Source organism: Nonomuraea sp. NPDC051298 (assembly GCF_055586305.1).
Genome location: NZ_JBVJIM010000014.1, coordinates 108731 through 219752, shown reverse-complemented (window position 1 = coordinate 219752; position 111022 = coordinate 108731). Strand labels below are relative to the sequence as shown.

The 111022-nt window shown below is 71.9% G+C and carries 106 protein-coding genes and 1 pseudogene (2 of these 107 cut by a window edge); 60 read left to right on the top strand and 47 right to left on the bottom strand.

From position 1 onward, the window contains the following. Positions 1–45, top strand: partial view of a LysR family transcriptional regulator gene (locus ACZ6S0_RS34140; protein ID WP_465923432.1) — the 3' end only. Its footprint begins 843 nt before the window's first position; only the last 45 of its 888 coding nucleotides appear in the window; its start codon lies off the left edge, out of view; its stop codon occupies positions 43–45. Positions 46–439: 394 nt separating this feature from the next. Here the strand turns inward: ACZ6S0_RS34140 and ACZ6S0_RS34135 are convergent. Continuing rightward, positions 440–637, bottom strand: a pseudogene (locus ACZ6S0_RS34135) (sulfatase-like hydrolase/transferase); the annotation flags it as partial. Between ACZ6S0_RS34135 and ACZ6S0_RS34130 the strand changes: the two are divergent. Both ACZ6S0_RS34130 and ACZ6S0_RS34125 read left to right on the top strand, forming a co-directional pair. Then, positions 548–817, top strand: a complete 270-nt coding sequence (locus ACZ6S0_RS34130) for a hypothetical protein (RefSeq protein WP_465923512.1) — start codon at positions 548–550, stop codon at positions 815–817. The pseudogene ACZ6S0_RS34135 and the gene ACZ6S0_RS34130 sit on opposite strands and share 90 nt — an antisense overlap. A 235-nt stretch (positions 818–1052) precedes the next feature. Further along, a complete protein-coding gene (locus ACZ6S0_RS34125) occupies positions 1053–1670 on the top strand; it encodes a hypothetical protein (protein ID WP_465923431.1) in 618 nt (205 codons plus the stop codon). A gap of 161 nt (positions 1671–1831) precedes the next feature. Here ACZ6S0_RS34125 and ACZ6S0_RS34120 read toward each other — a convergent pair whose 3' ends face one another. Further along, entirely contained in the window at positions 1832–3433 is a 1602-nt protein-coding gene (locus ACZ6S0_RS34120; protein ID WP_465923430.1) for a multicopper oxidase family protein, read from the bottom strand. After that, a complete protein-coding gene (locus ACZ6S0_RS34115) occupies positions 3426–3869 on the bottom strand; it encodes a hypothetical protein (RefSeq protein WP_465923429.1) in 444 nt (147 codons plus the stop codon). Before ACZ6S0_RS34115 ends, ACZ6S0_RS34120 begins: the two co-directional genes overlap by 8 nt. 110 nt (positions 3870–3979) lie before the next feature. Here ACZ6S0_RS34115 and ACZ6S0_RS34110 point away from each other — a divergent pair, with 110 nt between their 5' ends. Next, positions 3980–4882 carry a LysR family transcriptional regulator gene (locus tag ACZ6S0_RS34110; RefSeq protein ID WP_465923428.1) on the top strand — a complete coding sequence of 301 codons (903 nt, stop codon included), beginning with the start codon at positions 3980–3982 and terminating at the stop codon, positions 4880–4882. Positions 4883–4944: 62 nt separating this feature from the next. On the opposite strand, the gene ACZ6S0_RS34105 is transcribed toward ACZ6S0_RS34110, so the two are convergent. The 5 genes from ACZ6S0_RS34105 to ACZ6S0_RS34085 form a co-directional block, all read right to left on the bottom strand. Next, entirely contained in the window at positions 4945–6243 is a 1299-nt protein-coding gene (locus ACZ6S0_RS34105) for a hypothetical protein (RefSeq protein WP_465923427.1), read from the bottom strand. Positions 6244–6324: 81 nt separating this feature from the next. Beyond that, the gene (locus ACZ6S0_RS34100) at positions 6325–7275 is read right to left on the bottom strand and encodes a substrate-binding domain-containing protein (protein ID WP_465923426.1); all 951 of its coding nucleotides are present in this window, start codon (positions 7273–7275) and stop codon (positions 6325–6327) included. After that, positions 7275–8213, bottom strand: coding sequence for an ABC transporter permease (locus tag ACZ6S0_RS34095; RefSeq protein WP_465923425.1), 939 nt, complete (start codon positions 8211–8213; stop codon positions 7275–7277). The genes ACZ6S0_RS34100 and ACZ6S0_RS34095 overlap by 1 nt, the downstream gene beginning before the upstream one ends. Continuing rightward, complete coding sequence (locus ACZ6S0_RS34090; RefSeq protein ID WP_465923424.1) at positions 8210–9664, bottom strand: sugar ABC transporter ATP-binding protein; 1455 nt, start codon at positions 9662–9664, stop codon at positions 8210–8212. The genes ACZ6S0_RS34095 and ACZ6S0_RS34090 overlap by 4 nt, the downstream gene beginning before the upstream one ends. Continuing rightward, a complete protein-coding gene (locus tag ACZ6S0_RS34085; RefSeq protein WP_465923423.1) occupies positions 9661–11046 on the bottom strand; it encodes an aldehyde dehydrogenase family protein in 1386 nt (461 codons plus the stop codon). Before ACZ6S0_RS34085 ends, ACZ6S0_RS34090 begins: the two co-directional genes overlap by 4 nt. A 125-nt stretch (positions 11047–11171) precedes the next feature. On the opposite strand from ACZ6S0_RS34085, the gene ACZ6S0_RS34080 reads away from it, so the two are divergent. The 3 genes from ACZ6S0_RS34080 to ACZ6S0_RS34070 are packed head-to-tail and all read left to right on the top strand — an operon-like array spanning position 11172 to position 14372. Then, positions 11172–12644, top strand: coding sequence for a xylulokinase (locus ACZ6S0_RS34080; RefSeq protein WP_465923422.1), 1473 nt, complete (start codon positions 11172–11174; stop codon positions 12642–12644). Next, positions 12634–13584, top strand: coding sequence for a shikimate dehydrogenase family protein (locus ACZ6S0_RS34075; protein ID WP_465923421.1), 951 nt, complete (start codon positions 12634–12636; stop codon positions 13582–13584). Before ACZ6S0_RS34080 ends, ACZ6S0_RS34075 begins: the two co-directional genes overlap by 11 nt. Continuing rightward, positions 13581–14372 carry a GntR family transcriptional regulator gene (locus ACZ6S0_RS34070; RefSeq protein WP_465923420.1) on the top strand — a complete coding sequence of 264 codons (792 nt, stop codon included), beginning with the start codon at positions 13581–13583 and terminating at the stop codon, positions 14370–14372. The genes ACZ6S0_RS34075 and ACZ6S0_RS34070 overlap by 4 nt, the downstream gene beginning before the upstream one ends. Before the next feature lie 89 nt (positions 14373–14461). On the opposite strand, the gene ACZ6S0_RS34065 is transcribed toward ACZ6S0_RS34070, so the two are convergent. From ACZ6S0_RS34065 to lepB, 3 genes are all read right to left on the bottom strand, one after another. Then, positions 14462–15346, bottom strand: coding sequence for a helix-turn-helix domain-containing protein (locus tag ACZ6S0_RS34065; RefSeq protein WP_465923419.1), 885 nt, complete (start codon positions 15344–15346; stop codon positions 14462–14464). 72 nt (positions 15347–15418) lie between these two features. Next, positions 15419–16030 carry a short chain dehydrogenase gene (locus ACZ6S0_RS34060; protein ID WP_465923418.1) on the bottom strand — a complete coding sequence of 204 codons (612 nt, stop codon included), beginning with the start codon at positions 16028–16030 and terminating at the stop codon, positions 15419–15421. A gap of 133 nt (positions 16031–16163) precedes the next feature. Further along, positions 16164–16691: a signal peptidase I gene (gene lepB, locus ACZ6S0_RS34055; RefSeq protein ID WP_465923417.1), complete on the bottom strand. Its 528-nt coding sequence runs from the start codon at positions 16689–16691 to the stop codon at positions 16164–16166. Positions 16692–17070: 379 nt separating this feature from the next. Between lepB and ACZ6S0_RS34050 the strand changes: the two genes are divergently transcribed. Genes ACZ6S0_RS34050 through ACZ6S0_RS34035 form a run of 4 tightly spaced genes read left to right on the top strand, consistent with a single transcriptional unit; the run spans position 17071 to position 20876 of the window. Continuing rightward, positions 17071–19470: a sensor histidine kinase gene (locus tag ACZ6S0_RS34050; protein WP_465923416.1), complete on the top strand. Its 2400-nt coding sequence runs from the start codon at positions 17071–17073 to the stop codon at positions 19468–19470. Continuing rightward, positions 19467–19901, top strand: coding sequence for a roadblock/LC7 domain-containing protein (locus tag ACZ6S0_RS34045; RefSeq protein ID WP_465923415.1), 435 nt, complete (start codon positions 19467–19469; stop codon positions 19899–19901). The genes ACZ6S0_RS34050 and ACZ6S0_RS34045 overlap by 4 nt, the downstream gene beginning before the upstream one ends. Next, entirely contained in the window at positions 19898–20296 is a 399-nt protein-coding gene (locus tag ACZ6S0_RS34040) for a DUF742 domain-containing protein (RefSeq protein ID WP_344872643.1), read from the top strand. The genes ACZ6S0_RS34045 and ACZ6S0_RS34040 overlap by 4 nt, the downstream gene beginning before the upstream one ends. Next, positions 20277–20876, top strand: coding sequence for a GTP-binding protein (locus ACZ6S0_RS34035; protein WP_465923414.1), 600 nt, complete (start codon positions 20277–20279; stop codon positions 20874–20876). Before ACZ6S0_RS34040 ends, ACZ6S0_RS34035 begins: the two co-directional genes overlap by 20 nt. Positions 20877–20941: 65 nt before the next feature. Here ACZ6S0_RS34035 and ACZ6S0_RS34030 read toward each other — a convergent pair whose 3' ends face one another. Beyond that, positions 20942–21922, bottom strand: coding sequence for a DUF1838 family protein (locus ACZ6S0_RS34030; RefSeq protein WP_465923413.1), 981 nt, complete (start codon positions 21920–21922; stop codon positions 20942–20944). Between the two features lie 246 nt (positions 21923–22168). Here ACZ6S0_RS34030 and ACZ6S0_RS34025 point away from each other — a divergent pair, with 246 nt between their 5' ends. The 3 genes from ACZ6S0_RS34025 to ACZ6S0_RS34015 all read left to right on the top strand — a co-directional run bounded on the left by ACZ6S0_RS34025 (position 22169) and on the right by ACZ6S0_RS34015 (position 24259). Then, positions 22169–22498, top strand: a complete 330-nt coding sequence (locus ACZ6S0_RS34025; protein WP_465923412.1) for a hypothetical protein — start codon at positions 22169–22171, stop codon at positions 22496–22498. A 794-nt stretch (positions 22499–23292) separates the two neighbouring features. Next, on the top strand, positions 23293–23811 hold the full coding sequence (locus tag ACZ6S0_RS34020; protein WP_465923411.1) for an SRPBCC domain-containing protein: 519 nt from the start codon (positions 23293–23295) through the stop codon (positions 23809–23811). A 250-nt stretch (positions 23812–24061) separates the two neighbouring features. Further along, positions 24062–24259 carry a hypothetical protein gene (locus ACZ6S0_RS34015; protein ID WP_465923410.1) on the top strand — a complete coding sequence of 66 codons (198 nt, stop codon included), beginning with the start codon at positions 24062–24064 and terminating at the stop codon, positions 24257–24259. A gap of 196 nt (positions 24260–24455) precedes the next feature. On the opposite strand, the gene ACZ6S0_RS34010 is transcribed toward ACZ6S0_RS34015, so the two are convergent. Then, entirely contained in the window at positions 24456–24665 is a 210-nt protein-coding gene (locus tag ACZ6S0_RS34010) for a hypothetical protein (RefSeq protein ID WP_465923409.1), read from the bottom strand. A 102-nt stretch (positions 24666–24767) separates the two neighbouring features. Between ACZ6S0_RS34010 and ACZ6S0_RS34005 the strand changes: the two genes are divergently transcribed. From ACZ6S0_RS34005 to ACZ6S0_RS33990, 4 genes are all read left to right on the top strand, one after another. Then, positions 24768–25976: an MFS transporter gene (locus ACZ6S0_RS34005; protein WP_465923408.1), complete on the top strand. Its 1209-nt coding sequence runs from the start codon at positions 24768–24770 to the stop codon at positions 25974–25976. Between the two features lie 53 nt (positions 25977–26029). Next, on the top strand, positions 26030–27247 hold the full coding sequence (locus tag ACZ6S0_RS34000; protein WP_465923407.1) for an MFS transporter: 1218 nt from the start codon (positions 26030–26032) through the stop codon (positions 27245–27247). 32 nt (positions 27248–27279) lie between these two features. Then, positions 27280–27666, top strand: a complete 387-nt coding sequence (locus ACZ6S0_RS33995) for a VOC family protein (RefSeq protein ID WP_465923406.1) — start codon at positions 27280–27282, stop codon at positions 27664–27666. Between the two features lie 81 nt (positions 27667–27747). Continuing rightward, positions 27748–28764, top strand: coding sequence for a hypothetical protein (locus ACZ6S0_RS33990; RefSeq protein ID WP_465923405.1), 1017 nt, complete (start codon positions 27748–27750; stop codon positions 28762–28764). Here ACZ6S0_RS33990 and ACZ6S0_RS33985 read toward each other — a convergent pair. Further along, positions 28745–29809, bottom strand: coding sequence for a LacI family DNA-binding transcriptional regulator (locus ACZ6S0_RS33985; RefSeq protein ID WP_465923404.1), 1065 nt, complete (start codon positions 29807–29809; stop codon positions 28745–28747). The genes ACZ6S0_RS33990 and ACZ6S0_RS33985 overlap by 20 nt on opposite strands. A gap of 54 nt (positions 29810–29863) precedes the next feature. Between ACZ6S0_RS33985 and ACZ6S0_RS33980 the strand changes: the two genes are divergently transcribed. Further along, the gene (locus ACZ6S0_RS33980) at positions 29864–31147 is read left to right on the top strand and encodes an MFS transporter (RefSeq protein WP_465923403.1); all 1284 of its coding nucleotides are present in this window, start codon (positions 29864–29866) and stop codon (positions 31145–31147) included. Between the two features lie 110 nt (positions 31148–31257). After that, positions 31258–32409 carry an alpha-hydroxy-acid oxidizing protein gene (locus tag ACZ6S0_RS33975; RefSeq protein WP_465923402.1) on the top strand — a complete coding sequence of 384 codons (1152 nt, stop codon included), beginning with the start codon at positions 31258–31260 and terminating at the stop codon, positions 32407–32409. Between the two features lie 3 nt (positions 32410–32412). Here ACZ6S0_RS33975 and crcB read toward each other — a convergent pair whose 3' ends face one another. The 7 genes from crcB to ACZ6S0_RS33940 form a co-directional block, all read right to left on the bottom strand. Continuing rightward, positions 32413–32775, bottom strand: coding sequence for a fluoride efflux transporter CrcB (gene crcB, locus ACZ6S0_RS33970; protein ID WP_465923401.1), 363 nt, complete (start codon positions 32773–32775; stop codon positions 32413–32415). Continuing rightward, complete coding sequence (locus ACZ6S0_RS33965; RefSeq protein ID WP_465923400.1) at positions 32772–33128, bottom strand: DUF190 domain-containing protein; 357 nt, start codon at positions 33126–33128, stop codon at positions 32772–32774. The genes crcB and ACZ6S0_RS33965 overlap by 4 nt, the downstream gene beginning before the upstream one ends. Next, positions 33125–33619, bottom strand: coding sequence for a fluoride efflux transporter FluC (locus tag ACZ6S0_RS33960; RefSeq protein ID WP_344872671.1), 495 nt, complete (start codon positions 33617–33619; stop codon positions 33125–33127). Before ACZ6S0_RS33960 ends, ACZ6S0_RS33965 begins: the two co-directional genes overlap by 4 nt. 198 nt (positions 33620–33817) lie before the next feature. Then, a complete protein-coding gene (locus tag ACZ6S0_RS33955) occupies positions 33818–34696 on the bottom strand; it encodes an AfsR/SARP family transcriptional regulator (RefSeq protein ID WP_465923399.1) in 879 nt (292 codons plus the stop codon). Positions 34697–35059: 363 nt separating this feature from the next. After that, positions 35060–36274: an SGNH/GDSL hydrolase family protein gene (locus ACZ6S0_RS33950; RefSeq protein WP_465923398.1), complete on the bottom strand. Its 1215-nt coding sequence runs from the start codon at positions 36272–36274 to the stop codon at positions 35060–35062. A 188-nt stretch (positions 36275–36462) separates the two neighbouring features. Beyond that, complete coding sequence (locus ACZ6S0_RS33945) at positions 36463–37305, bottom strand: ABC transporter permease (protein ID WP_465923397.1); 843 nt, start codon at positions 37303–37305, stop codon at positions 36463–36465. Beyond that, positions 37302–38327, bottom strand: a complete 1026-nt coding sequence (locus ACZ6S0_RS33940; protein WP_465923396.1) for an ABC transporter substrate-binding protein — start codon at positions 38325–38327, stop codon at positions 37302–37304. The genes ACZ6S0_RS33945 and ACZ6S0_RS33940 overlap by 4 nt, the downstream gene beginning before the upstream one ends. Positions 38328–38484: 157 nt before the next feature. Here ACZ6S0_RS33940 and ACZ6S0_RS33935 point away from each other — a divergent pair, with 157 nt between their 5' ends. Next, positions 38485–39270 (top strand): ABC transporter ATP-binding protein, encoded by a 786-nt coding sequence (locus ACZ6S0_RS33935; RefSeq protein ID WP_465923395.1) that lies wholly within the window; start codon positions 38485–38487, stop codon positions 39268–39270. Between the two features lie 124 nt (positions 39271–39394). Next, on the top strand, positions 39395–40615 hold the full coding sequence (locus tag ACZ6S0_RS33930; RefSeq protein ID WP_465923394.1) for a cytochrome P450 family protein: 1221 nt from the start codon (positions 39395–39397) through the stop codon (positions 40613–40615). 34 nt (positions 40616–40649) lie between these two features. On the opposite strand, the gene ACZ6S0_RS33925 is transcribed toward ACZ6S0_RS33930, so the two are convergent. Together ACZ6S0_RS33925 and ACZ6S0_RS33920 are read right to left on the bottom strand one after the other, a co-directional pair. After that, positions 40650–41873, bottom strand: coding sequence for a ClpP family protease (locus tag ACZ6S0_RS33925; protein WP_465923393.1), 1224 nt, complete (start codon positions 41871–41873; stop codon positions 40650–40652). A gap of 111 nt (positions 41874–41984) precedes the next feature. Then, positions 41985–45674, bottom strand: coding sequence for a S8 family serine peptidase (locus ACZ6S0_RS33920; RefSeq protein ID WP_465923392.1), 3690 nt, complete (start codon positions 45672–45674; stop codon positions 41985–41987). 269 nt (positions 45675–45943) lie between these two features. Between ACZ6S0_RS33920 and ACZ6S0_RS33915 the strand changes: the two genes are divergently transcribed. Further along, complete coding sequence (locus tag ACZ6S0_RS33915; protein ID WP_465923391.1) at positions 45944–46744, top strand: isocitrate lyase/PEP mutase family protein; 801 nt, start codon at positions 45944–45946, stop codon at positions 46742–46744. 23 nt (positions 46745–46767) lie between these two features. Here the strand turns inward: ACZ6S0_RS33915 and ACZ6S0_RS33910 are convergent, their stop codons facing one another. Beyond that, positions 46768–48033 carry a cytochrome P450 gene (locus ACZ6S0_RS33910; RefSeq protein WP_465923390.1) on the bottom strand — a complete coding sequence of 422 codons (1266 nt, stop codon included), beginning with the start codon at positions 48031–48033 and terminating at the stop codon, positions 46768–46770. A gap of 174 nt (positions 48034–48207) precedes the next feature. Here ACZ6S0_RS33910 and ACZ6S0_RS33905 point away from each other — a divergent pair, with 174 nt between their 5' ends. Continuing rightward, complete coding sequence (locus ACZ6S0_RS33905; RefSeq protein ID WP_465923389.1) at positions 48208–49101, top strand: hypothetical protein; 894 nt, start codon at positions 48208–48210, stop codon at positions 49099–49101. Positions 49102–49269: 168 nt separating this feature from the next. On the opposite strand, the gene ACZ6S0_RS33900 is transcribed toward ACZ6S0_RS33905, so the two are convergent. After that, positions 49270–50808, bottom strand: coding sequence for a serine/threonine-protein kinase (locus ACZ6S0_RS33900; RefSeq protein WP_465923388.1), 1539 nt, complete (start codon positions 50806–50808; stop codon positions 49270–49272). A gap of 191 nt (positions 50809–50999) precedes the next feature. Next, on the bottom strand, positions 51000–51506 hold the full coding sequence (locus tag ACZ6S0_RS33895; RefSeq protein WP_465923387.1) for a carboxymuconolactone decarboxylase family protein: 507 nt from the start codon (positions 51504–51506) through the stop codon (positions 51000–51002). A gap of 216 nt (positions 51507–51722) precedes the next feature. Between ACZ6S0_RS33895 and sigJ the strand changes: the two genes are divergently transcribed. From sigJ to ACZ6S0_RS33875, 4 genes are all read left to right on the top strand, one after another. After that, entirely contained in the window at positions 51723–52679 is a 957-nt protein-coding gene (sigJ, locus tag ACZ6S0_RS33890; protein WP_465923386.1) for an RNA polymerase sigma factor SigJ, read from the top strand. A gap of 173 nt (positions 52680–52852) precedes the next feature. Then, positions 52853–54085 (top strand): serine hydrolase domain-containing protein, encoded by a 1233-nt coding sequence (locus tag ACZ6S0_RS33885; protein ID WP_465923385.1) that lies wholly within the window; start codon positions 52853–52855, stop codon positions 54083–54085. A gap of 132 nt (positions 54086–54217) precedes the next feature. Then, entirely contained in the window at positions 54218–55417 is a 1200-nt protein-coding gene (locus tag ACZ6S0_RS33880; RefSeq protein ID WP_465923384.1) for a helix-turn-helix domain-containing protein, read from the top strand. A gap of 71 nt (positions 55418–55488) precedes the next feature. Continuing rightward, the gene (locus ACZ6S0_RS33875) at positions 55489–56208 is read left to right on the top strand and encodes a VOC family protein (protein ID WP_465923383.1); all 720 of its coding nucleotides are present in this window, start codon (positions 55489–55491) and stop codon (positions 56206–56208) included. Positions 56209–56217: 9 nt separating this feature from the next. On the opposite strand, the gene ACZ6S0_RS33870 is transcribed toward ACZ6S0_RS33875, so the two are convergent. Together ACZ6S0_RS33870 and ACZ6S0_RS33865 are read right to left on the bottom strand one after the other, a co-directional pair. After that, on the bottom strand, positions 56218–58554 hold the full coding sequence (locus ACZ6S0_RS33870) for an FdhF/YdeP family oxidoreductase (protein ID WP_465923382.1): 2337 nt from the start codon (positions 58552–58554) through the stop codon (positions 56218–56220). 29 nt (positions 58555–58583) lie between these two features. Then, on the bottom strand, positions 58584–59084 hold the full coding sequence (locus tag ACZ6S0_RS33865; protein ID WP_465923381.1) for an SRPBCC family protein: 501 nt from the start codon (positions 59082–59084) through the stop codon (positions 58584–58586). Between the two features lie 361 nt (positions 59085–59445). Between ACZ6S0_RS33865 and ACZ6S0_RS33860 the strand changes: the two genes are divergently transcribed. Further along, on the top strand, positions 59446–60324 hold the full coding sequence (locus tag ACZ6S0_RS33860; protein ID WP_465923380.1) for a sigma-70 family RNA polymerase sigma factor: 879 nt from the start codon (positions 59446–59448) through the stop codon (positions 60322–60324). Between the two features lie 18 nt (positions 60325–60342). Here the strand turns inward: ACZ6S0_RS33860 and ACZ6S0_RS33855 are convergent, their stop codons facing one another. After that, on the bottom strand, positions 60343–60639 hold the full coding sequence (locus tag ACZ6S0_RS33855) for a hypothetical protein (RefSeq protein ID WP_344872707.1): 297 nt from the start codon (positions 60637–60639) through the stop codon (positions 60343–60345). A gap of 195 nt (positions 60640–60834) precedes the next feature. After that, positions 60835–62184, bottom strand: coding sequence for a sensor histidine kinase (locus ACZ6S0_RS33850; protein WP_465923379.1), 1350 nt, complete (start codon positions 62182–62184; stop codon positions 60835–60837). A gap of 372 nt (positions 62185–62556) precedes the next feature. Here ACZ6S0_RS33850 and ACZ6S0_RS33845 point away from each other — a divergent pair, with 372 nt between their 5' ends. From ACZ6S0_RS33845 to ACZ6S0_RS33830, 4 genes are all read left to right on the top strand, one after another. Beyond that, positions 62557–63636 (top strand): glycerophosphodiester phosphodiesterase family protein, encoded by a 1080-nt coding sequence (locus ACZ6S0_RS33845; protein WP_465923378.1) that lies wholly within the window; start codon positions 62557–62559, stop codon positions 63634–63636. A gap of 237 nt (positions 63637–63873) precedes the next feature. After that, entirely contained in the window at positions 63874–65088 is a 1215-nt protein-coding gene (locus ACZ6S0_RS33840) for an RICIN domain-containing protein (protein WP_465923377.1), read from the top strand. Positions 65089–65410: 322 nt separating this feature from the next. After that, complete coding sequence (locus tag ACZ6S0_RS33835; protein ID WP_465923376.1) at positions 65411–66805, top strand: MFS transporter; 1395 nt, start codon at positions 65411–65413, stop codon at positions 66803–66805. Beyond that, positions 66802–67632: a carbohydrate deacetylase gene (locus tag ACZ6S0_RS33830; RefSeq protein ID WP_465923375.1), complete on the top strand. Its 831-nt coding sequence runs from the start codon at positions 66802–66804 to the stop codon at positions 67630–67632. Before ACZ6S0_RS33835 ends, ACZ6S0_RS33830 begins: the two co-directional genes overlap by 4 nt. A 33-nt stretch (positions 67633–67665) precedes the next feature. On the opposite strand, the gene fmdA is transcribed toward ACZ6S0_RS33830, so the two are convergent. Then, positions 67666–68922 carry a formamidase gene (fmdA, locus tag ACZ6S0_RS33825; RefSeq protein WP_465923374.1) on the bottom strand — a complete coding sequence of 419 codons (1257 nt, stop codon included), beginning with the start codon at positions 68920–68922 and terminating at the stop codon, positions 67666–67668. Between the two features lie 76 nt (positions 68923–68998). Further along, positions 68999–69307 carry an FmdB family zinc ribbon protein gene (locus tag ACZ6S0_RS33820; RefSeq protein ID WP_465923373.1) on the bottom strand — a complete coding sequence of 103 codons (309 nt, stop codon included), beginning with the start codon at positions 69305–69307 and terminating at the stop codon, positions 68999–69001. A 393-nt stretch (positions 69308–69700) separates the two neighbouring features. Between ACZ6S0_RS33820 and ACZ6S0_RS33815 the strand changes: the two genes are divergently transcribed. The 4 genes from ACZ6S0_RS33815 (at position 69701) to ACZ6S0_RS33800 (ending at position 73345) form a co-directional block, all read left to right on the top strand. Next, positions 69701–70174: a carboxymuconolactone decarboxylase family protein gene (locus ACZ6S0_RS33815; protein WP_465923372.1), complete on the top strand. Its 474-nt coding sequence runs from the start codon at positions 69701–69703 to the stop codon at positions 70172–70174. 141 nt (positions 70175–70315) lie between these two features. Next, entirely contained in the window at positions 70316–71680 is a 1365-nt protein-coding gene (locus ACZ6S0_RS33810; protein WP_465923371.1) for an aspartate aminotransferase family protein, read from the top strand. An 88-nt stretch (positions 71681–71768) separates the two neighbouring features. Continuing rightward, complete coding sequence (locus ACZ6S0_RS33805; protein WP_465923370.1) at positions 71769–72299, top strand: PadR family transcriptional regulator; 531 nt, start codon at positions 71769–71771, stop codon at positions 72297–72299. Beyond that, entirely contained in the window at positions 72296–73345 is a 1050-nt protein-coding gene (locus tag ACZ6S0_RS33800) for a serine hydrolase domain-containing protein (RefSeq protein ID WP_465923369.1), read from the top strand. Before ACZ6S0_RS33805 ends, ACZ6S0_RS33800 begins: the two co-directional genes overlap by 4 nt. A gap of 28 nt (positions 73346–73373) precedes the next feature. Here ACZ6S0_RS33800 and ACZ6S0_RS33795 read toward each other — a convergent pair whose 3' ends face one another. Beyond that, on the bottom strand, positions 73374–74324 hold the full coding sequence (locus tag ACZ6S0_RS33795) for a GNAT family N-acetyltransferase (RefSeq protein WP_465923368.1): 951 nt from the start codon (positions 74322–74324) through the stop codon (positions 73374–73376). Positions 74325–74644: 320 nt separating this feature from the next. Between ACZ6S0_RS33795 and ACZ6S0_RS33790 the strand changes: the two genes are divergently transcribed. Beyond that, positions 74645–75403, top strand: a complete 759-nt coding sequence (locus tag ACZ6S0_RS33790; RefSeq protein WP_465923367.1) for a class I SAM-dependent DNA methyltransferase — start codon at positions 74645–74647, stop codon at positions 75401–75403. Positions 75404–75489: 86 nt separating this feature from the next. Here ACZ6S0_RS33790 and ACZ6S0_RS33785 read toward each other — a convergent pair whose 3' ends face one another. Beyond that, entirely contained in the window at positions 75490–76737 is a 1248-nt protein-coding gene (locus ACZ6S0_RS33785) for a hypothetical protein (RefSeq protein WP_465923366.1), read from the bottom strand. Beyond that, positions 76734–77228 (bottom strand): SigE family RNA polymerase sigma factor, encoded by a 495-nt coding sequence (locus tag ACZ6S0_RS33780; RefSeq protein ID WP_465923365.1) that lies wholly within the window; start codon positions 77226–77228, stop codon positions 76734–76736. Before ACZ6S0_RS33780 ends, ACZ6S0_RS33785 begins: the two co-directional genes overlap by 4 nt. Before the next feature lie 232 nt (positions 77229–77460). Between ACZ6S0_RS33780 and ACZ6S0_RS33775 the strand changes: the two genes are divergently transcribed. Further along, positions 77461–79320: a DUF305 domain-containing protein gene (locus ACZ6S0_RS33775; RefSeq protein WP_465923364.1), complete on the top strand. Its 1860-nt coding sequence runs from the start codon at positions 77461–77463 to the stop codon at positions 79318–79320. Between the two features lie 466 nt (positions 79321–79786). Here ACZ6S0_RS33775 and ACZ6S0_RS33770 read toward each other — a convergent pair whose 3' ends face one another. The 5 genes from ACZ6S0_RS33770 to ACZ6S0_RS33750 form a co-directional block, all read right to left on the bottom strand. Next, positions 79787–80290 carry a glycine-rich domain-containing protein gene (locus ACZ6S0_RS33770; protein WP_465923363.1) on the bottom strand — a complete coding sequence of 168 codons (504 nt, stop codon included), beginning with the start codon at positions 80288–80290 and terminating at the stop codon, positions 79787–79789. Between the two features lie 265 nt (positions 80291–80555). Continuing rightward, positions 80556–80951, bottom strand: coding sequence for a hypothetical protein (locus ACZ6S0_RS33765; protein ID WP_465923362.1), 396 nt, complete (start codon positions 80949–80951; stop codon positions 80556–80558). Between the two features lie 57 nt (positions 80952–81008). Next, positions 81009–81893: a helix-turn-helix domain-containing protein gene (locus ACZ6S0_RS33760; RefSeq protein WP_465923361.1), complete on the bottom strand. Its 885-nt coding sequence runs from the start codon at positions 81891–81893 to the stop codon at positions 81009–81011. 28 nt (positions 81894–81921) lie between these two features. Continuing rightward, positions 81922–82497: a DUF6879 family protein gene (locus tag ACZ6S0_RS33755; RefSeq protein ID WP_465923510.1), complete on the bottom strand. Its 576-nt coding sequence runs from the start codon at positions 82495–82497 to the stop codon at positions 81922–81924. A gap of 229 nt (positions 82498–82726) precedes the next feature. Further along, on the bottom strand, positions 82727–83206 hold the full coding sequence (locus tag ACZ6S0_RS33750) for a serine hydrolase domain-containing protein (RefSeq protein WP_465923360.1): 480 nt from the start codon (positions 83204–83206) through the stop codon (positions 82727–82729). A gap of 223 nt (positions 83207–83429) precedes the next feature. Between ACZ6S0_RS33750 and ACZ6S0_RS33745 the strand changes: the two genes are divergently transcribed. Beyond that, entirely contained in the window at positions 83430–84233 is an 804-nt protein-coding gene (locus tag ACZ6S0_RS33745) for a PIG-L family deacetylase (RefSeq protein ID WP_465923359.1), read from the top strand. A gap of 14 nt (positions 84234–84247) precedes the next feature. On the opposite strand, the gene ACZ6S0_RS33740 is transcribed toward ACZ6S0_RS33745, so the two are convergent. Then, positions 84248–84385, bottom strand: coding sequence for a hypothetical protein (locus tag ACZ6S0_RS33740; RefSeq protein ID WP_465923509.1), 138 nt, complete (start codon positions 84383–84385; stop codon positions 84248–84250). 351 nt (positions 84386–84736) lie between these two features. On the opposite strand from ACZ6S0_RS33740, the gene ACZ6S0_RS33735 reads away from it, so the two are divergent. Further along, on the top strand, positions 84737–84997 hold the full coding sequence (locus ACZ6S0_RS33735) for a hypothetical protein (RefSeq protein WP_465923358.1): 261 nt from the start codon (positions 84737–84739) through the stop codon (positions 84995–84997). A gap of 70 nt (positions 84998–85067) precedes the next feature. Here ACZ6S0_RS33735 and ACZ6S0_RS33730 read toward each other — a convergent pair whose 3' ends face one another. Both ACZ6S0_RS33730 and ACZ6S0_RS33725 read right to left on the bottom strand, forming a co-directional pair. Next, positions 85068–85565 carry a cupin domain-containing protein gene (locus ACZ6S0_RS33730; protein ID WP_465923357.1) on the bottom strand — a complete coding sequence of 166 codons (498 nt, stop codon included), beginning with the start codon at positions 85563–85565 and terminating at the stop codon, positions 85068–85070. A gap of 153 nt (positions 85566–85718) precedes the next feature. After that, positions 85719–86501: an SDR family NAD(P)-dependent oxidoreductase gene (locus ACZ6S0_RS33725; protein WP_465923356.1), complete on the bottom strand. Its 783-nt coding sequence runs from the start codon at positions 86499–86501 to the stop codon at positions 85719–85721. An 84-nt stretch (positions 86502–86585) separates the two neighbouring features. Between ACZ6S0_RS33725 and ACZ6S0_RS33720 the strand changes: the two genes are divergently transcribed. After that, entirely contained in the window at positions 86586–87083 is a 498-nt protein-coding gene (locus ACZ6S0_RS33720; RefSeq protein ID WP_465923355.1) for a DUF1801 domain-containing protein, read from the top strand. Positions 87084–87128: 45 nt separating this feature from the next. On the opposite strand, the gene ACZ6S0_RS33715 is transcribed toward ACZ6S0_RS33720, so the two are convergent. Next, positions 87129–88391: an SUKH-4 family immunity protein gene (locus ACZ6S0_RS33715; protein WP_465923354.1), complete on the bottom strand. Its 1263-nt coding sequence runs from the start codon at positions 88389–88391 to the stop codon at positions 87129–87131. Positions 88392–88542: 151 nt separating this feature from the next. On the opposite strand from ACZ6S0_RS33715, the gene ACZ6S0_RS33710 reads away from it, so the two are divergent. Beyond that, positions 88543–89346, top strand: a complete 804-nt coding sequence (locus ACZ6S0_RS33710) for an endonuclease/exonuclease/phosphatase family protein (protein WP_465923353.1) — start codon at positions 88543–88545, stop codon at positions 89344–89346. 9 nt (positions 89347–89355) lie between these two features. On the opposite strand, the gene ACZ6S0_RS33705 is transcribed toward ACZ6S0_RS33710, so the two are convergent. Continuing rightward, a complete protein-coding gene (locus ACZ6S0_RS33705; protein WP_465923352.1) occupies positions 89356–89982 on the bottom strand; it encodes a TetR/AcrR family transcriptional regulator in 627 nt (208 codons plus the stop codon). Between the two features lie 96 nt (positions 89983–90078). Between ACZ6S0_RS33705 and ACZ6S0_RS33700 the strand changes: the two genes are divergently transcribed. Continuing rightward, the gene (locus ACZ6S0_RS33700) at positions 90079–90792 is read left to right on the top strand and encodes a FadR/GntR family transcriptional regulator (protein ID WP_465923351.1); all 714 of its coding nucleotides are present in this window, start codon (positions 90079–90081) and stop codon (positions 90790–90792) included. A gap of 106 nt (positions 90793–90898) precedes the next feature. On the opposite strand, the gene ACZ6S0_RS33695 is transcribed toward ACZ6S0_RS33700, so the two are convergent. Continuing rightward, the gene (locus ACZ6S0_RS33695; RefSeq protein WP_465923350.1) at positions 90899–92020 is read right to left on the bottom strand and encodes a C45 family autoproteolytic acyltransferase/hydolase; all 1122 of its coding nucleotides are present in this window, start codon (positions 92018–92020) and stop codon (positions 90899–90901) included. A gap of 147 nt (positions 92021–92167) precedes the next feature. On the opposite strand from ACZ6S0_RS33695, the gene ACZ6S0_RS33690 reads away from it, so the two are divergent. From ACZ6S0_RS33690 to ACZ6S0_RS33615, 16 genes are all read left to right on the top strand, one after another. Next, positions 92168–92914, top strand: coding sequence for an SDR family NAD(P)-dependent oxidoreductase (locus tag ACZ6S0_RS33690; protein WP_465923349.1), 747 nt, complete (start codon positions 92168–92170; stop codon positions 92912–92914). 152 nt (positions 92915–93066) lie between these two features. Continuing rightward, positions 93067–93519 (top strand): GlcG/HbpS family heme-binding protein, encoded by a 453-nt coding sequence (locus ACZ6S0_RS33685; RefSeq protein WP_465923348.1) that lies wholly within the window; start codon positions 93067–93069, stop codon positions 93517–93519. Between the two features lie 67 nt (positions 93520–93586). Next, on the top strand, positions 93587–94021 hold the full coding sequence (locus ACZ6S0_RS33680; RefSeq protein WP_465923347.1) for a DJ-1/PfpI family protein: 435 nt from the start codon (positions 93587–93589) through the stop codon (positions 94019–94021). A 31-nt stretch (positions 94022–94052) separates the two neighbouring features. Beyond that, entirely contained in the window at positions 94053–95108 is a 1056-nt protein-coding gene (locus tag ACZ6S0_RS33675; protein WP_465923346.1) for a phosphotriesterase family protein, read from the top strand. Further along, the gene (locus tag ACZ6S0_RS33670) at positions 95105–95758 is read left to right on the top strand and encodes a type 1 glutamine amidotransferase domain-containing protein (RefSeq protein ID WP_465923345.1); all 654 of its coding nucleotides are present in this window, start codon (positions 95105–95107) and stop codon (positions 95756–95758) included. The genes ACZ6S0_RS33675 and ACZ6S0_RS33670 overlap by 4 nt, the downstream gene beginning before the upstream one ends. A gap of 1 nt (position 95759) precedes the next feature. After that, positions 95760–96719, top strand: a complete 960-nt coding sequence (locus tag ACZ6S0_RS33665) for an acetylxylan esterase (protein WP_465923344.1) — start codon at positions 95760–95762, stop codon at positions 96717–96719. Next, positions 96716–97675, top strand: a complete 960-nt coding sequence (locus ACZ6S0_RS33660) for an amidohydrolase family protein (protein ID WP_465923343.1) — start codon at positions 96716–96718, stop codon at positions 97673–97675. The genes ACZ6S0_RS33665 and ACZ6S0_RS33660 overlap by 4 nt, the downstream gene beginning before the upstream one ends. Then, positions 97672–98694, top strand: coding sequence for a zinc-binding dehydrogenase (locus ACZ6S0_RS33655; protein ID WP_465923342.1), 1023 nt, complete (start codon positions 97672–97674; stop codon positions 98692–98694). The genes ACZ6S0_RS33660 and ACZ6S0_RS33655 overlap by 4 nt, the downstream gene beginning before the upstream one ends. 62 nt (positions 98695–98756) lie before the next feature. Next, on the top strand, positions 98757–99497 hold the full coding sequence (locus ACZ6S0_RS33650) for a class I fructose-bisphosphate aldolase (RefSeq protein WP_465923341.1): 741 nt from the start codon (positions 98757–98759) through the stop codon (positions 99495–99497). 94 nt (positions 99498–99591) lie between these two features. Beyond that, positions 99592–100713 carry a zinc-dependent alcohol dehydrogenase gene (locus tag ACZ6S0_RS33645; protein ID WP_465923340.1) on the top strand — a complete coding sequence of 374 codons (1122 nt, stop codon included), beginning with the start codon at positions 99592–99594 and terminating at the stop codon, positions 100711–100713. Continuing rightward, a complete protein-coding gene (locus tag ACZ6S0_RS33640; protein ID WP_465923339.1) occupies positions 100710–102275 on the top strand; it encodes a xylulokinase in 1566 nt (521 codons plus the stop codon). Before ACZ6S0_RS33645 ends, ACZ6S0_RS33640 begins: the two co-directional genes overlap by 4 nt. Positions 102276–102434: 159 nt before the next feature. Next, positions 102435–103712, top strand: a complete 1278-nt coding sequence (locus ACZ6S0_RS33635) for an extracellular solute-binding protein (RefSeq protein WP_465923338.1) — start codon at positions 102435–102437, stop codon at positions 103710–103712. Between the two features lie 5 nt (positions 103713–103717). Continuing rightward, positions 103718–104668 carry a carbohydrate ABC transporter permease gene (locus ACZ6S0_RS33630; RefSeq protein ID WP_465923337.1) on the top strand — a complete coding sequence of 317 codons (951 nt, stop codon included), beginning with the start codon at positions 103718–103720 and terminating at the stop codon, positions 104666–104668. Then, entirely contained in the window at positions 104665–105531 is an 867-nt protein-coding gene (locus ACZ6S0_RS33625; protein WP_344872795.1) for a carbohydrate ABC transporter permease, read from the top strand. The genes ACZ6S0_RS33630 and ACZ6S0_RS33625 overlap by 4 nt, the downstream gene beginning before the upstream one ends. 61 nt (positions 105532–105592) lie before the next feature. Further along, a complete protein-coding gene (locus ACZ6S0_RS33620; RefSeq protein ID WP_465923336.1) occupies positions 105593–106756 on the top strand; it encodes a Gfo/Idh/MocA family protein in 1164 nt (387 codons plus the stop codon). Beyond that, positions 106749–107819: a Gfo/Idh/MocA family protein gene (locus ACZ6S0_RS33615; RefSeq protein ID WP_465923335.1), complete on the top strand. Its 1071-nt coding sequence runs from the start codon at positions 106749–106751 to the stop codon at positions 107817–107819. Before ACZ6S0_RS33620 ends, ACZ6S0_RS33615 begins: the two co-directional genes overlap by 8 nt. 90 nt (positions 107820–107909) lie before the next feature. Here the strand turns inward: ACZ6S0_RS33615 and ACZ6S0_RS33610 are convergent, their stop codons facing one another. After that, a protein-coding gene (locus tag ACZ6S0_RS33610; protein ID WP_465923334.1) for an AfsR/SARP family transcriptional regulator crosses the window boundary here: on the bottom strand, positions 107910–111022 show its 3' portion. It continues 112 nt past the right edge of the window; the window shows 3113 of its 3225 coding nt (coding positions 113–3225); its start codon lies beyond the right edge, outside the window — the gene reads right to left on this strand; it ends in the stop codon at positions 107910–107912.

The following is a 111022-nucleotide window of genomic DNA, read 5'->3' as shown; positions in this document are numbered from 1 at the left end:
GCCCTCGCCCGAGTCGCCGCCGACCTCGGCACCCTCGTCGCCTGAACGGCGCCTCCGGCCACGTCGCCTCGGCCGGGCAGCTTGAGTAACGGGGCCACAGGGCTCGCCGGTAGCCCTCGGCCAGGAACGTCACTCCAGCCGGGCGCCGCGGCCGCCAGAGGCTCGGACGAACGAAGGAAGCGCAGGTCCTCCATGACCAGGGCGACATCGGTGCCGCCGCCGCGGCGGAGGGCCGTGGCCGGCGCGTCCAGGTCGGACCAGCGGGACGGGCGGAGGCGGACGCGGTAGCCGTCTCCGGCGGGCTCCAGGGTGAGGGCCTCGCCGATGGCCAGCCTGCTCTCCGGGAGGTGGGCCGCGGTCGCTCCGGCGGCTGGCCGACCTTGCCGAGGATGCCGGTCAGGTAGCCGCGCGGGCGTAGCAGGTCGTTCAGGATGGGGACGTCGTCGCGGATCGGTTCGAAGCCCTCGGCGCCATTGCGGTGCGGGTAGCGGCCGGTCAGCATCGCCGAGCGGCTCGGCTGGCAGATGGCCACGGGTACGTGCGCGCGGTGGAAGCCGACGCCCTGGCCGTACAGCCGGTCGATCGCCGGGGTGAGGTCGGCCCGGCCGCCGAAGCAGCCAGGGATGTCGCCGCCCAAGTCGTCGACGGTGAACAGCAGGATGTTCGGCTCCGTCTGCGCGGAGTCGCCACGGGCCGGGGGCGCCGCCACGACGAGCGGGGTGGCAGCAGCGGCCGACAGCAAGGTGCGCCGGGTGATCGCTGGTGCTTGGTTCACTCCATGATCATTTTCTTCGCGGACAACCACTCCAAGGTCTAACCGGGCGGGCGTTTCCTGCCTGTTTCCGCGCCGAGCAGCCGGCGTCCATTCGGTCGCGCCACGCGCCCGGCCACCGGGGACCGGTCATCTGGCGGATGCCCCGGACCCGGCGGCTCTTCTAACGTCATGGGCATGGCGGTCCAGGGTCACGAGCCGGGACGCCTGCCACACCGAAGGGGCCGATCATGGATCACGTGACGAACCCGGGCTTCGCCCGGTGCGCCGGAGGGCCGGGATGAGCCGGAGACGCAGGCCCGGGGGGCACCATGCGCAGCGCTACGAAGGCTGGCAGGCGCGCTCGAAACGGCTGTACCCGCTTTCCGCGCACGCGGTGCTGCATCGGCCGGTCGGGGGTCTGTGGCCCGGGGGCAACCCGTTCATGTGGGAGTTCGTCTACTGGCCGGCGCTCGCGCGCGGCGGCCCGGCGGCCCGGCTCCTCGGGCTCGTCTTTCCGGTGACGTGCGCCACGGTCAGCCTGGCCTGCCGGTTCATGTTCGACGATCTCAACCCCGTCATGATCGCCGTCCTGCTGGTGGCCGGTTTCGGCATCCTGCTGGCGCCTTCGCTGGGGGCCTGCTGCCTGCTGCGGCGCCCGTACTGGCAGCCGGGCGTGGTGAGCATGGTGCTGCTCGGCTTCGGGGTCGGGCTCCCGCTGCTGTTCCTCTCCCAGGCGCTCACCGATGGGTTGCCACGCCAGTCGGTCGCGGCGGTGGTGCTGGACTGGGCCACGGTGCAGAGCCTGTTCATGGTACTCAGCCCGATTGTGGCGTTGGTGCTGTGGATGCCTGTGGCGGTGGCCCGCTTCCGGCGCTCACGCGGCTCCCGCTCCCGAAACCGCCTCACCCACCGCTAGCCACCAGGCGCTGGAAGATGACGTGCGCGCCTGACGCCGCCGTCTCCGGCCCGACGCCGCGACCGCCCCGCTGCGCCTGCCCCAGCCGCTGCGCGCCCTGCGGTCGCCGGCGGCGTTCGGCTCGGCGGTCTGGCTCACCGGCTCGCGCGGGTCGCCCGGGGTCAGGTGATCTCGAGGTTGGCCATCATGCCCATGTCCTCGTGTTCGGCGTTGTGGCAGTGGAAGAGGTAGCGGCCGCGGTAGCCGTCGAAGCGGGTGATGATCTCCACCGACTCGGCGGGCCGCAGGGAGACGGTGTCCTTGAGCCCCGCGTCGTGGGGGAGCGGTGGCCGGCCGTTGCGCGAGAGCACCCGGAAGCCTGCCAGGTGCAGGTGGACGGGGTGGTGGACGTCGGCGACCAGCCGCCACACCTCGACGTCGCCGAGCCTGGTGGTGAGGTCGGAGCGGGCCGGGTCGAACGGCAGCCCGCCGATCAGCCAGCCGTGCCCGCCGCCCATCCTCCCGACGCGGAAGGCGAGGTCGCGCACCCTGACGGCGTCCGACGGCCGCCAGGAGGGCAGGTCGGCGGACAGGGTCGCGGGGACGCGGCTGTCGTCGGCGGCCTCGCGCGCGACGCGGAAGGCCAGCACGTCGCGGGTACGGCCGGTGCCGAGCCGGTTGACCATCCTGACGAGGCCGCCGACGGGGACGACGGAGAAGTCGACGACCACGTCGTAGCGTTCGGCGGGCGCGACCGGCAGCAGCCGGTGGGTGACGGGGGCGGCGAGCAGCCCCTGGTCGGCGCCGATCTGGACGAGGTCGAGGCGGCGTCCGTCGTCGGTGACCGCTTCGAGCTCGTAGTGCCGGGCGTTGGAGGCGTTGAGCACGCGCAGCCGGTAGCGGGCGGCGTCGACCTCGTGCACGGGCCACGGGGCGCCGTTGACCAGGATCACGTCTCCGAGCACCCCGGCGACGTACGGCTCGTGCACGCCGGGCCGTACGCGCAGGGTGGGGTCGAGGGCGGGGTAGGCGAGGCTGCCGTCGGCGGCGAACGCGCGGTCGGCGATCATGAGCGGCAGCTCGCGCGGCCCGGCGGGCAGGCCGAGCGCCTCCTCGGCGTCGTCGCGGACGATCTGCAGTCCGGCCAGCCCCCGCCAGATCGCCGGGGCGGTGAAGTCCATCCGGTGGTCGTGGTACCACAACAGCGTCGGCCGCTGGTCCAGCGGGAAGGTGTAGTCACGCGTCAGCGTGGTCACCACGGCCCGCGGGTCGCGCATGCCGTGCCCGCCGTGCCCCGTCTCCTGGTGGGGCTCCTGCCAGCCCTCGGGCAGGACGAGGTCGGTCGGGTAACCGTCGGAGTCGGCCGGGGTACGTCCGCCGTGCAGGTGCACGACGGTCGGCACGGGCAGGGTGTTGCGGTGCGTCACGGTGACCGGCCGGCCGCGGCGCGACTCGATCGTGGGCCCGGGGAAGGTGCCCTCGTACGTCCACAGCGGTGTCCTGACGCCGGGCAGGATCTCCGCGGTCGCCTCGCGCTGGGTGATCTCGTAGCGGTCGGCGCCGCCCGAGGTGGCGACCGGCCTCAGCACGGGGGGCAGCGGCAGCGGCACCTGGAACGGCGGCGGCAGCGGTACGGCGCTGCGCAACTCCGCACCCGTGATCGACGGCCGGCGGGCCAGTGCGGCCGAGGCCGACAGCCCGGTGGCCGCCATCAGCCCGAGGGCCCCGCCGATGCCCAGCGCCCGCCGCCTGGTGACGCCGCGGCCCGCGTCGCGCTCACGCATCACGGGCCGCCTTCCGGGTGCCGGGCCGCCGCCCGAGGGGCCGGAACCAGACGGCGATGAACAGCACGACGAGCGCGGCGACGGTCATCACCCCCAGCGGGAGGTGCAGCCACAGCGCGCCGTCCAGCCCGGCGAAGTACTGCGCGGTCTCGGCCGCCACCACGCCCGACGTGGCCAGGAACGGCCAGACCTGACGCAGCCGGACCCACACCACGACCGCCACGATCACCTGCAGGTAGCCGATGGAGGTGACCACGTCGGCGCCGAGCGCGTGCCAGCGCAGGCCGTCGAAGTCACCGGTCAGGTAGAGCCCGGCGAACACCGGCTGGGCGGCGATCGCCGCCGCGTGCGCGCTGACGACGGCCCGCAGCGTCCATCCCGCGGGTCTCGTCCGGTGCGCGGCATCGGAGCCAGGACCGCCGGCCACGGTGAGCATGAGGGATCCTCCACGGTGCTGAGTCGTCCATGTGCGAACCCCTCGACAGTATGGCTGTGACGCTATCCTGTCTAAGATTAATATTGCTATGGTGTTATGTTCCGGGAGGCATGATGGAGCTGAACACGCTCAGGCAGTTCCTGGTGGTGGCGCGGCTCGAGCACCTCAGCCGCGCGGCGCAGGAGCTTCGCGTCGCCCAGCCCTCGCTGAGCCGGACGATCGCCCGGCTGGAGAGTGAGCTGGGCACCCCGCTCTTCGACAGGAGCGGCCGGCTCCGGCTCAACGACACGGGCAAGCTCTTCCGCGGTTACGTCGAGCGCTCCCTCGGCGAGCTGGACGCGGGCCGCCGGGCCGTCGCCGAGGCCGGCAGCGAGGGGCTGGGCACGGTGCGGCTGGCGTCGGAGACCTTCCTCACCCTCACCAGGCCGCTGGCGGCCTTCAAACGAGCGCATCCCACCGTCGAGATCGAACTCGACTGGACGCCGGCCGAGGACATGGCCCGCCGGCTGCGCGCCCAGGACGTCGATCTGTGCGTGGCCTCGCAGCCCATCGACGCCGAGGGACTGGAGGCGGTCCGGCTGCTCGACGAGGAGGTGTGGCTGGCGATGCCGTTCGACCATCCGCTGGCGGGCCGCGCCTCGGTGAGCGTCGAAGCGCTCGGCGACCAGCCGTTCGTCTCCGCCCGCAGGGGGCACTGGCAACGGCGGCTGCTCGATCGGCTGTTCGCCGCCAGAGACCTCACCCCGAAGATCGTCTGCGAGGTCGACGAGCTGAGCGCCATCGTCGACCTGATCAGCGCCGGGCTCGGCATCGGTCTCGTCCCCGGCATCGCCCGCCGCGCCTACACCCGGGCGCCCCTCGCCTGTGTCGCCGTCGACAGCCCCGACTGCCGCCGGGCGGTCACCCTGTACTGGGGCGCCGACGGCCACCTGTCGACGGCCGCGCGCCTGATGCGCACCGCGATCACCGACTGGGACTGGACCGGCGGCGAACCACTGGACGACCACGCCTGATCACGCCTGTGGCCCGGTGAGGCGGCGGGGCGCCACCTCACCGGGCCGTCGTCAGCGCCCTGCTACTTCTTCGGTACGTACAGCCGGATGTCCGTGAGGCTCGCGCTGCCCTCGTAGACGTTGGTGTAGAGGTCGCCGATCACGAAGTAGTCGGGGTAGGCCGACCCGGCCGGCCACTGGTCGGGCCAGGTCATGCTGCCGTTGTTGTCGTTCTGCACCAGGTTGCCGTTGAAGCGGCCGTCGTACTCCTCGGGCTTGACGTTGTAGTGCCAGATCGGGTTGTTGTCGACGACGAACGGCCGGTGGAAGCGGATCGTCTTCTTGCCCACCCGGGCGAAGTTGCCGCTGGCCTCCAGCGTGTAGCCGGTCTCGTCGCGTTCGATGGCGAAGGTGTAGTACTCGTTGGGCATCAGCTCGGGCTGCAGCTCGGCGGCCGAGGAGAGCTGCCGCTCGGCCACGCCGTTCGAGCAGGTGGACATGAACCACTGGGAGTTGCCCGCCAGGCCGCCCTTGCCCGGCGTCCAGTTGGGCATGCCGCTGATCCACATGTTGACCGTGTTGAAGCTGCTGTCGCGGTAGTTGTAGTACTCGCCGGTGTCGGAGTTGCAGACCCGGCCGCCGGTGCCGGTGCCGACGCGGTCGGGGTGCTGGGAGAAGGAGTCCATCAGCACCTTGCGGCGGTAGTGCCAGAAGTGGTTGTTACGCGGCGCGGGGTCGGCGAAGTCCACGATCGTCATGAAGTGGAAGCCGTTGTAGCCGTACGCGCCCTCGCGCACGTCCTGCCAGTCGCAGTAGGGAGAGGACGCGTCGCCGTTCCAGCCCGGGCTGCGCGAGCCCTCGCCCCAGGGGTGCTGGGTCTTGCAGCCCTCCTTCGAGTAGCCGTTGATCCGGTTGTCGTACTCGATGGTGCCGTTGCGCTTGCCGCCGAAGTCGACGGTCTTGAGCTTGTACTCGACCCGGTACTTGTCCGGCAGCGCGTTCGTCGGGCGGAAGATCGCGCCGCCCGTGTGGTCGGGCACCTTCAGCTCGGCCACCGGCCCGCCCTTGATCACCTTCCTGCTGATGGAGGGCGGCGACTCGATGACGCCGTCCTTGTTCCAGTCACGGGCCGAGAGCGACGCGGTCAGCCAGCCGTCCTTGCCGACCTTGAACTCCTTGCGGTACGTGTCGAACGACTCGAAGGCCGTGTTCCAGGCCGAGCCGTAGTCGTTCTGATACCACAGGCCCGAGTCGTCCATGATGGTGTCGAACGGCTGGGCGTGGGTCTCCTTCACCCAGGGCGCGTCGCCGAGCGGCTTGGCGAAGTTCTCCTGGTAGAGCAGCCGCCAGCCCGACGGCTTGGCCTCGGCCGGCGGATTCACGGCTAGCGGGATCAAAGCCACCACAGCGGCCATAAGCCCGCGGGTCGCGATTTTGCGTGACATTTTTCCTCCAAGGGGGGGTTAGAAGCTGCCATTGGGGTCGTAGTACTGGGCCGCGTTCTCCTTGGTGACCATGGGCGAGGGGACGACGGTGTCCTTCTCGACCTGTGCGCCGCCGAGGATCTCGACGGCCCGGTCGAGGCCCTTGCTGCCGATCTCGTCGGCGTCATTGAGACCGGTTACCAGATAGTTCGTGCCGTCCTGGATGGCCTTGAGCGCCTCGTTCTGGCCGTCGACGCCCGCGATGACGATCTGCTCGGCCTTGCCGGCGTCGGCGATGGCCCGCTGCGCGCCCAGGCACATGGCGTCGTTCTCGCAGAAGACCGCCTTGAGGTCGCCGTGCTGGGCGAGCAGGCTCTCCATGACCGACAGGCCGCCGTCCGAGCTCCAGTTGCCGAAGTCCGGGGCCTCGACGAGCGTGATGCCCTGGGCGGTGCCGAGCACCGACTTCACGCCTTCGGTGCGCGCCAGGCCGATCGAGTTGTCCGCGGGACCGCCCTTGATGATGCCGACCTTGCCGCCGTCGGCCAGGTGCTTGGCGAGGAACTGGCCGTTCTGCACGCCGATCGCCTTGTTGTCGGGGCCGATCCAGCTCGTGTACTCGCCGGTCGCGAACTTGCGGTCGACCAGGACGACCGGCTTGCCCGCCTGCTTGATGGCGTTGAGCGCGGCGGGGGCCGACTCGAGCGGGCCTCCGGAGATGATGATCGCGTCGACGTTCTTGCTGAGCAGGTCCTCGACGTTGGAGGCCAGCTTGGCGGCGTCGCCGTTGGCGTCGGTGCTGATGACCTCGACGTTGCCCTTCTTCTTGGCCTGGGCGGCGATGGCCTTGTCCATGCCGCTGAAGTAGGGGCCGCTGAGCAGGAAGTTGGCGACACCGATGGTCTGCTTGCCGTCGTCCTGCGCGCCGCCCCCAGAGGAGCAGGCGGCCAGACCGAGGCAGGAGGCGAGGAGGAGGATTCGTAGCTTCATCATTTTCTCCGGACGAGGATGACGACGATGATGATCAAGCCTTTGAGCACCTGTTGCCAGAAGCTCTGCACGCCGTACAGGTTGAGCAGGTTGTTGATGAGGACCAGGACGAGCACGCCGCCGAACGTCGCCCGCACCGAGCCGCGCCCGCCCGCCAGGCTGGCGCCGCCGATGACGCAGGCGGCGATCGCGTCGAGTTCGAAGGCCACGCCGACACTGGGCTGCGCGATGCCGACGCGGCTGGCCAGGACGACCCCGGCCAGTCCGGCGCAGGCGCCGCTGATCGCGTACGCGAGGATCACGTGCTTGCGGACGTTGATGCCGGCCAGCCGCACGGTCTCGGCGTTGCCGCCGATCGCGATGATCGACCGCCCGGCGGGTGTGCGGGACAGGAACACGCCGCCCGCGACGAAGACCACGGCCATGATGACCGTGATGAGCGGAATGGGCCCGAGCATGGCCGAGCCGAGCGAGAGGAACGCCGGGTCGCTCGGCGTGACGGGCACCTCGGAGTAGACGAACGCCAGGCCGCGGATCGTGGTGAGCGAGGCCAGCGTCACCACGAACGGCGCGAGCCCGAACCGCGCCACCAGCGTGCCGTTGACCAGCCCGAACGCGATGCCCGCCGCCACGCCCACGACCATCGCGACCGGGATGGGCAGCCCCGCGGACAGCCCCGCGGCGAGGATGCCGGAGAAGGCCACCACGGACCCGACGGACAGGTCGATGCCGCCGGTGAGGATCACCACGAGCATGCCGAAGGCCAGCAGACCCGTCGTGACCATCTGTTTGAGCAGGTTGGTGAGGTTGACCGGGGTGAGGAAGGTGTCGGAGGTCGTGGCGGCCACCACCACGAGCAGGACGATGACGGCCGCGGAGATCGCCTCGGCGGTGATGTCCCGCCCTCGCAGCACGAGGCGGGGAGAGGCGACGGTCATGTGAGGGTTCCCATCGAATGGGCGAGGACCTCGTCCTCGCTGGTCTGGTCGGAGCGCAGCTCGCCGACGATCCGGCCGTGCGCCATCACGAGCACGCGGTCACTCGCCCCGATGACCTCGGTCAGGTCGGAGGAGATGAGCAGCACGGCCACACCGTCACGGGCGAGGGTGTCGATCATGCGGTAGATCTCCACCCGGGTGGCCATGTCGACGCCGCGGGTCGGCTCGTCCAGCAGGAGCACGCGCGGGTTCCTGAGCAGCCATTTGGCCAGCACCGCCTTCTGCTGGTTCCCGCCGCTCAGGTGCTCCACCGACATGGGCGCGCAGCCCGCGGGCCGGATGCCCAGCCGGTCGATCATGCCGCCGATCTGGTCACGCTGCCTGGCCAGGTCGATGAACGGCCCCTTGAGCGTGGTGAGCGCGATGTTGTCGCGTACGGACATGCCGAGCACGAGCCCGGTGCGCTTGCGGTCCTCGGTGACCAGCGCCAGCCCGGCGGCGATGGCCTCGGCGGGGGAGCCGTACGCGCCGCTGCCCGCGGTGGCCGGCTCGGCGCCGAACACGCACCGGGCCAGCTCGCTGCGCCCCGACCCGACGAGCCCGAACATGCCCACGACCTCGCCCGCCCGCAGCGTGAACGACACGTCGTCGAACTCGCCCGCCCTGGTGAGCCCGGTGACCGTGAGCCGGGTCTCGCCGGGCTCGGAGCGGCGGTCGGGGTAGATCTGCTCCAGCTTCCTGCCCGCCATGTGCCTGATGAGGTCGTCCTCGCTCGTACGCGCCGGCTCGGTGGTCTCGATGACCCTGCCGTCCTTGATCACGACGATGGAGGTGGCCAGGTCGAGCACCTCGGCCAGCCGGTGCGAGACGTAGATCACCAGGACGCCGCGCTCCTGCAGCCGCCTGATCAGCGCGAACAGCGAGTCGAGGTCGCGCCCCGACAGCACCGCCGACGGCTCGTCCAGGATGAGCACGCGCGGCTCTGTCACCAGCGCCTTGGCGATCTCGACCATCTGCTGGCGGGCCACGGTCAGGCGTTCCGCGGGCGTGCGCGGGTCGATCGTGCCGAACCCGATCGACTCCAGCAGCTCGGCGGCCCTGTCGTGCGCGGCGGGCCAGTCGATGAGGCCGTGCCGCCGGGGGAAGTCGCCCATCAGCAGGTTCTCGGTGACCGACAGCTCGGGCACCAGCGTCAGCTCCTGGTAGACGGTCCTGATGCCCCGCTGGTGGGCGTCGTGCGGAGAGCGCAGCCGGACGGGCTCGCCGTCGATCAGCATCTCGCCCGCGCTCATCGGCTGGGCCCCGGCCAGGATCTTGATCAGTGTCGACTTGCCCGCACCGTTGGCGCCCACCACGGCCAGCACCTCGCCGAAGTGCCCCTCCAGGTCGATCCCGTGGAGCACCCCGACGCCCGCGTAGTCCTTGGTGACGCCGCGTAGCACGAGGCTCATCCGAACGCCTCCGTGACGATCACCGTCTTCTGGCGGGTGAACTCCAGCGCCGTGTCGTGCACGCCCTCCCGGAAGCCGCCGGTGTCCTTGGTGCCGCCGAACGGCAGGTTCTCGGCGCGCAGCGCGGTGGAGCCGTTGATCACCACCCCGCCGACGTCGAGCCGGCTCGCGATCGTGAACGCGCGGGAGATGTCGCGGGTGAAGACCGCCGCCTGCAGCCCGTACGGCGAGTCGTTGGCCAGCCGCACCGCCTCCATCGGGTCGGTGAAGGAGGCCACGGGGGCGACGGGCCCGAAGATCTCCTCGTTGAAGGCCGCGCTGGAGACGGGCACGTCGGACAGCACGGCCGGGTCGTAGAACGCGCCCCGCCTGCCGCCGCCGGTGACCAGCCTGGCCCCGTCGGCGACGAGCCGGTCCACGGCCGCCTCGACCCGCTCGGCCGCCTCCTCGGCGATCAGCGGGCCGACGTCGGTCGACTCCTGCAACTGGTCGCCGACGCTGAGCTTGCCGGTCTCCTCCAGCAGCGCCGCGACGAAGTCGTCGTAGACGGCCCGGTCGGCGTAGACGCGCTTGACGGCGCAGCAGATCTGCCCGTTGCCCCTGGCCAGGCGGCCGAGCACGACGGCGCGGGCGGCCTCGGCCAGGTCGGCGTCGGCGCAGACGATCAGGGCGTCGTTGCCGCCGAGCTCCAGGAAGACCTTCTTCAGCGTGTCCGCGCCGCGCCTGGCCAGCTCCCTGCCGGCGACCGTGCTGCCGGTGAGCGACACGGCCGCGATCCCGGGCAGCTCGGCCAGGAGCTGGGACACGCGGACGCCGCCGGTGACCACCTGGTGGGCGTGCGGCGGGGCGCCGGCCTGCGCCACCAGTTCGGCCACCCGGAGCACGGCGAGCGGGCAGCGCGCGGGCGGCTGCACGACCACGGCGTTGCCGGCGGCGAGCGCGGCGGCGGCCTTGTGGGCGTACAGCTCCACGGGGTAGTTGAACGGCACGATGGCCGCCACGACGCCGAGCGGCTCGCGGAGGGTCACCGCGAGGTGGCGCTCCAGCCCCGGCACCGCGTCCAGCGGGATCTGCCTGCCGAACAACCGGGTCGCCTCGCCCGCGTAGCCGCGGAAAATGCGTACGGCGGCGGCCACCTCGCCCCGCGTCTGCACGATGGGCTTGCCGTTCTCGGCGGCCAGCAGCCGCGCCAGACTCTCGGCCTCCGCCTCGATCAGGTCGGCCACCCGGCGCAGCAACGACTCGCGCTCGTGCGCGGGCAGGGCGGCCATCTCCCGCTGCCCTTCCTGCGCGGTGCCGACCACGCTCGCCACGTGCTCCTCGGTGTACGACTCGACCTCGCCGAGCAGTTCGCCGGTGCCTGGATTACGGACCTCGATCATGTAGGTGTCCCCTGTTACGACAATGTGGACGCATCCTGTAATTACAGGATGCTAGGATGTTAGGCAAGAGCCCGCTGCTCGGAATGTCTAAAGTTGGGGCCACCCCAGGCCACTCGGAGCAGCAGATGATCCTCACCCACGACCTCGGCACCACCGGCGACAAGGCGGCGATGTTCGGCGACGACGGTACTCCCACCGCGGTGATCACCGTGCGTTACCCCACCGCGTTCGGGCCGGGGGGCCGGGCCGAGCAGTCTCCGCTCGACTGGTGGGACGCGGTGCTCCGCTCGACCCGTGACCTGCTGGAACGGACGGGCACGGCCCCGACGGAGATCACCTGCGTGTCGTTCTCCGGGCAGATGATGGGCGCGGTCTTCCTCGACGGGCGGGGCGAGCCGGTGCGCCCGGCGATCATCTGGGCCGACACCCGCTCCGCCGGGCAGTGCGAGCACCTGCTCGGCCGGATCCCGATGGAGCGGGTCTACGAGCTGACCGGCCACCGGCTCAACGCCACGTACTCGCTGGCGAAGGTGCTGTGGGTGCGCGAGCACGAGCCGGACGCGTACGCCGCCACCCGCGCGATCGTGCAGGCCAAGGACTTCGTCGCGCACCGGCTGACCGGGCGCCTGGCCACCGACCCGTCAGACGCGTCCGGCACCAACGCCTTCGACCAGGTGGCCGGGGTCTGGTCGGAGGAGATCCTGGAGGCGGCCGGTGTCCCGATGACGCTGTGGCCGGAGGTCGTCCCGTCCACCACCGTGATCGGCCATGTCACGCCCGAGGCCGCCGCGCTCACGGGCCTGGCCCAGGGCACCCCGGTGGTGATCGGCGGCGGCGACGGGCCGTGCGCCGCGACCGGCGCCGGCGTGGTGGCGCCCGACGGCTCCGCCTACACCTACCTGGGCTCCTCCTCGTGGATCTCGCTGGCCGCCGACGCTCCGCTGCTCGACCCCGGCATGCGGACCATGACGTTCAACCACGTCGTGCCCGGCCGGTTCGTGCCCACGGCCACGATGCAGGCCGGCGGCGCGTCGCTGGAGTGGATCAGCGAGGTGCTCGCCGCGCCGCACGCCGACCTGCTCGCCGCCGCGGGCAAGGTCGAGGCCGCGGGAGACGGCCTGTTCTTCCTGCCCCACCTGCTGGGGGAGCGCTCGCCGTACTGGAACCCCAAGGCGCGGGCCGCGTTCATCGGGCTGGCCCGCCACCACGAGCGCGCCCACCTGGCCAGGGCCGTGGTGGAGGGCGTGGCGATGAACCTCCTGACCGGGCTGCGGGCCTTCACCGGCAACGGCACCGCGATCGAGCGCATCGACGCGGTGGGCGGCGCGGCCGTGGCCGGCGAGGTGCTGCGCGTGCTGGCCGACGTGTGGGGCCTGCCGGTGCGCCGGCGTACGATCGTCGAGGCCAACAGCCTGGGCGCGGCGATCGTGGGCGGGGTCGCGATGGGCGTCTTCGACGACTTCGGCGTCGCCCCGGGGCTCTCGGCCGCCGAACCGGCGATCATGCCAGACATGATCGTTCACGAGCGGTACATTCGCCGGTATCACCGCTTCCTCGACGCCTACGCCCGGCTGGAGCCGTGGTTCAATGAGCATTGAGATCCTGTCCCGAGACCCCGCCGAGGCCGGCACCGGCCCCGACCTCATGCGGTTTCTCGGCGTCACGACCTCACAGTCGTCGATCCACGCCCTGTTCCCCCGCTGGGCGCGGGCGCTCGGGCTGCCCGCCGCCCGCCTGGTCGGGCAGGACCTGCCGCTGGGCAGCCCGCCGGAGGTCTACCGCGCCGCGGTGGCCGAGCTGGCCGCCGACCCGCACACCCGGGGCGCCCTGATCACCAGCCACAAGACCGGCGTGCACGCCGCCGCGTCCGACCTGTTCGACGAGCTGGACGACTACGCCCGGCTGTGCGGGGAGATCTCCCTCGTCACCAAGCGGGACGGGCGGCTGGCGGGCGCGGCCAGAGACGTCGTGACGGCGGCCCGCGCGCTGCGCGAGATCCTGCCCCCCGGCCACTTCGCCAGGACCGGCGGCCACGCGCTGTGCCTCGGCGCCGGCGGGGCCGGGCTGGCGATCGCCGTCGTGCTGCTGGAACGTCACACCGACCGGCCGGGCCGCCTGATCGTGTCGGACGTGCTGCCCGAGCGGCTGCGCAAGGTACGCGAGGTGGCGGCGGCGCTCGGCGCGCCGGTGGAGGTGCGGTGCGTGCCGCCCGGCGACGACCTGCCGGCCGGGCTGCCCGCCGGCTCGCTCGTCGTCAACGCCACCGGCATGGGCAAGGACCGGCCCGGCTCGCCGATCGGCGACGCCGCGCTCTTCCCCAGGGAGGCCGTCGTCTGGGAGCTGAACTACCGGGGGCCGCTCACCTTCCTGCGCCAGGCCGGACGCCAGGCCGCCCGGCGCGGGCTGCGGGTGGCGGACGGGTGGCGCTATTTCCTGCACGGCTGGGCCGACCACATCGGCGGCGTCTACGGGACCTCGATCGGCGAGGAGACGTTCGCCCGGCTGGACACGATCGCACACACCTCAGGGGAGTCATGACCCAACAGCGGCTGGACCGGGAGTCGTTCGTCCCGATGTACTACCAGCTTCAGCAGGCCCTCATCTCCGACATGGACGAGGGGGTGCACCGCCCCGGCGACCGCCTGCCCAGCGAGAGCGAGCTGTGCGACTCGTACGGCGTGTCGCGGACCGTGGTCAGGCAGGCGCTGCGCGAGCTGGAGATCAGCGGCCGCATCGTGCGCAGGAAGGGGCAGGGGTCGTTCGTGACGCCGCCCAAGACCTCGGAGCGTCTGGTCCAGACCCTCACCGGCCTGCACGAAGACGTCACCTCGCGCGGTGGCACCATGCGCAGCGACGTGCGCCGCCTCGAACGGGTCCCGGCCACCCCCGAGGTCGCCGCCGAGCTGGCGATCGCGCCGGGCGACCCGGTCATCGTCCTCGACCGGTTGCGGTTCGTGGACGAGATCCCGTGGGTGGTGGTCGTGACGTACCTGCCGTACGCGTTGTGCCCGGGGCTGCTGGAGGAGGACCTGACCCACCAGTCGCTGTACGCGCTCCTGGAGGACAAGTACGGCATCGAGATCTCCTGGGGGCGGCGGCAGGTGGAGGCCGTGCCCGCGCCCGCGGCGGTGGGACAGGCGCTGGACATCCGCCGCGGCAGCCCGATCCTCCTGCTGTCCAGCACGTCGTACGCGCCGGACGGGCGGCCCGTCGAGTATTTCGTGGCCTCGCACCGGGGCGACCTGAGCCGGTTCGAGGTGCGCCTGGAACGGCGCAGGGGCGTGCCGCGCAACCCCCTGCTCACCGTGCAGTCCGCCGGCACCTGACCCGGCCACCTCCCGACGAGCCCGGGGCCTCCGGCCCGAGGTGACCGGCTTCTGTGGGGCCCTGGTCGACGACCGGGGCCCCATGGGTCTCAGCCCGGCATCCGGCTTTCCCGCGCGTCGTGGCTTCCGGCGACGAGGTCCGCCAGCAGCCTCAGCCCGGCGGCGGAGGAGGAGCCCGGCTCGGCGAAGAACAGCGCGAGGCGCTGGCGGTCGTCGTCGGGCAGGAGCAGGGCCTCGTTGTGGAGGGTGAGGCGGCCCACCAGGGGATGGTGCAGCTCGCGGACGTGGTGGTCGCACACGCGTACGGGGTGCGCCGACCACAGGGCGGCGAACTCGCGGCTCTTCATGGTCAGCTCGCCGACCAGCTCCGCCAGTTCGCGGTCGTCCGGGTGCCGGGCCGCCGACCGCCGCAGATCGGCCACCGTGTCCCTGGCCTTGGCCCGCCAGTCGGTGTACAGCCCGCGGGTGTGCTCGTCGAGGAAGACGAGGCGGGCGACGTTGGGGCGGCCGCCCGGCCGGTCAGGCGCGTCGAAGTCCAGGTGGCCGGCGAGCAGCGCGTGTCCGGTGCGGTTCCAGGCGAGCACGTCGGCGGCGCGGCCGATGATCAGCGCGGGGGTGTCTCCGACGGCGTCGAGCATCAGCCGCACCGATGGGCGCAGCCGTTCCTGGCGGCTGCGCCTGCGGGCCGTCGCGGGCGCGGGGCGCGCGAGCGCGTACAGGTGTGCCTGCTCGGCGGTGTCGAGCCGGAGCACGCGGGCGATGGCGTCCAGCACGGCGTCCGAGGCGTTGGGGCTGTTCCCCTGCTCCAGCCGGGTGTAGTAACCGGCGCTGACCCCGGCGAGCTGGGCGAGCTCCTCCCGGCGCAGCCCAGGGACGCGGCGGCGGCCACCGTGCTCCGCCAGTCCCACGTCCGCGGGCCGCAGCCTGGCCCGGCGATTTCTCAGGAATTCGCCAAGTTCGAGCTTTGTGTCCATATCGCCAAGGATGCCGTACTCGCCGCGGTGGAGCCTGCACCTGTGAGATGCAGGCAGCGCGGCGTCCGCCGCTCAGCGGGCCGCGGTGGGGCCGCCCCGCCCGGTCAGCGTGCGGCCGTGGGCGTCGCCTTCCACCGCCTCCACGTACAGGCGGGCCACCTCGGCGGCGGGGGTGCCGTCGGCGGGGTCCAGGCCCAGGACGAGCAGCGTCTCGCGGATCCAGCCGGGGCTCACGACGTTCAGCCGGACGCCGGGAGGCGTCTCGATCGCGGCGGCGTGCACGAACGCCTCCAGACCCGCGTTGACGAGATGGCCGAGCGCGCTTCCCGGGACCGGCTCGGCGAACCGGCCGCTGGTGAGCGTGACGGACCCGCCGCGCGGGAGGCGCGCGAGCGCCCGGCGCGCCAGGTTGACCTGGCCGACGAGCTTGCCCTGGAGGCCGGTCCAGAAGTCCGCGTCCGAGGTCCCGCCCAGCGGCGTCATCGCGCCGCTCGCCGCGCAGACCACCACCGCGTCCACCGGGCCGACCTCCTCGAACAACCGGTCCATGGACGCGGCGTCCGCCAGGTCGACCTTGACCGGGCCGCCGCGGGAGGCCCCCACCACGTCGTGGCGTACGGCGAGCGCGGCGCACACCGCGCGGCCCAGGGTCCCCGTCGCACCGATCACCAGAACCTTCATCATGCCCCCGTTTCCTTCGAAAGTGGCGTACGGACCCAGCCTGCGGCCACCCGCCGGGTCGTAACCAGCGCACTGCCGGGAGTACACCTGCCAGGTACAGGACCGGGTGCCGCTGCGTGGCCCGGCCCTCCGCCTTCTACCGAACCGGCAGACTCACCTGGCCGTCGACGTCGGAGACCGCGACGGTGCCCTCGCCGGGGTCACCGACGTGAGCGCGGGAGTCCAGGGCGATGTGGCGGTTGTCGCTCATCATCCACAGCCGGCCCGCTGGGACCTGGACACGGAACTTCACGTGCGAAGCGGGCGGAACGGCGATGTACGGCTCGTCCAGCGCCTTGCCGTTCACCTCGAGGCGCCCCTGGGAGTCACAGCAGACCACGGTGCTTCCCGGTACGCCGACGACCCTCGACACGTGCCCGGCGCCCGGGGTGACACCCGTCCAGTCGGCCGGTGTGAACACGACGACGTCACCCGGGCGGAGGACATAGTCACCCGCGGCCCGCCGAACCGTGAGGCGCGCTCCCTTCTCGACGGTCGGCAGCATCGACTCGCTCGGCATCGAGAAGGAGAAGGTGCCGACTGCCTCCCCGAGCAGCGCACAGCCCGTGGTGGCGAGCAGGACCGGGCAGAGCAGCGCCACCGCGGCCACGCGTAAAGGAATCACCACGGCATTATCCCGGACGGCGGCCCCGACGAACGCCACGCGCACCGATGGACGGGCCGCTCGGCCAGGTCGTCGCGGGAGCGGTACAACTGGGGCTTTCGGCATACCTGCCGTATGACTACGATCTGGCACCGATCGCCTGTACGGCGATCATTCATCATGGGCTTCACCAACCGGCGAGGAGAGTGTCCTGCACGTGGCTGGATGGGGCAGGAACAGGCGACAACGCGCGGGGGCCCAGAACGGCGGCAGCGGACCGGCGGGGCCGGCCGGCGGCGGCCGGAACGGCGGCGGTCAGAACGGTGGGAGCGGACCGGCGGGGCCGGCCGGGGGCGGGCCGCGGCGACCGGCCGGTGGACGCCGGCTGCCGTTGCGTACCGTGCTGCTCATCGTCGTGATCGTGCCGAGTGTGACGTTCACCCCGCTGCTGGCGTCGGGCATGCGCCAGCTCTTCACGCAGTGGCAGGCGGAGCAGGCCCAGATGGACCTGGCCACCACGATCGTCGGCAGGCCCGCGATAGACCTGTTCTTCGCGCTGAACCAGGAGCGCCAGGTCACCGCGCGGGTGCTGGCCGGTCCGAGGAGCCAGGCCGGTCCAGGGAGCGCCGCCCGTCAGAGTCTGGCCGAGCGGCGCGAGGCGACCGACGGGGCCGTGCGCGCCTTCCGCCCTCTGACGGCGCTGGACGTCGCCAACGGGCAGGAGGGCCTCACCGCCGCGATCTCCCGGACCGTACGCGGCCTCGACCTCCTGGAGCAGCAGCGTCGCGCGGTGGACGAGGGCTCGTCCGGCAGCCGCCAGGCGTTCGACTACTACAGCGGCGTCGTCGAGTCGGGCCTCGGCGTGCTGACCGCGCTCAGCCACACCGACGAGGGCCAGGTGAACACCGCGTCCCAGCCGCTGGTCGACCTGCTCTGGATCATCGACCTGGTCGGCAGGGAAGACGCCCTGCTGGCCCGCGGCTGGGAGACCGGCCGGCTCACGAAGGCCGAGTACGGCCTCGCCACCGAGGCCATCGGCACCAGGAACCACCTCATGCGCGCCCGGGTGGTCCCCGTGCTCACGGGCGAGGAGACCCGGTACGCCAAGCTCATGGAGGGCGAGGCGTGGCGGGCCATGACCGCCGTGGAAGGGCGGCTGACCCTCGCCGCGGGCAACGCCGACGGCGATCAGATGAGGCTCCGCGAGGACAGCGGCACCTGGCGCTCCTCGACGGAGACGGTCACCACGCAACTGCGCGAACTGCTCAGCCTGCGATTCGAGCACGTCACCGCGATCGGCTATGGCCACGCCAACATGATCTTCACGGTCTTCGTCAGTATCTCCACCGTCGGCCTGCTCGCGCTGGGCCTGGTGGTCCTCACGAGCTGGCGGCTGACCGCCGTGCTGCGGCGGCGGATCACGCACCTGCGCCAGGAAGCCCACGAACTGCAGGAGCGGCTGCCCGACGTGGTCGCCCGGCTGCGGCGCGGCGAGGACGTCGACGCGGACGCGGAAGTGCCCATGATCACGCCCACCGGCGACGAGCTGGGCGAACTCGGGCACGCGCTCAACCTGGCCCGCCGCAGCGCCGTCCGCACCGCCGTACGGCAGGCCGAACAGCACCGCGGCTTCCAGCGCATGCTCCAGCGCATCGCCCGCCGCACGCAGATCCTCATCGGCCTGCAGTTGAAGAAGCTGGACGAGCTGGAGCACAAGCACGAGGACCCCGAGGTGCTGGAGGGGCTGTTCGACCTGGACCACCTCACCGCCCGGCTGCGCCGCTACGAGGAGAACCTGGTGATCCTCGGCGGCGGGCAGCCGCAGCGGCGCTGGCGCAAGCCGGTGCGGCTGCTCGCCATCCTGCGCGCCGCCCAGAGCGAGGTCCAGGACTACCGCCGGATCTCGATCGACGTCGAGGGCGAGCCCTGGATAGCCGAGCGCGCGGTGGGCTCGCTGATCCACGTCCTGGCGGAGCTGATGGAGAACGCCACCACCTTCTCCAAGCCGCTGACCCCCGTCGAGGTACGGGCCGCGGCGGTCGGCCGGGGCGTCGCCGTGGAGATCGAGGACCGCGGCCTCGGCATGGAACCCGAGCAGTACGTCGCCGTCAACGCCCTCCTGCAGTCGCCGCCCCAGCTCGACGTGCTGACCCACGCCGACGACGTACGCCTGGGCCTGTACGTGGTCGCCAGGCTCGCCGCGAACCTGGGCCTGCAGGTGGAGATGCGAGCCTCGGCCTTCGGCGGCACCAGGGTCGTCGTGCTCCTCCAGGAGCCGCTCATCGTGGACCGCCCGCCCGCCGCTCCCGAACCGGCCCCGCGCCCGGAAGAGGACCCCCAGGAGGCCCTCCAGGAGGCCGCCACCGCCGCCACCGCGGCCGACGAGGAACCCGGGTCGGAGGCGGGCCCGGCCCGCGAGGACGGTGCGCTGCCGACCCGTTCCAGAGGACGGGCGATGGCGTCCGTGACCGCCCAGGCAGGCTCGCCGGAGCCGGGGCCGGGGCCGGAGCGGGGCCCGGCGGGACCGCAGGACCGCGGCGGCGCGGCGGCGCCGTCCGCCCGCCGTCCACTGCCCCAGCGGGTGCGCCAGGCCAGCCTGGCCGAGGAGCTGAAGGCCACCGCGGACACGGACGACCGCGACCAGGAAGGCCGGGCCGCGCGCGACCAACCGCGCCGATCCGGCGCCACCATCGGCGCGTTCCAACGGCAGTCGCGCAAGCGCCGCGCCGATGACGACGCCGCCCCGCCCCGGCCGGGCGGATCCCCGGAACCCACCACCCCGACGACGGAAGATCGATGATGACGCAGCGCACCACCGCCACCAACAGGGACCTGGACTGGCTGCTGGACGGCCTGGTGGATCAAGTCGCCGGCACCCGGCACGCCGTCGTGCTGTCCGACGACGGCCTCGTGGTCAGCCGGTCCAGGACCATCGACCGCACGGACGCGGAACGCCTGGCCGCGATCGCCACCGGCCAGCAGAGCCTGGCCCGCGGCGTCGGGCAGCTCTTCAGCGGCGGACCGGTCCAGCAGGTCATCATCGAGATGGCCGACCTGTGGCTGTTCATCACCGCGGCGGGCCGGGGCACCCATCTGGCCGTGCTCGCCTCGCAGGAGGTCGACGCCGAGCTGATGAGCGTCGCGATGCACACCCTGATCCAGCAGGTCGGGCAGAAGCTGGGCACCGACGCCCGCACCCCGCAGGGCCGCGACATCGGAGGACACGGATGAGGCACTGGACGGAGGGCCAGGCGGACGACGACGCCGACCGGTCCCTGGTCCGTCCTTACACGATCACCGGCGGGCGAACCACCCCCGAGCGGGACGACCTGACGCTGATCACCGTGGTGACGGCGGTCGCCGAGGTGCTCGCGGAGCCGGGACGCGACCGGCGCAGGCTCCAGCCGGAGCACCGTACCGTCCACGGTCTCTGCCGGCGGCCCCTGGCGGTGGCCGAGATCGCCGCCGCGCTGCACCTCCCGGTGTCGGTGACCAAGATTCTCATCGGCGATCTGATCGAGTCGGGCCAGGTACGGGCCCGGCCACCGCTGGCTTTCGCGCGGGCAGGCGGTCTCCCCGACATTTCAATCCTGGAGGCGGTGAGGGATGGGTTACGCGAACTCTGACCACGGTGACGGTGCTCCCCTGGCCGTGAAGATCCTGATCGCCGGCGGGTTCGGCGTCGGGAAGACGACCATGGTCGGCGCGGTGAGCGAGGTCGCCGCCCTGCGTACGGAGGAGTACCTGACGCACGCCAGCGTCGGCGTCGACGATCTGGACGGCGTGGGCGGCAAGGCCACCACCACGGTCGCGCTGGACTTCGGCCGCATCACCATCAACCGGCAGCTCGTGCTCTACCTGTTCGGCACCCCCGGGCAGGAACGGTTCTGGTTCATGTGGAACGACCTCGTCAACGGGGCACTGGGGGCGGTCGTCCTGGTCGACACCCGGCGGCTGGAGGTGAGCTTCGCGTCGATCGACTTCTTCGAGAGCCGCGGCATCCCGTTCGTCGTCGGCGTCAACTGCTTCCACGGCGTACGGGACCGGACCCACGAGGAGATCCGCAAGGCGCTCGACCTCGATCCGCAGGTGCCCCTGCTGCTCTGCGACGCCCGCGACCGGAGGGAGGGACGCGATGTGCTGCTGGCGCTCATCGATCTCCTGATGGCCGCCCAGTCGCCCACCACACCGCACCCCGTGTCCTGACCGGCCGCGTGCCCGTGTCCTGACCGGCCGCCGCCCGGGTGGGCGGCGGCCGGTCTTCGGGGCGTTCAGCCGCGGCCGTTGGCGGCGCACCATCCTGCCCAGGTGGTGGCGCCCTTGCCGAGCTGCTTGTTGTAGAAGGACGTCCAGGAGTTCTCGCTCGGCCCGGGTTCGGCGGGGGCGGCCTGGTACAGCGGGTGGTTCGCCTCGACCTCGGCCCGCAGCCACGGCTCGATCTGGCCGTAGGAGCCCAGCGACCAGCTACGGGCGTGGTAGGTGAGCTGGCCGCGCACGTCGCTCTCCGGCAGGCACATGAAGGGCGCCCACGGGCTGGTCCGCGCCCAGTTGATCTTCGTCTTCATCGCCCCGAACGGCACGCCGGGCTTGGTGCGGGCCGCCACCTCGCGCTGATCGACGGAGAAGTCGAACATCTCCTGCGCGGCGTAGACGCCGCCGGTCAGGCCGAACCCCTCGCCGAGCGTGGCGGCGAAGTTCGTGCGTACGCCGATGTCGCTGGTCCACAACGTCTCGTCGTGCAGTTGCTGCAGCGGCGGGCCCGCGTACGAAGGGGTGATCGGGAACGGTCCGAAGTTGACCGTGTCGTTGTTGATGGGGACGACCGGGTACGTCTTGCCGTCGATCGGGTTCGTCCACTCGCGCAGGACGCGCCGGGGGTCCGCCGGGTCGGTGTAGAAGACGATCTCCCGGGAGAGCTGGTAGAGCTGGTTGGTGTCGGGGACCCGGTACAGCCGCCGGATGTTGTAGCCCTCGATGTTGAACAGCTTCTGGCCGTGCCGGATCGCCGGGTCCAGACTGTTGCCCTCGACGTTGGCGTACACGGAGCCGGAGATCCGGAAGACCATGTCCTTTCCGTCCGGCCGCCCGAACGTCTGTAAGGACAGCTTCCCGCTCGGGTCGGTGACCGTCGCGTAGAGCGGCCCGGGGTGTGTGGGGCCGTAGGACTCGTCGTGCGCCGCCGCGCCCGGAGTGCTGGTGCATAGAAGTATGGCGATCGAGGCCAGTAGCCCGGTAATGCCTTTTCTGATCACGTTCGGCCTTTCGGTGCCGGGAGGGGATCGAGCGAACAGCGCCATATTGTGATCATGCCGCGCGAAGGCTTGTCCACTCGGGTGTCCACCCCGGTGACCAGCAGTGATCAGCGGTGGCCAGCGGTGACCAGCGTGGCGGCGCTGGCATCGTCACGGTGGGGTAACCTTCCGGTCTGTTTACTTTGAGTATTCAGAAGATTACTGTGCGTAGCGATGGTTCCATTCGAGTGAAAGGAGACTTCCGTCGTGTTCATCCGTCGTCACGCGCTCGCCTCGGCCGCCGCCGTGGTCGGCCTGCTGAGCCTGGCACCCGCCGCGCTCGCCGACCAGGCCAGGGCCACCACCCCGCAGGTCGCCGTCCAGTCCGGGCACCCGCACGTCTTCGAGTGCCGGTACCTCGACGTGGACGACTTCGCGGTCCACGGGCGGCACTGCTGGCCCGACCATTGGGGGCCGCTGCACAACGTCGTCATCCAGGGCCCGATCTTCTGGCAGAGGTACCACTGCCGGACGGGATGGGCGGAAGGCCCGCTCTGGGTCAGAGGAGAACACTGCTTCCCGGTTCTCCCCTCCTAGCGGAGGGGCGACGGCCGGCTGACCCGGCCGGAGCCCTGCTCCGGCGGGCCACCGGCACCGCAGGGCGCCCGGGGAGAACCCCGGGCGCCCTCTCATGCCCCGCCGCCCGCCGTTCTTGGCTCGGGGCGGTGAGCTGGGCGCGGGCCTGGCCGCCGGGCCGGTCGAGGCCCCTGGGCCCGCACGCTGGCCCTGCCCGCCGACGACGGGACGATCCCGCAGTCGCACCAAGCGGGTGCCGCCGGCCCGTCCGCCTGCGCCTCCGAGCACCGGGTGCGACTCCACCTCGCGCCGGATCGAGCAGTACGTCAACGGGGCCTTGGCGGCCACCGACACGACGTGGAACGCCGATGGGCCGTTCATGGCGGGCGCGGCCAAGAGTGCGGGACGGGCGAGCAACCACTTCCCCGGCGACGAGCGCGTCGTGCGCGCCCATGGCCGCGCCTTGTTCGTCCCAAGGCGCGTGAGGGCGCGTTCGCAGGGGGCGGGTGAACTCTGGCCTGGCCCGGATCTTCGCCGGTGCGACCGACGGCGCCCTGTTCGGGTCGCGGCGCCTCGTCGTGGGCCGCGAGGGGCACCCCGAGTTGATAGGCAAGTCGTTGCTTGCATATGGTGGGGGTCATGGCCGAGGATGCCATCACGTACCACGAACTCGCGCCGGGGGATCGATCCTCATGGTGCGTGCGGAGGGTCCACGCGCCCCGGCCCCTCGCCGAGGTCGGCCGGTGGCCGGAGCCCTGTCGCGTGTTCTGGTCGGGGCGCCTCGACGCCCTGGAACAACACCTGGAGGAGAACCCATGATTCACGGAACCCTGGAGACGATCGACGGCCGCCCGGCCCTGCGCTTCGAGCGCGCGCTCCCGTACCCGATCGAGCGCGTGTGGCGGGCCGTCAGCGTGCCGGCCGAGCTGGAGCGCTGGTTCCCGGCGGCCGCCGACTGGACGCCGGCGAGGGGCGAGACCTTCGCGGCCGCCGGCGAGAGCGGCGAGGTCACCGAGGTCGCTCCACCCCACCGCCTGGCCTGGACCTATGCCGGTCAGCCCTACAGCTTCGACCTGGCGGCCGACGAGGGCGGCTGCCGCCTGGTCTTCACCCACGTCATCGACGACCGCAGCCTCACCGCGCAGACCGCCACCGGCTGGGAGACCTACCTGTCGCGGCTCGAACCGCATCTCGCGGGCGAGTTCGTCTCGGAAGAGGTGGCACACGAGCCGTGGGCGGAGGTCCACGAGCTGTACGCCGAGCGCTTCGGGGTCGACCCGGCGCCGGGCCGCCGCTTCGCCGCCGCTCTGCGCGGGGACGCCGCCGACGCCTGACCCGCCTGCACCACCGCTGCGCCGATCGTGGCCCTGGGAGCCCTGGGCCACCGCCCCCGGCAGGGCGGACAGCACGGCCCGGATCAGCGGCGGGGCCACGCCGGTCAGGGCCGAGAACCCGGCCGGGGCCAGCGCCTGGCCCACCGGCCAGGTCATCTGATGGACGGCCAGGTAACGGCCGCACAGCGCCGGGGGCGCGGTGCCCGCCGCCAGCGCGGCGGCCGGTGCCGTGTGCAGGAGTTCGGCGAGGGTGAAGACGAGGGTCGCGGCCACCAGGCCGCAGGCTCTCGGCAGGCCGGAGGGGAGGAACGCCGTCGCGGCGTACAGGGCGCAGGAGAACACGAACTCGGCTCCGGCCGGCGCCATCGCGTGCGTACGCCGGGCGTGGCACTGGAAGCGCCGCACCGGGAGTTGTCCCGCCGCGATGAGCAGCGTGTTGACCGTGTAAAGGACGCCCAGCAGGGCGACCGGCGTCCCGAGGGCCGAGACGGCGTACAGCGGCAGTCCCACGGAGAGGATCAGGTGGGCCGGCGTGAACGCCTGCTCGGCCAGCCAGCCCCATGAACGGCCGGTCGCCCAGCACCCGCCGACAACCGCCACCCGGCCGCTCACCCGCGCGGCCGGACGCCGCCCGGCAGGAGCAGTCAGGCGGCGGCCACCGCGAAGCTGATCGCGTTGAGTGCCGCGATCAGCGCGAATCCGGTCTGGCCCGCCACCGACACGGACGTGGCCGACAGGAGACCGCCGAGCCCGCAGGCCACGTCGCGGGCCGTGGCCCCGGCCGCCGGCGTCACGCCCAGGCCGACCGTGGTCATGGGCAGGCCGGTCACCTGGTGGATGAACATGAGCGTCAACGGCCAGATCGGGGACCCGTGCCAACGATAGTGAATCGCGATCGATAGCTATGAAAAGTATGTGTTGGACTCATAGATCGGTTCTCGCGCACTCTTGAGCGCATGAAGGAAACTCTGAAGCGGGCACCCGCCCCGGCGGCCGAGCCGCGGCTGCCTCGCGGGATCCTGCTTCTGATGTCGGTGGCCACCGGGCTCTCGGTCGCCGGCAACTACTTCGCGCAGCCCCTGCTGGAGGTGATCGGGCGGGAGCTGGGGCTGGGCACCACCATGGCCGCGCTGATCGTGACCGCCGCCCAGGGCGGGTACGCGGTGGGGCTGATCCTCCTGGTCCCGCTGGGCGACCTGGTCGAACGCCGCCGCCTCGCGGTCCTGCTCTTCGCCGCCACCGCGGTGTTCCTGCTGGTGTCGGCCCTCGCGCCGAGCGGTCCCGTGCTGCTGGCCGGGACCGCCCTGACCGCGGTCACGTCGGTGGCCGCGCAGGTCGTGGTCCCGTACGCGGCCACGCTCGCGGCGCCCGGCGAGCGCGGGCGCGTGGTGGGGACGGTCATGGCGGGCCTGCTGCTCGGCGGCCTGCTGGCCCGCACGGCCTCGGGCACGCTCTCCGCGCTCGGCGGCTGGCGGACGATCTACTGGCTGAACGCGGTCCTGGTGTCGGTCGTCGCCGTCCTGCTGTGGCGGTTCCTCCCGCGCCTGCACACCCGGGTCGGGCTGTCCTATCCGGCGCTGCTGCGGTCGACGTTCGCGATGTTCCGCCACGAACCGCTGCTGCGCTGGCGGGCCGGGATCGGCGCGCTGTCCTTCGCCACGTTCAGCGTGCTGTGGACGGCGGTCACGTTCCTGCTGTCAGGCCCGCCGTACGGCTGGAGCGAGGCGGCCATCGGACTGTTCGGCCTGGTCGGGGTCGCCGGGGCGGTCACCACGCCGATCGCGGGCCGGTTGGCCGACCGCGGACGGGTGCAGCAGGTCAGCGGCGTCGCCACCGCGGTCCTGGCGCTCTCCTGGGTGGTGATCGGCGCCGGAGCGCTCTCGCCCGGCTGGCTCGCCGCCGGGGTCGTGCTGTTCAACGTGTCGCACCAGGCGGTGCTGAACGCCAACCAGAACGTCATCTATGCGCTGCGCCAGGAAAGCCGCAACCGGCTCAACTCCGCGTTCATGACCTCGTGCTTTCTCGGGGGCGCCGCCGGGTCGCTGCTGACCTCGGTGGCCTGGACCGCGGCCGGCTGGACCGGGGTGACCCTGCTCGGCGGCGGACTGTGCACCGCGGCTTTCGTGCTGTGGGCGCTGGAACGCGTCCACGCGCGGCGACTCTGACCGACCCCGCAGTTCGTTCCTGATGTCTCCACCCAACCGATGAGAAGAAGAGAATGGGCACCAACGACAATCACCCGCACTCGATCTTGAGATCATGGCTCGGCGTTTCGGCGATCACGGCCAGTCTCTTCGTCTTCCTCACGACCGAGCTGATGCCCGTCGGCCTGCTCACCCCGGTGAGCGCGAGCCTGGGCATCTCCGTGGGCGCCGCCGGGCTGATGGTCACGCTGTACGGCGTCTCCGCCGGGCTCGGCGTGCCCTTCATCGTGGCCTGGACCAGGCGCGTCAACCGGCGCGTCCTGCTGTCGACGCTCCTGGTGATCCTGACCGTGGGCAACACGATCACCGCCATCTCCCCGAACTACCCGCTGGTCCTGACGACGCGGCTCGTCATGGGCTTCGCCAGCGGCGTGTTCTGGGCCATCGGCGTGAGCATGGCGATGCGCCTCGTCCCCGGACGCCACGCGAACAGGGCCGCCGCGATCGTCATGTCCGGCATCTCGGTCGCCGCGGTCGTCGGCATACCCCTGGGAACCGTACTGGAGAGCCTCACCACGTGGCGGACCACGTTCCTCATCTGGGCCGGGCTCAGCGCTCTGGTGTTCCTCGCGGTCGTCACCGTCATCCCGTCACTGCCGTCGACGAACGCGGTCTCGGTACGGGAGGTCTTCGGGCTCCCGCTCAGGAACACGCCCTTGCGCCTGGTGCTGTGCACCGTCGTGCTGTTCGTGCTCGGCCATTTCGGCGCGTACACGTTCGTGCGGCCCTACCTGGAGCAGAGCGCCGCCGCCACACCGCTCTTCATCACCGTCGTGCTGATGGTCTACGGCGTGGGAGGCGCGGCGGGGAACTTCGTCGCCGGATTCACGGTGAACAGGAGCCTGCGCGGCAGCTTCCTCGCCGGCTGCGCCGGACTCGTGGCGTCGCTGCTGGCGCTGCTCGCGTTCGGCCACGGGCCGGTCGGCTCGATCGTGTCGCTGGTCCTCTGGGGTGTCTCCTTCGGGGTCGTCCAGTTGTCCCAGATCAACCTGACGCAGGCCGCCGCGCCCGACACGTTCGAGGCCGCGATGTCGCTCAACACGATGGCGTACAACACCTCGATCGCGCTCGGCGCGCTCTTCGGCGGGCTGTTCGCCGACCATCTGGGCGTCACGAGCGTCGTCTGGTTCGGTGTGGCGCTGACGGCGGCCTCGCTGCTCCTCACGCTCGTCACCCGGCGGAAGACCGTACGCGCCGTCCCCGGCGACGCGCCGGTGCCCGCGGGTAAGTAGACCAGTCCTCCCATGCGGAAAGGAGATCGCCGATGCGCGTGAAAGCCTTTGACCACCTGGTCCTCAACGTGCGGGACGTCGAACGGTCGCTGGAGTTCTACTCGGGAACGCTCGGGCTCCAGGAGGAGCGGGTCGCGGAGTGGCGGGCGGGGAAGGTGTCCTTCCCGTCGGTGAGGGTGAACGAGTCCACCATCATCGACCTGCTCCACCGCCCGCGCGGCGGGTCGAACGTGGACCACATCTGCCTGGTCGTGGACCCCCTGGACTGGCAGCAGGTGATCGACTCCGGCGTCCTCACCGTGCTGGAGGGGCCGGTCGGCCGGTCCGGCGCGCGTGGCGTCGCGCAGTCGGTGTACGTGCGCGACCCGGACGGCAACACCGTCGAGCTGCGCTGGTATCCCCAGGACGCCGAACAGTGAGCCGATCCGTCCCCGATCACCTCCGACCGCCTCGATCGGTTCGTCCGCACTCCATGAGAAACATCCCACAAGGAGACCCTCGTGCCTTCGACATTCGTCCACCGTGCCCTCGGCGTGCCGGTCGCGGTGGCGCTCACCGTGGCCCTGGCGCCGGCCCTGGCGCCGGCCCTGGCGCCGGCCCTGGCGTCGGCCACGGCCGTCCGGCATCCGGCGGTGATCAACGGCCGGGCGCCCACGCTGCACCCGGAGGGGGTCGCCTACGACCCCGTACGTCAGGCGTTCCTGGTCAGCTCGATGCGCCACGGGACCGTGTCCGTCGTGCGGCCGGACGGGTCGGCCGAGACGCTGGTGAACGACCCGAAGCTGATCTCCTCCGTCGGGATCAGGATCGACCCCGCCCGCCGGCTGCTGTACGTGGCGAACGCCGACGACGGCGCCGGCGAGCGTTCCACGCCCGCGACCAGGAGGCGGGTGGCCGGGCTCGGCGTGTACGACCTGCGGACCGGGCGGCGGGTGCGCTACGTGGACCTCGCCGCCACCGCCGGTCGGGCAGGGGAGAACCACTTCGGCAACGACATCGCGATCGCCCCTGACGGGACGGCGTACGTCACCGACTCGTTCGCGCCCGTGGTCTACCGTGTGGGCACGGACGGCCGGGCGTCGGTCTTCCTGCGCGACGCCCGGCTCGGCGGCGACGGCTTCGCGGCCAACGGCATCGTCTGGCAGGACGGTCATCTGGTCATCGCCAAGACCGACGACGGCACACTGTGGCGGGTGCCGGCGGGAGATCCGGGCTCGCTGCGCCCCGTGCCGCTCGACCAGCCGTTGACCGGCGCGGACGGCCTCGCCGTACGTGACGACGGGTCACTCCTGGTGGTGCGCAACCGGCTCAGCGACACCCCCGCCGACGCGGTCGCCGTCGTCCGGCCGGCCGACGACTGGAAGAGCGCCAGGGTCACCGGCCAGACGGCCTGGAAGGACCCGGCCCCGACCACGGCCGCCGCCGACCCGCGCGGTCGCCACTACGTGCTGAGCGGCCGCATGGACCTGTTGTTCGCGGGCAAGCCCGTCGACACCTTCACCCTGCGGCGGTTGTGACGGGCCCGGCCCCGGCGGCGGGCGCGGGGCCGGTGGTGATGGCCCACGGGATCTCCCGGTCGTCCGGCAGGGCGGGGTCGAGCGCCAGACGCGCGCAGAGGCGGCCCTGGTCGCGCAGCGGGTTGGTGACGGACGTGATGCCGAGGCGCCGCCCGGCCGGTGAGGCGTCCCAGCCGAGGTAGGCGGCGTCCGGGAACGCGTCGCGCAGGGCGTGGTGGGCGCCGAGGGCGAGTTCGTCGCTCATGGCGATGACGAGCGGGCCGGGGGAGAGGTGCGGGATGAGTGCGCGCGCCGCCGCCCCGCCGTCCTGCTGGGTGTTGCGGGCCACGACCGCGACCGGGGTGTCCGTCCACCTGAGCCCGGCCTGTTCGACGGCGGCGCGGAAGCCGCGCAGCCGGGCGCCGGTGACCGGGAACGGTATGCGGGAGGGCAGGTTCGCGCCGGTCGTGACCAGGTGCTCGCGGTCGCGGTCGAGCGGGAAGGAGATCACGACGGGCGTCCGTCCGTCGCGGAGCCCGTGGGCGGCGAGCGCGTGGGCGGCCCGGTAGTCGTCCTGGGTGACACAGGCGATCCCCTCGCGTGCCGGGCCTCCCTGGACGACCGCGGGGCGAGGGTCGCCGGCGACCGCCGCCAGCACCGGGTCGTCGTCCGCGGTGGTCCACAGCACGAAACCGTCGACCGCCGCGGACAGCACACGACCGGCGTCCTCGGCGTCGCCCCTGGTGGGGATGAAGGTGAGGCCCTGGTCCTCCTCGACGCAGACCTCCGCGACCCCGGCCAGGAACTGCGCGGCCTGGGGATCGTCGAAGGCGTAGGTCAGGTGCTCGCTGAAGACCACCCCGAGCTGCCGCGTACGACCGGACTTCAGCGCGCGGCCCACGGCGTCGGGGCGGTAGCCCAGCTCGTCGGCCGCGCGGCGCACGCGGTCGCGGGTGGCGGCGGCCACCCGGGACGGCCGGTTGAAGGCGTAGGAGGCGGTCATGACGGACACCCCGGCGCGGGCCGCCACGTCCTTCAGCGTCACGCGTCTGGGATTCGTCGGCACGAGGTCATCCTAGACGTGTAGCGTTACACAACTCCTCTGTGTAGCGTTACACACATGTCGATCGTGACCGTTCGTCCCTCCTTGGCGTTACGTGTGGCGCCGTTCCTCGCCTTCGCCGGGTTCGGCGTCTTCTGGGGGGTGTGGGGCGCCACCCTGCCCCTGCTGCGGGCCAGAGCCGGGGTCGGCGATGCGGAGTTCGGCCTCGCGCTGCTGCTCGTGGGCGCCGGAGCGCTGCCCGCCATGCTGCTGACCGGACGGCTCGTCGACGCGCTCGGGCTCCGGGTAGCCGGCGTGCTGCTCGCGCTGCTGGGCCTCATGGGCGTGGTGCTGTCCGCGGCCTCGGTGAGCTTTGTCGCGTTGTGCGCCGGGGTCCTGTGCGTGGGGGCCAGTTCGGGAGCGGCCGACGTGGCGATCAACACGCTGGCGGCGACGGTCGAAAGGCGCACGGGACGTCCGGCGGTGGCCCGTTCGCACGCGGCGTTCTCCGCCTCGGTGGCGGTCGCGAGCCTGAGCGCCGGAGCCCTCTCCGCGACGGCGGGCAGCCTGCTGGTGACCTTCGCCGTGGCCGCGGTGGTCGTCGTCGCTCTCGGCCTGGGCGTCGTCGCCGCCACGCGCTCGGTTCCGGCCGGGGATTCCGGCGCTCCTGCTCGGGACGACGGTGCTCCGGCTCGGGAGGTCGTCGCTCCGGCTCGGGGCCCCGGCGCGCCGGGGAGTCCCGAACCCGCCGGACGCACGCCGTGGTGGACCGGACTGCTCGTGGTCGGCGCGATCGGCGCACTGGCGTTCGCGGCGGAGAACGCCTATCAGACCTGGGCCGCCGTCCTGCTGACCGACGCGTTCACCGCCTCGCCCGCGCTGGCCGCCGTGGCACCGGCCGCGTTCGCCGCGACCGCCGCGCTGACCCGTCTCGCCACCGCCGCGATCACCTTGCGCCGCGCGATCGCCACGCTGGTCGTGGCGAGCACGATCGCCACGGCGGGAGGTCTCCTGACGGCGTTCGCGGCCACGCCGCCGCTCGCGCTGGCGGGCATCACCGCCGCCGCCGTCGGCACCTCCGTGCTCTTTCCCACCCTGCTGTCGCACGGGCTGCGCCCGGTCGCCGACGGGTCGCGGGGACGGGCCACGTCCGCCATCTCCACGGTCGCCTATCTCGGCTATCTCGCCGGACCGGCGTGCTTCGGCCTGCTCGCCGACGCCACCGGCGTGCAGAAGGCGTTCCTCGGCGTCGCCGCGCTGACCGCGGTGCTCCCCGCGACGATCCCGGCGCTGTCCGCGCGCAGGCGGGCGAGGGCCGTCAGCCCTCCCCGGGACGGGGAGCCGTGCTCGATCCGTACCTGACCGGCCTGGCGCTCGTTGACGTGAAAGGCTCGAAAGCTATCATGAACCACACGCTGCCGATCCTTTCCCCCGAACCGCCATCCAGTGCGTCGCGCAGGCCGGAGCACCCAGTGAACCTCGCCGACTTCCAGCACGAGATCTACCTGGCCGGCCTCGACGGGATCGTCCCCGACCTGCCGACCAACCTGCACCGCCTGGAGGAGGTGGCCGCGGCGCGGCTGACGCCGCAGGCCCATGACTACGTCGCCGGCTCGGCGGGCGCGGAGCGGACGGCCCGCGCCAACCTCGCCGCGTTCGACGCGTGGAAGATCGTGCCGCGGATGCTCCGTGACGTTGCCGAGCGCGACCTGTCCGCCACGATCCTCGGCACGCCGATGCCCGCTCCGATCATTCTCGGGCCGGTCGGCGTGCTGCGGATCTTCCACGAGGACGGCGAACTCGCGGTCGCGCGCGCGGCCAGGGCGCTCGGCGTCACGATGACGCTCTCGACGGCCGCCTCGACCGCGATGGAAGAGGTCGCCGCCGAGGCCGGTCCGCGCTGGTACCAGTTGTACTGGCCGAAGGACCGCGACCTGGCCGCCAGCCTCGTCGGCCGGGCGGCGGCGTCGGGCTACACCACGCTGGTCGTCACCCTCGACACGTGCACGCTGGCGTGGCGGCCGCGCGACCTCGACCGGGCCTACCTGCCGTTCCTCCGGGGGATCGGCGTACAGAACTTCTGGAGCGACCCCGTGTTCCAGAAGGCGATCGGCGGCCCGGTCACCGACGCCAACCGCGACCGCGCCCTGCTGCACTGGGCGGCCAACTTCGGCAACCCCAGCCTGACCTGGGGCGACCTGGCGTGGCTGCGGCAGGAGTGGGACGGCCCGATCGTGCTCAAGGGCATCCAGCACGCCGGGGACGCCCGCCGCGCCGTGGACGCGGGGATGGACGGGATCGTGGTCTCCAACCACGGCGGCCGCCAGGTCGACGGCGCGATCGCCTCCCTGGACGCGCTTCCCGCGATCGCCGCCGAGGCCGGCGGGGAGATCACCGTCCTCTTCGACTCGGGCGTCCGCACGGGCGCCGACGTCGCCAAGGCCCTGGCACTCGGCGCGCGGGCCGTCATGATCGGCCGCCCCTACGCCTACGGTCTCGGCCTGGGCGGCGAGGCCGGGGTGCGGCACGTGCTGCGCTGCATGATGGCCGACCTCGATCTCACCCTCGCCCTGTCCGGCCGCTCCACCCTGGCCGACGTGGGCCCCGACCTCGTCACCCGCTGACCGTCATCCGGCGATGGCCTGAGCCGCCAGCAGTCCTGCCGCTCCCGCGCCGAGCCCGGCCAGCACGCCGGCAACGACGTTGGCCAGGGCATAGAGGCGGGAGCCGTCCTGGACGAGCCGCAGCGTCTCGTAGCTGAAAGTGGAATACGTGGTCAGCGCGCCGCAGAACCCGGTGCCCGCCACCGCGAACCAGGCCGCGTCGGCGGGCAGCCCCACCAGCAGCCCCAGCACGAACGACCCGGCCACGTTGACGGCCAGGGTGCCCCAGGGAAACACCGAATCGTGCCGGGCCTGCACCAGGCGATCGGTCAGGTAGCGCAAAGGGGCCCCGATCGCCGCCCCGAGGGCCACCAGCAGCACCGTCATCGGTCGTCCGCCGGCCCGGGAGTGCGGCCCGCGTAGCGGATCACCTCGACCTGGTCGAGGATGACCAGACCTTCGCTGATCAGCTCGTCCAGTTCGGGGAGGAAGGCGCGGATCCTCTCCTCGGTGTCGACGATGATGACGGCCACGGGCAGATCCTGTGACAGCGACAGGATGCGCGTGGTGTGGACGCGGTTGGAGGCCCCGTAGCCCTCCATGCCGCGGAACACGCTCGCACCGGCCAGCCCGGCCGCGTGCGCCCGGTGCACGATCTCGTGGTGGAGCGGCTTGTGGTGCCAGGTGTCGGTGTCGCCGATGAAGACGGTCAGCCGCAGCGCGGGTCCGTGCAGTTTCACCGCTGCCTCCTGCGTTCGCTCCGGCGCCGGGCGATGGCCAGCGCCTGACTGGTGAGAGCCCCGCCCGCCCAGACCGCCGGCAGGGCGGCGACCAGCGTGGCCGCCAGGTAGGCCAGGGCCACGCCGGGCGCGCCGGCACGCAGCGCGGTGTGGATGTCCAGGACGTACGTGGAGAAGGTGGTGTAGCCGCCGAGCACGCCGACGCCCCAGAACGGGCGCAGCAGCCGCCGCCCCGTCCAGACCTGGTCGATGAGCGTCATGAGCACGCCGATCAGGAGACAGCCCGACACGTTGACCAGGAACGTCGACCACGGGAAGCCTCCGGGGCCGTGCGGGAGCGCGACGGAGACCGCGAAGCGCCCCAGCGCGCCCAGCACGCCGCCCGCGGAGATGGCCGCCAGCACCGGCCAGGCCCGAGGCCGCAGCTCCCCGCGCATGGCGGGGGCGTGCACGTCGACGTCGGGATCGACGGGTGTGACAGGCTCGTTCATACAGCTCTCCCCACCAGAACGACAGGCGTTTCCTCTGGTAGGGACCGTTGGCGGCGGCAACCGCGGTTTCCCGGCCGCCGGCCGGGGCGGCGGGCCCCACCGCCGCGAATCCCACTACTCTACCGGCAACGCCGCACCTCTACCCAAACCCGGGGGGCCGAAGCGCCGGTCCGCGAGCGTCTCCCGGCACGTGGCGGGTCAGGCTCGGCCGCACCTCGACGAGGCTTTCCCGCCGTCGCTCCGGCGCCCGGGAAAACGCCAGGCCCGGCCGATCGGACGCGCTCCGACGACGGCGACGGGTGCGGGGGCGGGTGTGGGTGCGGGAAGTGGCAGCCGGGCCGACAGGATGGCCTCGTGGACGGCCGCGGCGTCCGGGCCCGGCTCTATGCCCAGCTCCCGGTTGAGCAGGAGGCGCAGCTCGCGGTAGGCGTCCAGGGCCTCGACCTGCCGGCCGCATCCGTACAGGGCGATCGTCAACTGCCGCCACCACCTCTCCTGGAACGGATGCTCGCGCGTCAGTTCCCGCAACCTGCCGATGACCCGGGGGTGTCGCCCGTGCGCGAGGTCGATCTCGATCTGCCGGTCCTGCGCCTGCAGCCTCATCTCCTCGAATCTGGCCGCGGCGCCGAGCTGGAGGGCCTGGGACGGTACGTCGGCCAGCGCCGGCCCTCGCCACAGGTCGATGGCACGGCCGAGGCAGGCGTACTCGGTGGTGAGGTCCAGGCCGGTCCGGGCTTTGGCCGCCTGGTCCATCAGCGTGGAAAGGTGGTGGAGGTCGAGTTCGCCCGGCTCCACGCCGATGAGGTAGTTGGAGCCGCGGGTCCGGATGAACTCGCGGTCGCCGGCGATGCGGCGCAACCGCGGAACGACCGATTGCAGCAGCGTGCGAGCGGAGGCTGGCGGGCGTTCCCACATGTACTCGATCAGCCGGTCGCTCGTCACCGCCTCGTTCTCGTTGAGCAGCGGCGCCGCGAGCACCACTTTCATCTTGCCGGCGGTGATGGCGACCGGCCGGTCGCCGAGGTCGACGCGCAGCGTGCCGAGCAGGCTGAAGCGGCGGGCGACAACGGTGTTCATCCGTGACTCCGGGGGCTCGATTCGGAGCGGGGCGGGAGAACCCCCCACAAGGGAACCCGAGCGCCATTTCGGCGACCTGTCATCGCGCTGTCGCGCGCATGCCGGAGCGCCGGACGGCCCCGCCCCTCGTGTCGCCACTCGTGCCGCCCGTGGGACCGAACGTCGGCGGGGCGGGCGGCAGGTTTCCTGGAAGGTCGAATGCGTAATTGTTCCGGTCGCCTTTCGCGGCTGACACTCGCTCCTTGTGGGGAGAGCTTTGCGGTGGCCGTGTTTCCTGTCAAGGAAATCGCGCGATTCAGTGGAATGGCAGAGAAATGTTAGTGGCCGCCGGTGGCGTCGGCGCCCCAGGTAAATGCGCCGGGCTCAAACTCCGCCGGAAACTCTGCCGAAAACTCCTGCCTCGCCGAAGGCCAGTTCGGCGAAACGCTCGCCCATGCGGCGGTGGGTGGCCGCGTCGGGGTGGAGTTCGTCGGGAAGTGGCAGGTCGGTGTAGTCGGCCGCGCCGTACAGCTCGCGTCCGTCCAGATAGTGGAGGTGGGGGTCGTCGGCGGCGCGCTGCCGGACGATCCGCGCCAGTTCCTCGCGGATGATGTTCAGCGTCAGCTTCCCTGCCGCCCGCTCCGCCGGGTCGCCGGTGGCCAGGAAGCTGATCCGGCCCTCGGCCAGCGCGGCGCGGTCGAAGTCGGCGGGGCCGGGGGTGTCCTCGTGGATCGGGCAGTACAGAGGGGAGACCACCAGCAGCGGGGTGTCGGGCCTGCCCTCCCTGATGGTGTCGAGGAAGCCGTGCACGGCGGGGCGGAAGGCGCGGCGGCGCATGAGGTCGGCGTTGACCAGGTTGATGCCGAGCTTGAGGCTGATCAGGTCGGCCGGGACGTCGCGGATCGTGCGTGCGGTGAACGGGTCCAGCAGGGCGCTTCCCGCCAGGCCCAGGTTGACCAGCTCGACACCGGCCAGCCGGGCGGCGATCACCGGCCAGGTGCCGGTGGGGGAGGCGGCGCTGGAGCCGTGGCTGATCGAGCTGCCGTGGTGCAGCCACCAGCGGCGCCCGCGGTCCGGTACGGGCTCGACCGGGGCGTCGGCGCGCAGCGCGGCCAGCACGGTGATCTCGTCGTGCGGCAGCCACAGCTCGAGGTCCTTGGGCCCGTCCGGCAGGCCCTCGAACCTGAGGGTGACCGGGCCGCCGGCGCGCAGTTCGGTGGCGCCCGTGAACAGGTCGACGGTCACGACGTCCCCGCCCTGCTCGCTCGTGGTGACCGCCGCGCCGAACGGCCGCCCGTCCACGAGGAGTTCGTAGACCCCGTCCGGCCGCGAGGGCGCGCCGGGGAAGACGCGCTTGGTCGGGATGGTGTCCAGCTCCAGCACCCTGGCGGTGGTACGCAGCGCCAGCCGCACCCCGGCCGGCTGCGCCTCCGCCATCAGCAGTTGCTCGTCCGCGCCCTGCGCCCGTGCACGGGCCGGCAGCCGGTGCGGCACCACGCCGCGCTCGGTGCGTTCCAGCTCCAGCGCTCCGCGCAGCAGTTCGGTGCTGATCGTGACGTCGGTGAGGCCCTGCGGGCCGGTCGCCGGTGTGGTACTCATCGCTGGCATTTCCTCCCGTATGGGGCCATCGCCGTCCGCGTCCGTGGCGGGGGCCACCTCCTCTGCGGTCATCGTCGCCTCACTATCTCCTACCAGCGGCGATGTCCGCGGTAAGCCGATGGGGTGGCGGGCGTTTCTCGCCGAGAGGCAGCGTGGTTCCGCGCTGCCGGTCATCCGCCGTGGACGGGTCAGCGCTCCGACGTGGTCTCGCGTACCCAGGGCAGGGCCAGCCGTTCCGCCAGCACGAGGGCGGAGTAGAGCGCGACGCTCATGGCCGCCAGCAGGGTGATCGCCGCCCAGGCGGTGGCGCTGTCGGCGACGCCGCTGTACTGGACGATCTGGTAGCCGAGGCCGCCCTCCCCGGCCTGGAACTCGCCGATCACCGCGCCGACTGCGGCCAGCGGCATGGCGACCTTCAGCCCGACGAAGACGTGCGGCAGCGCGGCGGGGAACCGCACCTTGCGGAACGTCTGCCAGCGCGAGGCGTCCAGGGAGCGGGCCAGCTCGGCGAGTTCGGCGGGCGTCGTGGTCAGGCCGGTGGTGGTGGAGAGCACGATCGGGAAGAAGGAGAGCAGGAAGACCATGGTCAGGATCGGCCGCTGCCCCCAGCCGAGCGAGACGACCAGCAGCGGCCCGAGCGCGATCTTCGGCACCGCGTTGACCGCCACCAGCAGGGGCGAGAACATCCGCTCGGCCGCCCGCGAGGCGGCCAGCAGCAGGCCGATCAGCACCCCGGCGACCACGGAGATCAGGAAACCGGCCACCGTCTCCAGCGTGGTCGTGGCCAGCCCGCCGAGCAGCTCCGCGGACCTCGCCCGGAAGGCGGCCAGGACGTCGGCGGGCGGCGGCAGCACCGCCGGATGCACGAGAGGGAACGCCGAGGTGACCGCCCACCAGGCGGCGATCGCGACCACGAGGCCGAGCGCGGGCCACCCCACGGCCGCGACCGTCGCGCTCCGGTCGCGTACGACACGTCGCGCGGGCTGCGGGCCGCCCGCCCCGGCCACCTGGCGTGCTCCTCGCGCGGTCAAGGCTTCGGCGTCAGGTCCGCGCTGATGAGCTGGTCGGGGGTCAGCCCGGACGGCATGGCGTCGGCGTCCTGGAGCAGCTCGATGGTGCGGGCGACCCGTTTCGTGTCGATCGTGCCGACCACGCCGCCCGAGCCCTCCGGCCGGACGAAGGCGCCCATCAGCGTGCACTCGGCGGCGGCGGGGGCCGGTGCCGACGCGGGGACGTGCTTCTGGAGGATCCGCCCGGTCTCGTCGGGGTGGTCGATGCTGTGGACGAGCCCCTTGATCAGGGCTCCGATGAAGCGCTTGGCCAGGTCCGGCCGCTCCTGGGCGATCTTGGTCGTGGTGATCAGCACGTTGCCGTACAAGTCGCTCATCACCTCGCTGTACGGCAGCACGACCGCCTGCCTGCCCTTGGCCACCGACTCCACGGTCGGCTCGCCCACCACGAACTGGCCGATGCCCGCCACGGCGCCCCCGGCCAGCAGGCCGATGAGGTTGGCGGGTGCGCCGTTGACCCAGGTGACCTTGGTCGCGTCGACGCCCGCCAGCTTGGCGTAGGTGGGGAAGAGGCTGCGCACCACCGAGCCCGGACTGTCGGCGAGCGTCTTGCCCTCCAGGTCCTTCGGCGTGGTGATCCCGTTGCCTTCGAGGCTGATGAGCGCGGCCATGGTGCGCTGCTGGATCCCGGCCACCACGACGACGCTCCCGGCGCCGCCGTTGCCGCGCGCCAGCAGCAGGCCGGTGAGGTCGACCGGGGTGAACATCGCCGCTCCTGCCTCGACCTTGGAGATGTTGTCGCCGGTGCCGCCGCCGGGCTTGACGTCCACGTCGAGGCCGGCCTCGCGGAAGAACCCCTTCTCCTTCGCGACCCAGGCGTACGCGTCGCGCCCGAAGTTGCCGAACGAGGTCAGGTAGGTCACCTTTTCCAGCGGTCCGCCGCCGGCGGTCGACGTCTGCTGCTGACCGCCGGGGCCGGCGCAGGCGACGACGAGCGTGCAGGCTCCGGCGAGGGCGGCGACCGTGCGGATGAGCCTGTTCATGCACCGCTTCCTTGGGTGAGGTGCCTGAGTCTTCGGCCGGTGAACGAATTGAACGATACAAGAAATGGCTCCGGCCACCTAGGACTTCTCTTTCTTGGCAATCCGTATATGCTGGTTCGCCTGGGTCAAAATCGCAGTCAGATGGAGAGCCGGGCGCATGATTGAGCTGGCCGGGGTTTCCCGTAGTTTCGGCGGTCGGTCCGGGGTCGTCGAGGCGCTGCGCGGCATCAGCCTGACCGTGGCCGAGGGCGAGTTCGTCGCGCTGGTCGGCCGATCAGGCTGCGGCAAGTCCACACTTCTGCGGCTGATCGCCGGTCTCCTGCCGCCGACCGAGGGCACGATCACGGTCGCCGGCGAGCGGGTCACCAAGGCGCGGCGCGACATCGCGATGCTCTTCCAGCGGCCCGCGCTGCTGCCCTGGCGGTCGGTGCTCGACAACGTGCTGCTTCCCGTGGAGATCTTCGGCTGGCGCCGGGCGGCCCACCGTGAGCGCGCCCTGCGGCTGCTGGAGCTGGCCGGGCTGGCCGGGTTCGACAAGCGCCTGCCGCACGAGCTGTCCGGCGGCATGCAGCAGCGGGTCTCCCTCTGCCGCTCGCTGATCGGCGACCCCCGGGTGATGCTGATGGACGAGCCGTTCTCCGCGCTCGACGCGATCACCCGTGAGGAGCTGTCGGTGGAGTTGCAGCGCGTGCACATGGAGAGCGGCTCGACCATCGTCCTCGTCACCCACTCCATCGACGAGGCGGTGCTCCTGGCCGACCGGGTGGTGGTGCTCACGCCGCGTCCCGGGCGGATCAGGGAGGTGGTCGAGATCCGCCTCCCGCGCCCGCGGACCCTGGGCCGCGACGCCCCTTTCGAGGAGGTCGCCCGGTGCACCGCCGACCTGCGCGAACTGCTGGTGGAGCGGGCTCCGTCAGCGGTGGCTCGGGAGAGAGGGCAGTAGCCGGAGGGGCGAAGGCGAGGTGACCATCCTTACCGATCACCGCGGCGGTGTTGTGTCTTGCTCATGCCGGATATTGGATGTGCTCACTGGTTGTTTTCCGGCTCTCCTTCCCCAAGGGTGATAAATGACGACAAAGCTCCCCGCCTTTCCCGCCGCGGCCGAAAACCCGCTCGACACCTGCCTCCGGCTCCGGGAGACGGCTCCCGTGGTCGAGGTGGAATTCCCGGGCGGCGTGCCCGCCTACCTGGCGCTGACCCACCAGGCCGTACGAGAGATCCTCGCCGGAGACAACAGGACCTTCCTCAGGGACCCCCAGCACTGGCCCGCCCTGTACGACGGCTCGATCCCCGAGGACTGGCCGCTGCGGGCCATCGTCCAGGGCGGCCACCTGTCCACCATGGACGGCGGCGACCACAGGCGGCTGCGCGGCCTGGTCGGAAAGGCGTTCACCCCGGCCAGGGCACAGGCACTGGAGCCGAGGATCCAGCAGATCATCGACGGCCTGCTGGACGACGTGGTGGCTGCCGGCGACGGCGTCGACCTGGTTCCCGCCTTCACGGAGGCGCTGCCGATGTGGGTGATCTGCGAGCTGTTCGGCATCCCCGCCACGGACCGGCTCCGGCTGCGCAACTGGACCGCGACGCTGCTGGCGCACACCACCCCGCCGGAGGTGGCGTTCGCGACGCAGAACGACCTGTACGCGTTCCTGCACGAGCTGGCGGAGCGCAAGCGGCGCGAACCGGGCGACGACCTCACCTCGGGCCTGGTCCAGGCCAGGGACGAGGGCGACAAGCTCACCACCGAGGAACTGGTCGGCGTGCTGTGGCTCATGCTCGTCGCCGGTCACGAGACCACCGTCCACCTGCTCGGGCACGCCATCCTGGCCCTGGCGCAGAACCCCGGGCAGCTCGCGCTGGCCAAGGCCGGGGACCGGTGGGCCGACGTGGTCGAGGAGACCGTCCGCTACCGCCACTCGGTGATGATGACCAGTTTCCGCTTCACGGCGCAGGACGTCACCATCGCCGGGGTGCACATCCCCAAGGGCCGCGCGGTGGGCGTGGTCTACCAGGCGAGCGGCGTGGACCCGGCCGAGTACGGCGAGAGCGCGGACCGGTTCGACCTCACCCGCGAGCAGTCGGGAAACCTCGGTTTCGGACACGGCCCGCGCTACTGCATCGGGGCGCCGCTGGCCCGGCTGGAGAGCAGATTGGCGCTGGCCTCGCTCTACCGGCGGCTGCCGGAGCTGACCCTCGCGATCGACCCCGCCGACATCCCGTACTCGCCGTCGTTCTTCACGGTCGGCCCGCTGTCCCTGCCGGTCAACCTCGGCCTCGCCGGGCGCTGAAACGCCGTCGTCCGGGCCGGTGGGCCGCCGGGGATCAGCCGGTGCCCCACCTGCCCGGGCCTCCGCCGCCGAACCACGTCTGGATCTCGTAGCGGTGTTCGCGCGCCCAGCGCTTCCCCGCGTCGGCGAGTTCCCGCGAGCCGCAGTTGAGGTAGTCGGTCGCGATCTTCGCCGTGCCGTACCGGTGGAGGAGGGTTTCGAGCTGGTCGAGCGACTCCGGGCGGCCCACCTTGATCGCGGACCTGAGGACAGCCCGTGGCTCGCCGACGCGCACCGCCCTGGCCAGCGCGAAGGCGTAGACGTCCGGGGCGTGGCCGCGCAGCAGGGCGCAGAGCCCGGCGGCGGGGCCGGAGTCCGTCCAGGTGCGGTCGGGCATGGACACGCCGGAGTACGCGGGCGGGCCGATGTGCCCCCAACCGTGCGAGGGCTCGACCAGGCCGGCCAGGTCGAGAAGCTGGGACTCGGCCGTTCGCACCTCGGCCATCAGCGGCGGGGTCACCCCGAACCGGTTGCGCAGCCCGGCGTCCGCGCCCCGGGCGAGCAGCGCTTCGACGGCGCTCCGGTCGCCCGCGTAGTACGCCTGGTGCAACAGGGTGCCGCCGTCGGCGTCCCGGTCCCGGTCGGGCGGCTTCCGGCCGAGCGGCTTGCACTGGTGGACGACCTCGTCCACGAGACCGTACGCGCGGGCCTCCTCAGGGCCGAACGAGCGTTCCGCCCTCATGTCGGCGAGGACCCGCTCGACGCCCCACCCGGTCCGCTCGGCGGTCACCAGCGCGACCTCGCGCAGGGCCGAGCGCATCCCCCGGTCGTCAGGGAACCGCCCGGCCGCGTCCGGCGCCGGCCGCCTCGTGACGCGGGCGTCCGGCGGTCGCCGCAGCACGAGGCGGGCGTCGGGGAACGCGTGGCGCTTGCCCCTGGCACCCGCGGCGAGCACGAGCAGCCCCATGTCCGTGACGAGCCCCGTGGCGTACGTCGCGACATCACACTCGACGGAGCCGATGACGTCGACGAGGTCGAGACCGGCCTGGACCGGACCGCCCACGGCCTCGATCAGCAGCACGATGTCGGTCAGCGAGTCGTCCCGAGCCAGTGAGAGCAGCTCCGCGGCGACCCGTTCGGCGCCGCCGGGCTCCAGCGCCCCGCCGAGCAGGATCGTCCGCTGCCGCGACGACTGCTCGCGCGGGCGTTCCTGCTCGGCCGGAGGGTCCGCGGACCGCCGCGGACCGGGGTCGCCTGGAGTGGGCCAAGGTTCGGTCATCGCCGCTTCCACCGTGCGTTGAGTTCGGCTGCCAGGAGCTTCGGCCTCAGTTGTACCGCCGTGCCGCGGGCCTGTCTCGCCGTTCGCCGAACCGTACGCGGTGGAGGCGGCCTACTTCAGGGCGAACGCCCTGACGATCGTCTGGTCGACCCTGTTGCCGGACCCGTCCCAGGCCGCCACCTTCAGCGAAACGTGCCCGCTGCGCCGCTTGTGGTCGGTCTTGACCTGGTACGTCCCGTCGCGGAGCCGCTCCACCCGGACCGCCGCCCAGGTCGCGCCGTCGTCGTACGAGACCTGCGCCGTGGCCCCGGCGATCCGCGCGGGAGCGGCCCCGGTGGGAGCCCTGACACCGAACGCGAACGTGTGCCGCCCGCGCGCCGAGACCGCGTTGCGCGGATCGGCCCCGAGGTCGTAGTCGATCGTGAACAGCGGCAGCACCTCCCGCTCGTCCGTCCGGCCCGAGGAGAACGTCCAGGTCGTGGCCGTGCTGGTGGCCGTGCCCCACCACGGGGCGCTCCGCGCGGCCCGCTGCTCCAGCCGGTACGACGCCCGCTCCGCGGGGAACGTGAACGCCCGGTTGTACAGCTCCCCGCCGGAGGCCAGCTCCTCGTCCCCCCGATACAGCTTGAACGACGCCTCGTCGCCCACCGCGGAGACGAACCCGAAGTGGTCGGGATCGGAGTCGCCGAACGCGGGCGTCATCATCCGCACCTGGTCACCGGTGCGCTGGGCGGGCAGGCCGTAGTCGACGTACCCGCTGGACAGGCTGCGCGGCTGGCCGGGCCCGCCCGGCGCGAACCAGTGCTCGTCGAGCCGCTGGCCCGTCCGGTAGGAGCGGTCGCCGCTGATCAGCTCGCCGCCCTCGCCGGAACGCTGGACCTTGGTGCGGACGAGGAGGTCGCCGGGGGTCGTCCACTCCTCGCGCCGCATCGGGCCGACGACCGGCGACGGCTTGATCGGCAGGCTGCCGACGGCGGGACGGAAGCTGGCCCGCGTGCCGTACCCCACCTCGTCCGTGGTGCCGTGGTAGGTGGCGTCGATGCGGGCCATGGTCCGCGGCGAGATCTCGTAGCGCAGGTCGCGCGGCACGCCGTCGTGCCAGCGCAGCACGTCGTACCAGAACGGGCTGACCGAGGTGCCCTCCAGGCGGGCCCGGCCGGCCTTGCGCAGCGTCGCGGCGTCCTCGAAGCCGGTGGTGAAGGCGGGCGTCGGCAGCCCGAACCCCCAGTACGCCAGGGCGCCGCCCGGCTCGTTCAGCGCGATCACCACGACCGAGGCCCCGGCCTTGGCCGCGCTCTCGACGGCGGGGAACATGTCCGCGTCCGGCCGGTAGGTCAGCAGCGTGAGCGTGCCGGACAGGTCGACGCCGGTGAAGTCCTCCCGGGTGCCCCCGTCGTGGACGCGCAGGTCGCGCCGCCCGTCGAACTTGGGCCCGTACTCCATGTGGGTCAGCCGCACGTCCTTGCCGTTCGCGGTGGCGGTGGCGACCGGCTGGTAGAGGTCCCAGTGGTGGTACATCTCGAACACGCCGGTCTCCGCCTTCTGGATGGGCGTGACGTAGGCGCGCTCGGTCGCGGACGTCATCATCCACGACGAGTTCAGGCCGGGCCCCTCTCCGTAGCGGACGTGGCCGATCGTGACCTGCAGGTGCTCGGTCCTCCTGGTGGTGTCCAGGCGGACGAGGTTGGCGGGACGGGCGTCGATCGGGACCGTGGCCGGGCCGGTGATCTCCACGTCGGGGTCGCCCGCGAAGACGACCTCCGAGGAGTGCACGCCCACCTGCCGCCGCTCGAAGATCGTGGCCATCATCGAGTAGCGCCCGGCGGGCAGGTCGGCGACGAGCTTGCCGTCCTCCGGCACCGTCAGGTCGTAGAAGTCGCCGGTGTCCAGGTCGAGGACGTCCACGCTGGAGTCGGCGCCCGGCGCGCCGCCGTCGCGGTAGGTGACGGGGATCTCGACGCGGTGCCTGGTCGGGCTGACGGTCTGGGTGATCGCGACCGTCACCTCGACGCCCGCCGCGGTGGCGCGCAGGCGTCCGGTGTAGCGCCCGCGCGTGCCCTTGGACGGGTCGGTGGCCACGGTGACCCGCGTCCGGCCGCCCGCGGCGACGTCGGCGCGGGCGGCCTGGAGGGTGAACAGGCCGTCGGGCGCCGGGGCGCCGTGCGCGTCGCGCACGTCGAGGGCCAGGTCGAGCGTGACGGCCGCGTCGCCCGCGTTCACGAGGTCGACCGTCGAGGTCAGGGGCTCGGCGTCGGCGGCCACGATGGGCTGGCTGATCGTCGCCGGGCTGGCGTACACCTGCTGGGCGACCGCGCGCCCGGCGTCCACGCGGCCCGCGCCGATCGCGTCGAGGTCGCCGGACACCGGCTTGGCCGTGCTGACCAGGGCGGCCTTGAGCTGCTGGGCGCTCCAGTCCGGGTGGCGCTGGGCGAGCAGCGCCGCCGAGCCCGCGACGTGCGGGGTGGCCATGGAGGTGCCGTTCAGCGAGGTGTAACGGTCGTCGACCGGGGTGCCGAGGCCGGTGCCCGCGGCGCGGGCGGCGACGATGGCCACGCCGGGGGCGCTGATCTCGGGCTTGAGCGCGTCGTCGCCGGGCCGGGGGCCGCGCGAGGAGAACGAGGCCAGCTCGTCGCGCTTGCTGACCGCGCCGACGGTGAGCGCCGCGTCGGCGGCCCCGGGCGAGGACACGGTGCGCGTCTCCGGGCCCGCGTTGCCCGCCGCGACCACGAACAGCGCGTCCGACTGGCTGGAGAGCGTGTTGAGCGCCTGGCTCACCGGGTCCTGGCCGTCGGAGGGGTCGTTGGTGCCCAGGCTCATGCTGACGACGTCGACCTGCTGCGCCGCCGCCCACTCCATCCCGGCGACGATCCACGACAGGGAGCCCTGGCCGGCGTCGCCGAGCACCTTGCCGACGTACAGGGACGCGGCGGGGGCGACGCCCTTGCGCTTGCCGCCGTCGGCCGCGCCGCTGCCCGCGATCGTGGCGGCCACGTGCGTGCCGTGGCCGTTGCGGTCCGCCGTGTCGGGGGCGTCGGTGAAGTTGACCGCCTCCGTGATGCGGCCTTCGAGGTCGGGGTGCGTGGCGTCGACGCCGGTGTCGAGCACGGCGACCTTCACGCCCTTGCCGTCGTAGCCGGCCTGCCAGGCGTCCGGGGCGCCGATCTGCGGCACGCTGGTCTCGAGCGTGGCCCGTACCGGCCGGTCGAGCCAGATCTTCTCGAACGGCGTCGCCGCCGCCTTGGCCGTCGACGAGGTGAGCGCGTTCCAGAACGCGGCCGCCTGGGCGGGCGTGCGCTCGACGGCCGTCGCGTTGGCGCTGGCCAGCACCCGCGTCCTGCGCGCCCCGGCCGGCACCGGCTGGGCGGCGAGCGAGCGGGCGGCGCTCTTGCCGTAGCTGACGATCAGCGGGAGCGAGGCGCGGTGGGCGTCGTCGTAACCGGCCTCGATGAGGGTGGTGACGTTGAACAGCTCGCCGTCCAGCCGGTTCGCGGCCAGCATCGGGCGGGCCGTCTCCGGGATCACGTACAGGTCGCCGTCGCGGTCGACGGTCTTGAACGCGGGCTGGGGCCTGCCGGGGGTGGGGCGCGGGCTGACCACCTGGCGGCCGTCGGCGTACGTCTGCACGTCGATGACGTCGCCGGTGACCAGCGTCAGCGTCCGGGTGACCGGGGGCGCCGCCAGGGGAGTGGCCGCCGGTGCGGCGGGCGGGGCTCCGGCCTGCGCGCCCGCCGGCACCACCGGGCCTAAGGCCAGTACGGTCGCGCCGGTGGTCGCCGCGATGACCTGGGAAAGTGGTCGCATCCTCGGGGGTCCTCCCTGTGGTCCCGCGCCGCTGATCATGTGGGGGACATATTCTCAGGAAACGGACGTTCTATCCCAATAGCTATCGGTGGCGAACTCCTGACACGTCAGGTATCCGCCACCCCACCCGTCACAGCCGCCGGGTCCCGAGGATGACGTCCGAAATCCGCCGGGGGCGGCGGCCGGTGTGGCGCTATACCTGATGAGGCGAGGCCCACGTCCGCCGCGCAAGACCCAGAAAGCACCACGCCGATCGAGGAGTTACCCGCATGACCGCCGCCGACAAGGCCAACCGGCTCCGCTCGCTGCAGAACGAGTCGGTGCTGCTCCTGCCCAACGCCTGGGACGCCGCCAGCGCCGCGGTGATCGCCGCGGCCGGCGCGCCCGCGATCGCCACGACCAGCGCCGGCCTCTCCTGGAGCCAGGGCCGCCAGGACGGCCAGGCGCTCAGCCGTTCCGACGTGATCGAGATCGTCGCCCGGATCGCGGCCGTCGTCGACGTCCCGGTCACCGCCGACATCGAGGGCGGTTACGACGACCTCACGGCCACCATCACCGGCGTGATCGCCGCTGGCGCCGTCGGCGTCAACCTGGAGGACTCCCGCGCGGTCGGCGGCCCTCTCTACACCGTCGAGGAGCAGACGGCCCGCATCCGCCAGGTCCGCGCCGCCGCCACCCACGCGGGCCTGGACGGGCTGGTGCTCAACGCCCGCACCGACGTCATCATGTTCGGCCTGGGCGACCTGGACGAGGTCATCGCCCGCACGCACGCCTACGCGGAGGCCGGGGCCGACAGCATCTTCGTACCGGGCCTGCTCGACCTGACCGCGCTGCGCACGCTCGCCGAGGCGGCGCCGATCCCGGTCAACGCCATGGCCATGGCCGGCGGCCCCGACGTGGCCGCGCTCACCGCCGCCGGAGTACGCAGGATCAGCCTCGGCATGGCCGTCGCCCAGGCCGCCTACAGCACGGCTCGGCAGGTCACCCTCGAACTGCTCGGCAAGGGCACCCTCGACTCGCTCGACGGCGCCCTCGGCTTCGGCGAGCTGAACGACCTGTTCACCGAGTAGCGCGGCAGCGCCGGGCGGGCAGGCTAGCGGGGCGGGCTCCAGGCCACCGGTACACTCACCGGCCCCGCGAACGTCATGTGCGGCTTGCGCTCGACCTGCTCCGCCGGCACCGCCAGCCGCAGCGTCGGCAGCTCCCGCACCAGCGCCTCCATGGCCACGACCACGCCGGTGTGCCCGAGATGGCGGCCGATGCAGTGGTGCGGGCCGTACCCGAAGGACAGGTGGCGCTCGGCCCGGGAGAAGTCCATGCGGTGGGGGTCGGCGAAGACGCGCGGGTCGTAGTTCGCGGCCGGGTGCGAGGGGATCACCAGGTCGCCCTCGCGCAGGTGGGCGCCGCTGGGCAGCTCCGCGTCGCGCATCGTACGGCGGGGCAGGGCGTCGGCCGCCGCCGTGGTGAACATGCGCTGCAGCTCGGTCACCGCGGGCTCGATCCGGTCAGGGTGCGCCACCAGGTAGGCGTACGCGCTGCCGTGGTCCTCGTACGGGTCGGACAGCAGCACCTGGGCGGCCGTCCCGATACTGCTCCCGGTCGTCTCCCACCCGGCCAGCAGCAGCACGAGCGGGAGCTTGACCAGCCGCTCGGGCGGCAGGTGCGCGCCCCGGGCCGTGAGGGTGGACAGCAGGTCGTCTCCGGGGTCGGCCCGGCGCTGTTCGATCAGGCCGACCAGGTAGCCGACCATGGCCAGTTGCGCCTCGGCGGCCTTGTCCGGCGCGTGCGCGCTGTCGGTCAGGAACGCCTCGCCCCAGGCGTAGAACTGCTCGCGGTCCCGTTCGGGCAGGTCGAAGATCTCGGCGATGTTGTCCAGGGAGAAGGGGAGGGCGAAGTCGGCCAGCAGGTCGGCCGGTTCGCCGCCGCGCAGCAGGCGGGCCAGGTGTTCCGCGGCGCGCCGCTCGAACTGCGGGCGGAGCTTGGCGATGGCGCGCGGCGTGAAGTGGTCGGCCACCACCCCGCGCGCCGCCGCGTGCTCGTCACCGTCGAGGGCGAGAAGGGTGCCCTCGAGGTCAAGGTCCTCGACGCCGAGAGCGGCCGCGCGGGAGAAGACGTCCTGGTCGCGCAGGACGGCGACGACGTCGTCGTAGCGGGTGACGAGCATGACGCGTTCGCCGCCGGGGCGGGTGACGGGGTGGACGCCCGGGTCCGTCTCGCGAAGCTCGTGGTAGCGGGGGTTGAGGTGCAGGCCGGGGCGGTTGACGCCCTGGGCGTCGAGGTCGAACGGGTGCATCGGGCAGCGGGATTCCGGCGCGGCTGTCATGGCGGCGAGCAGTCCTTTACTGTCGATGTCAAACATCGCAAGATCTCCTGTTGACCAGCTTAGATCGGCGGAAATCATCTATCCAGAGCCGTTCGGCCGAGCCGTGCGGTGACCCCGGGACGGCATGTCACCCCAGGGCGTCCCCCGGCTTTCAAGGCTGGGATAGTTGCGGGCAATCGGGTTGTAAGCGCGCCGCGAAGAATGGCTGCCATGACACATTTCCCTGGGGTACGCCGAGCCGCGCCGCGCCGCTACGGTGCCGTCCTCGTCCTCTCACTCGTGGCGCTCGCGGGCTGCGGCCTCGCCGGCGAGACCAGAGACGCCGACACCGCCCCCGTGACCAGCAGTACGGCCGCCGCGCCCAGGGAGAGCACTCCCGAGACCCAGCCTCAGGCCCCGACCGAGGCCCAGACCGGGCCCGCCGAGACCGCCCAGGACGGCGGCGCGGCGGCGGTCGAGCCGGGTGGCGTCCTGACCGACGGCAGCACGGTCTCGGCGGAGTTGACCCGCGCGGGGCAGAAGGACGCCTTCACCCTGGACCTGGGCGACGCCAGGGAGTTCTACGTCACCGACATGCAGGGTGACGACATTCAGCTCCAGGTGTTCTCCGAGGTCGACGGCGAGCCATCAGGCCCCTCCAGCGTGGCGCTGAGCTTCGGCACCTCGCTGTTCAAGCTGACCAAGGCGGGCGGTCACCGGCTGGAGGTCTGGGGGAACACGAACGTCGTCGGCGCGTACGCCTTCCGGATCGCCACCGTCAAGGTCCGTACGTTCCCCGTGGCGATCGGCCTGAAGATCGGCGAGGGCGACCCCGCCGGGGCCGGACGCCTGGACGTGCCGGGACGCGTCGACCGCTTCGAGTTCGACTCGGACGGCGCCACGGCCATCAAGGTGCTCGGCGGCGCGGGCGCGTGCACGGCCATCGAACTGGAGCTGTACGACGCCGCCGAGAAGAGCGTCGCCGAGGCCCGGCAGCCGTTCCCGCTGTGCGGCTACGAGTTCGACCTCCCGCTCTCGAACGGCGACGGACGCTACGCGCTGGTCGTCAGGTCGGGCACGGCGAAGACCGGGGCCTACTCGTTCCAGATCGCCCGCGCCGGCTGAACGGCCGGGGGCGCGCTCGCATCCACGGCGTTCGGGCTGGTCAGGAAGGGTGCGAGCCGTGCGGCTCGCACGCTCCTTCGCCACGGTCAGGAGGGGCGCGGGCCGTGCGGCTCCCGCGCTCCTTCGCGGCGGTCAGGAGCGGCGTAGGCGTCAGGAGCGGTGCAGGTGTCAGGAGCGGTGCAGGTTGCCGCGGTACGCCAGCGCGCTCGCGCCCTCCTGCTGGACGACGGTCAGGGCGTCGGGGCCGTTCAGTGTGAGGGTCATGTCTCCGCCCACGCACCCGTCTCCCTGCTCCACGGTCATGTTCAGCACGGTGCCGCCGTCGACGCCGGTCAGCGTGGCCGTGAGCGTGCACGCGCCGCTCGCCCATGTGCCCGTGCGCTGCCCGGCCGCCAGGGTGATGGTGATCTCGACGGGCTTCTGGCGGTCGTCCTGGGAGACGACCTGTCCGGTCCAGGTCCCCGCGAAGGTCTCGGGGATCTCGCCCGATCCCGAGGCGAGGGGTGCCGTCCCCGAGGTCGTCTCCCGGACCGGGGACGGCGTCGAGGCCGGTCCCGAGGTCGTCTCCCGGGCGGCGGACGTCTCCGGCAGCGCCTGCGACGTCGGCCGGTCGCCTTCGGCGGGGCGCCCGATCGCCCCGCTCGCGTACAGCACGCCCGCCGTCGCGAGGGCCGCGACGACGACTGCCGCCACCGCCGCGACCTGACGCGTCCCGCGCCGGCGGATCCGCACGCCCGTGGAGCCGTCCCGGCCGGGGTACGCCTCCGGCGGGGGAGCGGGGATCGTCCGTCCGTCGGTGGCCTGGGGGACCGGGCCGGCCGGGAGCACGCGGGTCGCGCCGGGGCCGGACCAGTTCGGCGGGACGTACGCGCTGGGGACCTGACCGACGTCGGGAACCGCGACGGTGGGAGCCCCGGGATCCACCAGGCGGATCATGAGCGAGCGGGCGGACGGGCGCGTCCCCGGCTCCTTGGCCAGGCAGGCGGCCAGCGTCTCGCGCAGCCCCCGCGGAATGCCGGAAAGGTCGGGCTCCTGGGTGAGGATGCGCTGGAAGACGGCCGCCACGGTGTCGCTGCCGAACGGCGCCCGCCCGGTCGCCGCGTAGACCATCGTCGCGGCCCAGGCGAAGACGTCGGCCGCCGGAGAGCCGTGATCCCCCTTGAGCTGCTCGGGCGCCATGTACGGCGGGGTGCCCGACAGCGTCGAGGGCGCGGTGCCGGCGTCGAGCGGCCGGGCGATGCCGAAGTCGACCACGCGCGGCCCGTCGGGACCGAGCAGCACGTTGGCGGGCTTGAAGTCCCGGTGCACGACCCCGGCGCCGTGGATGGCCGCGAGGGCGCACGCCGTGCCCACCGCCAGCCGGTCGAGGTCGCCGTCGCGCAGGGGGCCGCCGAGGCGTACCCGCTCCTGCAGCGAGGGGCCCGCGACGAACTCGCTCACCACGTACGGGACGGGACCGTCGGGCTCCGCCTCCAGCACGCGCGCCGTGCAGAAGGGAGCCACCCGGCGGGCCGACTCCAGCTCCCTGGCCAGCCTGCGGCGGGTGTCGGGATCGGCGCCCCCTCTGAGGACCTTGATCGCGACCCGGTCGCCGGACGCGCCGCGCCCCTCGTAGACGATCCCCTGCCCGCCCTCGCCCAGCCTGCCGACGACCTGGAACGCTCCGAGCACTCGCGGGTCTCCCGGCTCCAGCGGGCCAGCGGGCATGAGCTCCTCCACGCACGTCGAGGCGGGCTGCCACCGGCACGCCGTTCCTGGCAGGGTCACGCCAGGCCATCGCCGCAGCGCAGTCAGGATTCTAGTGACATTTCGCCGGATCGGGCAGAGCTGCCCGACGCCGTGCCGGACGCGCCCAGGGCGAGCGCCAGTCCCTCGCCCTGAGCGCGTTCCACGGGGTGTTACGTGTGGTAGTGCTGTCCCAAGGGCCGGCCGGGGATCGGTTTGGCGATGAGGGCGACCGGGACGAAGAAGCAGATCTGGGCGATCACCAGGGTGAGCGTCCAGAGCGCCCGCTCGTCGTAGTGGGCGGCCGCCTTGGCGTACAGCTCGTCGGGCACGCGTTCCCCGGACGGGTTCGGGGTGAGCACGGCCTCCACGAGCTCCAGCGCGGCCCGTTCGGCGTCGGTGAAGCAGGGGGCGTCCCGCCAGGTCGCCACGGCGGTGATGCGTTCCTCCGGCTCCCCGGCGTCGCGGAGGTCCCCGGTCTGCCGGACGGCGTGGTAGGTGCTGCCGACGATCTGCCCGGCGCGGAGCTGCACCAGGCCGATCGTGGTCTTCGGGATCGAACCGTTCGTGACGGCTTTGAACATCGCTCCTGCGATGGCGCCCACCTCGGGGATGAGCGTGGAGGGGTCGGGCAGCCGGGAGCGGAGCCCGTCCTGGCCGGTCGTCGTGGGGATGGTCATCGGGTGATCTTCCTTTCGGCGTTCTCGGGTGGTTCGAAGACGTCCGGCCTGGCGGGGGGCGCCGAGCGGGGCGGGCGCCGGATGGTGTCTCATGAGTCCGACGGCACGGGCGCGCGAAATGTGAGGTGCGGTGCGGACGTCACACTTCGCGGCGCTGTCTCGTCGAACGGGTGACGGCAGTCGCACCGAGGGAGCCGACGACACCATGACCACCCCATGACCAGCCCATCCGAGCCGGGAGCGGCCCGGCCCGATCCGGGCCTGAGCGCGATCGTCGGCGAGCGGCGCCAGTTGATCAATCTCGCCTACCGGCTGCTCGGCTCCCTGGCCGAGGCCGAGGACGCGGTGCAGGAGACGTACGCCCGCTGGTACGCCATGTCCCCGGAGCAGCAGGAGGCCATCGCGTCGCCCGGCGCCTGGCTGACCAAGGTCGCCGGCCGCGTCTGCCTCGACCTGCTCGGCTCTGCGCGGGCCCGGCGCGAGCGCTACGTGGGCGAATGGGTCCCCGAGCCGCTGCCCGAGCCCGGGGAGTGGACGAGCGGGCGGGCGGGAGGCGATCCGGCTGACCGCATCACTCTGGACGAGTCGGTCAACATGGCGTTCCTCGTCGTGCTGGAGTCGATGACCCCGGCCGAGCGGGTCGCGTTCATCCTGCACGACGTCTTCCGCTACTCCTTCACCGAGGTGGCCGAGATCGTCGGCCGTACCCCGGCGGCCTGCCGCCAGCTCGCCTCCTCGGCCCGCCGCCGCCTCCGCGACGCGCAGGCGCCCGCCACTCCGGCGGCCCAGCGGGCCCGGATCGTCAAGGACTTCAAGCTGGCCTGGGAGGCCAAGGACATCGACGCCCTCATCGGCCTCCTCGACCCCGGCGCCACGGTGGTCGCCGACAGCGGCGGCCTGGTCCAGGCCGTCACGCACCAGCTCGAAGGCGCGCAGATCGCGCACTACGCCCTGGGCCTCACCGAGCGGGCGCCCCACCTGACGCTCCTGGAGCGGACCGTCAACGGCCAGCCCGGCCTGGTCATCCAGGAGAACGGCAACACCGTGGCGGTGATGGCCTTCGAGGTGGCCGGTGACCGGATCACCCGTATCTGGGGGGTACGCAACCCCGACAAGCTCCGCCCCTGGACGGCAGGACCCCACCACGAGGACCCGCCGGTCGAAGCGCCTTGACCAGCCGCGTTCGCCGCACGCGGCCCCTCGGCCGGGCGTGCGCACGGATGACGCCCGAACCTGTGAGTCCTGCCGGGCGGAACCCGTGACTGCCGTTCATTGTGGTAGTAAGGGTGCTTTCGTTAGCTTTTGTGGTTTCAGGGGGACATGTGAGTACGCTCAGCCGTCGGCGCTTGTTGCAAGCGGGGGCCGGTCTGGTGCCCGCCATCGCGCTGGGGACCCGGCCCGCGACGGCCGAGGCCGCCGCCGCGATCCCGACGACCGGGGTCGTGCCGACGGCGCTCGCGGGGTTCGACACCGCGATGAAGAAGTACATCGCGGAGCGGGACATCTCCTGCGCCCAGCTCGCGGTGGCCAAGAACGGGAAGATCCTGCTGGCCCGGGGCTACGGCTCGTACCTGCAGGGCAGCACGAGCACGCTGGTGCAGCCGACCTCGCTCCTCCGGATCGCCAGCCTCAGCAAGAGCCTCACCGCGGCGGCGCTCGCCCGCCTGGCCCAGGACGGCAAGGTCAGCCTGGGCGCGAAGGTGTCGAGCCTGCTCGGCCTGTCCACGACGGCCGACCCCCGGCTGGCGAACGTCACCCTGTGGCGGCTGCTCCAGCACACCGGCGGCTGGGACCGCGACGCCGGCTACGACCCGCTCTGGTACGACCAGACGATCTCCACGTCGCTCGGCGTGCCGCTGCCGATCGACCACGCCGACATCATGAAGTACGTCACGGCCAGGAAGCTCGACTTCGCCCCCGGCGCCAAGTACGTCTACAGCAACTACGGCTACATGCTGGCCGGCCGGGTGATCGAGAAGCTCTCGGGCATGAGCTACGAGTCGTACGTTCGGCAGAAGCTGCTCGCGCCCGTCGGCATCACCCGCCCGCGGCTCGGCCGGAGCCTGCGCGCGCAGGCGTTCGCCACGGAGGCGCCCTACGAGTCGCAGTACACGAGGAAGAGCGTCGTGGACGACACGGGCGCGGTCGTGCCCTACCCCTACGGCGGCTTCAACATGCCGAACCAGGACGCCAACGGCGGCTGGGTCGCCTCCGCCGTCGACCTGGTGAAGTGGGGTTTCGTCTTCGACGCCCCGGGCACGGTGCTCAACCAGACGTCGATCTCGCGCGTGTTCGCCAAGCCGGAGACCGGCGTGAACTCCGGCGGCTCCTGGTACGGCCTCGGCTGGCACGTCCGCAACAACAACGTCGGCACGCTGAACACCTGGCACAACGGCTCGATGCCGGGCACGTTCAGCTTCCTGGCCCGGATCCAGAACGGCGTCAGCTACTGCGCGATCTTCAACCGGCGGGAGGAGGCCGGCACGCCCGACTTCGATGCGATCGACCCGATCCTCGGTACGGCGACCGGCACCGTGAAGACCTGGCCCACCACCGACCTGACCTCGCGGTACTTCTGAGGCCGCGGCTCGGCGGCGGTCTCTGACCGCCGGGCCGCGACTCCTGCCGATCCGGTTGCCTCAAAAAGCGAATTTTGGGCAGAAGTAGCACGAAAGGGGTCAAAAGTCACACGCGGACGGTGGGGGCGTGCCGTGGCTGACATCGAGGTTCCGATCTGGGCGGCACGGTTGCGCGTGTTGCGCCGCGGGCGGCTGTGGAGCCGGGGAGAGCTGGCCGACCGGCTGACGGAAGCGGCGGATGAGGCCGAGCGCGACCTCCTGCCCGGCCGGGAGGCGCTCGTCCGGATGATCCAGCGGTGGGAGGACGGCGAGCGGCGGCCCGGTGAGCTGGACGCGGAGCTGCTCTGCCGCGCCTTCGGCGTGGACGAGACGGAGCTGTTCGTCGGCGAGGCCGCCGGGACCACGCTGTGGCACCACCTGACCGGGGTGCCGCTGCTGCCGGGCCTGTTCCCGGCCGAGGAGGAGGAGCGCACCGGCCGGGCGATCGAGGCGCCGGAGCGGGCCGACGAGGGCACGGTCGGCTACTTCAGGGCGCTCGTCGACGCCTGCGCGCGGGCCGACCCGCGGCCCGCCGTCCAGATCAGCGTCCTGCGGCCCGTCTTCGCCGGGATCGAGGAGTTCCGGCGCGACGCCGGTCCGCCGGTCAGGCGCGCCCTGCTGCTGCTCGCCGCCGAGAACGCGGAGCTGATCAGCCGCGTGCACCACGAGAACGGGGACCCGGACGAGGCGCTGGCCTGGTCGGACGAGGCCATCCGCGGCGCCAGGGAGGCCGCGGACCCGCTGCTGGAGTCCTACACGCTCGCCCAGCGCAGCGGCCTGTCCGACGCGGACGCCCCAGGCCGCCTCGTCGCCACGGCCCTCGCGGCCCGCGAACGCGGCCACCTCCCGCCACGGATGGACGCGCTGGCCCGGCACCACGAGGCACACGGCCACGCCCTCGCAGGAGAGGCGGACATGTGCCTGCGCAGGCTGGACGAGTCCGCCCAGTCGCTCGCCGAACCGGAGGACGACACGCCCTACCGCTTCGACTCCTCACCCGAGGCGCACAACGCCCTGTGCGCCGGGTGCCTCGTCGAGCTGGGCCGCCCCGGGGGCGCGATCGAGATCCTGGAACTGACGCCGCCGCAGGCCGCCTCGACGTGCGCCGCCGCGTACGCGTGCGCCTGCATGGCCCACGCCTACGCCGACGCCCACGAGCGCGAACGGTCGGTCGAGGCCGTGCGCCGGGCGTTCGACCTGGCCAGGAGCACGGGGGCGGTACGCGCCATCCGGGAGCTGGCCAGGATCCGGATCCCGCCGCAGCGGGCCGGGCATCGGCGCATCCTGGTGTGAGGCACGTGGTTTGACCGGTCGCTGACCCGGGTGGTCGTTAGGGATTGCCGGAACGAGGCGATGCACGGGCCATGAGCGTTGCTTCGCCGGGCACGGTGTCCTGGTTCGAGATCGGCACGACCGACGCCGAGGACGTCACGCGGTTCTACGGTGGGCTGTTCGGATGGACGTTCGAGCCCCGTTCGGCCGAGTACACCGAGATCGTCGCCCGCGACGGGACGCGGCCGATGGGCGGGATCTTCACGCCGGGCGACGAGCTGAGCCCGGCGATCCTCGCCCACGACGTGGCGGAGGCCCTGGGGAAGATCCAGTTGGCCGGCGCCGCGGTGGTGACTCCGGCCAAGGACGCGGACGTTCCCGGCCGGGAGGGCATCGTCTACGCCAGGCTGCGCGATCCGCTGGGCAACGCCTTCACCCTGTACTCCGACGACAGGCCGCACCCACCCGAGACCGTGGACGGCGGTCTGGCCGGGTTCGAGCTGGGCACCACCGAGGTGGACGCCACCAAGGAGTTCTACTTCGAGTGCTTCGGCTGGACGTTCGAACTGGACCCGGCCGCGCCCGGCTCGTTCTACCACGTGCTCGGCCAGGACCGGCGGCGGATCGGCGGCCTGGCCGACCACGGCCTGTACGGCGACGACTACCTCATGCCGCTCTTCCACGTCACGGACGGGCCGGGCACGGTCGAGAAGGCCAGGAGCCTGGGCGCCACCCTCGAATCCGACCGCGACGACCCCAGGAGACGCCTGGTGGACCCGCAGGGCAACCGCTTCGGCCTGTCGACCGGCTGACCGGCGCCCTCAGCCGCCGAGGCGCTCCAGCCGGACCACGATCTCCTTCGAGGCCGGCTGGTTGCTGAACTCGGCCACGCTGTCCAGCGGGACCAGCACGTTGGTCTCCGGGTAGTAGGCCGCCGCGCAGCCGCGCGCGGTCGGGTACGGCACCACCTCGAAGCCCTCGGCCCGCCGCTCGACGTCGTCCGTCCACACGCTGACCAGGTCGACCCGCTGCCCTCCCGACAGGCCGAGTTCCCGCAGGTCCGCCGGGTTGACGAGGACCACCTTGCGGCTTCCGCGAATGCCCCGGTAGCGGTCGTCGGCCGTGTAGGGGACGGTGTTCCACTGGTCGTGGGAGCGCAGGGTCTGCAGCAGCAGGTGCCCCTCGGGGACGTGCGGCGGCGGCCCGGCGTTGCAGGTGAACAGCGCCTTGCCCTGGGGGGTGGGGAACACGCCCTCGTTGACCGGGTTCGGCAGGCTGATGCCGCCGGGACGGGCCACCCGCCGGTTGAAGTCGTGCAGTCCCGGCACGACGCGGGAGATGCGGTCGCGGATCGCTCCGTAGTCGGCCTCGAACTCCCGCCACGGGATGCCCGCCCGGCCGTCGGGAGTCCCGCCGTCGAAGGTCCCACCGTCGAAGGTCGCGCCGTCGAGAGTCCGGCAGGCGAGCCTGCACAGGATGGCGACCTCGCTGAGCAGGAGCGGGGAGGCCGGCTCCAGGCGGCCACGGGAGGTGTGCACCTCGCTCATCGAGTTCTCCACGGTGACGAACTGCTCCCCGCCCGCCTGCACGTCCCGCTCGGTACGGCCCAGGGCCGGCAGGATGAGCGCGGTCCCGCCGCAGACGGTGTGGGACCTGTTGAGCTTGGTGGAGATGTGGGCGGTGAGGCGGCACCGGCGCATGGCCTCCTCGGTGACCGCGCTGTCCGGCGCGGCCCGGACGAAGTTGCCCGCCAGCGACAGGAAGAGCTTGACCCGGCCCTCGCGCATCGCCCGGATCGCGTTCACCGAGTCGAGCCCGTGGGCGCGCGGCGGGTCGAAGCCGAACTCCCGCTGGAGCGCGTCGAGGAAGGAGTCGGGCATCTGCTCCCAGATGCCCATCGTGCGGTCGCCCTGCACGTTGCTGTGCCCGCGTACCGGGCAGGCCCCGGCTCCCGCCCTGCCGAGGTTCCCGCGCAGCATCAGGAAGTTCACGATCTCCCGGATGGTGGGGACGGCGTGCCGGTGCTGCGTCACGCCCATCGCCCAGCAGACGATGACGCGTTCGCTGCGCAGGACGTCGTCGCGGACCCGCTCGATCTCCGTACGGGTCAGCCCGGTGGCGGCGGTGACGTCGTCCCAGGAGACGGCGCGGACGTGCCGGGCGAACTCCTCGAAACCGCTGGTGTCGGCCCGGATGAAGTCCTGGTCGAGCACGTCGCCGGGGCGGGCGTCCTCGGCCTCCAGCAGCAGGCGGTTGAGCCCCTGGAACAGCGCGAGGTCGCCGCCGAGCCGGATGTGCAGGAAACGGTCGGCGATCGGGATGCCACGGCCGATCACCCCGTTCACCTCCTGCGGGTTCTTGAACCGCAGCAGCCCGGCCTCCGGCAGCGGATTCACCGCGACGATGCGCGCGCCGCGCCGCTTGGCCTGCTCCAGCGCGGAGAGCTGGCGCGGATGGTTGCTCCCGGGGTTCTGTCCCACCAGGAAGATCAGGTCCGCCTGGTGGAGGTCCTGCAGGCGGACGGTCCCCTTGCCGGTGCCGAGGGTTTCGTGCAGGGCGTAGCCGCTGGACTCGTGGCACATGTTGCTGCAGTCGGGCAGGTTGTTGGTGCCGAACGCCCTGGCGAAGAGCTGCAGCACGAACGCGGCCTCGTTGCTGGCCCGGCCCGAGGTGTAGAAGACGGCCTCGTCGGGGGAGCCGAGCGAGGTCAGCTCCCGGGAGAGCAGCTCGAAGGCGTCGTCCCAGCCGATCGGCTCGTAGTGGTCGCGGCCCTCCCGCTTGACCATCGGCGCGGTGAGGCGGCCCTGCTGGTTCAGCCACAGGTCGGAACGCCGGGCCAGGTCCGGCACCGGGTGCCGGCGGAAGAAGTCGGCGGTGACGCGGCGGGTCGTCGCCTCGTCGTTGATGTGCTTGGCGCCGTTCTCGCAGTACTCGTTGCGGTGCCGGTGACCCGGCGCGGGGTCGGCCCAGGCGCAGCCGGGACAGTCGATGCCGCCCACCTGGTTCATGGTCAGCAGCGTCACTCCGGCCCGCCGCGGGGACGTCTGCTCGAGGGAGTACTTCAGGGCGTGCACCACCGCGGGCACTCCCGCCGCCCATCTCCTGGGCGGGGTCACATGAAGCGGGTCCCTCGGCTCGTCGTCCGGGCGCTCGTGCATCAGGTCACCTCTCGGTCTCCGGGACGCGGTCAGCCGACGGGCCAGGTGGGCACCCGGCACCTCGGCGGGTCCGGTTCGGCGGGCAGCACGCGTCCGTCGCGGATGACCCCGCGCCAGGCACCGCCCTCCTGCCCGAGCCCCTCGATGAACTCCTTGAAGTGCCGCAGCTCCCGCCCGAGCACCCGGCTCGTGACCCCGGCCGGGCCGGGGACGAGGCCCGCGCGACCGCGCCCGGCGACCCGGATCCGCACGGTGACCGCGGTGGTGCCGGACACGGTGGGGCGGAACCACACCTCACCCCGGTGGGAGGGACCCCGTCCCAGGCTGCGCCAGATCAGGTGGGAGTCCGGCTGCTGCTCAAGGATCTCGGCCTCGAACTCGCGGCGCACCGGCCCGAAGCCGATGACCCAGCGGGTGATCGTGGGCCTGACCTGGTCGACCCGCTTCACCACGGTCATGAACCGCGGAAAGCTCTTGAACTGGGTCCACTGGTTGTAAACGGTTCGCACCGGGACCGCGATCTCTACCATCGCCTCAACTGTGTTCACGGGTCGCCCATCTTCCGGCGCCGCCGCCCCTCGGGGAGGTACGGCGCTGACGGCGGCGCTGCGCGTGACAATGATCCGGCCGCACCCGAGGCGGTCTCCCGGGTGCTCGTCGAGCCGCGTGACCCTGGATCCAGGGTATGGCGGGGGAACTTCACGACTCCATCCACCGCGGTGCCGACCAGCGCAAATTCATGGTCAAGGGCGTCCGGCGCCGGGTGGCCGCGCCGGAGTCAGGCCGGTGCCACCCGCATGGTTGCATGGGGTTCGCCCCGCCATCGGTTACCTGTGCCCTTCCCGGCTCGTCATCACCGATGACGGAGCAGCTCCGAGGAGGGTCACCACGATGTCCGACACCAACCCCGCCGATCCGCTGGCCGAGGCGTTCGAGGCCGAGCGCGAGCGGCTGCGCGCGGTCGCCCACCGCATACTCGGATCGCACGCCGACGCCGAGGACGCGGTCCAGGAGGCCTGGCTGCGGCTCTCCCGCCAGGACGCGGAGACCATCCACAACCTCGCCGGCTGGCTGACCACGGTGGTCGGCCGGATCAGCCTCGACGTCCTGCGCTCGCGCCGGGCCCGCCCCGAGGCGTCCTACGACGACCGGCTGCCCCAGCTCATCGTGACGGCCGACGAGGGCCCCGCGCCGGAGGACGACGCGGCGCTCGCCGACTCGGTCGGGTTGGCGCTGCTCGTCGTCCTCGAGTCGCTCGGGCCGGGCGAGCGACTGGCGTTCGTGCTGCACGACCTGTTCGCGGTGCCGTTCGACGAGATCGCCCAGATCCTCGGCAAGTCCACCGACGCGGCCAAGATGCTCGCCAGCCGCGCCCGCAGGAAGGTGCAGGCCGGCGAGCCCCCGGCGGTCGCCGGACGCGAGCAGCGGGAAGTGGTCCGGGCGTTCCTGGCGGCGGCCAGGCGCGGCGACTTCGAGGGGCTGCTGCGCGTGCTCGACCCCGACGTGAAGCTGACCGCGGACACCCCCGCCGGCGTGGTCGTCACGCTCGGCGCCACCGCCGTCGCCACCGGGGCGCGCCTGTCGGCCGGCGCGGCGGCGCGGGGACGGGCGGTGCTCGTCAACGGCCTGCCTGGACTGCTCTCCTGGCGCGCGGACGGCAGCCCGGTCTCGCTCATCTCGTTCACCGTCGTGGACGGCAGGATCACCGGCATCGCGGTCGTCGCCGACCCGGCCACGCTCGCGTCGATGGACCTGCCGCTCCCTGCGTGAGTCGCCAGTCCGGGCGGCTCACCGTACCGGGATGCCCAGCTCGCGGCCCTGGTAGAAGCCTTCCCGCTCCTCGACGACGTAAGGGGCCATGGCCTGGCGCCGCCGGGTCTCGGCCTCGGACGTACGCCAGGCGTCACAGGAGGCCCGCGTGTTCCAGAACGACACCCCGGTGATCTCCAGCCCGTCCTCGGACCAGTACGCGTACGCCTGGCGCAGCCCCGGCGGGTACGGGTCGGGACGCCAGGCCCGTTCGAACTCCTCCAGCGCGCCCGGCTTGATCCGGCGCGTGGTCACCCAGACGAAGTGCTCCCTCATCGCAGCCTCCTCCGCAGCGCGGTGCAACGAACGCGATGCAACGCGGTTCGGCTTGATGACGCTCCTCACTTCCACCATAGGCTCCCGTGGCGGGCGGCCCCGCCCCAGGGGCACGCCACGGCGTGCGCCGCTCAAGCGCTCGATGAAGGCTCCCCGCCCAGGCGTGATCCGCGCTGGGCCCCGGGACCGCTCGCGTCAGGACGGGGTCGCGGCCGCGGGCAGGTGCAGGACCAGCCGGGCGCCCGCGGGGCTGTCGTCGATCTGCAGGGTGCCGCCGTGGGCCTGGGCGATCTGCCGGGCGGTCGGCAGGCCCAGCCCGGTGCCTCCCGCGTGCCTGTCGCGGGCGGTGTCCAGCCGGGAGAAGCGCTGGAAGACCAGTTCGCGCTTGTCCGGCTCGATGCCAGGACCGTCGTCGGTCACCTCCAGCACCGCGATGCCGTGGGGGAAGCGGTCGGGGTCGCGCCTGGGGCGAGGTTCGTGCCGGACGCGGAAGGTGACCGTGGTGGCGGCGTGCCGTTCGGCGTTGTCGATCAGGCTGGTGAGCAGGCGGGACAGCTTGACGCGGTCGCCGATGACCCGCACGCCGGGTTCGAGCGTGTATTCGTACTTCTTGTCAGGTTTGGGGCGCCGTTCGCACTCCTCCGACACGAACGCGGCCAGGTCGATCGGCTCGCCCTCGACCGGCCGGCCCGCCTCCAGGCGTTCGATGGTGAGCAGGTCGCCCACGATCGCCTCCAGTCGGTCCACGCTGCGCAGCACGGTGTTGCTCAGCGTGGACACGCTGGTGTCGTCGGGTGCGTACAGGGCGTCCTCGACCTCGGCGCGGATCGCGGCGATGGGGGTGCGGAGTTCGTGTGAGGCGTCTGTGGTGAACTGGCGCTGCTGTTGCATCGCGGCCTGCAGTCGCGCCAGCGTGCGGTTGGCGGTGCTGGCCAGGTCGTGGATCTCGTCCTGGGTGGGCGGGAGCGGGACCCGGCGCTCGGGGCAGGTGTCGGTGATCTGGTCGAGTTCCGAGCGGATGGCGCTCACCGGACGGAGCGAGGAGGTGACGATCCGGTGGCCGAGGAGGGTGATCGCGGCGGCCAGGGCGGCCGCGGCGCCGATCACGGTCGCGGCCAGCCAGGGCATCACGTACGGAGGGATCGTGGGGGAGGAGCTGTAGACGGACCAGTCCTCGCCCGCCCGGTTGACCTGCTGCGCGACCACGAGGTTGCACGAGCCGGGAGTGAAGACCCCGCCGCAGACGACCTCGGTGGACAGGCCCTTGTGGTCGGGGATGAGCCCGGCCATGACGGGCTTGCCGCGTAGCGCGGGCGTCGCGGCGATGACGTGCCCTCCCGCGTCGACGATCTGCACGTTGCGGTCCGGGTGCTTCACCAGCGGCGTGGTGACGTCGTTGTACGCCACCTCCTGCGCCACGCGATTACCGGCCGAGGCGAGTTCGACCGTCAGGTTCCCGGTGGCGTACCGGTGGATCGCGAGCATGACGGCGGTGGCCAGGAGCCCGGACAGCACAGCGGCCACGGCACCGGTGAACAGTGTCATGCGAGTCGTGATCGACCAACGTCGCTGAGTCTTCATATGGCAACCCCTTCACCCAGTCGAGCACGCGGGCAGTAGCCGGATGTGCACCTCGGGTTCGGGTGACGGCATGGAAGCTGCCAAGGTCTCGTCAAGCCCCGGCGACGGACGTCATGACTCCTTCATCGGCGTCCGCACGCCGCTGATCGACTCCTTCCTGCCGCCCGGCAGGTACGGGCTCGGGGGCGGGGGCAGGGGGCACGTCACCGGCGGATTCGGACAAAACCGGAAGGGTTTCGCGAACGTTCACGACTCCATCACGCCTCCGCCGCACCACAGGTGCCACCAGACCTCTAGCGTCACAGCGTCATTTGGACCCGACAAGCGGAGCCTCCCGTGAATCCTCGCCACGCCCTGACAGGTCTGGCCCCCGTCCTGGTCTCCGTGTTGGCGCTCGCCGCGCCGGCGGCCGCCCACGCCTCGACGGCCGACGACCCCGGTGTCCGGCCGCAGAAGACCCACTTCGACCTGCAGGCCCACCGCGGCGGCATCGGCATGACGACCGAGGAGTCGCCGGAGGGCTTCGCCAAGGCCCTGCGCCTCGGCGTCAGCACCCTTGAGCTGGACACCCACGTCACCAAGGACGAGAAGGTCGTGGTCAACCACGACCGGCAGATCAGCGCGCAGAAGTGCCGCGACACCGGGCCGGTCACGCCCGGGGACCCGATGTACCCGTACGTCGGCAAGTTCATCAAGGACCTGACCCTGGCGCAGCTCAAGACCATGGACTGCGGATACCAGCAACTGCCCGGCTTCCCCGAGCAGGAGGTGATCAGCGGCTTCCGGATGGTCGAGCTCAAGGACGTGCTGAACCTCGTCAAGCGCTTCAACGCCAAGCAGGTCAAGCTGAACATCGAGACCAAGGTCGAGGCCGGTGCGCCGGAGCAGACCGCGCCGCGCGAGCTGTTCGTCCGGCGGGTGTTCGAGGAGATCCGCGCCTCCGGGATCGAGCGCCAGGTCACCATCCAGTCCTTTGACTGGGGCGCGCTGAACGAGATGCACCGCCTCGCGCCGGGGTGGCCGCTGGTGGCGCTGACCAACTACGACTTCCTCCAGGTGGGCAAGCCGGGCGCGTCCCCGTGGCTCGGCGGGATCGACGCCGACGACTTCGGCGGCGACTTCGTCAAGGCCGCCGCGACCATCCCGGGTGTCACGACCCTGTCCCCGGTGTACGGCTTCCCGCAGAACGGCAAGATCAGCGACCCGAACTTCCGCTTCTACGTCAGCGAGACCATGGTGTCCGACGCGCACGCGCTCGGCCTGAAGGTCGTCCCGTGGACGTGCGACGACCCGGCCACCATCGAGGCCCTCATGGACATGGGCATCGACGGCATCATCACCGACTACCCGAACCGGGTGCGGGAGATCATGGCCGAGCGCGGCATGCGCCTGCCGAAGTCCTACCGGGGACGCTGACCTTCCGCACCCCGTGCCGAAAGCCCAGGCGGGATTCGCCTGGGCTTCGACGTTCCCCGGCAGGGGCCGGGTTGATTACAGGTTCGCCTGCGCTTCGATAATCGCCTCGGCGAGGCGGTCCCACGATGAGAGAGCGCTCTCTTGACAGCGGCACTGATATTGCCGGAAGGTTTCCGTAAAGCTACATCCTTAAATCGGATGAGGTGCCGAATGGTTCACACCCCCCAAACCAGAAGGTTGCTCTCCATCGCCGCCGCCCTCGTCGCGGTGCTCGCCCTGCTCGTCCCGACGGCCGGCACCGCCAGCGCCGCCCCCGCGCCCGGCCCCCTGGTCTGGTCGGACGAGTTCAACGGAGCCGCGGGCACCGCCGTCGACCAGTCGAAGTGGCGCTTCGACATCGGCGGCAGCGGCTGGGGCAACAACGAGCAGCAGTACTACACCAACAGCACCCGCAACGCCGCCATGGACGGCGCGGGCAACCTGGTGATCACCGCCCGCCGGGAGAACCCGTCGGGCTACCAGTGCCACTACGGCACCTGCCAGTACACCTCCGCCCGCCTGCTCACCGCGGCCACCTTCACGCGGGCCTACGGGCGGTTCGAGGCGCGCATGAAGATCCCGCGCGGCCAGGGCATCTGGCCGGCCTTCTGGATGCTCGGCAACGACATCGGCTCGGTGGGCTGGCCCAACAGCGGTGAGATCGACATCATGGAGAACATCGGCCGCGAGCCCAGCACCGTCCACGGCACCATCCACGGCCCCGGCTACTCGGGCGCGGGGGGCATCGGCGCGGGCTACTCGATCGGCGGCGCGTTCGCCGACGCGTTCCACACCTTCTCCGTCGACTGGTCGCCCAACCTGATCGTCTGGTACGTCGACGGCAACGAGTACCAGCGCCGCACCCCGGCCGACCTCGGCGGCAACCGCTGGGTCTTCGACCACCCGTTCTTCATGATCATGAACGTGGCGGTCGGCGGCTACTGGCCCGGCTACCCCGACGGCTCCACCACCTTCCCGCAGAGCCTGACCGTCGACTACGTCCGCGTCTACGCGCCGCCCACCGGCGGCACCGGCGGTCAGATCACCGGCATCGGCGGCAAGTGCGTCGACGTGGCGGGCGCCGCCACCGCCAACGGCACCGCCGTCCAGCTCTGGGACTGCAACGGCAGCGACGCCCAGAGCTGGACGTGGAACGGCGACGGCTCGGTCCGCGCGCTCGGCAAGTGCATGGACGTCACCGCCGGTTCCACGGCCAACGGCGCGCAGGTCCAGCTCTACGACTGCAACGGCAGCGCCGCGCAGCGATGGACCTACAACTCGGGCACCGGCCAGATCGTCAACCCCCAGGCCAACAAGTGCCTCGACGCGACCGGCGTCAGCTCGGCCAACGGCACCCGGCTGCAGATCTGGGACTGCGGCGGCGGCGCCAACCAGCGCTGGACCCGCGCCTGACACCCGTACCCACCGAAACCGGCGGGCCCTCCTGAAGCGGGAGGGCCCGCCGGGCTGTGTAAGGCTCCTCTCTTGTGAGAACGCGCTCTCCCGCGCTATTTTCGGCCCACCTTAGAGCGCAGGAAATGCGGCAAAGGGAACGGCCATTTGACGCCGTCCAGGGCCGGGAAATCGTTCCGCCGTTACCCCGGAACACGCCAGACTGTGACCGAACCGGCATTCGGCGTCCGGTGCGACACGACTACGCTTCACCTGCTGTTCGCCTTCGACTGCGAAGGTGTCGCCGGCGCACGACGTCGGCGTCGGTGAGGAGGGTGATCGCGTGGCCCAGCCCGGTACGGCCCCCGCCCCGGGGCGCACTCCCGCGTGGCGGTACGCCGTCGGGATGTTCGGCACCTCCATCCCGATCAACATGATCAAGGGATCGATGATCCTCTACTACGTCGACATCCTCGGGCTCGACGTACGCGCCTACGGCGTGGTCATGGTGGTCTACGCGGTCATCGACGCCATCGACAACCCGGTGCTCGGCCACCTCTCCGACCGCACCAGAACCCGTTTCGGCCGACGCCGTCCGTGGCTGCTCGTCGGCGCGCCGATGCTCGCGGCCTGCATGATCGCGTTCTTCTCCGCGCCGACCTCGCTGGAGGGCATGGGCCTCGTCCTCTGGTTCGCGGTGTTCGCGATCCTGTGCGAGGCTTTCGACTCGATGCTCAACGCGAACTACGGCGCGCTGCTGCCCGAGCTGTTCCCGCGCGAGCGCGACCGCGCGGTGGCCAACAGCCTGCGTCAGGGCTTCCAGCTCGTGGCGCTCGTCATCTCCCTCGCGGTCACCCCCGTGCTCACCACGGGCGTGTTCGGCAGCGAGGAGTCCACCAGGGGCTTCCAGGTCACCGCGATCGTCTACGGCGTGATCGCGCTCGTCGTGATCGTGTTCATGGCGCTCAGCGCGCGCGAGAGCCCCCGCTACTCCACGCGCGAGCGCCCACTGCTGCTGCGCAGCGTGTGGTCGATCGTGCGCAACCCGCTGTTCTGGACGGTCGGGCTCACCGGCGCCTGCTACGGGATCGCCATGGCGCTCGTGCTCTCGGGCATCCAGCTCTACGTGCGCTACTCGCTCGGCCTCCCGGTCGGGAACGCCCTCTACCTCCAGGGCATCGTCATCCTCGTCTCGGCGGGCGGCCTCGTGGTGTGGACGCGCGTCGTCGCACGCCGGGGCGCGTTATGGACCTGGCGGCTCGCGTTCGCGATCCTCGCGGTCAGCTTCGCGGCCCTGTTCTTCGCCACCGACCTCGTCACCGCGATCGCCGCGGGAGTGGTCGTCGGGGCCGGGTGGTCGGGCATGCTCGCCACGAACGACCTCATCGTCGCACGCGTCCTGGACGCCGACGCGGCGCGCAACGGTGAGCACCGGGAAGGGCTCTTCCTGTCCGCGTTCGGGTTCTTCACCCGGCTCAACGGGATCGTGACCGGGCTGGCGCTCACCTCGCTGGGCGTGTTCTTCGGCTACAACTCGGGCGACGACGCCGGGGCCGACCCCGGGCTCGCGTTCCGGGTGTATCTGTGCGTGTATCCGTTCGCGCTGACGGCGATCGGCGCGCTCGCGGCGCGGCTGATCTCCGTCCCGATCGAGACGCCGCCCGAGGCGGCCGAGCCGGTCGAGCCGCCACCCCCGGGTCCTGCGGACGAGCCCGCGGCCGTGGAGAGCCCCCGATGACCCGCCGCGTCGTGATCACCGCCGACGACCTCGGCCGCGAACCGGGAACGACCGACGTCATCGTCTCCCTGCTCGCCGAGGGGCACGTCACCGCGACGACGCTCATCTGCGTCTCGCCCGTCGCCGAGCGGGCCGCGCGCCTGGTCGGGGAGCTGGGCGTGCTGCCGCGGCTGCACGTGACGCTCACCAGCGAGCGCGGGCTCCCGCGCTGGCGGCCCCTCGACGGCGCGGCCAGCCTCGTCGACCCGGACGGGACGCTCACCGACGACCCCATGACACTCGGCGCCCGCGGCGAGGCCCACGACGTCATCGGGGAGGCCGAGGCGCAGCTCGGCTGGATGCGCGAGCGGGGCCCCGTCCCCGAGGCCGCCGACTCCCACGCCGGCACCCTCTACGGCCTGCACGGCAGATCGTGGCTGGCCGAGGCGCTGCACTGGTGCGCACGCCACGGCCTCGCCTTCCGGCTGCCCCGCGACCCTGAGCCCTACATCGGCGGGCCGCTGCCGCCGCAGCTCGCGGCGGCGCACGCGCGGGCCGTCGCCCTCGCCGACGCGCTCGGCGTGTCCCTGCCGCAGACGATCGCGACCAACCGGCGCGGCGCGCACGACCTGGGCTCGTACGAGCGCCTGCGCGACGACTACCTCCGGCGGCTCGCGGCCCTTCCCGAGGGCACGAGCGAGCTGTTCCTGCACCCGTCCGGCGAGGACGCGGTCAGCGGGCCGGACGGCATCGTCCGGGTCTGGGAGACGCGGCTCCTGCGCGACCCGGTGTGGCACCGGGCCCTGGAGAGCGAGGGCGTCGAGACCGTCGCGGGCTGGTGGGCCTGACCCGCGACCCGCGACGCGGGCCCGGTGGCCGGTTCAGCCGAAGCCGGCGCGCGGCGCGCTCGTGCCCTGGGGCACGCGGGCCGGTCCTGACGCGCTGGGGCGTACGTCGAAGTCGAAGATCGCGGTCGGCAGGTAGACGGTCGCGCAGGAGTTGGGGATGTCCACGACCCCCGACAGCCTGCCCTCGATCGGCGCGGCCCCGAGCAGCAGGTACGCCTGCTCAGGGCGGTAGCCGAACGTCGTCAGGTAGTCGATCGCGTGCAGGCAGGCCCGCTGGTAGGCCAGTTGCGAGTCGAGGTAGCGCTGCTCGCCGTCCAGCGTGACGGACGTCCCGGAGAACGCGAGCCACTCGCTGTACTGGGGCGCGGTGCGGCCCGGCATGAAGATGGTGTTCTCGCCGACGCCGTACGTCCGCATGCCGTCCTTGATGAGGTCGACGTGCAGGTCGACGAAGCCGCCCATCTCGATGGCGCCGCAGAAGGTGATCTCGCCGTCGCCCTGGGAGAAGTGCAGGTCGCCGACCGACAGGTTCGCGCCGGGGACGTACACCGGGTAGAAGACGCGCGAGCCCTTGGTGAGGTTCTTGATGTCCTGGTTGCCGCCGTTCTCCCGGGGCGGCGCGGTACGCGCGGCCTCGCCCGCGACCCGGTCGAAGTCGGCGGCGGGCACCGAACCGAGCACGGCGTCGCGCGGCTCGGGCGGCAGGGCCAGCGGCGGCACCCGCCTCGGGTCGGTGGCGATCAGCGCCCCTTCCCGCGCGTTCCACCTCGCCAGCAGCTCCGCCGACGGCGCGGTGCCCATGAGCCCGGGATGGGTGATGCCGGTGAACGACACCGCGGGGATGTGGCGTGACGTGGCCGTCTGACCGGAGAAGTCCCAGATCGCCTTGTAGGCGTCGGGGAACTGCTCGGTGAGGAACCCGCCGCCGTTCCTGGTCGGGAAGATCCCGGTGTAGCCCCAGCCCTGGCCGGCCAGCGGGCCGCTGTCCTCCTGGGGGATGGGGCCCAGGTCGAGGATGTCCACGATCAGCAGGTCGCCCGGCCGCGCCCCCTCGACCGCGAACGGGCCGCTGAGCGCGTGCACCGTGGTCAGCGGGGCGTCACGGATGTCCTCGGCCGAGTCGTCGTTATGGATCGCGCCGTCGAACCACTCCCGGCAGTGGACCCGGAAGCTGTCACCGGGCCTGACCGTGGCCACCGGCGGGATCTCGGGATGCCAGCGGTTGTGGCCGAGCTTGGCCTGGTCGGTGAACCTCTTGGTCGAGTCGAGCGGGAAGATCAGCTCTGGCACGGCTGGAATCCTTTCGGCACGGTCGCGGTCACGGGCGCGTTCGCGGTCACGGGCGCGTTCGTGGTCACGGGCGCGGTCACGGGCGCGGCAGGCGGCTGGTGGCGGGATGGACGGCCACGGGACCCGCGGCACGGCGTCGTGGCAGGGACGTGACGACTTCGGGCTCGGCGGCGCTGCGCTCCGCGCGCCGGATCTGAGCCGACACGGCCGACGGAGTACGCGTCAGCATGGGCGCCGAGAACACCCGGACCGCGGCCGCCCCGCAGTCGGGGCACGCCACCGCCCCCGGTGCGGTGCCGATCGGAAAGGCGACCCCGATCTCCCGGCAGTGCGGACAGCGATAGGCGTACATCGCCATGGCGGGCGCCCTTCGAGTGAGTTCCAACCAAGCGTCCCCAGGCCACGCCCGCCCTCTGCTGGCGGGACCTCGGGAAACAGTCGTCAGAGTCGGATGTATCCGCAATTCGACGTGCGCAGGGAATGCAATCGATCTCGCTTCCGCCAAACTTGCCCGCGCTGTAAGTCGGATCGCCTCGCGCCGGGGCAAAACCCCAGCAAACGGGGCTTCCCCTTCCCCCTTCCCCTGGCACCTGGCACCCGGCACCTGGCGCCCGGCGGCCGTGGCGTGGGCGGCCGGACGGCACGCGGCCCGAGCCGGACTCGGCCGGGCAGGGCTCGGCGCCAGGCGTGGTGACGCGGGTCACATCGCGGGGCCGTCCCCTCGCCGCCGCCCTGTTCGTGGCTGGGGTGTATCACCTCACACGACAAGGAGACCAGCATGGACGCCCGTTTGAACTACGCCGCCAACCCGGCCGGGACCAAGGCCGTGAAGCACATCGTCTCGGCGAGCAGGGCCTTGGCGGACTCGTCCCTACCGGCCGCGACGCAGCAACTGGCGGCGCTGCGGGTCAGCCAGATCAACGGCTGCGCCGTCTGCGTCGACCAGCACACCAAGGACGCCGAGCACGCGGGGGAGACCCAGGTGCGGCTCAACCTGGTGGCGGTCTGGCGGGAGGCGACGGTCTTCACCGAGGCCGAGCGGGCCGCGCTGGAGCTGGCCGAGCAGGGCACCCGTACCGCCGACGGCGCCGGGGGCGTCAGTGACGAGGTCTGGGCGAAGGCCGCCGAGCACTACGACGAGGACCAGCTCACCGCCCTCGTGTGCCTCATCGCCGTCATGAACACCTGGAACCGGCTGAACGTCATCACCCAGCAGCCCGGCGGCGACTACACGCCCGGCAAGTGGGGCTGACCGCCGCCCCGGCCGCGGCGACACCCCCGCGTGGCTCCCGAGTGGGCGACGCCCTGCCGGGTGTCGCGGAGCAGGTCGGCGGCGAGGATGATCATGCGCCTCGGTGAGACGTGCTGTCGTGACGGCCGCCGATGATCGAGGATGGCATCGAGCGAGCCGTTCGGCGTCGTCGCCGGGCGCGGCCAGGGAGGATGGGCGATGGACACGACGTTCTGGGACGAGGCGGACCGCGTTCTGATCCGTTACGGAGTCGACTTCACCCCGAGGGTCATCGAACGGGCCCGCGGCGCGTACGTCTACGACCGCCAGGGCACGCCGATCCTCGACTTCACCTCTGGGCAGATGAGCGCCATCCTCGGGCACGCGCACCCGGACATCGTGGCGACGGTGTCGTCGGCGGTGGCGTCGCTCGACCACCTCTACAGCGGCATGCTCAGCGCCCCGGTGGTGGAGCTGGCGGGCAGGCTCACCGCGACCCTGCCCGCCACGCTGGGCAAGATGCTGCTGCTCACCACGGGCGCCGAGGCGAACGAGGCCGCGATCAAGATGGCCAAGCTGTGCACGGGCAGGTATGAGATCGTCTCGTTCGACCGCTCCTGGCACGGCATGACCCTGGGGGCGGCCGCCGCGACGTACTCGGCCGGGCGGCGCGGCTACGGTCCGCCCGCACCGGGGAACCTCGCGCTGCCCGCGCCGAACGCCTACCGTTCGCCGTTCCGGCGCACCGACGGGTCGTACGACTGGGAGGAGGAGCTGGCCTACGGCTTCGCCCTGGTCGACCGGCAGTCCGCAGGAAGTCTGGCCGCCTGCCTGGTCGAGCCCGTTCTGTCCTCGGGCGGGATCATCGACCCGCCGCCCGGCTACCTGCGCCGCCTCAAGGAGTTGTGCGAGGAGCGCGGGATGCTGCTCATCCTCGACGAGGCGCAGACCGGTCTCGGCCGCACCGGCACGATGTACGCGTTCGAGCGCGACGGCGTCACCCCCGACGTCCTGACGTTGTCCAAGACCCTCGGAGCCGGGCTGCCCGTGGCGGCCGTCGTCACCACCGCCGAGATCGAGCGGGTCTGCCACGAGCGGGGGTTCCTCTTCTACACCACGCACGTCTCCGACCCGCTGGCCGCCTCCGTCGCGCTGACCGTCCTCGACGTCATCGACCGGGACGGCCTCGTCGAGCGCGCCGCGCGGCTGGGCGACCAGCTCACCGAGCGGCTGCTGGCGCTTCGCGACGCCTACGAGGTCGTCGGCGACGTCCGCGGCCGTGGCCTGCTGCAGGGCGTCGAGCTGGTCCAGGACAAGAAGAGCAACGCGCCCGCCGACGCGCTGGGCAAGGCGGTCACCTCGGCCTGTCTCGAACGGGGGCTGCACATGAACATCGTCCAGCTCCCCGGGATGGGCGGCATCTTCCGCATCGCCCCGCCCCTCACCATCGGCGACGACGAGCTGAACACCGGCGTGGACCTCCTCGAGGCGTCGCTGAAGGCCGTGCTCGACGCCGCCGCCCGCTGAGGCCGCGCCGCAGGGCGGACCGGTCGTCGATCGGCGGTCGCGGTCAACCCCTATAGGACAAGTCTCATATGGGAGCTAACCTATAGAGGTGTCTCTACGTCATGCGATCCTCGGCCTGCTGGCCGTGCGGCCGATGAGCGGCTACGAGTTGAAGAAGACCATCGACGAGAGCGTCGGGCACTTCTGGACCGCCGACCAGTCGCAGATCTATCGCACGCTGTCGGGGCTGGTCGACGACGGCCTGGCCGCGCGGCGCACGGTCGTCCAGGACGATCGGCCCAACCTGCACCTCCACGCGGTGACCGACGGTGGGCTGGCGGAGCTGGATCGGTGGCTCGCGTCCGGCCTGCGGACCCCTCCGGCGCGCGAACCGTTCCTCGCGCGCCTGTTCTTCGCCGACAGGCTGCCGGTCGACGAGATACGGAAGCTGGTGCGGGCCAGGCGGCGCGAGACTGGCGAGCTGCTGGCCGCGCTGGAGGCCATCGCCGTCCCCGAGCCCTCCGGCGACCTCGGCCAGGTCCTCCGCCTGGCCACCCTGGCCAACGGCGTCGCCCACGCCCGCGCCGAACTCGACTGGCTCGACACCGTCGAACGACAGCTCGACCGGGTCGGCCGGTGAACGGCCCGTCCCGCGCGGACCGGCTCGACCGGATCGCGGCCCGGTTCTCCGCCAAGCCGACGATCCCGGCGCTGAGCGTCGCCATCGAGCAACCGGCCACCGGGTTCGCCTGGAGCCACGGCGACACCGCCAGGCCGTACTTCTTGGCCAGCGTCACCAAGCTGCACACCACGTCCGTGATCATGCAGCTCTGCCACGAGCGCGCGCTCACCCTCGGCACGCGCGTCGCGGACCTGCTCGGCGACGACCTGCTGCGCGGCCTGAACACCTACGACGGTCACGACCACGGCGGCGCCATCACGGTCCACGACCTGCTCGCGCACACCTCGGGGATCCCCGACTACTTCGAGGGGAGGCGCCCCGGCGGAGGCAGCCTGTCGGCGGACCTGCCGCACGCGGACCACGCCTGGACCTTCGACGACGCCATCGAGGTGGCCCGCTCGCTGACCAGCGGGTTCGCGCCGGGCACGCCGGGCAGAGCGCACTATTCCGACACCAACTACCAGCTCCTGGGCCGGGTCATCGAGGTGGCCACCGGCGGAGGCTACGAGCAGGCCGTCCGCCGCCGGATCGCCGAGCCGCTCGGGCTGCGCGACACCTGGCTGTTCACCCCGGAGACGCGCGGGCGCCACGACGAGGTCGCGCCCCTCCTGAACGGCCGCGCCCCCTTACGCCTGCCGGACGCGATGGCCTCGGCCGGCCCGGACGGCGGCCTGGTGTCGACCGCCGCCGACGGGCTGCGGTTCCTGCGCGCATTTGTCGGCGGCGAGCTGTTCCCGGCCTCCTATCTGGAGCGGATGACGTCCACCTGGAACCGGATCTTCTCCCCGATCGAGTACGGCCTCGGGATCATGCGGTTCGCGCCCCCTCGGTGGTACTCGCCGCTCGCCCCCCTGCCGCCCCTGATCGGGCACTCCGGAGCGTCCGGAGCGGTGTTGTTCCACGCCCCGGACCACGACCTGTTCATCTCCGGCACGGTCAACCAGTTCCGGCACCGCAGCCTGCCGTACCATCTCGTGCTCCGGCTGATCGGGCGGCTGGTGTGAGCGCGCGTACCGGACCTGGCCTGGACGCTCAGCTCCAGGTCAGGTTGATCGTGCGTTCGAAGTCGACGTATCCCGCGCGCAGGAAGGCGTTCGCCATGGGAGTGTTGCCCACATCCGTGGCGGCCCGGATGCGCGGGACGTCGTGCCCGCTGAGGATTCGGGTGCCTTCGGCGAGGATGTCGTCGATGTAGCCGTTGCCCCGGTGCGCGGGCAGGACGGCGAGGTAGCCGATGACGGGGTTGTAGTCGTTGCGGGCCGGGGTGACGAACCCGACCGGCTCACCGTCCGGCAGCGTCGCGATCCGCCACCAGTCGCGCGGGCTCCGGAAGTGGGCGAGTTCGCGCTCGAAGTGACTGACGGCGGCCTCGCGGGGAGGCATCCTGGCCAGGTCTTCGCGGCTGTGCGCGTCGAGCGTCCCGTCCAGCACCTGGGTCATCAGGGAGAGCAGCTCTTCGACGTCGCCCATCGGCCGGAACGCCAGGCGTCCGCTCGGCTCGCGGATCGGAGTCCCGGGACGCCACTCCAGACGCAGCCGCTCGACCAGCGGGCGGGCGCCGATCCGCGCCAACGCGGTCATGAGGCCCTGGACGCTTCGCCTGGTCTCCTCGGTCTCGTGCCAGTCGGGCGGGACGAGACGCAGGTATTCGGGAGGACGGGTGCCCGCCGGGACCACTTCGGCCAGGACGGTCCGCAGCAGCCGCTCGCCGAGGTCCACGCGGTCGCGTTCGGTCATGCCGTCGTCGACGTCGAAGACGTCCAGCAGGAAGGGCGCGTCGTCACCGGCGTGGCCCCACCAGGCGGCCCTGGCCAGCAGGCGGTCGCCGTGGAGGGCGACCCACATCCATCGCGGCCGGCGGCGCCCCGCCGCCAGGTCGTCGGCCAGCTCCTCGTTGAGGACGTAGGGCAGCCGGCAGAACAGGTCGAGTTCGTCGTGCCCGGTGATCGGGCGGATGGTCAGGTCGTTGTCTTGCACGGTCAAGCACGCTCCGAAGTGAAGGCGCCTGTCCGCTCCGGGGTCAGACGTGGTCCGCGCCCCGGGAGGACACAAGCGCGATGATCATGGAAATCATGGGCTTATCCCTCCTCTCGGTCTCGTGACCCTGGTCGTCGAGGGTCTCGGCCCTAGAGATCTATCCGACTGCCGGGCCCCGGCGCAAACCATTTTCGCGGCCCTCGCCGATCGAAGATGATCATTAAGCCGTGAGCTACCTCATTTGGCCGCCGGGTGCGGATGGCCTGGACTTCATCACGTGACGCGCGGTCATTCGGTCATGGCAGCACGAACGGAATGAGGACGACATGGAAGGCTTCGACCCGCGGACGAGCTTCGGGTACGAGGTGTCCAAGCGGTACGACGCCGAGGACACCCGAGGTGACGAGGAGCGGACGGTCGCGTTCCTCGCCGGGCTCGCGGGCGGGCGCGACGCGCTGGAGCTCGCGGTCGGCACCGGCCGCATCGCCCTGCCGCTGACGAGGGCCGGCGTGCGCGTGGACGGCATCGAACTGTCGCCCGACATGGTGGACCGGATGCGCGAGAAGCCGGACGGCGACCAGATCCAGGTGACCATGGGCGACATGTCCCGCGTCACCACCGGGCGCACGTACGGGCTGGTCTATCTGGTGTACAACACGATCGGCAATCTGCTCGGCCAGGACGACCAGGTCCGCTGCTTCGAGAACGCCGCTCGGCACCTGGACGACGAGGGGGTGTTCGTCCTCGAGTGCCGGGTGCCGAGCGCCCCCGCGCGGCCCGGCCACCAGTTCGTCGACGTCGAGCGAATCGGTGTCGACCACGTCGGCCTGGACGTCTGCCGCTACGACCCCGTGACCCAGGTGCTCGACGAGAATCACGTCCGCGTCAGCGCCCAGGGCATCGTCTTCAGCCCCATCAGGCTCCGTCTGGCCCATCCGCCCGAGTTCGACCTCATGGCCCGGATCGCGGGCCTCCGGCTGCGCGAGCGGTGGGGAGGATGGGAGGGCGAGCCGTACACGGCCGCCAGTTGGCGTCACATCAGCGTCTACGAACGGCGGGCGGACGCCTCTCGGGCGCCGCTCTGACCGCGCCCGAAGTCCGGAGGACCACCGGGCGATCCCCGCGCGACCCGGTAGGGCCGCCCGGCCGGGTCGCGTGGGGTCGCGGCCGATCATCGGATGGCGTCCAGGTTCACGATCACCTGTTTGCCGTCCCGGGTGTACCAGAACAGCCCGTTCGACCGGTAGTCCAGCGACGCCGACGGGTCTTCGGCCGGACGCAGCCCGAGATCGCCTGCTCGGCGGGTGGTCGCGTCGTACAGGACCGCGCCGCGCAGTTTGCCGTTCTTGTCCTGCTGGGACAGGGTGAGGAAGCGGTCGAGCGCCGGTGAGTCGACGGGTACGGGATTGCCGGGCAGGTCCCGGGTGCCGCCCTCGCGGCCCTCCAGGGTGTCGCCCTTGACACACCAACTGATCCCGCAGGTGGCGAACGGCTCGACGGCAGCCGTGCTGCGCTTCCCCGTCTCGATGTTGAGCAGGTCGCCGAAGACCACCAGTTCGTTCATGCGCTGCTGGTCGCGCTGGTCGGGGCCATACCGCTGGGGGTCGAAACGAGGGGTGGCGGCCCAGGGCCAGCCGATCAGCGTGTGTCCGGACGTGCCGGGCAGCAGCCGGGGCTTGCCGCCCGACAGCGGCAGCTCGTAGACCCCGCCCTTGCCCCACAGCGTCCACACCGCCTTGTCGCCGACGATCTCCAGGTCGATGCCGCCGTGACCGGGCACGCCCTCGAACGTGGTCAGCCGGCGCTGCGCGCCGCCCTTTCTGGGCGCGGTCCAGATGTCCACGATCCGCTTGCTGCCCTGCTTGCGCACGGTCCACCAGTACAGCCGATCGCGGTCCGCCAGCACGGAGGACACGGTGACGACGGTCTTGGGCGGCGGCGTGACCTGGACGAGCAGCCGCGCCGTCCGCGCCTTGACGTCGTAGGCCCACAGGCCGTCCATCTTGTCGGCGTGTCCGTCCTTCTCCGTACGGACCAGGACGGTGTGGTCGTCGAGAAACGCCTCAGGCTGGAACGGTCTGCCGTTCGGCAGGAGCGCGGGCACGACGTGCACGGCGCCGGGCCAGACCTTCTCGATCGGCGGGAACACCGGGTCCGCCTGCTGGACCGGCCTCCTGGTGGCCGCGGCGGTCGGCGGGGGAGTCGCGACCGGCGTCCCTCTGGCCGCGTCGATCACCAACGGCGCGCCGGCGGTCAGCAGGACCACGGACGCCGCGGCGGCGAGCCCCGCCACGCCGTTCCTGCGACGCCTGCGGTGCGCCTCCTCGACGCGTGCGAGCAGGTCGTGCGCGGGGCGGGGGGCGTGCCGGGCCGCGGCGGCGAGTTCGGCGGTCAGGGAGGTCTCCAGTTCGTCGGTCACGTAACGTACCCCATGCTCCTCACGATTTCCGGCAGGTCGGCGCGGAGTTTGTCGAGGGCGCGGAAAGCCTGGCTGCGTACGGTGCCGCGCGAGACGCCGAGCACGTCCGCGATCTCGGCGTCCGTCAACTGCTCGTAGTACCTCAGTACGACCACTGCTCGCTGGCGCGGCGGCAGCTTGGACAGCGACTCCCAGAGGCCGGAGCCCTCGTAGGGCACGTCCTCGTAGGCGCTGTCGGGCGGCGTGGCCGTGACGTACTCGCGCCTGCGCACCCGCCAGGAATTGATGTGCAGGCGCGTCATCGTCGTCCTGACGTAACCCTCCAGCGCGTTCTTCCTGCGTACCCGCGACCACGAACCACGCAGCCGGACCAGGGCCTCCTGCACCAGATCGGCCGCGTCGTGCGGGTTGCCCGTCAGCACGTAGCCGTAGCGCAGCAACCCGTCCACATGCTCGGCCACGAACTGCTCGAACAGCGGATCTTCGTGCACGTGTGCATCCTCCTCCATCCCGACCTAGACGGAACGAAGACCACAGGTGTTGCATCCGTCCCTCCAGATCTTCGGCACGGCGTCATGACGCGACCTCCGCCACCGGCCGGTGAACACCTAGATCCCGGGTCAAAGTACGACGAAGAACGAGGTGGCCCGGCATGCTGCGGGTGGCGGCGGGCAGCAGGGCGTTCGGCGCGAGCGACATCCGTGCGGGGAGAGGGACCGGCTGATGGGAACGGGGACGCGGCGGGTGGCGGGGGCGGCCGTGTGCTGTGCCATCGGGGTGGCCGCGTGCGGCGGGGAGCACGCGCACCGAGCATCGGTCCAAGCGCCGGTTCACCAGCCGCCGGTCCATCAAGCGTCTGTCCGCCAGGCGCCGGTCCACTCAGCACCGGCCGCCGATGGCCGGTCCGATGGCTCGCCCGATGGTTCGCCCTTCGCCCGGATGATGGCGCGGATGCACCGGGACATGGCGGCCGTGCGGCCGAGCGGTGACCTCGACCGCGACTTCGCGGCCATGATGATCCCGCACCACCAGGGGGCGGTGGACATGGCGGTGGCCGAGCTGGCGTACGGGAAGGATCCGGTGCTGCGGCGGCTGGCCCAGGAGATCATCGTGACCCAGCGCCAAGAGATCGACGTGATGCGCCGCCGGGCGGCGGTCACGCTGCAACCCGCGCCGTCGCCGAGCGCCGCAGGACCCGCGGGCTCCGCCATCCCGGTCTCAGGACGCGACCGCGTCTACACCGCCGACCAGACCTCGAACACGGTCTCCGTGATCGACCCCGCCGCCAACCGGCTGCTCGGCGTGATCCGGCTCGGCGACACCGTGCCCGCCGCGCTGAACCCGCTGTACAAGGGGCAGCTCCTGGTGCACGGAATGGGCTTCTCGCCCGACCACCGGACGCTCGCGGTGGTGTCCATCGCGTCCAACTCGGTCAGCCTGATCGACACGGGCACCAACAGGGTCAAGGGCGTCGTCTACGTCGGCCGTTCGCCGCACGAGGCGTTCTTCACCCCTGACGGCAAGGAGGTGTGGGCGACCGTACGCGGGCAGGACTACGTGTCGGTGATCGACCCGGTGGCGATGCGGGAGAAGCGCCGGGTGGGCACGGCCAACGGTCCCGGCATGGTGCTCTTCCATCCGAGCGGCCGCTACGCGTACGTGCCGTCGAGCTTCACACCCGAGGTGGACGTCGTGGACACCCGCACGTACCGGGTCATTGCCAGGGTTCCCCAGGCCAGCCCCTTCTCACCCAACCTGGCGGTCAGCCGGGACGGCAAGGAGGTGTGGTTCACCCTCAAGGACAGCGGCAAGACGCAGGTGATGAGCGGCGAGCCGCCGTTCCGCATCCTGGCGACCCTCGACACCGGGCCCATCACCAACCACGTGACCACCGTGGACAACGCGGACGGCCGGTTCGCGTACGTGACCGTGGGCGCGGAGAACGCGGTGAAGGTCTACCGTCGCGACGGCGCGAATCCCCGGCACGTCGCCACGATCCCGGTCGGCCACCTGCCGCACGGCGTGTGGGGATCGGGCGACGGCACGCGGGTGTACGTCGGCCTGGAGAACCAGGACGCGGTCGCGGCGATCGACACCAGGACCAACCGGGTCATCGCCACCATCCCGATCGGGCAGCAGCCGATGGCCCTGGTCTACGTACCGCGGGCGGTGACCTCCGGCCCCGGCACGGCCAACCTGCGCCCCCGAGGCCAGGCGGCCATCGCCGGGCACCTGGAGCTGACCGCCGCGCCCGGCACCGGTGGGCGCGGGCGCGCCACCGTCTCGGTCAACGCCATGGGCCCTCTCGACACCCTGGAGATCGCCGCCTCGGGGCTGAGGCCCGGCGGCGCGTACACGCTGTGGCTCGTCTCCTCGCGTACGCCGCCGTTCGCGGAGCGGCAGGAGCTGGCGACGTTCAGGGCGAACGCCTCGGGGGCCCAGATCGCCCAGGCGATCGGGCCGCTCAGGGAGGCGCTCACCGCTCCTGGCACCGCTCCTGGCACCGCCCGCGACCGGCAGCGCTACCTCCTGGTCACCGGGGCCGGAACGGACACTCCGGTGCTCGTCCAGAAGACGCCCTAGCCTTCCTCTCCCCGGTCAGCAGAAGACGGTGGCCAGGGCCTTGGGCAGGGCGTTGGCGGGGATCTGGCCGGTGTGGGGTTCGCGGAGATCACCAGGGTGCGGCCCTCGTCCGAGCGCAGCGCGTACGTGAGGTAGCCGAAGATCGCGCCGCTGTGCCCGTACACGCTCTTGCCGCAGGTCAGACGAACGCCGTACGTGCGTTCCTGACCACCCCGGCCGGAACCGAGATGCTCCAGGAGATCCTGATGTCCATGATGGCCAAGCAGGCGACCGCCAGCGCTCCCCAGGAAGGTACGGTGCTAAGGCTCCTCGCATGAGCCCGGCCAAGGCCACGCCTGAGGCGCTCTTCCAGGCCCCTGACGCAGCGGCGTAGCCGTTGGGCATCACGGCCCCGGCTTCACAGCCGGGGCCAATTTCATCTGTACGTCAACCTCGTACGTGAAAACGCAGACGTACGCTGCGGCTGTCAGCCGCCGTCGCCGTCGCCGACGTGATCACCCGTGTAGCACGACGTGCAGTTCGCTTTCGAGGCGGCCACCGCATCGCGGGGCCACACACTGTCGAGCACGTAGAAGCCTTCCCGCCGTAACAGGTCGGCGGTCTCCGCCACCGTCAACACCTTCCGTCCACTGGCCAGGAGTTCGGGGTTGTCGTTCGGGGTGTGGTGCACGAATGCGCCGTGGCGCCGGCAGTGATGGTGATACTCGACCGTGTACAGGATGAACGTGTCCCACGCCTTATCGACCAGCGGGGACGGCGACAGTGCCCGCGAGGTATCCCGGGCGGCCACGGCCACGAAGACGAGCGCTTGGTCCAACGCCGTGCGTGCCGTCTCCGGCGCGAGATCGTGAACGGCCACGATGCGCGCGGCGATCCGCTCGAACAGGGCTTCGGCGGCGCTGTCGTCGCCGGGGTGGCGGGGGTCTTCCAGCAGGGCTATGCCGGTGTGCATGCCGACCAGTGAAGACACGGGCTTGCTCCCTTCAACGGTGGGTGGGGGTTGGTGGCGCCCCCGAGAGTTCGTTTCGGGCCGGGCGGCCCGAGAGGACGGGCAGGCCACACCATCGCGGGCGGGCAGCCGGGGATCCAGACGCCAACGACCGCCCTGGTCGTGGATGGAGAACGCCTTGATGCACCCGAGCATGCCGTACTGGGTCCGCTTGTCACGGACGACCCAGACGAGTTCGGGAACGTGGACGGCTGCGCAGCGGGCCGTCTTGCTGGAGCCCACTAGCTCACCCCGCGTTCTGCGCGACCAGCACGCCCACACGTTGCGGCTGGTCGGGTGAGACGACCTCCACCCTGCTGGCCTGCGGCTCGTTGTCCGCCCCGACACTCGGCAACTCCACCATGTAGCTACCAGAACGCACCCCGATGGACACCGTCGCCACCTTCCAACCAGCGTCGGCGAAGATCACGAGTTCCGGCGGATGCCACAGCGTCTCGGCACTGCCGTAGGGCTTGACCTCGCATCGGTCGGCACGACGCCTGATCAGTTGCCCATGGATACCGCGTGCCCTCAGATGCGTGATGACGCGGTTGAGGGCAGCGTTCTGCCCTGTGGCCTCTTCCTCTGTGATCGGCCGACAGAGCAGATCAGCGTCCGATCCTGTTGTGTGTGTGCCCGCCATGCCTTGAAGTTAGAAGCAAACATCTACACGGCGTGAAAAGTTGCCCATGTTTGCCCATTAGTCGAAGGGCAGGGCTTCGATCGCTTTCCGGATCAGCTTCTCAGCCGACTCGCCGACGACGGCGAGAGGAAACAATCTTTCCCACGCAGACACGTACATAGCGATCTCGTCGGGCTGCACGATCGTTAGGTAGCCAGACACCAGTTCCACGTTCACCTGAGCGAAGTCCGTCATCGTGAACGACTCTTCCGGCCACACGCCCCACCCGCTGCTGGTGCGGTCAGCGGTCCGTGGGATGACCGCGATCAGCACCGAGGGCATCAGCATCACCGAAAGCAGGTGCCGGAGCTGTTCCACATGCACGGCTGGAGGCGTGGTTCGGTACCACAACACGCTCTCTTCCAGCAGGAACGCAAAGCGGGCGTCTGAGCGGTGCAAGACACGACGGCGTTCCATCCGTTCTGCCACGGCCCCGGCAACGTCATTCACCTCAAGGGCCTGCTCATGTCGGACGGCCTCCAAGGCCGCTGTGGTGTAGCCCTCCGTCTGGAGAAGGCCAGGGATGACCCTGTTTGAGTAAACGCGCATCAAGCGCACACGCTCGTAGCGATCCCTGACCGACTCCTGTGCCCCCTTCAGTCCTCGTCTATGAAGCTGCTTGTACGTGACCCACATCCCGGCCGCCGCGCGCAGCTCGGCCAACAGTTCCTCAGTACGCCCTGGCGATACCTCGCAGACCCGGCACCAGGTGCGCAGATCCTCCGGGGAGATCGGGCGGGCGGCATGTTCGATCTTGGAGACCTTGGAGACGCCGTGCCACCCTGCCAGCTCGGCCAGCTTGCGGCCGGTGATCCCGGAATCCTCCCGGATCTCGCGAAGCTGGTCGGCCAGGCGCTGCCGCGCGGCTTGGGCGCTGGAGGAGGGGGAGGGAGGTGACGCCATGGTGAATGCCCTGAATGCCCGATCTGAGCTACTTTGGCTGGTATTGCTGATGCGGGATCGCCCGTTCCCAAATCTGCTCGAACATCGCGAGACATCGAGTGACCAGATCGGGATCGTTCGAGAACTGATCCTCCTCGGTGTCCACTCCCGCGCCAGAGCTGAAATTGAAGCAGACCAGTTTCCCGTCGAACATCCAGAAGTCCGTGCCGGGCAGCATCAGGTCGAACGCCTGGCGACGCGGCAGCCAACGCACCTCCTCACCGGCCTCGACGTTCTCGTCCGTGATCATGTGCTCCCACCGGATGTAGTCGCTGATCGGCTCTGACACGACCCGTGCGCGGCGAATCCGGACTCCACGCCCTACGGCCTCTCGAACCGTATCGGTCCATCCGTGACGCTCGTAGCGGCCGGAGCCGCCAGCAAGGAAGTCTTGGAACGCGGAGTGGCTGGGGTCGTGGTGTCGCGTATCTCCAGGTGCACGGCCGAACGCCGGGCACCGCGAATCATGTCCCTGATCGTCGTCGGCCCGTGCCCGACGCGACCGGCCTCGAACGTGCCCGCTATCGCCTCGCCGATGATCGGCTTCATCCGGCCCGGCTGCCAGACCACAGCCTCATCAGCCCCGATGGGACTATGCTTCGCGATCTTCGCCAGGACAGCCGGATCGGTAACGAGCTTGCCCTGAAAGAAGATCTTGTCCGTCTCGTCATCGACGAACACGGCGCAGCACTTGTCGTCGGGGGAGTTGGGGTCCATGCCGACGAAGTGGAATGCCATGGCGCTCTCCTCGCTCGCGCATTGCCCAATATTGCCTTCAACCGGTGAGCCTGGAGTCAGTCGAAGATGGAGTCAAGGGCTGGCGTCCAGGATGCGGTTCGAAGGGTCAGCACAACGTCAGCACCCTGCCGACGAATGACCCTGAACAACGGCAAACAACAAGAAGCCCCAGACTCACGATGTAGCCGCACGGTGATCGTGCTGCCCGTGGGCAGCGCTCCTGGCAGGTGCTTGGCGACCGGGTCGTCGAGGGACAGCCTGCCCTCGTCGGCGAGTTGCACGAGCACGGTGGCGACGAACGACTTGGTGACGCTGCCGATCCGGAAGTATGCGGCGGGGTCGGCGGGCTTGCGCGAGGTGAGGTCGCGATATCCGGTCGCGGACGTCCGGCTCTTGTCGTCCTCGCTCACCCGTACCAGCACCGCCGACAGGGCCTTGGTCGTGACCAGGGCGTCGAGCTGCTGGCGGAGCGAGTCGTGGGCGGGCGTGAGGGTGGTCACGGCGAGCAGGAGTGCCGTGATCTTGGTGAGGAACATGGGGACGACGCTAAGGATTCAGGACACGCCGGTGCCATGCGGGCGACCACCCAGCGACCTGCGGAAAACCACATGGTTGCCCACACCAGGGCGGCCGCTTCCGGCGTGCGCGCGTCCGGTGCGTCGTACACCCGCTCCCGCCACCCGACCCCGGCGTACGAGCGACGGCGGGGGAGCCCGGACGCTACGATGAGCGGCCGCTGATCGCTTTGGGGAGGTACCCGTGGATTTCGGGGTGTTGGCCGTGCACGCGCATCCGGACGACGAGGCGATCTGGACCGGCGGGACCCTGGCCAGGTACGCCGACGAGGGCGCCAGGACCGCCGTCGTCACGTGCACCTGGGCCGAGGGAACCCGGCGGGCCGGCGAACTGGAGCGCTCCCTCGGCATTCTCGGCGCGGGCAGGCCGAGGCTGCTCGGCTACGCCGACGCCGGCAAGCCCGAGTCCGCGCCCGGCGGCCCGCGCTTCGTGGACGTGCCGTTCGACGAGGCGGTGCACCGGGTGGTCGAGCACATCAGGGAGTTCCGTCCCGACGTCGTGCTCACCTACGACGGGTACGGCTCCTACGGTCACCCGGACCACGTACACGTGCACCGGGTGACCATGGCCGCGGTCGAGGCGGCCGGGTACGACCAGCTCTACCGGGACACGGGCGATCCCTGGCGGCCGAGCGCCCTCTACCTGGCGACCATCCCGCGATCGGTCGTGGTGTCGCACTGGCAGGCGGTCTTCGGTACGCCTCCCGAGCCCGGCCTGACGCTGCCGGGAGTCCCCGACGAGCAGGTCACCACCCACCTCGACGTCGGGCGGTGGGCCGAGCGCAAGTGGGCGGCCATGCACGCGCACGAGTCCGAGGTCGGGCGCGGCGCGTCGATGACCCTGCTCACCTCGCTGCCCGAGCAGGCCAGGGCCCAGATGCTGGCGAACGAGTGGTACCGCCGCGTCTCGTTCACCGGCGCCCAGGAGACCACCCTCGGCCGTCCTGGCGGCACGGGCGAGGCTGTCGGCCGTCGCGTCAGAACCTGACGGAAGCGCTCCTGTCAGTCGTCGAGAAGGCGCCAGGCGGTGACGGCGAGCCTGGCCCGGGTCAGCCCGGCCGGCTCGCTGAGGTCGACGCCCAGCACCTGCCCGAGGTGGTCGAGCCGCCGGGCGACGCTGCTGTGGTGGAGGCGGAGCAGGTCGGCGGCGCGGCGCAGGGAGCCGGTGGCGCTGGGCGTCCAGGGTTTCCACGTCGTCCGGGTTCGCGGCCACGCGGGTGATCGCGGCGACGTCGGCGTTGTCTCTCGCGGCCGCCTGCGGCACGTGCGCGAGCAGCGCCGGCACGCCCAGGTCGTCGTGGTGGACGACCGGCCGCCGCGGGGTGGTGAAGCGCAGGGCGGTACGGGCCTGCTGTGTCGTCACCGCCGAGCTGTGCCCCAACCGCGACGAGGCCATCACGTACGCGCTGCGCCTGCTCCAGGCGGGCGTGCCGGTCGAGCTGCACCTGGGCCGGGACCTTCCACGGGTCCCAGGCGATCCTGTCGGCCGAGGTGTCCCAGCGCCGGCTCGCCGAACTCGGCGCCGTCCTGCGCCGCGCGCTGGCGAGTGAGGTCGTGCCCGGCAGGACCGTGACCCCGTTCGATCTCCACGCGTCCGCGATCCACCTCCACCATGGCGGCACGATCCACACCGGGACCGCCGCCATCGTCCCGCGCGGGCGGTGGCACCGCATCGAACTGGACATCCCCAGCGACATCATGGCCGTCACCCTGCCGCGCGGCGGCCGTTGGGAGCGGCGGCCCGAGCCGTGAGCCGGTGGGGACGGCGGGAGCCGTCCCCGACCCCCGGCGGCCCGCGAACGACCCGAGGCCGAGACCCCGGTCATCGCAGCGGCGGCAGGGGGCCCATGGTGGTCAGGTCGTAGGTGGTGTCCAGTGCCCGCATGATCTCGTTCGTCAGCTCGCCCGCCTCGGACGCGCGGTGGATGTCGCGGAAGTACCCCTCCGTCCCGCCGGGCACGAAGATGGTCAACTTGCGCCCGCCCTCGGGACCGGCGACGAAACCGTGCGGTGCCCGGGGCGGGACGAACACCACCGCGCCCGCCTCCGCGGCCAGCCACCGTTCGGCGACGTAGTAGTCATAGGCGCCGTCCAGGATGTACCACAGCTCCGCCACCTCATGGCTGTGCAGGACGGTCGCGGAGCCGGGCGGGTCCGCGCTCTCCAGCAGGCCGATCGCGCCGCCCGTCAGCTCACTCGACGCCTTGATCAACATTCCCGTGCCCTGCGGCGTGGCGGCCCGCTCACCCTGACCCGCCGCGGAAACAAAGGGCGCCGGCGGGGCGCCCGTCGGCGAGCCGCCGATTCGGTATTCACGCATGACGATCTCCTGTCTGGTAAAGAGCCGGAGTCAACCTTGCACCATCCCGGCGGAAAAACATCCCTCTCCTGGTGGAATCTTCGGCGATCGGTGCGTTTCTGGGCGAAGCGGAGCCTGTCAAGGTCCGCGCCTGTCAAGGTCCTCCGGCCGTGGTCACAGCGCGTGGCCGCCCGCCACCTGCAGCACCTGGCCGGTGATCCAGCGGGCCTGGTGAGAGGCCAGGAACACCACCGCGTCGGCGATGTCGTCCGGCTCGCCCACCCTCCCCAACGGGACGATCGCCGTGACCTCGTCGATGAGGTCCGCCCCGATCCAGCCCGTCTGTACGGGGCCGGGCGCGACGGCGTTCACGCGGATGCCCCGTGCCGCCAGGTCCAGCGCGGTCGACCGGGTGAGCGCTTCGAGCGCGGCCTTCGACGTGCCGTACCCGGTCTGGCCGGGGAACGCCCGTGCGGCGTCGGTGGTGATGTTGACCACGCACAACGGGTTGTCGCCGCGCCGCACGCGCGCCACCTCGGCGGTCAGGAGCGCAGGGGCGATGGCGTTCACCCGGTAGTGCCGTTCGAGCGAGCCGTGGGTCAGCGTGTCGACGGTGTCCGGCGACTCGCAGTGGGCCGCGTTGTTGACCAGCACGTTGATCGAGCCGAGCCGGGCCGCGACCGTCTCCACGAGCCGGGCGGGGGCGTCGGGCTCGGACAGGTCCGCGCTGACGGCGAACGAGCCGTCGCCGAACTGGGCGGCGAGCCGGTGGGCCTCGTCGGCGGCGGGCGTGACGTGGGCCCATCCGCTGCCGGTGGGCGCGGGGGAGTCGTGGGCGAGATAGTGGATCGCCACGCGTGCGCCCTGGGCGGCGAACGCGCGGCCGATCGCCGCCCCGATGTTCCCGGCTCCACCGGTGACCAGGACGTTCTGGCCCGCGAGGCGGGTGTCGAGCATGGTGTCTCCTTGACGGTGTCGGTTCGAGCGGGCGTGCCCCTGCGCGACTGCCGGAATGTCGTACCCGCGTGGGAGCATGACCCTATGGCGACCTCGAAGCAGCCGGCCACGGTCCCCACCGCCGCCGACGTGGACGAGTTCCTGGCCGCGGTCCCCGACCAGCGGCGACGTGACGACGCGGAGCGGCTGCGCGCGATCCTGGCCGAGGTGACCGGCGAGCCCGCGGTGATGTGGGGTTCCGGCATCGTCGGCTTCGGCAGCTACCGCTACACCTACGAGAGCGGGCGCACGGGTGACTGGCCGCTGGCGGGTTTCTCGCCGCGCAAGCAGCATCTCGTCGTCTACCTGGTGGGCGGGTACGAGGAGCGGCACGCCTCGGTCCTCGCCCGGCTCGGTCCGCACAAGACCGGCAAGGGATGCCTCTACCTGAAACGGCTCGGCGACGTCGACGAGAGCGTGCTGCGCGAGCTGGTCGACCGCACGGTGCGGGTGCACAGGGGCGTCGACCGGGAGAGCCGCCGCGAGGAGGAGTCCCGCTCCGCCGGGCCCGGTCTCGACGCCGAGCCCGTCCGAGGCGGCTGAGGGCCAGGGCTGAGGGCTAGGGCCGAGAGCCGGTGGGGCTGAGGGTCAGGGCTGAGGGTCAGGGCCGAGGCCGGTGGGGCTGAGGACGAAGGTCGTCGCGTCGTCGGCGGGCACCTCCAGATCGAGCCCGGTCCCGGCGAGCGCCGCGGCGATCTCCGCACGGTCGCCCGCCCACCCGAGGTGGAGCTTGCCGACCAGGTCGCCCCTGGCGTCGAAGGCCGAGTCGTGGCTCTGGGTGTTCCAGAAGACGACCCTGGGCGACCCGGTGTCCTCCATGCGCTCGGCCACGCGCTCCCAGCAGCCCGACGTGGTGGGCCAGAGGGCGGGCTCGGCGACGTAGCCCTGCGCGGCCAGGCGTCCGAACGCCCGCAGGATCCTGCACAGATCGGACGTCTCCGCGGCGGCCAGGCAGGTCACGGTCCCCTCGCCCGGCTCATGCAGGCCGCGCGCGGCCTCCACGAACCGAGCTATCGCGGCGTCGAAGTCGTCCGGGTCCTCGTCCTGCGGCTCGTCCTCGGGGACGCGGGCCACGAGCCCCTCCCAGGCCAAGGCCGACTGGACACCCGATGGCAGACCGCCCCTCCAGCGGATCTCGACGTCCCGGCACAGGGCGCCGTCGGCGGTGAACGCGTCGGAGAAGTCATCCGGCAGGGCCAGCAACCCGGACGTACCGCCCGCGGACGCGAACTCCTTGCCCGTGACGTGCCGCCAGCCCGACTCGTCCAGCCGGTCGAGGGCCCGGTCGAAGGCGTCGCTGTGCGACTCGGCGGGCGAGTGCGCCCTCTCGCGCCGGGCGGCCTCCCGCCGGAGGCGCGAGATCACCATCGCCCACCAGGAGTGCGGGTGCGCGAACGCCTCGGGGTCCAGTTCCCCGAGCCCCGCGGCGATCTCCGCGAGGCGGGCCTTGTCGTCCGAGGGCCGCTCGGCCGGCGGCGAGAGGGTGTACGCGCCCACCTGCCGGACGAACTCGGCGAAGGCCGCCGTCGTGGCGTTCACGATCTCGAACTGAGGGCTCTCGCCCGGCTCTCCGAGCGACAGGAGCACGACGGCCCTCTTGCTCACGTCGAGGAAGTACAGCAGGTCGCCCTCGGGTCCGGCGCCGCCCAGGATCAGAGCCCGGTTCTCCTCGCCGAGCGGGCAGACGGCGAACAGCCCTAACGGCCCGTCGGGGATGTCCGTGCCGAAGTACGGGCCCGCGTACCTGGGCAGCCCGGTCTCGGTAAGCAGCACGAGGTCGGCCTCGGACAGTCCGAGCTGTTTCCCCGTCTCGACGTCCAGGGTGACGACGCCGTCCTCGCTGGCGGACATGACACTCCCTTTCGGATGTTGTGGTCGTCTGACCGGAAAGACGGTAGTGATCCGCTCCCGCCGCTGTCTCGGGATCGGGGAGATCGGTGATCATGGCGCTTCCGCGCTCCCCTGCGATCGGGGAGTCCGGGCATGCTCTAAGTTCGTGACCGTGCGCATCATCTCCCTCAACGCCTGGGGCGGCGCGATGTTCGGCGAACTCGCCCGCTGGCTCGACGACTGCGACGCCGACGTCCTGTGCCTGCAGGAGGTCACCCACACCCCGGGCGCCGACGGCTGGACCCGGTTCGACGACGCGGAGCGATCGCTGCCGCAGCGGGCGAACCTCCTGGCCGACGTCCGCTCACGCCTTCCCCACCACCAGGTACTCTTCACCGCGAGCGACTCCGGGCCGGTCCACGACCACGACCATCAGCCGCGGCGGCAGGACTTCGGGGTCGCCACCTTCGTCGCCGAGACGCTTCCGGTCGCCGGACTGCGATCGGCGTTCGTGCACGGCGGCTACGTCGAGTATCAGGACCAATGGCCGAACGACGGCCGCCCCAGGGCCGCGCTGGGCGTACGCGTCTTCGACCGCCGCGCGCAGCGGTTCGTCACCGTCGTCAACCTCCACGGCCTGCGCGACGCGCAGGGGAAGGGCGACACCCCGGCCCGCCGCGCACAGGCCGAACGGCTCGCCGCGCTCGTCACCGGCCTGCGCGAGAACGGCGACCTGACCGTGGTGTGCGGCGACCTCAACCTGCTGCCAGGCAGCGAGACGTTCGAGATCCTCGCCGGGCTCGGACTGGTCGACCTGGTCCAGGACGCCGACACCAGGACCTCCCGCTACCTCAAGCCCGTACGGCACGCGAGCTACCTGCTCGTCTCCGACCCCGGGGCCGTCAAGCAGTTCGAGATCATGGCCGCGCCGGAGGTGTCGGACCACCGCGCCCTGCTGCTCGACCTCCTGGACTGAGCCTCGCGGCTACGCCCGCCGGTCACCTCGATCGGCGACGGCGTCGGCCTCGCGCATCCGGGCGATGCCCCAGTCGAGCGCCGCCCGCAGGTGAGCGGACTCCCCGGTCGACAGCATGATCGACACCCCGCCCTGGATCCCGGCCAGCAGCGCGGCGGCGGCCTGGTCCGCGTCGAACGAGCCCGGCAGCCGCCCTGCCGCCTGCAGCGACCTGACCCCCTGCGCCAGGCTCGCCTGCCACTGTCTCATCAGCTCGACGACGATGGCCCTCGCCCCCGGCGTCGAGCGCCCGATCTGCAGGAACAGCGAGCCCAGCGGGCAATGGTCACCCTGCTCCTCGTAGCGCCGCACCACCACGTCCCGCCACCGGTACCAGCCCTCCCACGAGTCCAGGCACCCCAGGTACGGCTGCTGGTCGTCCAGCACCCGGTCCGCCTCGTATCGTGCGACGGCCAGCAGCAGTTGGTCCTTCCCGTCGGGGAAGTAGTGGAAGAGCTGGCTCTTGCTGGTGCCCGTCCGCGCCCGGACGTCGTCCAGCGTCGCGAACGCGACCCCCTTCTCCCGCAGCACCTCGGCGGCGCCCTCGACGATGCGGGCCCGCGTCGCCCGGCCCTTCGGCGTCAGGACACCCGGCACGGTCACCTCCCGGTTGGACTACAGAGTCCAGAGTAGGAGGTGCGGCGTCGTTTCGGGCGAGTTGCTGTCCGACAACCTGACCGGTACGGTTCGAGCATGAGCATTCATCCCATTGAACAGCGCCGCGCTTCGGAGGCCGTCAGGGCACAACTCATCGACCTTATCGAGAAAGGCCACTACAAACTCAATGAACGCCTGCCCTCCGAGGCGGAGCTGGCAAATTCCTTCTCGGTGAGCCGATCGGTGGTTCGTGAGGCACTCAACAGCCTGAACGCGTTCGGACTGACGAAGTCGTACGCCGGCAAGGGCACATTCGTCGCCTCCACCAAGCTCAACTCCCGCATGCTCATCGGCCGGTTCCTGCCGCCTCATCTCGGTGAGGTCCGCCGGGCGCTGGAGGTCCCGTCGGCCCGGCTGGCCGCGGAGCGGCGCGGCGAGGAGGACCTGGCCCGGCTGGAGGAACTGGTCGCGCAGTTCGCGGTCACCGAGGAGAGCGGCAGGCGAGTCAAGATCGACGCCGATTTCCACATCGCCATCGCGGAGGCGACGGGCAACCCGCTCTTTCCCCGGCTGATCGCGGACCTGCGCGACGTGCTCCAGGAGCAGGCGCTGGAGCTGGCCACCATCGAGGGGCGCACGGCGCAGGCCGCTCGCGAGCACCAGGCCATCTTCGACGCGATCGCGGCCGGTGACGGCGAGGCCGCGGCGCGGGCGATGGACGCCCATCTGGAAGCGGTCGCCGAGCACGCGGCCACCCCCGCCGACGAGTCGGCGAAGCAGGCCAAGGCCCGCCGCCAGACCGGGTCCTGAGCCTGGCGGCGCCCGGGAGGAGCCCAGGCCGGAGGGGCGCCCGGAACGGGCCGCACGGCCGGTCAGCCGGTGCTCGGGCGGTGCCCAGTCGGTGCCCAGCCAGTGCTCAGGCGGTGGCGGCGCTCAGGCGGATCTCGTGCCACTCGCTCACGCACGGATTTCCGGCCGCCACGTGCATCGTCCGGCTCTCCGGGGCCAGGATGACCCCGGCCACCGTACACGTGCGCTCGGCCCGGGGCAGGCTCGTGTTCGGGTGCTGGCAGACGTTGTCCGGCTCGCCCGTGTGATCACCCAGCACGGTCTTGAGCCGGTCGATCGTGAGCTTCTCCGGCCCCCGCAGGCCCCGGTCGATCAGTTCCTTGCGGGCCAGGGTGTGCCGCTTGCGTTCGAGATAGACATCCTGCGGCGTGAGGTGATCGGCCAGGAAGTGATTCGCGTGGGTGATTATCCCGTCGTCGTCCGGAAGAAAAGCCTGCACGGCGCCGGCCTTCGGCGCGGTCTCCAAATCCTGGCAGAAGCCTGATTCATCGACGATGAGATAGTTGGCGGAATTCGAGCGGCTGGCGGCTCTGATCCCGTTCGCGGCGCTCGCGCCGTCCTCGCTGTCGAGCACCGAGCGCAGCAGGATGTGGTACGGCACGCCGGGCCCCCCTTCGAGGTGGCTGCTGATGAGCGTGTTGGTGCAGAGGCCGACGCCGCTCTCGTTCAGCCCGATCTTGGCCAGCATCCCGGCCTCCATCAGCGTGATGAAGTCGGGCCCGTCCTCGCGGGTCACCTCGACCAGCACGGCGGTCTCGCGGGCCTGCAGGATCCAGTCCCAGTTCTGCCCGGCCAGCACCGTGCGGTCCGCGCTCGCCTGGGCCGTCAGCGCGAACGACGTGCACTCCATCGGCATCCGCTCGGCCTCCGCGCCCGCGGCGAACATGATCTCGCTGCGCGTGTTGAGCGCGAGGACGTCGTCGGTCTCGACCCCCGCGCCCTCCGCGATGCCGGTGATCTCCCGCATCGACGCGGGGGAGAAGTCCTCGATGTGCGGCCGGAACCGCGCGGCCTGCCGTCGCACCCGGGCCCAGTCCCAGTTCTGGTAGTGCTGGAAGACGTCCGCGTAACCCGTGATCGCCTCGCGGATCTCCCTGCGTGCCAGCCGCCCGTACATGAGGCCGCGCTCGGCCGGTGTTCCGGTGATCCGGTATCGGGGAAAGGACGGCACAAGCGCGGGCACCGACATCGACGAGCCTTTCCTTAGACGCCAAACCAGTCAGGTTGCCTGACAGGTGAGATGCTTGCAAAGCCGAGGAGAATCTAAGCATAATGTCCGGCAGTCAGACAACCTGGCTGCAAGGGTTTCATACCGGACAGGTCGGAGGTAAGGCTTGTGGCGACTGTGTTGATCGCCGGTGGCGCGACCGGGATCGGGCGGGCCACCGCTCGGCGGCTGCTGGGCTCCGGATATGACGTGCACATCGCCGACATCGACCTCGACGGGGCGAAGGACGCGGCGCGCGGCGAGGGGCCCGGCCGGGGCTCAGCGGCGTACTGCGATCTGGCCACCCCCGAGGGGCCGGCCCAGGCGGTGGCGGACGCGGTGCGCCTGACCGGCCGGCTGGACGCCGTCGTGGTCTGCGCCGCGCTGCTGGTGGAGCACGAGCTGGCCGACTTCCCCGCGGCCGACTGGGACCGGGTGATGGCGCTCAACCTGCGCGCGCCGTTCCTGATCACCCAGGCCGCGGCCCCGCACCTGACCGCGTCCGGGCGGGGGCGGGTCGTGCTCACGGGATCGACGGCGGCCTTCAGGGGCGGCGGCGGCTCCTTCGCGTACGCCGCGTCCAAGGGCGGCCTGGTCGCCCTCGTCCGCTCGCTCGCGGTGGCGCTCGGCCCGGCCGGTGTCTGCGTGAACTGCGTGTGCCCCGGCTGGATCGACACCCCGTTCAACGACCCCTACTGGCGGCGCGTCGGCGGGGAGCGCGAGGCGGCCGAGGCCGCGCTGGCCTCCAGGATCCCGCTCGGCGCGCTCGGCCGGCCGGACGACGTCTCGGGGCTGATGGCCTTCCTGGTGTCGGAGGAGGCCGGGTACGTCACGGGCCAGTCGTTCGTCGTCGACGGCGGCCTGCTCGCCTCATGAAAGCGCCTCCCGAAGCGCCTCCCGAAGCGCCTCCCGAAGCGCCACGTGAAAGCGCCTCGTGAACGACTCGTGAACAGGGCCCCGCCGATGGCCCCGTGAATCGCAGGAACAACAAGATGGACATAGGGGAATAGATGGGATTTAGTCATTCAATGGAGGCCATAACGCTTGCCGGGGCCCGCGCGATCATCGCGGGTGTGGAGGGGGCCGCCGCCGCTCGGGGCGTGGCGCTCGCCGTCACGGTGTGCGACCCCGCCGGAGCCCCGATCGCCACGGCGCGGATGGACGGCGCCAACGCCGTCGCCGCCCGCCTGGCCGCGGACAAGGCGTTCACGGCGGCGGCGTTCGCAGCGCCCTCCCATGCCTGGGCCGAGGCCACCGCGCCGGGCGGGCCCGACTGGGGGATGGCGGGCGCGGCGGGCGGACGGGTGCTGGTGCTCCCCGGCGGTCTGCCCGTCGTGGCGGGCGGCCGGCTGATCGGGGCGCTCGGCGTGAGCGGCTCCGCCCCGGCGGTCGATCTGGCCTGCGCCGAGGACGGTCTCGCGGCCGGTCTCGCGGCCGGTCTCGCCATGGTCGATTTGCCGGCGTCCCTTGCGTCCGGCTGACGTCTTCCTAACCTGTCAGGCAAGCAGACAGGTTGGAGCCACCTTGCCCCCTAGGGAGAGCCAGACGATGTCACTGCAACTGCGAGGCCGTACGGTCGCCGTGCTCGCCGCGGCCGGCTACCAGGAGCTGGAGCTGTGGTATCCGGTGCTGCGCGCCCGCGAGGAAGGAGCCACGGTCGTCATCGTCAGCTCCGACCCCGGCGGCGTGGACAGCAACCTGGGCTACCCACTGCTCCCCGACGGCCAGGCCGACCCCGCCGCGCTCGACGCCCTCGTGGTGGCCGGGACGGTGACGGGCGAGCCGGAGTACTCGGCGGCCCAGACGGACCTGATCCGCGCCGCGGCCGAGGGCAGCGCCCGCGTCTACTCGGTCGGCAACTCGGCGGCGGCCGTACGGCGCTCGCTCGGCGCCGACGGCCACGACCGGTGGGTCGCCTTCGACTCCGCCGACGACCTGCCGGACCTGGTCGCCCGGCTGTCCCGTGACCTCTCAGAAGGCTGAGCCCGCCATCGAGTGAGAAGGAGAGCCCCCCATGAAGGTGTTGCGTACGGTGCTGGGCGACGTCCCGGCCGAGAACTCCGGTCTGATGCTGTCGCACGAGCATCTGCTCTACGGATACCCGGGCGCGGAGCTGGACCACCGTGCGGTGCTCGACTACGACGCGGCCGTCGACTTCGTGGCCGGGCAGGTCCGGCGCGGCAAGGACGACTTCGGCTACGGCACGATCGTGGACATGACGCCGCCGGAGGTCGGGCGGCACCCCCAGTTCATGGTGGACGTGGCCAAGAAGACCGGCATGAACGTCATCGCGATCACCGGATTCTTCCCCGAGCGCATGGGCGTGCCCTACTACTGGCGGCGGCAGACGATCGAGGAGCTGACCGACTTCTTCGTCAAGGACCTGACTGCGGGCATGGTGTTCGCCTGGGCGCAGACGCCGTACCTGGCCGGGGCGATCAAGATCGCGACCGGGCAGGAGAGCGTCACCCCGATGCCGAGCCCGCTCGGCCCGAACGGCCGCCACATCCACGAGGTGGAGGACCGGGTCATCAGGGCCGCGGGGCGGGCCGCCACGCGCGTCGGCTGCGCCATCAACACCCACATCGACCCGATGGACTTCGAGGTCACCAACCCCGGCAGGGAGCAGCTCGAGATCCTGCTGGAGGAGGGCATGGACCCGGCCAAGGTGATCATCGGGCACGCGTTCGTGCCGCCCCAGCTCGAGTCCATGCGGGAGATCCTCAAGCTCGGCGCCAACGTCCAGCTCGACCACATCGGCATCCCCTGGCGGGTGGACAGCGCCGAGGAGCTCGACGAGGCGATGGCCGAGGCCCTGGTCACGCTGCTCGACGAGGGGTACGGCGAGCGCGTCGTGATGTCGTTCGACCGCTGGTTCATGAACCCGCGCGCGGGCGTCACCGAACAGGACCCGCAACTGCTCAACGAGAAGGTGGACCTGGGCTACATGTTCACGAGCTGGGTGCCGCGCCTGAAGAGCAAGGGCGTCACCGACGAGCAGCTCGACCAGATGATGATCTACAACCCGCGCCGGATCTTCGCCATCGACGTTGCAGAGGGAAACCAGTGAACATCTCCGAGGCGCGTGTCGCCGTCCTGGTCGAGAACCAGTACCAGGAGCTCGAACTGTGGTATCCGGTGTTGCGGCTGCGTGAGGCCGGCGCCACCGCCGTGATCGTGGGCCCGTCCGCCGACGAGGTGTACGCCAGCAAGCTCGGCTACCCCGCGGTCGCCAACGTCGCGGTGTCCGAGGTGACCCCCGACCACTTCGACGCGGTCGTCGTGCCCGGCGGGTTCTCGCCGGAGTACCTGCGCCGCAACCCGGCGATGGTGGAGTTCGTCCAGAAGGTCGCCGCCGTGGACAAGCCGCTCGCGGCGATCTGTCACGCGGGCTGGCTGCTGGCCACCGCGGAGTTGCTGGAGGGCCGCCGGGCCACCTCGGTGGCGACGATCAAGGACGACGTACGGCACGCGGGCGCCGAATGGGTCGACGCCCCCGTCGTGGTGGACGGCAGGCTCGTCACCGGTCAGCTCCCCAACGACCTGCCCGAGTTCATGCGCGAGGTGCTCAGGCTGCTGGCCGAGGCCGAGCCGGCGGACCGCCCGCCGCTGCCCGCCCTGCGCCCCAGCCCGGCCGCCTACGACCGGCCGGCGGTGCTCCGCAGCAGGTCGGCAGGGCCGGGGTCGGCGAACTACCGGGCGTACGCGGAGCTGGGCTGACGTGCAGGTCGACCTCCCCCTCGAACAACTGGAGCGCTACCGCTACGACGGCGCGGAGCCCGCGGACTTCGACGACTTCTGGCGGGCCACCCTCGCCCGCGAGGACGAGCGCCCGCTGGCGGTGACCGTCCGGCCGTACGACGCGGAGCTGGAGACGGTGGACGTCCTCGACCTCGAGTTCACCGGGTACGGCGGCGCCCGCGTCAAGGGCTGGGCGCTGCTGCCGCGCGGGCGCTCCGGCCCGCTGCCCGCCGTGGTCGAGTATCTCGGGTACGGCGGCGGCCGGGGGCTCCCGCTGGAGTCGCTCGCGTACGCCTCGGCCGGGTTCGCCCACTTCATCCTCGACACACGCGGCCAGGGCAGCACCTGGCGGACCGGCGACACCCCCGACCCGGCCGGCAGCGCGCCCGCCATCCCCGGCCACCTCAGCCGTGACGTCCTCTCCCGCGACGACTACTACTACCGGCGGCTGTACGTGGACGCGTACCGGTTCGCCGACGTGGTCAAAGGGCTGGCGGACGTCGACCGGGGCCGCCTCACCGTGACGGGGCGCAGCCAGGGAGGCGGGCTGTCGCTGGTCGTGGCCGGGCTGCGGGACGACATCGCGCTGGCCGTGCCGCACGTGCCGTTCCTGTGCGCGTTCCGGCGCGCGCTGCGGATGACCGCGGAGAGCCCGTACGGCGAGCTGACCCGCTGGATGGCCGTCCACCGGACGAAGGTGGCGGAGGCGTTCGGCACGCTCGCCTACTTCGACGGGGTCTTCTTCGCCCGGCGGGCCCGCTGCCGGGCGAGCTTCTCGGTGGCGCTGCGCGACCTGGTGTGCCCGCCGTCGACGGTGTTCGCCGCCTACAACGACTACGGCGGGCCCAAGGACATGACGGTCTGGGAGTTCAACGGCCACGAGGCCGGCGGGCCGTACGACCAGCTCCGCACGATCCGCGCCGTCAGGACCCTGACGTGAGCGGCGACCTCGACCATGTCATCGACGGTCCCGTCGACCTGCACCACCACGCGATCCTGCCGGGCTACCGGCGGCGGCTGAGCGAGATCGGGGTCCGCGCGCAGCCCGGCATCGACTTCCCCGGCTGGTCGGCCGAGGCGTCCCTGGCCATGATGGACCGCCTCGGCATCGGCGCGGCCGTGCTCTCCGTCGCCTCTCCCGGCTTCTACTTCGGCGACCAGGGCTTCGCCACCGCCCTCTGCCGCGACACGAACGACGAGCTGGCCGCCGTCGTGGCCGGCTCGGGCGGGCGGTTCCGCGCGTTCATGGCCGTGCCGCTGCCGTCCGCGGCGGACGCGGTCGCCGAGGTGCGGCGGCTGGCCGCCCGGCCCGGTTTCGCCGGGGTCAGCCTGCTGTCCAACTACGGCGGGCACTACCTGGGCGACCCCCGGTTCGACCCGCTCCTGGCCGAGCTGGACGGGCTCGGCGCGCTCGTCCACGTGCACCCCACGCTGCCCCCGTGGTGGGCCGAGGGCGCGATCGACCTGCGACCCTCGCTGCTGGAGTACGTCTTCGACACCAGCCGCACCCTGACCAGCCTCGTGCTGGCCGGGGTGGCGGACCGCCATCCCGGGATCCGCTGGGTCTTCTCCCACTGCGGCGGCGTCGTCCCGTTCGTCGCCCACCGGCTGGCCATCGCCGAACCGCTGCCCGAGCTGGCCCGCGTCGGCGAGCGCGGGATCGAGGGCACGCTGCGGGAGTTCCGCTACGACTGCGCGCTGTCGGCCTCCGCCTCCGGGCTGGGCGCGCTGCTGTCGGTCGTGGACGAGACCCGCGTGGTCTTCGGCTCCGACTTCCCCTTCGTGGACGAGGCGACCGTGCGGGCCGAGATCGAGCTGCTGGCCGGGCTGGGCCCGGGTACCGGGCTGGCCGCGCTGGGCGGCAACGGCCGCGCACTACTGGAAGGAAAGCAGTGAAGGCAGCATTGTTGTACGGCGTCGGCGACCTGCGCGTGGAAGAGGTCCCGAGACCGGTCGCGGGGCCGGGCGAGGTCGTGGTCGAGGTACGCGGCTCGGGCGTCTGCCCCAGCGACATCCGCAGCTTCACCGGCGCCGCGGCGTCGAAGGCGCCCTGGACCCCCGGCCACGAGGTCGCCGGCACGATCGCGGAGACGGGGCCGGGGGTCGGGTCGCCGTGGGTGGCCGGCGCCCGGGTCGTCCTGGACTGGCGCGGCGTGTGCGGCGTGTGCCGCCAGTGCCGCCGCAACGCCGCCAACTTCTGCGAATCCGTGGTCAAACATCCGATCGCCGGGTTCGCCCAGTTCACCAAGATGCCCGTCACCCAACTGCGGATCGTGCCCGACGAGGTGTCGTTCGAGGCGGCCAGCTTCTGCGAGCCGCTGGCCTGCGTGCTGAACGCCCACCGCGCCATCCCCGTCGAACCGGCCGCCGACGTGCTGGTGCTCGGCTCGGGCCCGATCGGGCTGCTGCACACCCAGGTCGCGCTCAGGCGCGGCGCCCGGGTGATCGTCGCCGACCGGCTCCCAGAACGGCTGGCGGTGGCCGAGGGGCTGGGCGCGCACGACGTCGTCCAGGTCGGCGACGACGGCCTCGACGAGGTACGCGACCTCACCGACGGCTACGGCCCCGACGCCGTGATCGTCACCGTCGGCGCCCCGGCGGCGATCGAGTCGGCGCTGGGCGTCGCGGGCAGGAACGCGGTGGTCAACCTGTTCGCCGGCACCCACCCGAAGGGGTCGGTGCGGCTGAACCCCGACGTGCCGCACTACGACCAGGTGACGATCAACGGCAGTCACGACTTCAACCCCGGCGACTTCAGCACCGCGCTGCGGATGCTGCGCTTCGGGCTGGTCGACACCGGGCCGCTGATCAGCCACCGGTTCCCGCTGTCGGCCGTCAAGGAAGCCTTCGAGATGACCATGTCGCAGAAGGGCCTCAAATCCGTCATCACCCCTAGCGAAGCGAGTGAGCAGTGACCAGTAAGCCCAGTGGGCCCTATTGTTTCCCCGAAACCCTGCCGGCCTGGCCCCGGCGCCGCATGCACCACCTCTTCGGTCCCGACGGCCGGGCGGTCATCGCGGCCATGGACGCCGGGATCAAGGGGGTGCCGCCGGGCCTGGCCGACGCGCACGCCGCCGTGCGCGCGGTGGTCGACGGCGGGATCGACGCCATCCTGGCCACCATCGGCTTCGCCCGCGCCACGGCGGGGGAACTGGGCGGCCGGGGCTTGATCATCGCCCTGGACAGCGAGATCCCCTCCGCCGGGTACGGCGTCGAGCAGGCCGTACGGTTCGGCGCCGACGGGGTCGAGCTGAAGGTGTTCCCCGGCAACCCCGAGGTGACCAAGCTGGGGGAGCTGCGCGAGCTGGCCGCGACCGCCGACCGGTGGGGGATGCCGCTGATGGCCGAGCCCATCCCGGTCGGGTTCAAGGAGCTGCGGGCGCACACGGTCGAGAACGTCGCCAACGCCGCCCGCCTGTCCGCCGAGGCCGGCGCCGACTTCGTCAAGGCGCAGTTCGTCGGGGACGTCGAGCAGTTCAGCACGGTCGTCGCCGCCTGCCCGGCGCCGCTGCTCGCCCTGGGCGGGCCGCGCAAGACGCCGCGCGACGCCCTGCGGATGGCGGCCGACGCCATCGAGGCCGGGGCCAGGGGCGTCGTGTACGGCCGCAACATCGTGGAGGCGGAGCGCCCGGACCGGATGGTCGCCGCCCTCGTCGAGATCGTGCACGGCGGCTCGTCGGTGGACGTGGCGGCGAAGCTGCTGAACGTCCCCCTCTGATGCGCCCCGACTCCCCGACCACACCGCCCCCACCGGCCCCGGAGCCCAGGGCCGGAGCCGTGACGCGGGGGCATCCGGAGCGGAGGACGGGGCCGTGACGCGGGCGGCTTCCGGAGCGGAGGCCAGGGCCGTGACGCCTGCGGCCTCCGGAGCGGAGGACGGAAGCGTGATGCGGGCGGCGGTCTTTCGCGGTGGCCGGGACATCCGGGTCGAGCGGCTGCCCGTGCCGTCGCCCGGACCCGGCGACGTGCTGGTCCGGGTGGACTCGGCCGGGGTCTGCGGCAGCGACGTCCTCTCCTACCGCGGCCTCGGGCCGTGGCAGGCCGGCCCGGATCGCCCGGACGGCGACGGGCACGAGCTGAGCGGGACCGTCGCCGCCCTCGGAGCGGGCGTCACCGGGCTCGCGGCCGGCGCCCGGGTCGCCGTGGAGCCGATCCACCTGGCGAGTTGCGGGACGTGCGAGCGGTGCCGGGCCGGGCGCACGTACCTGTGCGGGGACCGTGGCCTGATCGGCGGCGTGCGCACCCACAGCCGCGGCTTCGCCGAGTACGACCTCGCCCCGGCCGCCCACGTCCACCCCCTGCCGGACGGCGTGGGCCTGGAGGAGGCCGCGATCCTGGACTGCTACGCCTGCGCCGTGCATGCCCTGCACCTCAGCCCGCCGCCGCCAGGAGCACCGGTGCTGGTCATCGGCAGCGGCGCCATCGGGCTGACCCTCGGGCAGGTGGCCCGCGCGCTCGGCCACCCGGTCACGATGCTCGGCCACCGCCCCGGCTCGCTCCGCCTCGCGACCGAGCACGGCGCCGCCGACGAGACGATCGACACCCTCTCCGGCGCCCTGCCGTCCGGCGGGTTCGCCACCGTGTACGACGCCGCGGGCAACCCCGGCAACTCGCTCGCCGAGGCGCTCGACCTCGTGGCCCCGGGCGGCGAGGTGGTGGTCGTGGGCGTGTACGCCACCGCACCCCGATTCGACCCGCACGTCGCCTACCAGCGCGAGGTCTCGGTGCGCTGGTCCAACAGCTACGGCCGGTGCGTGGACGGCGTGCCGGACTTCCGGCGGGCGCTCGACCTGCTCGCGCGGGGCGAGGTCAGGGCGGCCGGGCTGATCACCCACCGGTTCGCGCTGGACGACATCGGCGACGCCTTCGCCACGCACCTCGACCGGGCCGCCGGAGCCGTGAAGATCCTCATCAAGCCCGGAGCCGGGCCGTGACCCCGCTGGTGCTCGCCATCGACCAGGGCACCACCTCGACCAAGGTGGCCGCCGTGGACCCCACCGGCCGCGTCGTCGCCCGCGTCTCCCGGCCGACGGCCGTGTCCAGGGACGGCGACGGGCGGGTGGAGGCCCGGCCGGGCGACTGGTGGGCGGCGGTCGCCGGGTTGATCGGCGAGCTGGGCGGCGAGGTTCCGCCGGCCGCCGTACGGTCGGTCGCGATCTGCGGCTTCATGCACACCCTGGTCCCGTTCGGGCGGGCCGGGCCGTACGACGACGTGGCCGTCCCGCTGCCCGGCGACCGGCGACCCGGGGTGGACGAGGCCGCCTTCGCTGGCGTCGGCTCGGCCGGTGGACGCGCCGCCCTGGCCAGGTTCGCCGCGTGGGCGGCCGGACGGGACCCGGACCTGGCCACGGCCGTCACCGTCAAGGACTACCTGCGAGCCAAGCTGACCGACGCCGTCCCGGCCATCGGTCAGGACGCCGCGCGGCGCGCTCCCCGGAGGACCGCCCATCGCGACGGCGGCGTGGTCGCAACCGACCGATACGACGGGGCCGGGTGCGGCCTGCTGGTCGCGGGCACAGGGGAGCCGGAGCCCAGCGCGGTCGCGCTGCTGCGGACCCTGGGGGGTGAGCCGCCGCCCGTGCTGGGGCCCGCCGAAGTCGCGGGTACGGTGAGCGCGCGGGCCGCCCGGCTGACCGGCCTGCCCGCCGGGATCCCCGTCGCCGTCGGCACCGGCGACTGGGCGGCCACCTGCCTGGGGACCGGCGCGGTGCTCCCCGGGCGCGGCTGCCTCTACCTGGGCACCTCGGCCGCGTACGGCGGCTTCCCCGACGAAGCGGCGCTGCGCGAGGTGGCGCCGCCGCGCTGCGCGGCCGTCGCCGTCGGCAGCGGCGCGCTGCTCGGCTGGGCCGGACGCATGCTCTTCGGACCACCACCCGGACCACCACCCGGCGAAACCACCACACACAGCGCGTCCGGGGCGCGCGGCGAGCCCACGACGTGGGGCGAGGCCGCGGCGGTCCGGGCGTTGCTCGACGCGGCCGGGCGAGGGCGCCCCGGTACGGGTGGCGCCCGCTTCGTCCCCGGCTTCGCCCTCGCCGCCGGGCCACGGGAACGCGGCCTGGGCCGCGGCGAGCTGCGCGGCCTGGGCCCGGACGTGAGCCGCGAAGACGCCGCCAGGGCCGTGGTGGAGGGCGTCGCCATGGGACTGCGCCTGTGCCTCGCGCCGCACCTCACCGGCGACCTCACGGTGTGCGGCGGCGGCGCCCGCGACCCGCGCTGGGTCCAGGTGCTGGCCGACGTGCTGGGCAGGCCGGTCACGGTGGCCGGGGAGCCGGACGCGGCGAGCACGGGCCTGGGCGTGCTGGCCTGGCGAGCCCTGGGGAAGGAGGTGGATCGATCCGCGCCCGCGCCCGCGCTGACCGTGGAGCCCCGCCCGGCAGCCGCCGGCCACTACGCCGAGCGCTACGCCGAATTCACGTCAGCGCTCGTCTCAGGGCTCCCTCTGCTCTCTGCAGGGCGCTCGGCTAACGATTCGGCAGATCTCTTGCGCGGTTAACGCAATATGGACAAGATGGGAACCTGTCTGACAGTCGGGTAGCCAGGCACCCTAGGGGGCAATGCGCACCCGTCGCCCGTCAGACAGGAGGGCACACCGATGCCGGCAGGCGATCCAACTCGAGACGACGCCCATTCAACGCACAAAGAAGGATTCGAGATGGGGAAGACACACAGCCTGACGGCGGTGATCGTGGCTGCCGCGGTAGCGATGACCGCGTGCGGCGGCGGGGGGACGGGTGCCGCCGAGCAGAAGGAGCTGAGCGTCTGGTTCAACGATCCGGGACCGAAGCTCCAGGAAACGGTGAAAGGGCTGATCTCGGGATTCGAGAAGGCCAATCCAGGGGTGAAGGTCAGCCTGCGCTTCATCGGCGGGGCCGACACCCACCAGCAGTTCGTGACCGCGATCGCCGGAGGGGCGCCGCCCTGTGTGGCCACCCTCGGCAACACCTGGACGCCCGAGTTCGCCCAGATGGGGGCGCTGGCGCCGGTGGACCTCACGCCCGAGCAGGCCAAGCAGAAGTTCGTCGGCTCGATGGTGGACAGCGTCACGAACGACGGCAAGATCTACGGATACCCCTACAACGTCGCCAACAGGGCGCTCGTCTACCGCAAGGACCTGCTGGAGAAGAGCGGCCTCGACGTCCCCAAGACCTGGGACGAGACCAAGGCCGCGGCCGCCAAGCTGGCCGCCGACAACAAGGCGGAGGGCATCGCCGGCTTCGGCATCGTCGGCGGTGAGATCTGGTACTACCTGCCGATGGTCTGGAACTGGGGCGGCGAGATCGCTGCCCAGCAGGACGGCAAGTGGACGGCGACCATGAACACGCCGCAGGCCAAGGCCGCCTTCGACTTCTACGCGAGCATGGTGCGCGACGACAAGGTCGCCCCCGCCGAGTCGGCCGGCTGGCTCGGCCCCGACGCGGTCAAGAGCCTCGGTCTCGGCAAGGTCGCGATGGGGCTGTTCGGCCCCTGGCAGATCAAGCAACTCGTCGCCGAGAAGCCCGAGCTGAAGGACCAGCTCGGCGTCGCGCTCATCCCGTCGGGCCCCGGCGGGAACAACGACACCTTCGCCGGCGGCAGCAACCTGGTCGTCTTCAACCAGTGCCCGGCCAAGACGGAGGCCACCGCGCTGCTGCACTACATGGTGGAGCCCCAGAACGTCACCCAGTACACCTCCGGCATCGGCATGCTGCCCGCCGCGCTCGACGGCATGAAGGCCGAGGCGGAGACCGGCTCGTTCGCCGACGACCTCTTCCGGCCGTTCGTCGAGCAGGCCCAGCACACCCGCTACATCCCCACCGACCCCGGCTGGGGCCGCATCGAGGGCAAGGGCTCGATCATCAACGCCATGCAGGCGCTGATCGGCGGCAAGTCCGACGTCAACACCACCATGTCGGACCTCAACACCGAGATGAACGCCGCCTTCGGCGGGTGATGCAGGTGGCCGACCACCCCCAGAGACTCGCCGCCCGGTTCACGGCCGCAGGCTCCCGCGCACGACGTACGTCCTCCGCCAACCGGCGGATGAAGCTGCTGCCCTGGCTGCTCATGGCCCCGACCGCGATCAGCGTCATCGCGGTCATCGGCTACCCGCTGGTGCAGACGGTCTGGCTCTCCCTGCACGAGGGCCAGGGCCTGATGACCGGCGAATGGGTGGGCCTCGGCAACTACGTCGAGATGTTCACCACGCCCGCCACGCAGGCCGCGTTCGTCCGCACGCTGGTGCTCACGGCCGTGACCGTGGGCGGCGCGATGCTCATCGCCTTCCTGACGGCGCTCGTGCTCAACTCGGGGCTGCCGGGGATGCGGCTCCTGACCGTCCTGGTGGTGCTGCCCTGGGCGATGCCCAGGGTGTCGGCGGCCATCCTGTGGAAGTGGGCGTTCGACAGCCAGTACGGCCTCGTCAACTGGGTCCTGGTCGCGCTGGGCATGGACCAGTTCGAGGGGTTCAGTTGGTTCAGCACGGGGCCGAGCGCCCTGGTCGTGGTGTCCGTCGCGATCATCTGGGCCAAGGTGCCGTTCCTGGCGATCGCCCTGCTGGCGGCGCTGAGGTCGGTGCCGGGCGACCTGGTCGAGGCCGCGCGGCTGGACGGCGCCAACGCCTTCCAGACGCTCGTCCGCATCAAGCTGCCGATCATGCGGCCGGTGGTGATGGTGCTGCTCATCCTGGCCACCATCCAGGCGTTCCAGGCGTTCGACCACATCTTCGTGATGACGGTCCCGCCCGGCGGGCCGAACCACTCGACCGAGATCATCTCGCTGCTGACGTACCTGGAGGCGTTCGCCTTCCTGGACGGCGGGATGGGCTCCGCGCTCGCCCTGCTCAGCTTCGTCGTCCTGGCGCTGATCACCTACGTCTACGTCCGCGCCCAACGAGAGGAGCTGCGATGAGCGCCTCCGCCCTCCCTGCCGGTGTCCGCAGGCGCAGGGTGCTGCGCCGGGCCGGGCGCACGGCCCTGGGGCTCTGCGCCGTGGTCATCGGCGTGGTCAGCGTCTTCCCGTTCTTCTGGATGCTCCTCACGTCCGTCAAGCCGGACCGGGAGATCTTCACGGTCACGCCGCAGTTGTGGACCTTCAACCCGACGCTGGAGCGGTTCGAGCTGCTGCTGTCCGGGGAGATCGGCAGGCAACTGGTCAACTCGCTGGTCATCGCGCTCGGGGCGACCGGGCTGGCGATCCTGTTCGGGACGCTGGCGGCGTACGCGCTGTCGCGGTTCGACGTGCCGGGGCGGCGGATCATCGCGGTGGCGCTGCTGGCCATCCAGATGCTGCCGGCGATCGTGGTGATCATCCCGCTGTTCACGCTCTACCGTACGGTGGGGCTGCTGAACACGTACGCGGGCGTGATCATCGCGCACATGGCGCTGTCCGTGGCGCTCGCGGTCTGGCTCGTACGCGGCTTCCTGGCCGGCATCCCGGTGGCCCTCGACGAGGCCGCGATGGTGGACGGCGCCGACCGCAACCGGGTGCTGATCCACATCATCTTCCCCCTCGCGCTGCCCGGCATCGGCGTCAGCGCGATCTTCGCCTTCATCACGTCATGGAACGAACTGCTGATCGCGATGACGTTCCTGCAGCAGGAGGAGATGAAGACCCTCCCAGGCGCGCTCCAGCAGTTCACCAACCAGTACGGCACCGACTGGGGCGGGATCATGACCGCCAGCACGATCTTCGCCGTACCGGTGATGATCTTCTTCGTCGCCATCCGCCGCTACCTGGTGGCCGGGATGGCGGTGGGCGCGGTGAAGGGATGACCGCCGGTGTCCCACAGACCCCGGTGTCCCACAGACCGGAATCCCACAGAAAGGAATCCCCATGGAACCGATGAAGGTCGCCGTGCTCGGCGCCGGCAACATCGCCATCCAGCCCAACGGTGTGCTGCCCAACCTGCACCACATCCCCGACAAGGCCGTGGTCACGGCGATCGCCGACCCGGTGGAGGAGAAGGCGGCCGCGGCGGCGCGGCGCTTCGGCATCCCGAAGTCGTTCACCTCCCTGGAGGACATGCTCGACTTCGGCGACTTCGACGCGGTCGTCAACCTCACCCCCATCCCCGTGCACGGCGAGACCTCGCTGAAGATCCTCCAGGCGGGCAAGCACCTCACCACCGAGAAGCCGGTCGGCGTCACCCTCGACGAGGTGGACGCCCTGGAGCGGGAGGCCACGGCCAGAGGGCTGTCGGTCGTCTGCGCGCCGCCGAACATGCTCTACCCCACCCGCCGCGAGGCCCGGCGGCTGCTGGCGGCGGGCACCATCGGGCGGCTGTGCTTCGTCCGGCACCGCTCGTCGGGCCCAGGGCCGGGCAGTATCGCGTGGCCGAGCGACCCGAGCTGGTTCTACGAGAAGGGCTCGGGGCCGATGTTCGACATCGGCGTCTACAGCATGCACGAGATGATCGGCATCCTGAACCGGCCGGTCAAGCGGGTGTTCGGGTTCTTCGGCATCACCGACGCGATCAGGACCGTGCCGGCGGGGCCGTACCGGGGGCTGGAGATCCCGGTGACCGCCAATGACAACAACCTGGTGCTGATGGACTTCGGTGACTCGCTGTTCGGCGTGGTGGACGGGACGTACAACGTGTGGGCGGCCAAGTCCCCGCGCATGGAGGTCTTCGGCCGGGAGGGCGTCATGAACATGTGGCGCAACCTGAACGAGACGACCGGGCAGCAGCTTGAGGTGTACCGGGTGGACCAGGAACGTTCCGTGCGCGGCTGGTGGGACGTCGCCCTCGGCGACCTGAGGTTCGCGCAGCAGCACGTTGACGACCTGAAGCGGGCCCTGATCGTGGAGCACCTGGTGGACGTGGTGCGCGGTGACCGGCAGAACGAGCTGCCGCTCGACCAGGCCAGGCACGCGCTGGAGATCATGCTGAAGGCCGAGCAGGCGGGCGAGACCGGGGAGGCGATCGAGCTGACCACCACGTTCGAGCCGATCCGCTTCGACCCGGGCGTCAAGGAGGAGGCCCTGGTCCATGGCTGACCTGCCCGCGCCGGTGCTCAAGTTCGGGGTGATCGGCCTGAGCGGCGACCACGTCTGGGACATGCTGGCCGCCCTGCGCGACCAGGAGGGCGTCGAGGTGGTGGCGGCGGCGGACCCGTCGCCCGCCCTGCGCGCGCGGGCGGCCACCGAACTGGGCGGCGTGACCTGCCACGAGTCGGCCACTGAGCTGCTCGACCTGGGAACGCTGGACGCCGTGCTCGTCTGCTGCGACAACGCGGCCAAGGCCGTCGCCGTCCCGGCCGCCCTCGCCCGTGGTGTCGCGGTCTACCAGGACAAGCCCCTGGCGGCGACCGCCGAGCAGGCGGCGGCCGTGGCCGCGGCGCTGGCCGAGCACGGCGGGACGGTGATGTGCGCCTTCCACACCGTCTTCGACCCGCTGTACGACGAGGTGCGCGACCTGGTACGCGGCGGGCTGATCGGGGACGTCCGGTTCGCCCGGGGGCTGGCCGGGCACGCGGGCTTCACCGCGCTCGGCGTGTCCGCGGACTTCCGCGCCTGGCTGACCGACCCGAAGCTCGGTGGGGGCGGGTCGTTCGTGGACCAGGCGGGCTACCTGCTGACGGCGTTCGCGGACTACGTCGGCCCCGTCCGCCGGATCAGCGGGTTCGGCGGACGCATCGATCCCGGCCTGCCCGCGGGGATCGAGGACAACACCGCCGCCATCGTGGAGTTCGAGTCCGGGGCGCTGGGCAGCCTCGACACCCGGTGGGGCCAGATCGGGCCACTGCCCCTCCGGTACGCCTTCCACGGCGGCCAGGGCACGGTGTCGTGCTTCTACGACCGGTGGGAGATCGTCACCACGGCGGACCGGCTCGACGGCTGGGACCCGATGCCCGCCCCGCCCGGCCTGCACGGCTTCCGGCGATCGGTCCTGCCCAGGTCCGGGTACGGCGAGGAGGCCCGCTACTTCGTCGAGCACCTGCGCAGCGGCGAACCGATGAAGCGGGCGGTGTCGGTGGAGTCGGCGCTGCACGTCCAGTCGGTGATCGCGGCCTACTACGCCTCGGTCGACCAGGGAACGGCCCAGCTCGTCGGCCCCTGAACCCCGGCCCTGCCGCCACGAGGACCACGAGGACCACGAGGACCACGAGGACCACGAGGACCACGGCCCACGTGGCACTCGTGGCGGTCGTCAGCGCGTGACGCCGTGGGTGTCCGGGAGGCCGAGCCCGTCGAACACGTCCATCGCCCGCTCACGGTAGGCGGGGTCGCCGAGGACGTCGGCCAGCGTGCGCAGGGTCCTGGCCTCTCCCAGGCGGTGGCCGGTCTCGCGGTGGATCTCCAGCGCGCGTTCCGCCTGCCGTGCCGCCTGGGCGTGGTCCCCGGACGCGTGCGCGAGGTCGGCGAGCGTGGTCAGCGCGAGCCCCTCCATGACGCGGAAGGACCGCTCGCGGGCGAGCCGGAGCGCCTGCTCGGCGTGGGAGGCGGCGTCGGGCGTGCCGAGCGCGGCGCCGGCACCCGCCAGCCGGATCAGACCGGCGGCCTTCGTGTACGGGTTGGCGTCGCCCACCACGTCCACCGCCTCGCGGAAGCGGTCCACGGCCTGCCCGAGCCGCCCGGCGGCCTCGTGCGCCCCGCCCAGGGAGAGCAGCGCGCTCGACTGGGCCAGGTGGTCCTCGACCGCGCAGCTTCCCGCGTGCGCCCGGCTCGCCAGCTCCAGCGCCTCGTCGTACCGGCCGAGGTCGCAGAGGACGTCGGCGAGCGCGGAGTCGCAGTAGGGGGCGAGGGACGGGTTCGGGGCGTGCTCGAGGAGGGCGCGCACCTGCGTGAGATGCTGGTACGCCTCGTCGAAGCGCCCCAGCAGATGACAGACCATGCCGAGGTTGCTGCGCGAATTGGCGTGGCGGCCCGTGGGGAACTCCAGGGCCCTGGTGAGGTGGTCGTAGGCGGAGTCCAGCCGGCCCAGTTGGGCGTACACCACGCCGAGATTGCTGTGCTTGACGGCCAGCCCGGCCTCCCGGCCGATCTGCCGGTCCAGCGCCATGCCCTCCTCGAAGCGGCGGGCGGCCTCGGCCAGCCTCCCGTGCCGCAGGTGGTTGCCCGCGAGGTTGCCCCGGATGGAGGACTGGCCCTCCGCCCATCCGGCCTCGTCGGCGAGCGCGAGGGCCTGGGCGTACATCGCGTCGGCGTCGGGCCGTTCCTGGAACGCGTGCGCGTCCGCCAGGGCCAGCACGGCCGCCGACCGACCGGCGACGTCGCCCTCCTCGGCGGCGACGGCCACCGCCGCCCGCGCGCACGACAGCCAGTCGCGCAGCCGGCCGCTCGACCAGAAATAGCCGCGCATCGCGTCGGTGAGCAGCCACACCGACGGCCGGGGGCCGGTGGAGACCGCCTGGTGGATCGCGTCGACGAGGTTGCCGTGTTCGGCGGCGGCCCAGTCGACGGCCTGCGCGGGGTCGTCGAACGCGGCGGGGGTCACGCCGGTGGGGGCGGTGCCCAGCGGCAGCCGGGCCCGGTTCGGGATCATGCGGTCGACGGCGGCGCGGACGCTGTGCAGGTACCAGTCGTACAGGCGCTGCCTGGCCTCCCTGAGGCTGTCCTGGCTCTGTTCGGCCTGGGCGCGTTCGGTGGAGTACAGGCGCAGCAGGTCGTGGAAGCGGTAGCGGCCGGGCGCGTACCGGTGGATCAGGTGCGCGGTGGCCAGCCGGGTGAGCTGCCGCCGGGCCTCGTCGGCGCCGGAGCCGCTCAGCGCGGCGGCGGCCTCGGCCGTGAAGTCCGCCCCTGGCACCAGGCCGAGCAGCCGGAACATCACCCGCTCCGGCGGCGGCAGGACGGCGTAGGACAGGTCCAGCGTGCCACGGACCGCGCTGCGCTCGTCGCCGTCGATGCGCAGCGCGGCGAGCCGGTTGCCCGCGCGCAGCGACGCGACGTAGTCCTCGACGCTGTGGTGGCGGTCAAGGGTGAGGTTGGCCACGGCGATGCGCAGGGCCAGCGGGAGGTGCGCGCACAGCCGTCCCAGCTCGGCGGTCGCCTCGGGCTCCGCCCCGGTACGGTCGTCCCCGAGGATCGAGGTGAGCATCGCCGCCGACTCCTGCGGGGAGAAGACACCGAGCGTCACGTGCGAGGTGTCGCCGTGCACGGACAGGCCGCGCAACTGGTCGCGGCTGGTGATCAGCACCACGGAGTCGGAGCCGGGCAGCAGCGGGCGCACCTGCGCCACGTCGCGCGCGTTGTCCAGCACCATCAGCACCCGGCGCTGGGCCAGCACGCTGCGCAGGAGGGCCGAGCGGGCGTCGAGGTCCGAGGGGATGCGCTGGGCGGGCACGTCCAGGCCCTGGAGCAGCACCTCCAGGGCGGTGGCGGGCTCCATGGGGCTGTCCGGGCCGAAACCGCGCAGGTTCACGTACATCTGGCCGTCGGGGAACCTCTGGCGGGTCAGGTGGCCCCAGTGGACGGCCAGGGCGGTCTTGCCCACGCCCGCCGTGCCGGTGACGACGGCGATCCGGACCGGTCGCGACGGCCGGTCGTGGCCCGGCTCCAGCAGGCGGTCGAGCGCGACCAGGGCGTCGGCCCGGCCCGTGAACGCGGCGATGTCCGAGGGGAGCTGCCAGGGGCGTACGTCGGCCGGCTGCTGCTGCTCGGCGACCGGTACGGGTATGAGCCGGGCGTCACCGACCAGGATCGACTGGTGCAACCGGCGCAGCTCTTCCCCCGGGTCGATGCCCAGCTCCTCCCGCAGCAGGCCGGCCACCGTGTGGTAGGCCCGCAACGCCTCGGCCTGGCGGCCGGACCGGTACAGCGCCAGCATCAGGTGCGCCCACAGCCGTTCCCTCAGGGGGTGCGCGGCGGTCGTCGCCTGCAGTTCGGCGACGACCTGCTCGTGCTGGCCCGACTGGAGACGGAGTTCGAGCCAGCGCTCCAGCGCCCGCAGCCGTTCCTCGTCCAGGAGGGTGGCGTGGTCGCGGTGCAGCGACTCCGAGGGCACGTCCGCCAGCGCGGGCCCGCGCCACAGCGCCAGCGCCTCCCGGAGTAACCCGGCCTCCCGCACGGCGTCGTGTTTCGCCCGCGCCTCGGCGGCCAGCGCGGTGAGGTCACGGAAGCGCAGGACGTCGAGCGTCTCCGGGGTGGCCGGCAGCGTGTAGGCGGCGTCACGCGTGGTGATCAGGCCGCCCTCGCCGCCGAGCGCCTGCCGCAGGCGGGACATGTGCGTGTGCAGGGAGGCGAGCACGTCTCCTGGAAGCTCGCTCTCCCACATCCGGTGGATCAGCTCGTCCTTGGTCACGAGCTGGTTGGCCTGGAGCAGCA

What these genes read in the sequence shown, in the direction of transcription:
- ACZ6S0_RS33935 (WP_465923395.1), top strand. Translation starts at nt 38,485, where the DNA reads ATGATTGAGCTGGCCGGGGTTTCCCGTAGTTTCGGCGGTCGGTCCGGG.
- ACZ6S0_RS34075 (WP_465923421.1), top strand. Translation starts at nt 12,634, where the DNA reads ATGAGCATTGAGATCCTGTCCCGAGACCCCGCCGAGGCCGGCACCGGC.
- ACZ6S0_RS33910 (WP_465923390.1), bottom strand. Translation starts at nt 48,033, where the DNA reads ATGTTTGACATCGACAGTAAAGGACTGCTCGCCGCCATGACAGCCGCG.
- ACZ6S0_RS34040 (WP_344872643.1), top strand. Translation starts at nt 19,898, where the DNA reads ATGAGGCACTGGACGGAGGGCCAGGCGGACGACGACGCCGACCGGTCC.
- ACZ6S0_RS33725 (WP_465923356.1), bottom strand. Translation starts at nt 86,501, where the DNA reads ATGCTCGACACCCGCCTCGCGGGCCAGAACGTCCTGGTCACCGGTGGA.
- ACZ6S0_RS33900 (WP_465923388.1), bottom strand. Translation starts at nt 50,808, where the DNA reads ATGCCCGCTGGCCCGCTGGAGCCGGGAGACCCGCGAGTGCTCGGAGCG.
- ACZ6S0_RS34070 (WP_465923420.1), top strand. Translation starts at nt 13,581, where the DNA reads ATGACCCAACAGCGGCTGGACCGGGAGTCGTTCGTCCCGATGTACTAC.
- ACZ6S0_RS33875 (WP_465923383.1), top strand. Translation starts at nt 55,489, where the DNA reads ATGAGCGTTGCTTCGCCGGGCACGGTGTCCTGGTTCGAGATCGGCACG.
- ACZ6S0_RS33860 (WP_465923380.1), top strand. Translation starts at nt 59,446, where the DNA reads ATGTCCGACACCAACCCCGCCGATCCGCTGGCCGAGGCGTTCGAGGCC.
- ACZ6S0_RS33850 (WP_465923379.1), bottom strand. Translation starts at nt 62,184, where the DNA reads ATGACACTGTTCACCGGTGCCGTGGCCGCTGTGCTGTCCGGGCTCCTG.
- ACZ6S0_RS33685 (WP_465923348.1), top strand. Translation starts at nt 93,067, where the DNA reads ATGGAGGCCATAACGCTTGCCGGGGCCCGCGCGATCATCGCGGGTGTG.
- ACZ6S0_RS33635 (WP_465923338.1), top strand. Translation starts at nt 102,435, where the DNA reads ATGGGGAAGACACACAGCCTGACGGCGGTGATCGTGGCTGCCGCGGTA.
- ACZ6S0_RS33895 (WP_465923387.1), bottom strand. Translation starts at nt 51,506, where the DNA reads ATGACCATCCCCACGACGACCGGCCAGGACGGGCTCCGCTCCCGGCTG.
- ACZ6S0_RS33810 (WP_465923371.1), top strand. Translation starts at nt 70,316, where the DNA reads ATGGCATCGAGCGAGCCGTTCGGCGTCGTCGCCGGGCGCGGCCAGGGA.
- ACZ6S0_RS33695 (WP_465923350.1), bottom strand. Translation starts at nt 92,020, where the DNA reads ATGTCGGTGCCCGCGCTTGTGCCGTCCTTTCCCCGATACCGGATCACC.
- ACZ6S0_RS33865 (WP_465923381.1), bottom strand. Translation starts at nt 59,084, where the DNA reads ATGGTAGAGATCGCGGTCCCGGTGCGAACCGTTTACAACCAGTGGACC.
- ACZ6S0_RS34115 (WP_465923429.1), bottom strand. Translation starts at nt 3,869, where the DNA reads ATGCTCACCGTGGCCGGCGGTCCTGGCTCCGATGCCGCGCACCGGACG.
- ACZ6S0_RS34085 (WP_465923423.1), bottom strand. Translation starts at nt 11,046, where the DNA reads ATGATCGAGGTCCGTAATCCAGGCACCGGCGAACTGCTCGGCGAGGTC.
- ACZ6S0_RS33720 (WP_465923355.1), top strand. Translation starts at nt 86,586, where the DNA reads ATGGCGACCTCGAAGCAGCCGGCCACGGTCCCCACCGCCGCCGACGTG.
- ACZ6S0_RS33940 (WP_465923396.1), bottom strand. Translation starts at nt 38,327, where the DNA reads ATGAACAGGCTCATCCGCACGGTCGCCGCCCTCGCCGGAGCCTGCACG.
- ACZ6S0_RS34005 (WP_465923408.1), top strand. Translation starts at nt 24,768, where the DNA reads ATGAAGGAAACTCTGAAGCGGGCACCCGCCCCGGCGGCCGAGCCGCGG.
- ACZ6S0_RS33855 (WP_344872707.1), bottom strand. Translation starts at nt 60,639, where the DNA reads ATGAGGGAGCACTTCGTCTGGGTGACCACGCGCCGGATCAAGCCGGGC.
- ACZ6S0_RS34090 (WP_465923424.1), bottom strand. Translation starts at nt 9,664, where the DNA reads ATGAGCCTCGTGCTACGCGGCGTCACCAAGGACTACGCGGGCGTCGGG.
- ACZ6S0_RS33905 (WP_465923389.1), top strand. Translation starts at nt 48,208, where the DNA reads ATGACACATTTCCCTGGGGTACGCCGAGCCGCGCCGCGCCGCTACGGT.
- ACZ6S0_RS33760 (WP_465923361.1), bottom strand. Translation starts at nt 81,893, where the DNA reads ATGGCGTCACCTCCCTCCCCCTCCTCCAGCGCCCAAGCCGCGCGGCAG.
- sigJ (WP_465923386.1), top strand. Translation starts at nt 51,723, where the DNA reads ATGACCAGCCCATCCGAGCCGGGAGCGGCCCGGCCCGATCCGGGCCTG.
- ACZ6S0_RS33730 (WP_465923357.1), bottom strand. Translation starts at nt 85,565, where the DNA reads ATGCGTGAATACCGAATCGGCGGCTCGCCGACGGGCGCCCCGCCGGCG.
- ACZ6S0_RS33920 (WP_465923392.1), bottom strand. Translation starts at nt 45,674, where the DNA reads ATGCGACCACTTTCCCAGGTCATCGCGGCGACCACCGGCGCGACCGTA.
- ACZ6S0_RS34035 (WP_465923414.1), top strand. Translation starts at nt 20,277, where the DNA reads ATGGGTTACGCGAACTCTGACCACGGTGACGGTGCTCCCCTGGCCGTG.
- ACZ6S0_RS33615 (WP_465923335.1), top strand. Translation starts at nt 106,749, where the DNA reads ATGGCTGACCTGCCCGCGCCGGTGCTCAAGTTCGGGGTGATCGGCCTG.
- ACZ6S0_RS34100 (WP_465923426.1), bottom strand. Translation starts at nt 7,275, where the DNA reads ATGAAGCTACGAATCCTCCTCCTCGCCTCCTGCCTCGGTCTGGCCGCC.
- ACZ6S0_RS33870 (WP_465923382.1), bottom strand. Translation starts at nt 58,554, where the DNA reads ATGCACGAGCGCCCGGACGACGAGCCGAGGGACCCGCTTCATGTGACC.
- ACZ6S0_RS33625 (WP_344872795.1), top strand. Translation starts at nt 104,665, where the DNA reads ATGAGCGCCTCCGCCCTCCCTGCCGGTGTCCGCAGGCGCAGGGTGCTG.
- ACZ6S0_RS34045 (WP_465923415.1), top strand. Translation starts at nt 19,467, where the DNA reads ATGATGACGCAGCGCACCACCGCCACCAACAGGGACCTGGACTGGCTG.
- ACZ6S0_RS33955 (WP_465923399.1), bottom strand. Translation starts at nt 34,696, where the DNA reads ATGAACACCGTTGTCGCCCGCCGCTTCAGCCTGCTCGGCACGCTGCGC.
- ACZ6S0_RS34000 (WP_465923407.1), top strand. Translation starts at nt 26,030, where the DNA reads ATGGGCACCAACGACAATCACCCGCACTCGATCTTGAGATCATGGCTC.
- ACZ6S0_RS34110 (WP_465923428.1), top strand. Translation starts at nt 3,980, where the DNA reads ATGATGGAGCTGAACACGCTCAGGCAGTTCCTGGTGGTGGCGCGGCTC.
- ACZ6S0_RS33750 (WP_465923360.1), bottom strand. Translation starts at nt 83,206, where the DNA reads ATGTTCCTCACCAAGATCACGGCACTCCTGCTCGCCGTGACCACCCTC.
- ACZ6S0_RS33815 (WP_465923372.1), top strand. Translation starts at nt 69,701, where the DNA reads ATGGACGCCCGTTTGAACTACGCCGCCAACCCGGCCGGGACCAAGGCC.
- ACZ6S0_RS33700 (WP_465923351.1), top strand. Translation starts at nt 90,079, where the DNA reads ATGAGCATTCATCCCATTGAACAGCGCCGCGCTTCGGAGGCCGTCAGG.
- ACZ6S0_RS33980 (WP_465923403.1), top strand. Translation starts at nt 29,864, where the DNA reads ATGTCGATCGTGACCGTTCGTCCCTCCTTGGCGTTACGTGTGGCGCCG.
- ACZ6S0_RS34080 (WP_465923422.1), top strand. Translation starts at nt 11,172, where the DNA reads ATGATCCTCACCCACGACCTCGGCACCACCGGCGACAAGGCGGCGATG.
- ACZ6S0_RS33950 (WP_465923398.1), bottom strand. Translation starts at nt 36,274, where the DNA reads ATGAGTACCACACCGGCGACCGGCCCGCAGGGCCTCACCGACGTCACG.
- ACZ6S0_RS34020 (WP_465923411.1), top strand. Translation starts at nt 23,293, where the DNA reads ATGATTCACGGAACCCTGGAGACGATCGACGGCCGCCCGGCCCTGCGC.
- ACZ6S0_RS33960 (WP_344872671.1), bottom strand. Translation starts at nt 33,619, where the DNA reads ATGAACGAGCCTGTCACACCCGTCGATCCCGACGTCGACGTGCACGCC.
- ACZ6S0_RS33715 (WP_465923354.1), bottom strand. Translation starts at nt 88,391, where the DNA reads ATGTCCGCCAGCGAGGACGGCGTCGTCACCCTGGACGTCGAGACGGGG.
- ACZ6S0_RS34060 (WP_465923418.1), bottom strand. Translation starts at nt 16,030, where the DNA reads ATGATGAAGGTTCTGGTGATCGGTGCGACGGGGACCCTGGGCCGCGCG.
- ACZ6S0_RS33680 (WP_465923347.1), top strand. Translation starts at nt 93,587, where the DNA reads ATGTCACTGCAACTGCGAGGCCGTACGGTCGCCGTGCTCGCCGCGGCC.
- ACZ6S0_RS33930 (WP_465923394.1), top strand. Translation starts at nt 39,395, where the DNA reads ATGACGACAAAGCTCCCCGCCTTTCCCGCCGCGGCCGAAAACCCGCTC.
- ACZ6S0_RS33995 (WP_465923406.1), top strand. Translation starts at nt 27,280, where the DNA reads ATGCGCGTGAAAGCCTTTGACCACCTGGTCCTCAACGTGCGGGACGTC.
- ACZ6S0_RS33830 (WP_465923375.1), top strand. Translation starts at nt 66,802, where the DNA reads ATGACCCGCCGCGTCGTGATCACCGCCGACGACCTCGGCCGCGAACCG.
- ACZ6S0_RS33620 (WP_465923336.1), top strand. Translation starts at nt 105,593, where the DNA reads ATGGAACCGATGAAGGTCGCCGTGCTCGGCGCCGGCAACATCGCCATC.
- crcB (WP_465923401.1), bottom strand. Translation starts at nt 32,775, where the DNA reads ATGACGGTGCTGCTGGTGGCCCTCGGGGCGGCGATCGGGGCCCCTTTG.
- ACZ6S0_RS33925 (WP_465923393.1), bottom strand. Translation starts at nt 41,873, where the DNA reads ATGACCGAACCTTGGCCCACTCCAGGCGACCCCGGTCCGCGGCGGTCC.
- ACZ6S0_RS33675 (WP_465923346.1), top strand. Translation starts at nt 94,053, where the DNA reads ATGAAGGTGTTGCGTACGGTGCTGGGCGACGTCCCGGCCGAGAACTCC.
- ACZ6S0_RS33775 (WP_465923364.1), top strand. Translation starts at nt 77,461, where the DNA reads ATGGGAACGGGGACGCGGCGGGTGGCGGGGGCGGCCGTGTGCTGTGCC.
- ACZ6S0_RS33765 (WP_465923362.1), bottom strand. Translation starts at nt 80,951, where the DNA reads ATGGCGGGCACACACACAACAGGATCGGACGCTGATCTGCTCTGTCGG.
- ACZ6S0_RS34095 (WP_465923425.1), bottom strand. Translation starts at nt 8,213, where the DNA reads ATGACCGTCGCCTCTCCCCGCCTCGTGCTGCGAGGGCGGGACATCACC.
- ACZ6S0_RS33915 (WP_465923391.1), top strand. Translation starts at nt 45,944, where the DNA reads ATGACCGCCGCCGACAAGGCCAACCGGCTCCGCTCGCTGCAGAACGAG.
- ACZ6S0_RS33650 (WP_465923341.1), top strand. Translation starts at nt 98,757, where the DNA reads ATGCACCACCTCTTCGGTCCCGACGGCCGGGCGGTCATCGCGGCCATG.
- ACZ6S0_RS34120 (WP_465923430.1), bottom strand. Translation starts at nt 3,433, where the DNA reads ATGCGTGAGCGCGACGCGGGCCGCGGCGTCACCAGGCGGCGGGCGCTG.
- ACZ6S0_RS34065 (WP_465923419.1), bottom strand. Translation starts at nt 15,346, where the DNA reads ATGGACACAAAGCTCGAACTTGGCGAATTCCTGAGAAATCGCCGGGCC.
- ACZ6S0_RS33790 (WP_465923367.1), top strand. Translation starts at nt 74,645, where the DNA reads ATGGAAGGCTTCGACCCGCGGACGAGCTTCGGGTACGAGGTGTCCAAG.
- ACZ6S0_RS34125 (WP_465923431.1), top strand. Translation starts at nt 1,053, where the DNA reads ATGAGCCGGAGACGCAGGCCCGGGGGGCACCATGCGCAGCGCTACGAA.